Source organism: Mesonia maritima, from assembly GCF_042433895.1.
In the GTDB taxonomy this organism is placed as follows: domain Bacteria; phylum Bacteroidota; class Bacteroidia; order Flavobacteriales; family Flavobacteriaceae; genus Mesonia; species Mesonia maritima.
Genome location: NZ_JBHLUA010000004.1, coordinates 1 through 115,343, shown reverse-complemented (window position 1 = coordinate 115,343; position 115,343 = coordinate 1). Strand labels below are relative to the sequence as shown.

At 33.1% G+C, this 115,343-nt stretch carries 113 protein-coding genes (1 of these 113 running past the window's edge); 45 read left to right on the top strand and 68 right to left on the bottom strand.

Annotated features, from left to right (window positions below):
* The 15 genes from bshC to ACFFGL_RS02750 all read right to left on the bottom strand — a co-directional run.
* Positions 1-1,411, bottom strand: the 5' portion of a protein-coding gene (gene bshC / locus ACFFGL_RS02820; protein WP_309728893.1) for a bacillithiol biosynthesis cysteine-adding enzyme BshC. It extends 185 nt beyond the left edge of the window; the window shows 1,411 of its 1,596 coding nt (coding positions 1-1,411); the start codon lies at positions 1,409-1,411; the stop codon falls past the left edge of the window.
* 90 nt (positions 1,412-1,501) lie between these two features.
* Entirely contained in the window at positions 1,502-2,803 is a 1,302-nt protein-coding gene (gene rimO, locus ACFFGL_RS02815) for a 30S ribosomal protein S12 methylthiotransferase RimO (protein ID WP_309728895.1), read from the bottom strand.
* A 98-nt stretch (positions 2,804-2,901) separates the two neighbouring features.
* Positions 2,902-3,204, bottom strand: a complete 303-nt coding sequence (locus ACFFGL_RS02810; RefSeq protein ID WP_309728897.1) for a hypothetical protein — start codon at positions 3,202-3,204, stop codon at positions 2,902-2,904.
* Positions 3,205-3,207: 3 nt separating this feature from the next.
* Positions 3,208-4,167: a signal recognition particle-docking protein FtsY gene (gene ftsY, locus ACFFGL_RS02805; protein WP_309728899.1), complete on the bottom strand. Its 960-nt coding sequence runs from the start codon at positions 4,165-4,167 to the stop codon at positions 3,208-3,210.
* Between the two features lie 192 nt (positions 4,168-4,359).
* Positions 4,360-4,512, bottom strand: a complete 153-nt coding sequence (locus tag ACFFGL_RS02800) for a DUF4295 domain-containing protein (RefSeq protein WP_309728901.1) — start codon at positions 4,510-4,512, stop codon at positions 4,360-4,362.
* A 6-nt stretch (positions 4,513-4,518) separates the two neighbouring features.
* On the bottom strand, positions 4,519-4,701 hold the full coding sequence (gene rpmG / locus ACFFGL_RS02795; protein ID WP_028375871.1) for a 50S ribosomal protein L33: 183 nt from the start codon (positions 4,699-4,701) through the stop codon (positions 4,519-4,521).
* 25 nt (positions 4,702-4,726) lie between these two features.
* A complete protein-coding gene (gene rpmB, locus ACFFGL_RS02790; protein ID WP_309728911.1) occupies positions 4,727-4,966 on the bottom strand; it encodes a 50S ribosomal protein L28 in 240 nt (79 codons plus the stop codon).
* Positions 4,967-5,054: 88 nt separating this feature from the next.
* Positions 5,055-6,299: a competence/damage-inducible protein A gene (locus ACFFGL_RS02785; RefSeq protein WP_309728913.1), complete on the bottom strand. Its 1,245-nt coding sequence runs from the start codon at positions 6,297-6,299 to the stop codon at positions 5,055-5,057.
* A gap of 3 nt (positions 6,300-6,302) precedes the next feature.
* A complete protein-coding gene (locus ACFFGL_RS02780) occupies positions 6,303-6,641 on the bottom strand; it encodes an Hpt domain-containing protein (RefSeq protein ID WP_309728915.1) in 339 nt (112 codons plus the stop codon).
* A gap of 17 nt (positions 6,642-6,658) precedes the next feature.
* The gene (locus ACFFGL_RS02775) at positions 6,659-7,273 is read right to left on the bottom strand and encodes a fumarylacetoacetate hydrolase family protein (RefSeq protein ID WP_309728917.1); all 615 of its coding nucleotides are present in this window, start codon (positions 7,271-7,273) and stop codon (positions 6,659-6,661) included.
* Positions 7,274-7,279: 6 nt separating this feature from the next.
* Entirely contained in the window at positions 7,280-8,056 is a 777-nt protein-coding gene (locus ACFFGL_RS02770) for a 3'-5' exonuclease (RefSeq protein ID WP_309728919.1), read from the bottom strand.
* Positions 8,057-8,260: 204 nt separating this feature from the next.
* Positions 8,261-9,577 (bottom strand): dihydrolipoamide acetyltransferase family protein, encoded by a 1,317-nt coding sequence (locus tag ACFFGL_RS02765; protein WP_309728921.1) that lies wholly within the window; start codon positions 9,575-9,577, stop codon positions 8,261-8,263.
* Positions 9,578-9,661: 84 nt separating this feature from the next.
* The gene (locus ACFFGL_RS02760) at positions 9,662-10,771 is read right to left on the bottom strand and encodes a glycosyltransferase family 2 protein (protein WP_309728923.1); all 1,110 of its coding nucleotides are present in this window, start codon (positions 10,769-10,771) and stop codon (positions 9,662-9,664) included.
* Entirely contained in the window at positions 10,772-11,392 is a 621-nt protein-coding gene (recR, locus tag ACFFGL_RS02755; protein WP_309728925.1) for a recombination mediator RecR, read from the bottom strand. It lies immediately after the preceding gene.
* Positions 11,393-11,447: 55 nt separating this feature from the next.
* A complete protein-coding gene (locus tag ACFFGL_RS02750) occupies positions 11,448-13,373 on the bottom strand; it encodes a T9SS type B sorting domain-containing protein (protein ID WP_309728927.1) in 1,926 nt (641 codons plus the stop codon).
* 139 nt (positions 13,374-13,512) lie between these two features.
* Between ACFFGL_RS02750 and ACFFGL_RS02745 the strand changes: the two genes are divergently transcribed.
* Entirely contained in the window at positions 13,513-14,976 is a 1,464-nt protein-coding gene (locus tag ACFFGL_RS02745) for a sodium:solute symporter (protein WP_309728929.1), read from the top strand.
* Here the strand turns inward: ACFFGL_RS02745 and ACFFGL_RS02740 are convergent.
* The 4 genes from ACFFGL_RS02740 to ACFFGL_RS02725 all read right to left on the bottom strand — a co-directional run bounded on the left by ACFFGL_RS02740 (position 14,947) and on the right by ACFFGL_RS02725 (position 18,876).
* The gene (locus ACFFGL_RS02740; RefSeq protein ID WP_309728931.1) at positions 14,947-15,303 is read right to left on the bottom strand and encodes a CoA-binding protein; all 357 of its coding nucleotides are present in this window, start codon (positions 15,301-15,303) and stop codon (positions 14,947-14,949) included. The two genes, ACFFGL_RS02745 and ACFFGL_RS02740, sit on opposite strands and share 30 nt — an antisense overlap.
* Positions 15,304-15,733: 430 nt before the next feature.
* Positions 15,734-16,744 (bottom strand): 3-oxoacyl-ACP synthase III family protein, encoded by a 1,011-nt coding sequence (locus tag ACFFGL_RS02735; RefSeq protein ID WP_309728933.1) that lies wholly within the window; start codon positions 16,742-16,744, stop codon positions 15,734-15,736.
* Between the two features lie 143 nt (positions 16,745-16,887).
* Positions 16,888-18,195, bottom strand: coding sequence for an ABC1 kinase family protein (locus ACFFGL_RS02730; protein WP_309728935.1), 1,308 nt, complete (start codon positions 18,193-18,195; stop codon positions 16,888-16,890).
* A gap of 3 nt (positions 18,196-18,198) precedes the next feature.
* Positions 18,199-18,876 (bottom strand): TetR/AcrR family transcriptional regulator, encoded by a 678-nt coding sequence (locus tag ACFFGL_RS02725; protein ID WP_309728937.1) that lies wholly within the window; start codon positions 18,874-18,876, stop codon positions 18,199-18,201.
* Positions 18,877-19,098: 222 nt separating this feature from the next.
* Here ACFFGL_RS02725 and htpG point away from each other — a divergent pair, with 222 nt between their 5' ends.
* The 7 genes from htpG to ACFFGL_RS02690 all read left to right on the top strand — a co-directional run bounded on the left by htpG (position 19,099) and on the right by ACFFGL_RS02690 (position 26,198).
* Positions 19,099-20,982 (top strand): molecular chaperone HtpG, encoded by a 1,884-nt coding sequence (gene htpG, locus ACFFGL_RS02720; protein ID WP_309728939.1) that lies wholly within the window; start codon positions 19,099-19,101, stop codon positions 20,980-20,982.
* Between the two features lie 94 nt (positions 20,983-21,076).
* Complete coding sequence (locus ACFFGL_RS02715; protein ID WP_309728941.1) at positions 21,077-21,862, top strand: DUF6503 family protein; 786 nt, start codon at positions 21,077-21,079, stop codon at positions 21,860-21,862.
* 73 nt (positions 21,863-21,935) lie between these two features.
* Entirely contained in the window at positions 21,936-23,882 is a 1,947-nt protein-coding gene (gene thrS, locus ACFFGL_RS02710; RefSeq protein ID WP_309728943.1) for a threonine--tRNA ligase, read from the top strand.
* A 23-nt stretch (positions 23,883-23,905) separates the two neighbouring features.
* Positions 23,906-24,457 carry a translation initiation factor IF-3 gene (gene infC, locus ACFFGL_RS02705; protein ID WP_309729115.1) on the top strand — a complete coding sequence of 184 codons (552 nt, stop codon included), beginning with the start codon at positions 23,906-23,908 and terminating at the stop codon, positions 24,455-24,457.
* Positions 24,458-24,512: 55 nt separating this feature from the next.
* Positions 24,513-24,710, top strand: a complete 198-nt coding sequence (rpmI, locus tag ACFFGL_RS02700; RefSeq protein WP_055412294.1) for a 50S ribosomal protein L35 — start codon at positions 24,513-24,515, stop codon at positions 24,708-24,710.
* Positions 24,711-24,804: 94 nt separating this feature from the next.
* On the top strand, positions 24,805-25,149 hold the full coding sequence (gene rplT, locus ACFFGL_RS02695; protein ID WP_309728948.1) for a 50S ribosomal protein L20: 345 nt from the start codon (positions 24,805-24,807) through the stop codon (positions 25,147-25,149).
* 74 nt (positions 25,150-25,223) lie between these two features.
* The gene (locus ACFFGL_RS02690; RefSeq protein ID WP_309728950.1) at positions 25,224-26,198 is read left to right on the top strand and encodes an OmpA family protein; all 975 of its coding nucleotides are present in this window, start codon (positions 25,224-25,226) and stop codon (positions 26,196-26,198) included.
* On the opposite strand, the gene ACFFGL_RS02685 is transcribed toward ACFFGL_RS02690, so the two are convergent.
* The 7 genes from ACFFGL_RS02685 to ACFFGL_RS02655 form a co-directional block, all read right to left on the bottom strand.
* On the bottom strand, positions 26,195-27,454 hold the full coding sequence (locus ACFFGL_RS02685) for an asparagine synthetase B (protein ID WP_309728952.1): 1,260 nt from the start codon (positions 27,452-27,454) through the stop codon (positions 26,195-26,197). The two genes, ACFFGL_RS02690 and ACFFGL_RS02685, sit on opposite strands and share 4 nt — an antisense overlap.
* Before the next feature lie 51 nt (positions 27,455-27,505).
* Positions 27,506-29,056 carry a replicative DNA helicase gene (gene dnaB / locus ACFFGL_RS02680; protein WP_309728954.1) on the bottom strand — a complete coding sequence of 517 codons (1,551 nt, stop codon included), beginning with the start codon at positions 29,054-29,056 and terminating at the stop codon, positions 27,506-27,508.
* Positions 29,057-29,223: 167 nt separating this feature from the next.
* Positions 29,224-30,177, bottom strand: coding sequence for an acetyl-CoA carboxylase carboxyltransferase subunit alpha (locus ACFFGL_RS02675; RefSeq protein ID WP_309728956.1), 954 nt, complete (start codon positions 30,175-30,177; stop codon positions 29,224-29,226).
* 114 nt (positions 30,178-30,291) lie between these two features.
* Positions 30,292-31,368, bottom strand: a complete 1,077-nt coding sequence (locus ACFFGL_RS02670; protein WP_309728957.1) for an LptF/LptG family permease — start codon at positions 31,366-31,368, stop codon at positions 30,292-30,294.
* 1 nt (position 31,369) lies between these two features.
* A complete protein-coding gene (gene tgt / locus ACFFGL_RS02665) occupies positions 31,370-32,500 on the bottom strand; it encodes a tRNA guanosine(34) transglycosylase Tgt (RefSeq protein WP_309728959.1) in 1,131 nt (376 codons plus the stop codon).
* A 67-nt stretch (positions 32,501-32,567) separates the two neighbouring features.
* Entirely contained in the window at positions 32,568-33,368 is an 801-nt protein-coding gene (locus ACFFGL_RS02660; protein WP_309728961.1) for a TIGR00266 family protein, read from the bottom strand.
* An 18-nt stretch (positions 33,369-33,386) separates the two neighbouring features.
* Complete coding sequence (locus ACFFGL_RS02655; protein WP_309728963.1) at positions 33,387-33,911, bottom strand: alpha-ketoglutarate decarboxylase; 525 nt, start codon at positions 33,909-33,911, stop codon at positions 33,387-33,389.
* A gap of 127 nt (positions 33,912-34,038) precedes the next feature.
* Here ACFFGL_RS02655 and ACFFGL_RS02650 point away from each other — a divergent pair, with 127 nt between their 5' ends.
* From ACFFGL_RS02650 to ACFFGL_RS02610, 9 genes are all read left to right on the top strand, one after another.
* Complete coding sequence (locus ACFFGL_RS02650; protein WP_309728965.1) at positions 34,039-34,698, top strand: response regulator transcription factor; 660 nt, start codon at positions 34,039-34,041, stop codon at positions 34,696-34,698.
* Entirely contained in the window at positions 34,698-36,062 is a 1,365-nt protein-coding gene (locus ACFFGL_RS02645; protein WP_309728967.1) for a sensor histidine kinase, read from the top strand. The genes ACFFGL_RS02650 and ACFFGL_RS02645 overlap by 1 nt, the downstream gene beginning before the upstream one ends.
* 62 nt (positions 36,063-36,124) lie before the next feature.
* Entirely contained in the window at positions 36,125-36,559 is a 435-nt protein-coding gene (locus tag ACFFGL_RS02640; protein WP_309728969.1) for a thioredoxin family protein, read from the top strand.
* Positions 36,559-37,545, top strand: a complete 987-nt coding sequence (locus ACFFGL_RS02635) for an FAD:protein FMN transferase (protein ID WP_374708757.1) — start codon at positions 36,559-36,561, stop codon at positions 37,543-37,545. Before ACFFGL_RS02640 ends, ACFFGL_RS02635 begins: the two co-directional genes overlap by 1 nt.
* Positions 37,538-37,750, top strand: coding sequence for a DUF4266 domain-containing protein (locus ACFFGL_RS02630; RefSeq protein ID WP_309728973.1), 213 nt, complete (start codon positions 37,538-37,540; stop codon positions 37,748-37,750). The genes ACFFGL_RS02635 and ACFFGL_RS02630 overlap by 8 nt, the downstream gene beginning before the upstream one ends.
* 9 nt (positions 37,751-37,759) lie before the next feature.
* Entirely contained in the window at positions 37,760-39,070 is a 1,311-nt protein-coding gene (locus tag ACFFGL_RS02625; RefSeq protein ID WP_309728975.1) for a DUF3570 domain-containing protein, read from the top strand.
* Between the two features lie 12 nt (positions 39,071-39,082).
* Positions 39,083-39,838, top strand: a complete 756-nt coding sequence (locus tag ACFFGL_RS02620) for a methyltransferase family protein (RefSeq protein ID WP_309728977.1) — start codon at positions 39,083-39,085, stop codon at positions 39,836-39,838.
* Between the two features lie 47 nt (positions 39,839-39,885).
* Positions 39,886-40,197 carry a hypothetical protein gene (locus ACFFGL_RS02615; protein ID WP_309728978.1) on the top strand — a complete coding sequence of 104 codons (312 nt, stop codon included), beginning with the start codon at positions 39,886-39,888 and terminating at the stop codon, positions 40,195-40,197.
* 6 nt (positions 40,198-40,203) lie between these two features.
* The gene (locus tag ACFFGL_RS02610) at positions 40,204-40,689 is read left to right on the top strand and encodes a DUF2231 domain-containing protein (protein WP_309728980.1); all 486 of its coding nucleotides are present in this window, start codon (positions 40,204-40,206) and stop codon (positions 40,687-40,689) included.
* Between the two features lie 2 nt (positions 40,690-40,691).
* Here the strand turns inward: ACFFGL_RS02610 and deoC are convergent, their stop codons facing one another.
* The 4 genes from deoC to ACFFGL_RS02590 form a co-directional block, all read right to left on the bottom strand.
* Positions 40,692-41,345 (bottom strand): deoxyribose-phosphate aldolase, encoded by a 654-nt coding sequence (gene deoC, locus ACFFGL_RS02605; RefSeq protein WP_309728982.1) that lies wholly within the window; start codon positions 41,343-41,345, stop codon positions 40,692-40,694.
* 15 nt (positions 41,346-41,360) lie between these two features.
* Entirely contained in the window at positions 41,361-42,122 is a 762-nt protein-coding gene (gene yaaA, locus ACFFGL_RS02600) for a peroxide stress protein YaaA (protein WP_309728983.1), read from the bottom strand.
* Positions 42,123-42,331: 209 nt separating this feature from the next.
* A complete protein-coding gene (locus tag ACFFGL_RS02595) occupies positions 42,332-43,372 on the bottom strand; it encodes an RluA family pseudouridine synthase (RefSeq protein WP_309729117.1) in 1,041 nt (346 codons plus the stop codon).
* A 1-nt stretch (position 43,373) separates the two neighbouring features.
* Complete coding sequence (locus tag ACFFGL_RS02590) at positions 43,374-43,943, bottom strand: PASTA domain-containing protein (RefSeq protein ID WP_309728984.1); 570 nt, start codon at positions 43,941-43,943, stop codon at positions 43,374-43,376.
* A 103-nt stretch (positions 43,944-44,046) separates the two neighbouring features.
* Here ACFFGL_RS02590 and ACFFGL_RS02585 point away from each other — a divergent pair, with 103 nt between their 5' ends.
* Together ACFFGL_RS02585 and coaD are read left to right on the top strand one after the other, a co-directional pair.
* The gene (locus ACFFGL_RS02585) at positions 44,047-45,027 is read left to right on the top strand and encodes a D-alanine--D-alanine ligase (protein WP_309728987.1); all 981 of its coding nucleotides are present in this window, start codon (positions 44,047-44,049) and stop codon (positions 45,025-45,027) included.
* Positions 45,028-45,071: 44 nt separating this feature from the next.
* Complete coding sequence (gene coaD, locus ACFFGL_RS02580; RefSeq protein WP_309728989.1) at positions 45,072-45,524, top strand: pantetheine-phosphate adenylyltransferase; 453 nt, start codon at positions 45,072-45,074, stop codon at positions 45,522-45,524.
* 154 nt (positions 45,525-45,678) lie between these two features.
* Here coaD and ACFFGL_RS02575 read toward each other — a convergent pair whose 3' ends face one another.
* From ACFFGL_RS02575 to ACFFGL_RS02560, 4 genes are all read right to left on the bottom strand, one after another.
* Positions 45,679-46,197, bottom strand: a complete 519-nt coding sequence (locus ACFFGL_RS02575; RefSeq protein WP_309728990.1) for a hypothetical protein — start codon at positions 46,195-46,197, stop codon at positions 45,679-45,681.
* A 10-nt stretch (positions 46,198-46,207) separates the two neighbouring features.
* On the bottom strand, positions 46,208-46,825 hold the full coding sequence (locus ACFFGL_RS02570; protein WP_309728992.1) for a hypothetical protein: 618 nt from the start codon (positions 46,823-46,825) through the stop codon (positions 46,208-46,210).
* A 159-nt stretch (positions 46,826-46,984) separates the two neighbouring features.
* Positions 46,985-49,069 carry a TonB-dependent receptor family protein gene (locus ACFFGL_RS02565; protein ID WP_309728993.1) on the bottom strand — a complete coding sequence of 695 codons (2,085 nt, stop codon included), beginning with the start codon at positions 49,067-49,069 and terminating at the stop codon, positions 46,985-46,987.
* Between the two features lie 13 nt (positions 49,070-49,082).
* Positions 49,083-50,378: a PQQ-dependent sugar dehydrogenase gene (locus ACFFGL_RS02560; RefSeq protein ID WP_309728994.1), complete on the bottom strand. Its 1,296-nt coding sequence runs from the start codon at positions 50,376-50,378 to the stop codon at positions 49,083-49,085.
* Between the two features lie 162 nt (positions 50,379-50,540).
* On the opposite strand from ACFFGL_RS02560, the gene ACFFGL_RS02555 reads away from it, so the two are divergent.
* Positions 50,541-52,289 carry a M14 family metallopeptidase gene (locus ACFFGL_RS02555; protein WP_309728996.1) on the top strand — a complete coding sequence of 583 codons (1,749 nt, stop codon included), beginning with the start codon at positions 50,541-50,543 and terminating at the stop codon, positions 52,287-52,289.
* Here ACFFGL_RS02555 and ACFFGL_RS02550 read toward each other — a convergent pair.
* Positions 52,257-52,880 carry an NUDIX hydrolase gene (locus ACFFGL_RS02550; RefSeq protein ID WP_309728998.1) on the bottom strand — a complete coding sequence of 208 codons (624 nt, stop codon included), beginning with the start codon at positions 52,878-52,880 and terminating at the stop codon, positions 52,257-52,259. The two genes, ACFFGL_RS02555 and ACFFGL_RS02550, sit on opposite strands and share 33 nt — an antisense overlap.
* 8 nt (positions 52,881-52,888) lie before the next feature.
* On the opposite strand from ACFFGL_RS02550, the gene pyrE reads away from it, so the two are divergent.
* Both pyrE and ACFFGL_RS02540 read left to right on the top strand, forming a co-directional pair.
* Positions 52,889-53,533 carry an orotate phosphoribosyltransferase gene (pyrE, locus tag ACFFGL_RS02545; RefSeq protein ID WP_309728999.1) on the top strand — a complete coding sequence of 215 codons (645 nt, stop codon included), beginning with the start codon at positions 52,889-52,891 and terminating at the stop codon, positions 53,531-53,533.
* 6 nt (positions 53,534-53,539) lie between these two features.
* Positions 53,540-53,932 carry an SRPBCC family protein gene (locus tag ACFFGL_RS02540; RefSeq protein WP_309729001.1) on the top strand — a complete coding sequence of 131 codons (393 nt, stop codon included), beginning with the start codon at positions 53,540-53,542 and terminating at the stop codon, positions 53,930-53,932.
* Between the two features lie 56 nt (positions 53,933-53,988).
* Here ACFFGL_RS02540 and ACFFGL_RS02535 read toward each other — a convergent pair whose 3' ends face one another.
* From ACFFGL_RS02535 to rsfS, 7 genes are all read right to left on the bottom strand, one after another.
* Positions 53,989-54,714 (bottom strand): SDR family oxidoreductase, encoded by a 726-nt coding sequence (locus tag ACFFGL_RS02535; protein ID WP_309729004.1) that lies wholly within the window; start codon positions 54,712-54,714, stop codon positions 53,989-53,991.
* Between the two features lie 199 nt (positions 54,715-54,913).
* Entirely contained in the window at positions 54,914-55,186 is a 273-nt protein-coding gene (locus ACFFGL_RS02530) for an acyl-CoA-binding protein (protein ID WP_309729006.1), read from the bottom strand.
* Between the two features lie 4 nt (positions 55,187-55,190).
* Positions 55,191-55,841, bottom strand: a complete 651-nt coding sequence (locus tag ACFFGL_RS02525) for a phosphatidylserine decarboxylase family protein (RefSeq protein ID WP_309729008.1) — start codon at positions 55,839-55,841, stop codon at positions 55,191-55,193.
* Complete coding sequence (locus tag ACFFGL_RS02520; protein WP_309729010.1) at positions 55,831-56,634, bottom strand: phosphatidate cytidylyltransferase; 804 nt, start codon at positions 56,632-56,634, stop codon at positions 55,831-55,833. Before ACFFGL_RS02520 ends, ACFFGL_RS02525 begins: the two co-directional genes overlap by 11 nt.
* A 1-nt stretch (position 56,635) precedes the next feature.
* A complete protein-coding gene (locus tag ACFFGL_RS02515) occupies positions 56,636-57,244 on the bottom strand; it encodes an LUD domain-containing protein (protein ID WP_309729012.1) in 609 nt (202 codons plus the stop codon).
* 109 nt (positions 57,245-57,353) lie between these two features.
* The gene (gene ftsH, locus ACFFGL_RS02510; RefSeq protein ID WP_309729014.1) at positions 57,354-59,384 is read right to left on the bottom strand and encodes an ATP-dependent zinc metalloprotease FtsH; all 2,031 of its coding nucleotides are present in this window, start codon (positions 59,382-59,384) and stop codon (positions 57,354-57,356) included.
* Between the two features lie 16 nt (positions 59,385-59,400).
* Positions 59,401-59,772, bottom strand: a complete 372-nt coding sequence (gene rsfS / locus ACFFGL_RS02505; protein WP_309729015.1) for a ribosome silencing factor — start codon at positions 59,770-59,772, stop codon at positions 59,401-59,403.
* Between the two features lie 91 nt (positions 59,773-59,863).
* On the opposite strand from rsfS, the gene ACFFGL_RS02500 reads away from it, so the two are divergent.
* Positions 59,864-60,595, top strand: a complete 732-nt coding sequence (locus tag ACFFGL_RS02500; protein WP_309729017.1) for a biotin--[acetyl-CoA-carboxylase] ligase — start codon at positions 59,864-59,866, stop codon at positions 60,593-60,595.
* A 64-nt stretch (positions 60,596-60,659) separates the two neighbouring features.
* Here the strand turns inward: ACFFGL_RS02500 and ACFFGL_RS02495 are convergent, their stop codons facing one another.
* From ACFFGL_RS02495 to ACFFGL_RS02475, 5 genes are all read right to left on the bottom strand, one after another.
* Positions 60,660-62,096: a TolC family protein gene (locus ACFFGL_RS02495; RefSeq protein ID WP_309729019.1), complete on the bottom strand. Its 1,437-nt coding sequence runs from the start codon at positions 62,094-62,096 to the stop codon at positions 60,660-60,662.
* Positions 62,086-65,250, bottom strand: a complete 3,165-nt coding sequence (locus ACFFGL_RS02490) for an efflux RND transporter permease subunit (RefSeq protein WP_309729021.1) — start codon at positions 65,248-65,250, stop codon at positions 62,086-62,088. The genes ACFFGL_RS02495 and ACFFGL_RS02490 overlap by 11 nt, the downstream gene beginning before the upstream one ends.
* A gap of 23 nt (positions 65,251-65,273) precedes the next feature.
* Positions 65,274-66,353 carry an efflux RND transporter periplasmic adaptor subunit gene (locus ACFFGL_RS02485; protein ID WP_309729023.1) on the bottom strand — a complete coding sequence of 360 codons (1,080 nt, stop codon included), beginning with the start codon at positions 66,351-66,353 and terminating at the stop codon, positions 65,274-65,276.
* 147 nt (positions 66,354-66,500) lie between these two features.
* A complete protein-coding gene (locus ACFFGL_RS02480; RefSeq protein ID WP_309729025.1) occupies positions 66,501-66,929 on the bottom strand; it encodes a hypothetical protein in 429 nt (142 codons plus the stop codon).
* Positions 66,930-67,067: 138 nt separating this feature from the next.
* Complete coding sequence (locus tag ACFFGL_RS02475; protein ID WP_309729027.1) at positions 67,068-68,177, bottom strand: PAS domain-containing sensor histidine kinase; 1,110 nt, start codon at positions 68,175-68,177, stop codon at positions 67,068-67,070.
* A gap of 273 nt (positions 68,178-68,450) precedes the next feature.
* Between ACFFGL_RS02475 and ACFFGL_RS02470 the strand changes: the two genes are divergently transcribed.
* The 6 genes from ACFFGL_RS02470 to ACFFGL_RS02445 all read left to right on the top strand — a co-directional run bounded on the left by ACFFGL_RS02470 (position 68,451) and on the right by ACFFGL_RS02445 (position 74,013).
* A complete protein-coding gene (locus tag ACFFGL_RS02470; RefSeq protein WP_309729029.1) occupies positions 68,451-69,515 on the top strand; it encodes a sensor histidine kinase in 1,065 nt (354 codons plus the stop codon).
* A complete protein-coding gene (locus ACFFGL_RS02465; protein WP_309729031.1) occupies positions 69,508-70,182 on the top strand; it encodes a response regulator transcription factor in 675 nt (224 codons plus the stop codon). Before ACFFGL_RS02470 ends, ACFFGL_RS02465 begins: the two co-directional genes overlap by 8 nt.
* Positions 70,183-70,416: 234 nt before the next feature.
* Positions 70,417-70,728, top strand: a complete 312-nt coding sequence (locus ACFFGL_RS02460) for a hypothetical protein (RefSeq protein ID WP_309729033.1) — start codon at positions 70,417-70,419, stop codon at positions 70,726-70,728.
* Positions 70,709-72,268, top strand: coding sequence for a TrkH family potassium uptake protein (locus tag ACFFGL_RS02455; RefSeq protein ID WP_309729035.1), 1,560 nt, complete (start codon positions 70,709-70,711; stop codon positions 72,266-72,268). Before ACFFGL_RS02460 ends, ACFFGL_RS02455 begins: the two co-directional genes overlap by 20 nt.
* A gap of 4 nt (positions 72,269-72,272) precedes the next feature.
* On the top strand, positions 72,273-72,941 hold the full coding sequence (locus tag ACFFGL_RS02450) for a potassium channel family protein (protein WP_309729037.1): 669 nt from the start codon (positions 72,273-72,275) through the stop codon (positions 72,939-72,941).
* On the top strand, positions 72,931-74,013 hold the full coding sequence (locus ACFFGL_RS02445) for a porin (protein ID WP_309729039.1): 1,083 nt from the start codon (positions 72,931-72,933) through the stop codon (positions 74,011-74,013). Before ACFFGL_RS02450 ends, ACFFGL_RS02445 begins: the two co-directional genes overlap by 11 nt.
* A gap of 130 nt (positions 74,014-74,143) precedes the next feature.
* Here ACFFGL_RS02445 and ACFFGL_RS02440 read toward each other — a convergent pair whose 3' ends face one another.
* The 6 genes from ACFFGL_RS02440 to ACFFGL_RS02415 all read right to left on the bottom strand — a co-directional run bounded on the left by ACFFGL_RS02440 (position 74,144) and on the right by ACFFGL_RS02415 (position 79,722).
* The gene (locus ACFFGL_RS02440) at positions 74,144-75,559 is read right to left on the bottom strand and encodes an MBL fold metallo-hydrolase (RefSeq protein WP_309729041.1); all 1,416 of its coding nucleotides are present in this window, start codon (positions 75,557-75,559) and stop codon (positions 74,144-74,146) included.
* Positions 75,560-75,578: 19 nt separating this feature from the next.
* Positions 75,579-76,016 carry a hypothetical protein gene (locus ACFFGL_RS02435; RefSeq protein WP_309729043.1) on the bottom strand — a complete coding sequence of 146 codons (438 nt, stop codon included), beginning with the start codon at positions 76,014-76,016 and terminating at the stop codon, positions 75,579-75,581.
* Positions 76,017-76,073: 57 nt separating this feature from the next.
* Entirely contained in the window at positions 76,074-76,517 is a 444-nt protein-coding gene (locus ACFFGL_RS02430; protein WP_309729045.1) for an Hsp20/alpha crystallin family protein, read from the bottom strand.
* A 137-nt stretch (positions 76,518-76,654) separates the two neighbouring features.
* Positions 76,655-78,025 (bottom strand): MBL fold metallo-hydrolase, encoded by a 1,371-nt coding sequence (locus tag ACFFGL_RS02425; RefSeq protein WP_309729046.1) that lies wholly within the window; start codon positions 78,023-78,025, stop codon positions 76,655-76,657.
* 4 nt (positions 78,026-78,029) lie between these two features.
* Entirely contained in the window at positions 78,030-78,863 is an 834-nt protein-coding gene (locus ACFFGL_RS02420; RefSeq protein ID WP_309729048.1) for an ATP cone domain-containing protein, read from the bottom strand.
* 7 nt (positions 78,864-78,870) lie between these two features.
* Positions 78,871-79,722, bottom strand: coding sequence for a universal stress protein (locus ACFFGL_RS02415; protein WP_309729050.1), 852 nt, complete (start codon positions 79,720-79,722; stop codon positions 78,871-78,873).
* Positions 79,723-79,866: 144 nt separating this feature from the next.
* Between ACFFGL_RS02415 and trxA the strand changes: the two genes are divergently transcribed.
* A complete protein-coding gene (trxA, locus tag ACFFGL_RS02410; RefSeq protein ID WP_374708758.1) occupies positions 79,867-80,187 on the top strand; it encodes a thioredoxin in 321 nt (106 codons plus the stop codon).
* Between the two features lie 43 nt (positions 80,188-80,230).
* On the opposite strand, the gene ACFFGL_RS02405 is transcribed toward trxA, so the two are convergent.
* Both ACFFGL_RS02405 and ACFFGL_RS02400 read right to left on the bottom strand, forming a co-directional pair.
* A complete protein-coding gene (locus tag ACFFGL_RS02405) occupies positions 80,231-81,064 on the bottom strand; it encodes a universal stress protein (protein WP_309729054.1) in 834 nt (277 codons plus the stop codon).
* Positions 81,065-81,171: 107 nt separating this feature from the next.
* Positions 81,172-81,762 (bottom strand): DUF6134 family protein, encoded by a 591-nt coding sequence (locus ACFFGL_RS02400; RefSeq protein WP_309729056.1) that lies wholly within the window; start codon positions 81,760-81,762, stop codon positions 81,172-81,174.
* A gap of 119 nt (positions 81,763-81,881) precedes the next feature.
* Between ACFFGL_RS02400 and ACFFGL_RS02395 the strand changes: the two genes are divergently transcribed.
* From ACFFGL_RS02395 to ACFFGL_RS02355, 9 genes are all read left to right on the top strand, one after another.
* Positions 81,882-84,287, top strand: coding sequence for a heavy metal translocating P-type ATPase (locus tag ACFFGL_RS02395; protein ID WP_309729057.1), 2,406 nt, complete (start codon positions 81,882-81,884; stop codon positions 84,285-84,287).
* Positions 84,288-84,389: 102 nt separating this feature from the next.
* Complete coding sequence (ccoS, locus tag ACFFGL_RS02390) at positions 84,390-84,593, top strand: cbb3-type cytochrome oxidase assembly protein CcoS (RefSeq protein ID WP_309729059.1); 204 nt, start codon at positions 84,390-84,392, stop codon at positions 84,591-84,593.
* Between the two features lie 2 nt (positions 84,594-84,595).
* Positions 84,596-86,797 (top strand): cytochrome-c oxidase, cbb3-type subunit I, encoded by a 2,202-nt coding sequence (gene ccoN / locus ACFFGL_RS02385; RefSeq protein WP_309729061.1) that lies wholly within the window; start codon positions 84,596-84,598, stop codon positions 86,795-86,797.
* Positions 86,798-86,805: 8 nt separating this feature from the next.
* Positions 86,806-86,991, top strand: a complete 186-nt coding sequence (locus ACFFGL_RS02380; RefSeq protein WP_121666919.1) for a CcoQ/FixQ family Cbb3-type cytochrome c oxidase assembly chaperone — start codon at positions 86,806-86,808, stop codon at positions 86,989-86,991.
* Positions 86,988-87,947, top strand: coding sequence for a cbb3-type cytochrome c oxidase N-terminal domain-containing protein (locus ACFFGL_RS02375; protein ID WP_309729064.1), 960 nt, complete (start codon positions 86,988-86,990; stop codon positions 87,945-87,947). Before ACFFGL_RS02380 ends, ACFFGL_RS02375 begins: the two co-directional genes overlap by 4 nt.
* A 92-nt stretch (positions 87,948-88,039) precedes the next feature.
* Positions 88,040-89,461 carry a cytochrome c oxidase accessory protein CcoG gene (gene ccoG, locus ACFFGL_RS02370; RefSeq protein WP_309729066.1) on the top strand — a complete coding sequence of 474 codons (1,422 nt, stop codon included), beginning with the start codon at positions 88,040-88,042 and terminating at the stop codon, positions 89,459-89,461.
* Between the two features lie 124 nt (positions 89,462-89,585).
* A complete protein-coding gene (locus ACFFGL_RS02365; RefSeq protein ID WP_309729068.1) occupies positions 89,586-90,035 on the top strand; it encodes a FixH family protein in 450 nt (149 codons plus the stop codon).
* Positions 90,036-90,166: 131 nt separating this feature from the next.
* Positions 90,167-90,901: a sulfite exporter TauE/SafE family protein gene (locus ACFFGL_RS02360; RefSeq protein WP_309729070.1), complete on the top strand. Its 735-nt coding sequence runs from the start codon at positions 90,167-90,169 to the stop codon at positions 90,899-90,901.
* A gap of 79 nt (positions 90,902-90,980) precedes the next feature.
* A complete protein-coding gene (locus tag ACFFGL_RS02355) occupies positions 90,981-92,249 on the top strand; it encodes an acetyl-CoA hydrolase/transferase family protein (protein WP_309729072.1) in 1,269 nt (422 codons plus the stop codon).
* A gap of 558 nt (positions 92,250-92,807) precedes the next feature.
* Here the strand turns inward: ACFFGL_RS02355 and ACFFGL_RS02350 are convergent.
* From ACFFGL_RS02350 to ACFFGL_RS02335, 4 genes are read right to left on the bottom strand one after another with little or no spacing between them, the layout of a single operon-like run.
* A complete protein-coding gene (locus tag ACFFGL_RS02350) occupies positions 92,808-93,449 on the bottom strand; it encodes a spermidine synthase (RefSeq protein ID WP_309729075.1) in 642 nt (213 codons plus the stop codon).
* A gap of 31 nt (positions 93,450-93,480) precedes the next feature.
* Complete coding sequence (locus tag ACFFGL_RS02345) at positions 93,481-94,863, bottom strand: alpha/beta hydrolase family protein (RefSeq protein ID WP_309729077.1); 1,383 nt, start codon at positions 94,861-94,863, stop codon at positions 93,481-93,483.
* Positions 94,864-94,865: 2 nt separating this feature from the next.
* Complete coding sequence (locus tag ACFFGL_RS02340) at positions 94,866-95,453, bottom strand: hypothetical protein (RefSeq protein WP_309729079.1); 588 nt, start codon at positions 95,451-95,453, stop codon at positions 94,866-94,868.
* Positions 95,454-95,459: 6 nt separating this feature from the next.
* The gene (locus ACFFGL_RS02335) at positions 95,460-95,723 is read right to left on the bottom strand and encodes a DUF2089 family protein (protein ID WP_309729081.1); all 264 of its coding nucleotides are present in this window, start codon (positions 95,721-95,723) and stop codon (positions 95,460-95,462) included.
* Between the two features lie 344 nt (positions 95,724-96,067).
* Between ACFFGL_RS02335 and ACFFGL_RS02330 the strand changes: the two genes are divergently transcribed.
* Entirely contained in the window at positions 96,068-96,358 is a 291-nt protein-coding gene (locus ACFFGL_RS02330) for a hypothetical protein (RefSeq protein WP_309729082.1), read from the top strand.
* 4 nt (positions 96,359-96,362) lie between these two features.
* A complete protein-coding gene (locus tag ACFFGL_RS02325; RefSeq protein WP_309729083.1) occupies positions 96,363-96,746 on the top strand; it encodes a group III truncated hemoglobin in 384 nt (127 codons plus the stop codon).
* Positions 96,747-96,808: 62 nt separating this feature from the next.
* Here ACFFGL_RS02325 and hemN read toward each other — a convergent pair whose 3' ends face one another.
* From hemN to ACFFGL_RS02305, 4 genes are all read right to left on the bottom strand, one after another.
* Positions 96,809-98,170, bottom strand: a complete 1,362-nt coding sequence (gene hemN, locus ACFFGL_RS02320; protein ID WP_309729084.1) for an oxygen-independent coproporphyrinogen III oxidase — start codon at positions 98,168-98,170, stop codon at positions 96,809-96,811.
* A 7-nt stretch (positions 98,171-98,177) separates the two neighbouring features.
* Complete coding sequence (locus tag ACFFGL_RS02315; RefSeq protein ID WP_309729085.1) at positions 98,178-98,999, bottom strand: universal stress protein; 822 nt, start codon at positions 98,997-98,999, stop codon at positions 98,178-98,180.
* A 226-nt stretch (positions 99,000-99,225) separates the two neighbouring features.
* Positions 99,226-100,278 (bottom strand): response regulator, encoded by a 1,053-nt coding sequence (locus tag ACFFGL_RS02310; protein WP_309729087.1) that lies wholly within the window; start codon positions 100,276-100,278, stop codon positions 99,226-99,228.
* A 3-nt stretch (positions 100,279-100,281) separates the two neighbouring features.
* The gene (locus ACFFGL_RS02305; RefSeq protein WP_309729088.1) at positions 100,282-101,514 is read right to left on the bottom strand and encodes a PAS domain-containing sensor histidine kinase; all 1,233 of its coding nucleotides are present in this window, start codon (positions 101,512-101,514) and stop codon (positions 100,282-100,284) included.
* A 408-nt stretch (positions 101,515-101,922) separates the two neighbouring features.
* Between ACFFGL_RS02305 and ACFFGL_RS02300 the strand changes: the two genes are divergently transcribed.
* From ACFFGL_RS02300 to ACFFGL_RS02285, 4 genes are all read left to right on the top strand, one after another.
* Positions 101,923-102,450 carry a sigma-70 family RNA polymerase sigma factor gene (locus ACFFGL_RS02300; RefSeq protein WP_309729090.1) on the top strand — a complete coding sequence of 176 codons (528 nt, stop codon included), beginning with the start codon at positions 101,923-101,925 and terminating at the stop codon, positions 102,448-102,450.
* Between the two features lie 230 nt (positions 102,451-102,680).
* Complete coding sequence (locus ACFFGL_RS02295; RefSeq protein WP_309729092.1) at positions 102,681-103,532, top strand: FecR family protein; 852 nt, start codon at positions 102,681-102,683, stop codon at positions 103,530-103,532.
* 97 nt (positions 103,533-103,629) lie between these two features.
* On the top strand, positions 103,630-106,236 hold the full coding sequence (locus ACFFGL_RS02290) for a TonB-dependent receptor (protein ID WP_309729094.1): 2,607 nt from the start codon (positions 103,630-103,632) through the stop codon (positions 106,234-106,236).
* Positions 106,237-106,240: 4 nt separating this feature from the next.
* Positions 106,241-107,086, top strand: a complete 846-nt coding sequence (locus tag ACFFGL_RS02285; protein ID WP_309729096.1) for a DUF4249 domain-containing protein — start codon at positions 106,241-106,243, stop codon at positions 107,084-107,086.
* Between the two features lie 218 nt (positions 107,087-107,304).
* On the opposite strand, the gene ACFFGL_RS02280 is transcribed toward ACFFGL_RS02285, so the two are convergent.
* The 5 genes from ACFFGL_RS02280 to ACFFGL_RS02260 form a co-directional block, all read right to left on the bottom strand.
* Positions 107,305-107,520: a VF530 family protein gene (locus ACFFGL_RS02280; RefSeq protein WP_309729098.1), complete on the bottom strand. Its 216-nt coding sequence runs from the start codon at positions 107,518-107,520 to the stop codon at positions 107,305-107,307.
* A gap of 132 nt (positions 107,521-107,652) precedes the next feature.
* A complete protein-coding gene (locus ACFFGL_RS02275; protein ID WP_309729100.1) occupies positions 107,653-107,886 on the bottom strand; it encodes a hypothetical protein in 234 nt (77 codons plus the stop codon).
* 362 nt (positions 107,887-108,248) lie between these two features.
* Complete coding sequence (locus ACFFGL_RS02270) at positions 108,249-109,367, bottom strand: mechanosensitive ion channel family protein (RefSeq protein WP_309729101.1); 1,119 nt, start codon at positions 109,365-109,367, stop codon at positions 108,249-108,251.
* A gap of 692 nt (positions 109,368-110,059) precedes the next feature.
* Entirely contained in the window at positions 110,060-111,952 is a 1,893-nt protein-coding gene (locus ACFFGL_RS02265) for an AAA family ATPase (protein ID WP_309729103.1), read from the bottom strand.
* Entirely contained in the window at positions 111,953-115,057 is a 3,105-nt protein-coding gene (locus tag ACFFGL_RS02260) for a DUF262 domain-containing protein (RefSeq protein WP_309729105.1), read from the bottom strand.
* Positions 115,058-115,343 lie beyond the last annotated feature (286 nt).

Here is a 115,343-nt window from a genome sequence, read left to right as displayed (position 1 = left end):
TTCGCTTTTGTGCTTTTAATAAACGTTTTTCTAAATGGCTTAGTCCGTTAATTTGCTTTTTTTCTTGAGCGGCAACTGCACCGATAAAAGATTTGTCGGTTTTTTCAGCTAAATTATATAATTCTGAAAATTGATTTTCTAAGTGTTTTTTTTGTTTAGAAAAATCGATGTCAATTTCAGAAATTTTCTGAGTATGTTTTGTTTTTAAATCGGCTTGGTTTAGAAATAAATCTTGAAGGGAAACTCCTAACCTATTTAATTTTTTTTGTTGCTTTTCTGAAATTAATAAAGCAGAATTGCGAAGTAAAAGAATTGGAAAAGGAACTTTTTCAGCTTTAAAATATTCTTTTAACTGAAACCAATATGCCAATTCGCCACCACCGCCAATGTAGCTTAAATTCGGAAGAATTACTTCTTGATAAAGCGGACGCATAATTACATTCGGTGAAAAACGTTCAGGATGATTTTCTACTTCTTCTAACATTTCTTTTTCAGAAAAACGTAATTCGGTTTCATGAATAAAATACTGATTTTCTTCTTCAATTATACGTTCCCGTAAATTTTCTTTGAGGTAAAAAAGATTAATTTCACGCGGATTTACTTGTATTTTGTAGTTTTTTTCTGAAAGTTGAGTAGTGGTTTCCTGAACATAGGTGTGTGAAGTTTGCTTAAGCAATTCATCTTTTACAAAGGGAATGAAAAGTTTTTTTAAGCTTCTCTGGTTAGCATCAAGAATTACAAGTCCATCTTCACCGAATAATTCATTAGCAAGATAGTGCGTCGCAGCGGAAAGATTTTCATGTTCTACATAAGCTTCTTTAAAAAGTTTTTTTAATTCTTCTGCATTTTTTGAAGCGTTTAAGTTAGTTGAAAATTCTTCAAAAACTTTTTCTAATCCATTGGTATTTAATTCTCCTACGGCTCCGTTTGCCTTACGATTCCATTGGATTTTATTTTCCTTGAAATTGAAAAAATTAATTTCTTCAAAATCGTGGTCTTCGGTTGCCATCCAATAAATTGGGACGAAATTGCAGGTTGGGTATTTTTCTTTTAATTTCTCACACAGATTAATTGTGGAAATTATTTTATATAAAAAATAAAGCGGACCGGTAAATAAATTTAATTGATGTCCGGTAGTAACGGTAAAGGTATTCTCTTGTGCTAAAAGTTGGAGATTTTCTTGCGTTGCTGTTGAAATAGAAAAATTGGCATATTGCTTTTGCAGCGTTTCTACTAAAATTTTTCTATTCTCTACCGAATAACTCTTTTTCTTTTCTTCAATTTGCTTTTCAAAATTTTCAATCTTGGGAAAATTACCGTAAAACGGATCGAGCTTTTTTTCTTCAGCTAAATAATCTGTAATTAAGTTTGAAAAATAATTGGTATCGCGGTAAGAAATACAGTCAGCCATAAAACAAAAAATCTTGAAAACCTCAAAGATACGTTTGTTGAATGTTTTTTCTACTAATTTTTAGTTAAAGACGATTTTTTCTAAATAAACCTAAACCGGCTCTCCGTAAAGATCGAAATCTGCAGCTTCGGTAATTTTAATTTGTGCGAAATCTCCTGTTTTCAGGTAATATTTATTGGCATCGATAAGCACTTCGTTATCAACATCTGGAGAATCAAATTGTGTTCTTCCCACAAAATAAGTTCCTTCTTTTCGATCGATTACGCATTTAAAAACCTGTCCAATTTTTTGCTGATTCAGCTCCCAAGAAATTTGCGATTGAATTTCCATTATTTCATTTGCGCGTTCTTGTTTAACTTCTTCAGGAACATCGTCTTCTAAATTATAAGCATGCGTATTTTCTTCGTGCGAATACGTAAAAGCTCCTAAACGCTCAAAACGCATTTCTTTTACCCAATCTTTTAATTCCTGAAAATGGGCTTCGGTTTCTCCCGGATAACCCACAATTAACGTGGTTCGAATTGCCATTTCTGGAACTAGCTCACGGAATTTATTTATTAAATCGGTGGTTTTTTTATGGGTAGTTCCGCGGCGCATCGACTTTAATAAATCGTCTGAAATATGTTGCAACGGAATATCAAGATAATTACAAACTTTTGGTTCTTCTTTAATTACATCGAGCACATCCATCGGGAAACCGGTAGGAAATGCGTAATGTAAACGAATCCATTCTATTCCTTCAACTTTTACCAACGCGCGGAGTAATTCTGCTAAATTTCTTTTTTTATAAAGATCTAAACCATAATAAGTTAAATCTTGTGCTATTAAAATTAATTCTTTTACGCCATCTCTTGCTAAACCTTCGGCTTCTTTTACCAATTGTTCGATTGGCGTAGATTTATGTCCACCACGCATTAACGGAATCGCACAAAATGAGCATGGACGATCGCAACCTTCAGCAATTTTTAAAAATGCGTAATTTTTTGGCGTTGTGGTGATTCGTTCTCCTAATAATTCATGTTTATAATCGGCACCTAGCGCTTTTAACAATGCAGGTAATTCTGTAGTCCCGAAATATTGATCGATATTCGGAATTTCTTTTTCTAAATCAGGTTTATAGCGTTCCGACAAACATCCGGTTACAAAAACTTTATCTACTAAACCTTCTTCTTTTTTCTGAGCGAAATCTAAAATGGTATTTACCGATTGTTCTTTCGCGTTATCGATAAATCCGCAGGTATTAATTACAACAACATTTCCTTCTTCTTCGTGAACAACTTCTTTATTGTTGGCTTTTAATTGCCCCATTAACACTTCAGAATCATAGATATTCTTACTACAACCCAGCGTTACTACATTAATCTTGTTCTTCTTCCGTGATTTTGTTCGCATAATATTTTAAAAATGTGTGCAAAGATACAAATCTAATCGTGAAAAGATTTGTTTAAAGAAAAGTCTTAGAATAAATTAATTTTCTAAAAATGAATAGTTTAGATATTCGCTTGAAGCCATTCCATCATTTGAACTTCATAATACCGGACAAACGAAATTAAAATAATCCCTAATACTACATAAAACCAAGAAAATTTCTGATTTTTTGTCATCCAAAATCCAATGGCTGCAAAAATTAAATAAGGTAAGGTTAACACTAAATTCGGTATAACCCAAAGTCCTTTAAAAGCAGCGATTACTTTCATTACCACGTAAAAAATACTGTAAAAGAAAATAATTTTACAGAGTGTGGCTTTTGTTCGTTCTTTTGAAAAAGGTTTAGGTCTATTTTCGTTTGTCATTATTTAAATAGTTTGTTTGAAGAACGAATCTACAAATTCCATTTTATTGAAAACTTGCAAATCTTCAACGCCTTCTCCTACCCCAATATATTTTACGGGAATTTTGAACTGATCGCTAATTCCAATTACTACGCCACCTTTTGCTGTACCGTCAAGTTTTGTTACCGCAAGTGAAGTTACTTCTGTCGCGGCAGTAAATTGTTTGGCTTGTTCAAAAGCATTTTGTCCGGTAGAACCGTCTAATACTAATAAAACTTCATCAGGAACATCGTCTACCACTTTTTTCATTACACGTTTTACTTTCGTTAATTCATTCATTAAATTAACCTTGTTGTGTAATCTTCCCGCAGTATCGATTATAACAATATCGGCATCTTGTTTAACAGCACTTTGAATAGTGTCGAATGCTACTGAAGCCGGATCGCTTCCCATTTTTTGTTTTACAATAGGAACATCTACGCGATCTGCCCAAATTTGTAACTGATCTATTGCTGCTGCTCTAAAGGTATCTGCTGCTCCTAAAACTACTTTTTTACCTTGCTTTTTAAATTGATATGCTAACTTCCCAATGGTAGTGGTTTTTCCTACGCCGTTTACACCAACTACCATAATTACGTATGGTTTTTTTGTTGGAAGTGGAAAACTTGTATGCTCTCCCGAACCGGTTTCACTTAAAAGAGCCGCTATCTCTTCGCGCAGAATTTTATCGAGTTCGTCTGTACCTAAATATTTATCGCGTGCCACGCGTTCTTCGATTCGATCTATAATTTTTATAGTCGTAGCAACGCCAACGTCACTTGAAACGAGTACTTCTTCTAAATCATCGAGTACTTCATCATCTACTTTCGATTTTCCGGCAACGGCTTTACTTAGTTTGCCGAAAAAACTTGATTTAGATTTTTCTAACCCTTTGTCTAAGGTTTCTTTTTTTTCTTTTGAAAATATTTTTTTAAATAAGCCCATACGTACACGTTTTTGCGTTAGGGATAAAGGCTTTGTTGAAGCTCATTTGTTTGGAAAAACAAATAGCGACTGCCGATAGCCCGCCCCCGTGGTAACGGGGAAACGCCCTAATTATTTTTAAAAAGCAAATATACACAAAACAAAAAAGCCGTCCCGAAAAAAACGGAACGGCTTCACTATTATATAATGAACTTATTTTTTATTGAAAAAGTCATTTACTTGGTCTGGAGCCATAATTTGTTCTACAAATGTATATGCGCCAGTTTTTTCAGACTTTACCATTTTCACGGCTTTTGTAAGTCTTTTAGATCCTGTTTGTAATGATGCTACCGATTTCTTTGCCATAACTTATTACTTTATTTCTTTGTGAACCGTCATTTTATTAAGAATTGGGTTAAATTTCTTTAACTCCATTCTATCCGGTGTATTCTTTTTATTTTTTGTAGTAATGTATCTTGAAGTACCTGGTTTTCCAGATGCTTTATGTTCTGTACATTCTAATATAACCTGAACTCTATTTCCTTTCTTTGCCATTTCTCTTAGGTATTAAAGGGTTTGATTACTTTTTTAAGAATCCGTTTGCTCTTGCATCTTTGATGACAGCAGAGATTCCTCTTTTATTAATATTTTTTAAAGCAGAAGTAGATACTTTTAAGGTAATCCATTTATCTTCTTCAGGAATATAAAAACGTTTTTTAACTAAATTCGCGTTGAATTTACGTTTAGTTTTATTCATTGCGTGAGAAACGTTATTCCCAACCATTGCTTTTTTCCCGGTAAGTTCACAAACTCTTGACATTTTTTCTGATCTTTTCTCGTTATTTCAAAACAGGATGCAAATTAACGATTTTTTTACTTAAGTTACAACTATTAAGATATAATTTTTATTATATTTTTTCTAAGTGGTTTAATAGCAATTCAAATGCTTTGTTTACAGCTTTTTCAGTTACTTTTTCTCGTTGATTCCCTAAATTAAATTCAAACACCTCAACATTTTCTTTACTGGCGATGGCTATAAAAACTGTTCCTATTTCTGCATCGCTATCGCCTTTTGTGGGCCCGGCGTTGCCCGTAGTAGCAATAGCAAAATCGGAATGAAATAATTTTCGGGTACGTTTTGCCATTTCTTCTGTGATCTCGGCGCTTACAACAGAATATTTTTCAATAAAATCTTTCGGAATTTTTAAAACATCATTCTTAGCTGAAGTTGCGTAGGTCACGATGCTTCCTTTAAAATAACTTGAAGCTCCGGGAAAAGTAGTGAAACGAGCCGCTATTTTTCCGCCGGTACAACTTTCTGCGGTTGCAACAGTGAAATTATGTTGATTCAATTTTTTTGCAATTCGCTCTTCTATGGTTTCTTCATCTTCATAACCGCGTATAATATCACCAATGAGTAACTGAAGACTTTCAATTTGGGTATCGATTGCCGCGATTAATTTTTGTTCCTCGTTTCCACGTGCTGAAAGACGTAAACGAACTCTTCCTAAACCCGGCAAATAGGCCAGTTTTATAAAATTAGGAAGTGCGTTTTCCCAATCTGCTATTTTTTGAGCAATCGTACTTTCTCCCACTCCATAAGTAAGAACGGTTTTATGAACTATAAACGGACGCTCGAAACGGTCTTGAATTCTTGGAATAACTTCTTCTTCTAGCAGATGTTTCATTTCGAAAGGAACACCGGGAAGCGAAACATACACAATTCCGTTTTCATCGAAAAACATTCCTGGAGCGGTTCCATACTCGTTGTGTAAAGCAATTGCTTTGGACGGCAACATTGCTTGATCGCGATTAAGCTGAGAGATTTGAGTATCTAATTTTTCAAACAGTTTTTCTATATGCACTAAAACCTCTTGATGATGAACCATTTCATCTTGAAAATATTTACACAAGGTTTTTTTGGTAATATCATCGTTAGTTGGCCCTAAACCGCCGGTTAGAATAACAATTTGTGATCTTTTTGCAGCATCTTCTATACTTTGCAAAATATGAGATTCTTCATCTTGAATAGAAGTGATTTGAGCTACGTCTATTCCTATTTTATTTAATTTTTTAGCAATAAAAGCCGAATTGGTATCGACAATTTGCCCTATTAGAATTTCATCACCAATCGTGATTATTTCAGCATTCATATATTAGAGGTTGAAATCTTCTCTTAATTCTTTACAAGCGGTAAGTACAGTTTCTGAAACGATATTTGCATAGGGTAAAATATCTTCTTTCATGGCAGAATTTTTTGCCCAACCTTCAATTTTTTTGACTTCTGGGGCTAAATCTAAGCCAAAAATTTGCAAGTTGGGTTTCATCTTGTGAGCGGTTTGATAGGCTAATTGAGCATTCCCATTATTTACCGCTTCATTCATGGCATGAATATCTTCGGGTAATTCTTCGGTGAATGTTTTTACCATTTCAAGAATAAACTCTTCATCTCCATCTGCCATTTCTTGAATTTGCTCTAAATTGTATTTTTTCATTGTTCTAGTCTTCTCAGTTATTTCACGTTAATAGAGAAAACAGATTCTTCATCTATAAACCCTTCTAACGTATCATCTTTTTGTACTTTTCCCACTCCAGCCGGAGTGCCCGTAAAAATCACATCGCCAATTTTTAGGGTAAAATATCGCGAAATATACGCAATTAATTCATCTATCTTAAAAAGCATGTGCGAGGTATCGGTCTGTTGTACAATTTTTCCGTTCTTCTTCAAACTAAAAGGAATTTCGTCTATATTTTTAAATACCTTTTTTGAAAACCAACGCTCTCCAATTACCGCCGACCCATCGAATCCTTTTGCTTTTTCCCAGGGTAAACCTTTCTCTTTTAATTGTTGCTGCAAATCTCGCGCCGTAAAATCGATACCCAATCCAATCTCGTCATAATATTTATGAGCGAACTTTTCTTGAATATATTTACCTACTTTCTTTATACGAACGAGTAATTCTACTTCATAGTGTATATTCGATGAAAAATCTGGAATAAAAAAAGGTTGCTTTTTTAATAAAACGGCTGTATCGGGTTTTAAAAAAATAACCGGTTCTTCTGGTTTTTCATTTTTAAGTTCGGCAATATGTTCGGTGTAATTTCTTCCTACACAGATAATTTTCATCGCTTGTTAGTTTAGCTTTTCAGATAATTTTCGCAATTTAATAGCGGTAAGCACCTTTTTGGTATATAATGGAAAATCTGCGTTTTGTATCCACCCGTAATAACCTGGCTCATCTTCTAAAACTTTTTCTACTAATTTTCCACGATGTTTTCCGAATGAAAAAATTTCTTTTCCTTCTTTATTATAAGCTAAAAAACCGGCAAAGTCTGCATATTTTTTATGTGCGCTAAATTCTGCCAGCCATTTTGTATCGTTTTCTAAATCTGGATAACGGTCGAGCTGTGATTCTAAAACTTCAAAAGTTGCATTTGTATCGGCTTCTGCGCTGTGTGCATTTTCTAAGTCTTTGTCGCAATAAAATTTATAGGCGGCTTCTAAAGTTCGTTTTTCTTTTTTATGAAAAATGGTTTGTACATCAATCGCTACTGCATTTTTTATATCAAAATCTATTTCAGCTCTTAAAAATTCTTCAGCTAAAAGTGGAATATCGAAACGATTACTATTATAACCTCCCAAATCGCAGCCTTTAATAAATTCATATATTTTTTTTGAGAGTGTTTTAAACGTGGGTTCATCAGCAACATCTTCATCTGAAATTCCGTGGATTTTTGTTACTTCAGGTGGAATTGGCATTTCAGGATTTACGCGTAACGTAATGCTTTCTTTATTTCCATTGGGAAACACTTTTAGAATAGCTATTTCTACAATTCTATCTTTTGCGATATTGGTTCCTGTAGTTTCTAAATCGAAAAAACAAATGGGTTTGGTGAGGTTTAATTTCATTGCGATTGAATTTAATCACAAATGTACTATAAGGTATGGAAGTGATAAAAAAAATTAGCGCTTTTAAAATATTTTTTTAATTTTAGTGCTCGAAAATATTTCAGTTCTAACTAAACTGACTTTTTTAATTGACTAAAACTTATAACCACAACCAAAAAACGCCCGATAATTCGGGCGTTTTTTATTATTATTTATTGTACGATTTTAAATAGTTTGATTTTCATCGAAAGCTTCTAAGTATTGTGCGACACGTTGCACAAATTGACCTCCTAAAGCTCCGTTTACAACACGATGATCGTAACTGTGCGATAAGAACATTTTTCTACGGATACCGATGAAATCTCCTTCTGGTGTTTCAATTACCGCAGGAACTTTTCTAATCGCACCAAGCGCTAAAATTCCTACTTGTGGCTGATTGATAATTGGAGTTCCCATAATACTTCCGAAGGTTCCTACATTGGTTACGGTATACGTTCCGCCTTGTGTATCGTCTGGTTTTAATTTTCCATTTCTGGCTCTATTTGCTAAATCGTTTACTTGTTTAGCCATTCCTATTAAATTTAACTGATCGGCTTTTTTAATTACCGGAACAATTAAATTTCCATCAGGTAAAGCAGCAGCCATTCCTAAATTAATATCTTTTCGTTTTATGATTTTATCACCATCTACTGAAATATTAATTAATGGAAAATCTTTAATGGCTTTAACCACAGCTTCCATAAAGATTGGTGTAAAAGTTAATTTTTCACCTTCTCTTTTTTGGAATTCATTTTTAACCTTATTTCTCCAATTCCATATTTTAGTTACATCAACTTCTATAAACGATTGAACGTGTGCTGAAGTTTGTACAGAATTTACCATATGATGAGAAATCATTTTTCCCATTCTGGACATTTCTATAATTTCATCTTCACCATTCACGCTAACCGGAGTTGGATTTGGTTTTGGAGCAGCGGCTGCAGGTTGTTGCGAACTTGCTTGTTTTGGTTGACTTTGTTGAGGAGATTTTTTACGATCTTCAACATAAGACAAAATATCATTTTTCGTTACACGACCTTCTTTGCCGGTTCCGGGTACATTTTCTAATTCATCTAAACCGATATTTTCTTCGGCAGCGATACTTTTTACTAAAGGTGAATAGAATCGAGAAGCATCACTAAAGTTTTCTGAACTTGTAGCGGTTTCTTTAGCTTGGGTAACGGTTTTTTCTACAGCTTCTACATTTTCGCTGCTACTTTCTTCTGTAGCAGAAGATTCTTCACTAGCTTCTGGCGCGTCGCCATCGGTTTCAATAATTGCGATGGTTTGCCCCACTTGAACAACATCATCTACATCAAAAAGTTTTTCTACTAATTTTCCTTCTACTTCGCTAGGAACTTCACTATCTACCTTATCGGTAGCGATTTCCAGAACGGCTTCATCTTCTTCAATGGTTTCTCCTACTTCTTTAAGCCAATTGGTTATGGTTGCTTCTGCAACACTTTCTCCCATTTTGGGTAATTTCAGTTCAAATTTTGCCATATATATAACCCGAAGGTGCTTTTTTGATTATTGGTTGCGAATTTACTTAAAAAATGCTTTTCTTAGTAACAATTTTTCAAACTTTTAGATTTTAATAACATCACCTTTTCCAGTACTGCTATCGCTACCGATGATAAAATTAAAATTTGTTGGTTTTATACGAAAATAATTTTTTCCTTTTTTCTGAATTTCCATGATACTAAAAATTTTTTTATAATCCACGGTTTCAGCATCAAAAATAAATAAGGAATGTTCAGTAGTAATTTTTTCAGCTTTATTAGAATTAAGTTTTTTTAGATTTGAAAAGACTTCAGTTTTTAAATTGAATTTATCATTTTCAGAAACCAAAAATTCACCTTGATATTGATTTTTTTTCTTCTTTATTGGTTTATGAAACAAATGCCTGATTTTTGCTAACTGCAACGCATTGGCAACAAAAAAGTTTAAAAATAGATTTTTATTAAAATGTTTACGGTAGAAAATCTTCATTGCGCCGTAAAATCTTTTTCGGTATTCAGCATCTTTTACTGTACTTTCTCCTTTATAATGTAACACGGTTTGAGCGCCGAAATAATAATTTTGATAACCGGCTTTTAAAAATTTGTAACTTAAATCGATATCTTCACCATACATAAAATAATCTTCATCTAAACCACCGACTTCCAAATAGCGTTTTTTTTGCATAAGCATAAAAGCGCCAACCAAAACCGCCACTTTTGAAACCTCATCTGCAGGTGAATTGCTATAATAATTGGTAGAATTTCCGATTAATTTTTGAAATGCAACTTTCGGAACTGGTAAATTTCGTTTGCTTTCGGGTAAAAAATTTCCTTGGCCGTCTATTAATTTTACACCTAGCGCTCCAAAATCTGTCTTGGTTTCTGCAAATGCTAAAGTTTTTTCAAAAACATTTTCAGCAACTACGGTATCGGGATTTAGCAAGCAAATATATTTTCCGCGCGCTAGGGTAACACCGTAATTATTTCCTTTGCTGAAACCTTCATTTTTTTTATTTTGAATTAAACTTACGTCAGGAAAATATTTTTTTACGAGTTTACAACTTTCATCTTTGGAATTGTTATCGACTACAATTATTTCGGCTTCTAAATGAGCAATTGCTTTTTGTACGCTTTCTATACATTGAAGCAAGTAATAAGGAACTTTATAATTCAGGATGATAACAGATAATTGCACTTATTGATTTTTAAGTGAGTTTTCAAAAGGAACTCGGTTTACAATACTTCTTCCTAAGGTAATTTCATCTGCATATTCCAACTCATCGCCAACACCAATTCCTCTTGCTATTGTTGATGTTTGTACATTGGTATTCTCTAATTGCTTGTAAATATAAAAGTTTGTGGTGTCGCCTTCCATCGTGCTACTTAAGGCAAAAATAATTTCGGTAATTTCACCTGCTTTCACTTTATTGAGTAATGATTCTATAGTTAATTGACTGGGACCGATGCCATCCATCGGACTTATTTTTCCACCTAAAACGTGATATAAACCTTTAAATTGACTCGTATTTTCAATTGCCATCACGTCGCGAACGTCTTCTACTACACAAACCAGTTTTTTATCGCGTCGAGGATTTGCACAAATTTCGCATATTTCTGTATCGCTAATATTGTGGCAGTTTTTACAAAAATTTATTTCAGTTCTTAAATTCACCAACGCTTTTGCTAGATGAGCGGTTTGCGATTCGGGTTGACGCAAGAGATGCAAAACTAATCGCAAAGCTGTTCTTTTACCGATACCCGGTAATTGCGACATTTCTACAACTGCATTTTCTAAAAGTTTTGAAGAAAATTCCATAGCCGCAAAGTTATGATTTTAATGAAGTAATTTCTGTGAAATTTAGGGTATTTATTTATCGCAATAATGTTATGTTAGATTTGAATTCTCTTTCCTGTTTTTTTCCGTTTTCTTGAAGTTGAATATATTTAAATAAAAACCAATAATCTCCTGCGGGCATTGGTTTTCCGTTATAAAAACCATCCCAACCTAAACCATTCGGATCGATGGCGCGCAGTAATTTCCCGAAACGATCGAAAATAAATATTTTTGAATTGAATTGTAAATTAGCCGCTCCTCTTACATTCCAATGTTCATTAAAACCGTCGCCATTGGGAGTAAAAAATTTTGGATAATCTAAAAATATAGCTGATAAAATTTTATTTCCGCAGCCTTCGGTATGTCTTCCTTCTATAAAATGCTCACCGCCTTCTTCTATTTCAAAAGTTAGGCTGGTTTGACTTTCCCCAATTTTAATCCAATCTTCATTATTTAATCGGAATTCATAAGGACCGATTCCTTGGATATTTTCAACAATAATAGCTGGATTTCCGCCAAAGGTTTCATCTCTTTTCACGATATCAAATTCAGGTGGAGCGTTGGTATAAATATTTAACTGAAAACTAGCGATATCATAGCAGGTAGAATTAGTTGCACTTTCGAGTCGAGCCCAAATAGTTTGAGGGTCTTCAATATTAAAATAGCTAGAAGGGTTACTAATTTTATTTGTCCGTTGATCTGCGTCATTTTCAGTTTCGTAATAATCAACTCTATAGAATTCTGAATTATAACCCGCTAAAACATTTGTATTATTTTGAGTTAAATTAAAAGCAACTTTCCCGTCTTTATCACCATCGCATTTATATAAATCTTCTAGTGTTCCATTAATTTGTAAACCTTCAGAATTCACTGAAACTTGATTGTCTAAAACTTTTGAACATAATAAATCTCCATCGTCATTATACAATTCGGTAAGCGTAGCTATTAAAACTGAATTTTCTGAAATAGTTCTTGTAACTACAGCTTCTCCGTTTTCATCGAGTGTAATTTGTTCAGAAGTTTGGTTATTCAAATTATATTCAACCACAGCATTTGGTGTTCCGGAAAAGAAAAAATCGACTTCTTCTGTTCCGCAAATAATAGGTTGAGAAACTTCTAAACTCACATCATTTTCTATCGGGTTAACTTCAAGTTGTATGTCTACTATGGTAAAACAAAAATTAATTATACTTGTTGCTTTTGCATATATTACTTGTGGGTTTGAGGTATTGGTATAATTATCTGGCAACTCGTTTATTCCGTCAAAAGCATCAGCTTGCGTTGCGTGAAAGGTAATAGCGTTATCGGTAAGATTTGCATTGATTTCTTGTTTTAAGCTTGCTAAATCAAATTCTTGAGTAGTATCATTAGAACAGGTTCTTACCGTTTCAATTTGATTGGCAATCGGCGGAGTAGGAAAAGCTCCGCTTCCCTGATTTGCAGTTCCTGTCCAGTTCATTGAGAAACCACCATCGCCGTGTGGTCTATCAATCGCGATATAATACATTTCTCCCGGCAAAACATCTAACCATTGAACATAACCGGTTCCATCTTGACCTGGTCCTTGACTTGGATTTGGATTGCTTCCATCAATCCCTGTATGATTTGACGTTAAATTTGCTTGTAAAGGATTTGTAGTCGAACATCGAATAGGGTCGCCTAAATTATTACAATCTGGATTTGGACCGAAAACCCAAAAGTCGTAATCTACTACTAAATCGTCACTATTTGGAATTAGATCGAAGCCCAAAGTTCCTCCTTGAACAATATTAATTTCTAACCAAAGTGAATTATGCTCTTCACTTCCGCAGCCAGAAATTTCTTGGGATTGACCAATTCCTTCACTATTAGAACTGAATTGATCGTTTCCACAAATTACGATGGCGTTAATACAATCATTAGGTTCTTGCGCGAACATCATATTTGCGCAACATAATCCTAACAATAAGAAAAACGTTTTCATCATTTTATTTTTCTAAGAATCATAAAGATAAAAAACATAAACGATAATCTATAATTTCACTTAGTTTATTGATTTTTTGAGAAGTGTTTTATAAATCCTAAGGAAATAAACTAAGTTTGTACTCAACAATAATTTTTGAATGAAACCAATCCATATTCTTTTATTAATCGGGCTCTATTTTGGAGTTTTAATGCTTATTTCCTACTTCACCGGAAAAAATGATAGCAATGCAGCTTTCTTTAAAGCAGAAGGAAAATCACCTTGGTATGTTGTAGCATTCGGTATGGTTGGCGCTTCATTATCTGGCGTAACATTTATTTCTGTTCCGGGTTGGGTAGAAGCTTCGCAGTTTAGCTATATGCAAGTAGTGCTAGGTTATTTGGTTGGTTATTTTGTAATTGCCTTTGTTCTACTTCCTATTTATTATAGTTTAAATGTTACTTCAATTTATCAATATTTAGAACAACGTTTTGGCGAAGTGAGCTATAAAACCGGAGCCTTTTTCTTTTTCGTTTCCCGCGTTTTAGGAGCTTCATTCCGATTATTTCTTGTCGCGACCGTTTTGCAATATTTTGTGTTTGAAGCTTGGGGAATTCCATTTTTTGTAACAGTTATTCTTTCCATTTTACTGATTTGGATTTATACTGCGCGTGGCGGAATTAAAACTATTGTCTGGACCGATACCTTGCAAACACTTTTTATGCTGGGTTCTGTAGTAATTTCAATTTATTTTATTTCTGAAGAATTGAATTGGAGCTTCACTGAATTTTTTACCGCTGAAGAATTAAAACCGTATACCAAAACTTTTTTTACCGATAGTTTTCTGGCAAAAAATTATTTCTGGAAATCGTTTTTTGGTGGAATGTTCATTACTATTTGTATGACCGGGCTCGACCAAGATATGATGCAGAAAAATTTGACCTGCAAGAATTTAAAAGAAGCGCAAAAAAACGTACTCTCCTACAGTTTTGTATTTGTTCCTGTGAATATTCTATTTTTATTTTTAGGAGCTTTACTTTTTATTTATGCTGAACAAAACGGAATTTCAGTTCCACTACTCGATGGAAAAGAAAAAACAGACTTGCTATTTCCTGAAATCGCTTTGAACGGAAATATGGGCTTGGGACTTGGCGTAATTTTTATTCTTGGCTTAATTGCTGCAGCGTATTCTAGCGCAGATAGTGCATTAACCTCTTTAACAACGAGTTTTTGTGTAGATTTTTTAGGCATTGAAAAACGAGAAGCGAGTTTACAAAAAGGTTTACGAAAACGTGTGCATATTGGCATTAGCGTTTTGTTGGTTTTGGTAATTATCGCTTTTAAATATTTATTGGACAGCAGCGTAATTGACTTGTTATTAACCGCAGCAAGTTATACCTACGGTCCGCTTTTAGGATTATTCAGTTTTGGGATTTTCACAAAAAAGAAAATCAATGATAAATGGGTTTGGTTGGTAGCTTTAGTTTCGGTTATTACAACTTTTTTCTTAGGAAATATTGATCCGAAATTTTTAGGAGGTTACGAGTTTAATTATGAATTACTCGTTGTAAACGGCGCTTTAACTTTTCTAGGTTTAATATTGATTAGTCGAAAGCAAAACTAACGTACAAGCTACTTGAACTTCAATATTATTTTCTTTTAGGATTTTATATAATTCCTGATTTTCTGTACCGGGATTAAAAATCACGCGTTTTGGCGAAAGACTTACAATATAATCGTAATATTCTTCTTGGCGCTTCGAATTCAAATAAAGTGTGACGGTATCTATATTTTCAAAATTTATTTTTTCAGTTTCAATTTTTACATCTTCTACCGTTCCTTTTCGTAAACCAATTGCTACGGTGGGAATATTATTATTTCTCAATGAATGAATCGCTCTATTGGAATAACGAATTGGTTTTAAAGAAGCTCCGATTACTAAAGTTTTCATAGGTTTATTTTTCTTCAGTTTACAGTTAAAGTTGATAACCACCAAAATTTTAACCTATTTTATAATTCTGAAAAAATAATTTTAATAAATCTTGTTAATTCTGTAACACTCGAAAATAAGTGTCGTCATTTAAATAGAACATATTTTATGAATTTGATTAGTTAATGCTTGTAGCCAAGTTTTTCATAGTTGATGGTTAGTAAATGTACAATTTGGCTATAAAAAAAGGCTCATTTAAATGTGAGCCTTTTTAATATTAGTAACTGATTACCAAATTGTTAAACTTTGTTAACCTATGCAACATTTTTAAGTTTTTTACGTCTTATTTATAGAAGTTGGTTATAATTTATTTGAATTAGCCTTTAAACAAATACAAACTAACAAATAAGCAACAAAGTCCTTGATCTTCTCGATTGAGGACTTCTTTTTTCTACCAACTTAAAATTGCGCTTCCCCAAGTAAAACCACTTCCAAATGCGGCGAGTACAATATTATCGCCTTCTTTAATTTTACCTTGTTCCCAAGCTTCAGTTAAAGCAATTGGAATTGAAGCGGCGGTTGTATTTCCGTATTTTTCAATATTGTTATAAACCTGATCATCTTTCAACTGAAATTTTTGCTGAATAAATTGCGAAATCCTCAAATTAGCTTGATGCGGAATTAATAAATCTATATCAGAAACTTCTAATCCGTTTTCTTTTAAACCTTCCATAATAACTTCAGAAAAACGCTGAATCGCATTTTTGAAAACAAATTGCCCGTTCATATAAGGATAATACGGAATATCCTCTTGTGGATTTTCAGCTATAATTTCAGGAACCCAATGCATTGTACTTGGTCCTTTTAAGGATAATTCTAAGGCGTGTTTTCCTTCAGAATGTAAATGGGTAGATAAAATTCCTTGTCCGTTATGATCGCTTCTTGTCACCACTGCCGCTCCTGCTCCATCCCCAAAAATTACAGAAACACTCCTTCCTCGTGTAGTCATATCTAAACCGCCGCTATGATTTTCACTTCCAATCACTAAAACATTTTTATACATTCCTGTTTTCACAAATTGGTCGGCTACCGAAAGTGCGTAAATAAATCCGCTACATTGGTTTCGCACATCGAGCGCCGGACAGGTTTTAATGTCTAACATTTCTTGCACTTGCACGCCACAACCGGGAAAATAATAATCGGGACTTAAGGTTGCAAAAACAATTAAATCAATTTCATCTTTATCAATATTGGCGCGTTCAATCGCAATTTCAGCAGCTTTTTTTCCCATTACCGCTGTAGAATTTCCATCGCCTTTTTTTATGTGTCGTCTTTCTTTTATGCCGGTGCGTTCTTGAATCCATTCATCGCTGGTTTCCATGATTTTTGCGAGATCTTCATTGGTCACTACGTTTTCTGGAACGTAATAGCCTAAACCGGAAATTTTAGATTGATATAGCATATTTTTTATTTTTTTCTGAAAGCAATATACATATTATGACCTTTGAACAGCAAATTCTTGTTCTAATATTGTATGCGTGCATAAAAAAAGAGCGCTATTGAAAACGCTCTTTTTCTACTAACTAACCAAAAACTATGAACGAATCACAGATACTTTCTAAAATTATTTATCTCTATTTCTGCTCTTAAATCGTGTAATAAATTATACAAACCGAAAAATGTACGATTAATGTATAGAAAATGTTTGCTTCCTCTGTTGCCATTCATTTTTCGCAATTCGGTGTCTTTGCTGTATTTTTCGCTTAACGCAGTAATTTCCCCCCAAAATTCTTCATCTGAAAAATCAAAAGTTTCTTTGTGAAACGGACTTGTAAACAGACTCAACATTTCATAGAATAAAGCGGAAAAATATTCAATTTCACGCTCAGAATCGTCGGGACGTAAGATTTCAAGTTCTTTTAATTTTGAAAGAAAAAACGGACGATTATTTATATTTTCTGGAACCGCCAATTCAAAATAAGGAACGTAAAAATCTTCCGGTACTTTTTTAATGCAACCAAAATCTATAGCAATTAAATTTCGGTTTTCATCAATTAAAAAATTCCCGGGATGCGGATCTGCGTGAACGGCTTTTAATTCGTGCATTTGGAACATATAGAAATCCCACAAGGCTTGCCCGATTTTATCGCCTTCTTCTTTACTGAAATCTTCTTTTACAAACTCACTTAAATGTTTTCCTTGCATCCAATCCATGGTGATAATTCGCTGGCTGGAAAGATCTTCATAATACTTCGGAAATTTTAAATTTTCAATTTTCTCACAAGCTTCAGAAATAAATTTACTTTGTTCAACTTCAAGAATATAATCGGTTTCTTCTAAAAGTTTTCCTTCAACTTCTTTAAAATATTTTTCTGAATCTTTTCCTTGAAGATTAAACATTTTAATGGCAACCGGTTTTACCATTTTTAAATCTGAACTAATACTATCGGCAACACCCGGATATTGAATTTTCACTGCAAGTTTTCTGCCGTCTTTTTCAGCTTTATGAACTTGACCAATACTCGCCGCGTTTACTGAATTCGCCGTAAATTTATCATACAAATCTTCGGGATATTCGCCGTGATATTTTTTGAATGTTTTTCTTACCAACGGCGCAGAAAGTGGCGGAACACTAAATTGCGCTAAACTGAATTTTTCTACATACGCGCTTGGTAACAAACTTTTTTCCATCGAAAGCATTTGTGCTACTTTTAGAGCGCTTCCGCGTAGATTTTTTAAACCATCATAAATATCTTCAGCATTATCTTTATCGAGTTCATCACGTGTTAATTCGCTATTGAAGGCTTTTTTGCCATAATATTTTAAATAATTTCCACCGATTTTCACACCGGTTTTCATCATTTCGGTTGTGCGGCCAAGTTTTCCTGTCGGTATTTTATCGATTGATTTCATTTTCTACGCCATTCGTTCTTTAAAAAGGAATTTTCCGAAATCGATTACGCGCTCGAACGGTGTGTTGTCGAAAACATCAAAAATGGTGTTGACCGACTTTTCGATGGCGACATCGGTTTTCTCAAATTCAGCTGAATTATCGTCCATCCAAAATTTGATTAAAAACATGGTTTGAATCCACGCGCCTTCAGAGAAAACGGTTTCATTTTTTTGAAGAATTTTTAATTGCTTTTCTTCATTATCTTCCTGCAATAATTCTTTGGTGAAATTTTTAATATCTTTTCGAAGACCTTTTAATTGCGCTAAATTTTTTAGCTGATCGCGATTTTCTTGCAAAGTGAATAAAACGTAACTTCTATTTGCGGTTAGCATTTCAAAAAAAGTAAAGAAAAACGTAAGCATTTTTTCACGACTTGTAAAGCTTTCGGTTTCCGGCGCTTTTTGCATTAACTCGACACTTTTTTGGTAAAACTGATGCCAAATTTCTTGACGCAACCCTTCAAAACTTCCGAAGAAATTATAGAATTGATCTTCCGTCATTTTATTGGCTTTCGCGAATTTATAAACCGATTTTGGGGTTTGTTCATTTTCCAACACATAATCCATATAAAGTGAAATCACTTTTTCTTTGGTTATTTTATTGGACGGTTTTTTTGTTATTTTTTTAGTCTGCTTTTCCATAATCATTCAATCTTTTATCAAAAATACAATTTTGTTTAATTTTAAATTAAAAACATTAAACAAAAGTTTGTTAAATTATTTATACTCAATTAATAGCAATGATTATACCTTACTAAAAAAATTCAGAAATTGTTATTATGCCAGTTTGTCATTTATATCGGAATGGTACTTTTTTTGACTTCTACTGAGTAATTAAAATTTTAAAAATTAAATTCAACACATATGGCAACAGGAAAAATTAATGTTTCGGTAGAAAACATTTTCCCTTTAATAAAGAAGTTTCTTTACAGTGATCATGAAATTTTCTTACGAGAATTAATTTCGAACGCGACCGATGCGACTTTAAAATTGAAGCATTTAGCAAATATTGGTGAAACCAGCGTAGAATATGGTAAACCGGTAATTGAAGTTAAGATTGATGAGAAAAACGGAACGCTTCATATTATTGATGAAGGAATTGGAATGACGAAAGAAGAAGTTGAAAAATACATCAACGAAGTAGCGTTTTCCGGTGCTGAAGAATTTTTAGAAAAATATAAAGATTCAGCTAAAGACAGCGGAATTATCGGTCATTTCGGACTTGGTTTTTATTCAGCTTTTATGGTCGCCAATAAAGTTGAAATTATCACCAAATCTTTTAAAGACGAACCTGCCGCACATTGGGTTTGCGAAGGAACCACAGAATTTACGCTAAAAGATGCCGACAAAGAAACGCGCGGAACAGAAGTAATTCTTCATATTAATAAAGATGATAAAGAGTTTTTAAAAGAAAACCGCATTAGCGAATTATTAACGAAGTACAATAAATTTATGCCGGTTCCTATAAAATTTGGAACCAAAGAAAAGGAACTTCCAAAAGCTGAAGATGCGCCGGAAGATGAAGAAGCTAAAAAAGTTACGGTAGATAATATCATTAATAATCCGGAGCCGGCTTGGACCAAACAACCAACCGATTTAGAAGAGCAAGATTACAAAAGCTTCTATAGAGAATTGTACCCAATGCAATTTGAAGAGCCGCTTTTTCATATTCATTTAAATGTAGATTATCCGTTTAACTTAACCGGAATTTTATATTTCCCGAAGTTGAGTAACGATATGACGATGCAACGCGATAAAATTCAGTTGTATCAAAACCAGGTTTTTGTAACCGATAACGTAGAAGGAATTGTTCCTGAATTTTTAACGATGTTAAAAGGAGTTATCGATTCGCCAGATATTCCGTTAAACGTTTCGCGTTCGTATTTACAAGCCGATGGCGCGGTTAAGAAAATTTCGAGCTACATTACCAGAAAAGTTGCCGATAAACTGAAATCTTTATTCAATAACAATCGGGAAGATTTTGAACAAAAATGGGATGATATTAAAGTGGTAATTGAATACGGAATGCTAACCGAAGATAAATTCTTCGACAAAGCACAAAAATTCAGCCTCTATCCTACGGTAGATAAAAAATACTTCACTTTTGAAGAATTCAAAGAAAAAATAAAAGACAACCAAACCGATAAAGACGATAAATTAGTTGTGCTTTACGCTTCTAATAAAGATGAGCAACACAGTTATATTGAAGCAGCTAAAGATAAAGGTTACGAAGTTCTTTTATTAGATTCGCCAATCGTTCCGCATCTTATTCAGAAATTAGAATCGTCTAACGAAAATGTATCGTTTGTTCGTGTAGACAGTGATCACGTAGATAATTTAATTAAAAAAGACGAGGACAAAACTTCTAAACTTTCTGAAGAGGAACAAGAAAAATTAAAAACCGATTTTGAAAAAGTTGTTCCAAAAGAAAAATACACCGTTCAATTAGAAGCGATGGATAGTTCTGCGGCGCCACTTATTATTACGCAGCCGGAATTTATGCGCAGAATGAAAGAAATGCAGCAAACCGGTGGCGGAATGATGGGAATGGGAAATATGCCAGAAATGTACAATTTGGTTGTAAATACCAATAACGATTTAATTTCTGAAATATTAAAAACCGAAAACGCAGAAGAGCAAGAACGTAAAATTAAACAATCGTTAGATTTAGCACGATTATCACAAAATTTACTAAAAGGTGAAGAACTTACCAATTTTGTAAAACGTAGTTTTGAGATGATTAAGTAATTATAAATCATTATTTCATATCAAAAACCGCCTTTATTTATAAGGCGGTTTTTTTATTTTATATATCTTCGCTAGAAATCCCAATCTTCTTAAAATGAAAAAAATCTACATTTTATTTTTATGTATTTCAATAGCTCTAAGTAGTTGCCAAAATGAGCCTAAAAAAGTAAAAAGCGATAAAGACGCATTAAATTTTGCTGAAAATATAGAGCAAACGTATAATAATAAAAGTTTCACCAAGGAAGAAGCGATTTCATTTCATATTGATTTAAATTTCGGCGGAAATGAACGTTTAAATGCTACCATTACGCAATTAACGAATTCGGGTAAAATTAAAATCGAAAAAGATAACGGAACTACGCTTATTTACGATGGAAATAAAGTCTACCTTTATCCCAAAGAAGTAAATTATCCAGATGCCCGTTTCGATATGTTTACGTGGTCGTATTTTTTTATGCTTCCCCACAAATTAACCGACCCGGGAACCGTTTGGAAAACTAAAAAAGAACGCAAATTAGAAGGAGAAAATTACAATTCAGCAACCTTAAGTTTTCAAGAAAATATAGGTGACGCGCCAGACGATTGGTATATTGTATATTCCGATAAAAACACCAATTTACTAAAAGCCGCAGCGTATATCGTTACCTTCGGAAAAGATGTAAATCAAGCGGAAGAAAATCCGCACGCAATTGTTTACAATAATTACATTACGGTAAAAGATATTCCAATTTCAACCTATTGGAAATTTTATAATTGGAGCGAAGAAAAAGGTATTTACGGAAAACCAATTGGCGAAGCTTTACTAAAAGATATTAAGTTTAAAGAAATTACTGAAAACGAATTTTTTGTTCCAAAATCTGCCATAGAAATCGAACCTTAATTTCTTTATTAAACGTACTTTGTTGCTTGTAAAGAAAAATTATCCTTTTATCTTTGTTTTTTAAATTTATCGCATGATCAAAATTACATTGCCAGATGGCAGTATTAAAGAGTTTGAAAACGGAACAACCGTTTTAGAAGTAGCGCAAAGCATTAGTCAAGGCTTAGCCAGAAATGTTATTTCAGCAGATTTCAATGGAAAAACCGTAGAAACCAAAACGCCGTTAAAAACTGACGGATCTTTGGTACTTTATACGTGGAATGATGACGAAGGTAAAAAAGCATTTTGGCATAGTTCTGCCCATGTTTTAGCACAAGCGCTTCAAGAATTGTATCCAGGAATAAAACTCACGATTGGTCCGGCTATTGAAAATGGTTTTTATTATGATGTAGATTTTGGCGAACACAAAATTTCTGAAAATGATTTCAAGAAAATTGAAGATAAAATGCTTGAAATTTCACGCCAAAAACATGAGTTTGAAATACGAGAAGTTTCAAAAGCTGATGCGCTAAATTTCTATAAAAAAGAAAGTAATCCTTACAAAGTAGAACTTATTGAAAATCTGCAAGACGGCGATATCACATTTTGCGATCATGCTAATTTTACAGATTTATGTCGCGGCGGTCACATTCCAAATACCGGAATTATTAAAGCCGTAAAATTAATGAGTGTTGCCGGCGCATATTGGCGTGGTGATGAACACAACCCACAACTTACAAGGGTTTATGGTATTTCATTTCCGAAGCAAAAAGAATTAAAAGAATATTTAGAACTTTTAGAAGAAGCAAAAAAACGCGATCACAGAAAATTAGGTAAAGAATTGCAACTTTTTACCTTTTCTCAAAAAGTAGGTCAAGGTTTACCGCTTTGGCTTCCTAAAGGTGCGGCGTTACGCGAACGTTTAGAAAATTTCCTGAAAAAAGCGCAACAAAAAGCCGGTTATGAGCAAGTGGTTTCACCGCATATCGGTCAAAAAGAATTATATGTAACTTCGGGTCATTATGCAAAATATGGCGAAGACAGTTTTCAGCCTATAAAAACGCCGAATGAAGATGAAGAATTTTTATTAAAACCAATGAACTGTCCGCATCACTGCGAAATTTATAATGCAAATTCTTGGAGTTACCGCGATTTACCAAAACGTTTTGCTGAATTTGGTACTGTTTATCGTTATGAGCAAAGCGGAGAATTACACGGCTTAACCCGAGTTCGAGGTTTTACCCAAGACGATGCGCATATTTTCTGTACACCCGATCAATTAGATGATGAGTTTAAAAAAGTAATCGATTTAGTATTATACGTTTTTGGTTCCTTAGGCTTTGAAAATTTCACAGCGCAAGTTTCCTTAAGAGATCCTGAAAACAAAGAAAAATATATCGGCTCCGATGAAAATTGGGAAAAAGCTGAAAATGCAATTATCAACGCTGCAAAAGAAAAGAACTTAAATTATGTAATTGAAACCGGTGAAGCTGCCTTCTACGGACCTAAATTAGACTTTATGGTTAAAGATGCTTTAGGAAGAAGTTGGCAGTTAGGAACCATTCAAGTAGATTACAATTTACCGGAACGTTTCGATTTAACCTATAAAGGAAATGATAATGAAATGCACCGACCGGTAATGATTCATCGCGCGCCATTTGGCAGTATGGAACGTTTTGTGGCGATTTTATTAGAGCATACTGGTGGAAATTTCCCACTTTGGCTAATGCCCGAGCAAGCTATAATTCTGTCTTTGAGTGAGAAATATGAAAAATACACTAAAAAAGTTTTAAGTTTGCTAGAAAATAACGAAATTCGCGGCTTGTCGGATAACCGTAGTGAGACTATGGGTAAAAAAATTCGAGAAGCAGAAGTCAACAAAATACCATATATGTTAATTGTTGGCGAAAAAGAAGAAAAAGACGGCACAGTTTCTGTACGTAAACATGGTGGCGAAGACCTTGGCGCAATGAGCGTTGAAGAATTTGCCAATATTTTAAATTCAGAAATTAACCAGAGTTTAAAAACATTTGAAGTTTAATTTAAAATTATATAGTCATAGCAATACGTAGAAAAAAATCCAAGAATACATTTAGACAGAAAAAGGAAGATCCGCACAGAATAAATGATAAAATTCGTGTAGATGAAGTCAGATTGGTAGGTGATAATGTAGAAATGGGTGTTTACCCAACCAAGAAGGCTTTAGCCATTGCTGAAGAAATGGGGTTAGATTTGGTAGAAATTTCTCCAAATGCTAAGCCGCCTGTTGTAAAGGCAATGGACTATAAAAAGTTTCTTTACGAACAGAAGAAACGAGAAAAAGCCATGAAAGCGAAAGCTTCTAAGGTAGTGGTAAAAGAAATTCGTTTTGGTCCCAACACAGATGACCACGATTACGAGTTTAAAAAAAACCACGCAGAAAAATTCTTAGAAGAAGGCGCAAAATTAAAAGCATACGTTTTCTTTAAAGGTCGTTCTATTGTATTTAAAGATAAAGGCGAAATTTTATTATTACGTCTGGCAACCGATTTAGAAGAAGTTGGTAAAGTAGAGCAAATGCCTAAACTAGAAGGAAAACGGATGACTATGTTTATGGCTCCAAAAAAATCGAAATAAACGAGAGTAATTCTCGCAAAATAATAAGTTGAGATAACTAAAAACAAGGATCGAAATGCCTAAAATGAAAACAAAATCTAGTGCCAAAAAACGTTTTAAGTTAACAGGTACTGGTAAAATCAAAAGAAAGCACGCGTTTAAAAGCCACATCTTAACAAAGAAGTCGAAAAAACGTAAGCTTGCATTGACTCATGATACTTTAGTTCATAAGTCTGATGAAGATAACATTAAACTACAATTACGTTTAAAGTAAAAAGTTTAATAGGTTTAAATTTTATTTAATAACCATGGAGTTGGGCTCATAAAAGTGGTTTTATAAACCCGCCTACTACAAAAAACAATTAATTATGCCAAGATCAGTAAATTCAGTTGCTTCAAGAGCTAGAAGAAAAAAAGTAATGAAGCAAGCAAAAGGTTACTTCGGACGTCGTAAAAACGTTTGGACAGTAGCTAAAAATGCGGTTGAAAAAGCAATGTTGTACTCTTATAGAGACCGCAAAACCAAAAAAAGAAATTTCCGCAGCTTATGGATTACGCGTATTAACGCCGCTGCCCGTTTAAACGGAATGTCTTATTCTCAATTTATGGGGAAAGCAAAAGCTAATGATATTCAGTTAAACCGTAAAGTTTTAGCTGATTTAGCAATGAATCACCCAGAAGCTTTTAAAGCAATTGTAGATAAAGTAAAATAAATTACAACACCAGTTGTCTCATCTTATAAAAAAAACCTTCTCAAATTGAGAAGGTTTTTTTATTTTTAAACTATATGAATAAATTACATTTCATTTTCGCCTTTTTTTATTTCACTATTTCCTTAACTGCGCAAATAGAGTTTCAGGAAATGGATTTGCAAAAATTTTATAAAGTAGGAGAAAACAAAGAAATTTTCATGCCATTGGGAAAAATTTCTTTTGCCGATTCAATAATCTCTTTTAAAGAAGGTTCTCCAAAAGCTTTAGAAGAATTTTCCAATCCTAAAAATGCATTAGGTGAAAGTGACTATGTTCGTTATTTAGACCCGAGCTATGTTTCTATTGGCTGCGGCGGCGAATTAATCGTTCAATTTACAGACAACGGATTTATTGATATTGAAGGTTCAGATTTATATTTCTTTGAAATTGGTCCTTCAGTAGAAGCTTTTGAAGTTGAAATTTCTGAAGACGGAAAAACGTGGTATCCTGTTGGCGATACGCACGGCGGTTCTTCTTATGTAGATATTTCTTCCGCTGAAAAAAATATCGATTACAAAAGAATTTACTACTACGTAAAAATTAAAGATTTACGATTTTTCTGTCGAGGACCAACTCCAGGAGCTGATATTGATGCGATAGCTACCATTGCCGGCGTTTTAAAAATAGACTTACAAGCAAATTTATTATTTGATACTGATAAGTTTACACTCAAAGAAAGTGCAAAAATAGCGTTAGATAGTTTAAAATCTGGGTTAAAACCTATTCCGAAAGCAGAAATTATTATAGAAGGTCATACCGACGCTGACGGAAGTTCAGCTTACAATATCACTTTATCAAAAAACAGAGCGGAAAGTGTTAAAACGTATTTAGAAGAAATTTTAGCTGAAGTTGGAGATTACACCTTTGAGACCAAATTTTATGGTGAAGAAAAACCGAAAAGCACCAACCAAACTGCCAAGGGAAAACAAGAAAATAGACGCGTAGAAATTGTCGTCATTCCAGATGAAGAATTCTACAAACCGCCTAAAAAAAAGAAACCAAAACCTTAGGTTTTCTGTTTTTTCTTTCGAGCAGCCGGAAATAAAACATTATTTAAAATAAGTCGGTAACCAGGAGAATTTGGATGAAGCGATAATTCGGTTTTAGGATCACCAACCATATGTTGGTAATCTTCAGGATCGTGACCGCCATAAAATGTAAAAAAACCTTTTCCTTTTATTCCGTGGATATAACGCGCTTCGCCATTGCTCTTGTTTTTTCCCATCACTAAAACCGTCGGCTTTATTTCATTAGGATCGTAAGAAGTAGTTTGTCCCATAAAACCTTTTACCAAACTTGTGTGGTTTTGGCAAAGCATTGTAGGAATTGGATCCCATTTCGCTGAATAATCCATTAAACTGAAATAATCTACTTCTTTCGGAATTTTCCGTTTGGCAGTCATATCTATAGAAGAAAATTCGTATTTCATCGGGCTACGCTCCAACACAAAATCAGTAAATGCAAAAGTATTGTTGTAATTTATTTTACTTTGGTAACCCGGTTCACTTGGATCGCCATCAAACATTGGTTCACAAATATCTACGTTTTCTGCAGCCAATGCAATATCGAAACTGTCGGTTGCGCTACACATGGCAAACATAAAACCACCGCCAACTACATAATCTCTAATTTTTTCAGCTACAGCTAATTTTTCTTCAGAAACTTTGTCGTAACCCAATTCTGTAGCCAATTTTTCAGCATTTTCTTTTTCTTCAATATACCAAGGTGTCGCACGATATCTGGCATAAAATTTACCATATTGCCCTGTAAAATCTTCGTGATGCAAATGTAGCCAGTCGTATAACAACAATTTATCTTCTAAAACTTCACGATCGTAAATTGTTTCATAAGGAATTTCTGCATAAGTCAACACCATGGTAACGGCATCATCCCAAGGTGCTTTTCCATCGGGAGTATAAACTGCAATTTTTGGAGCTTTCTCTAAAATCACCGCTTCCATATTTTGCGATGGACTATCGATTAATTCTAAAATTGAAGAAGTTTTATCTTCACTCACTACTTCAAAAGAAACTCCTCTAATCTTGCATTCTTGCCGCAATTCTTCGGTATCGGGAAGTAAAAATGAACCGCCTCTATAATTTAGCAGCCATTTTACTTTTTGTTGTTTTTTTAAAACCCAATAGGTAATTCCGTAGGCTTTTAAATGATCTTTTTGCGATTCTGCATCCATCGGAATTAACACATAGGAGGCAAATGAATAAATCGGAAATAAAATGAGTAGTAAAAATAAAATTATCTTCTTCATAGTTGAAAGATAAACAAATTTTATTCCATAGATTTTAAAATAAATCAGAATTTAGAATGGAACGTCGTCATCACCAGAATTATCGTTCATCGAACTTCCAAAAGCCTCATCTGCTGAAGGAAGATTTGATGGATTGAAGTTATCGCTATCTTTATCATCTTCATCATTTAATTTAGAATGGAACTCAAATGGAGAATCGAAGGTTTCTAAATTATCGAATTTACCTAAATGACCGATGAATTTTAAACGTATATTTTCTAAGCCACCATTTCTGTGTTTTGCTACAATAAATTCTGCTTGACCTTCTGTTGGCGATCGTTCCTCATCATCCCATTCATCAATTTTATAATATTCTGGTCGGTAAATAAACGAAACAATATCGGCATCTTGCTCAATTGCTCCAGATTCACGAAGGTCAGACAACAAAGGTCGTTTGCTTCCGCCTCGCGTTTCCACCGCACGAGAAAGTTGTGATAGTGCAATTACGGGAACATTTAATTCTTTAGCGAGCGCTTTTAAATTTCGAGAAATTGTAGAAATCTCTTGCTCACGATTTCCTCCTTTTTGCGTTCCTCCAGCGGTCATTAATTGTAAATAATCAATTACAATTAATTTAATACCATGTTGAGAAGCTAAACGTCTCGCTTTTGCACGGAGATCGAAAATGGAAAGTGACGGTGTATCATCTATAAATAAAGGCGCTTTTTCTAATCCTTTCACTTTTACATTAAGCTGTTCCCATTCGTGGGTTTCCAAATTTCCTGTCCTTAATTTTTCAGAAGAAAGTCCGGTTTCAGAAGAAATTAGACGTGTAATTAACTGAACCGAAGACATTTCTAAGGAGAAAAATGCTACCGGGATATTTTGACCAACGGAAATGTTTCGCGCCATCGAAAGGGTTAACGCAGTTTTCCCCATACCCGGTCTTGCGGCAACAATAACTAAGTCACTAGGTTGCCAGCCTGAGGTTAATTTATCTAATCTATCGAAACCAGACGGAATTCCGCTTAAACCTTCTTTATTAGAAATTTCCTCAATTCTTTTTTTCGCTTGAATTACTAAACTTTGCGCTGTTTCTGAAGAACGTTTAATATTTCCTTGGGTAACTTCGTAAAGTTTCGATTCTGCAGTATCTAATAAATCGAATACATCGGTACTTTCTTCGTAAGCGTCTTCAATTATTTCATTGGAAATTTTAATTAAACTTCGCTGAATATATTTTTGAAGAATAATACGTGCGTGAAATTCAATATGCGCCGAAGAGGATACTTTTTGCGTGAGTTGAATAAGGTAATAATCACCACCACAAGCTTCTAACTTTTCATCTTTCTTTAATTGACTCGAAACGGTTAATAAGTCAACCGGCTCGCTATTTTCGAACAGCGAATAAACCGCGTGATAAATGTGTTGGTGCGCTTCTTTATAAAAAACTTCAGGATGTAAAATATCGATAACCTCATCAACTCCTTTTTTATCGATCATCATCGCCCCCAACACAACTTCCTCTAAATCAACTGCCTGAGGAGGTAATTTTCCTTTTTCAAGATTAATTACATTTCCACCACCAAATTTATATTGCTGTGCTGTTTTTATTTTTTCCATATCACGAATGTAAATAAATTGTTAACGTAAAAGCCTCATTTTTACGTTAAGATAGTTCACCGTTCATTAACAATCGAACTGTTGATAACTTCATTTTATTGTTGATAAGCATAAAAAAACCGAAGTTAAAAACTTCGGGATTTTTACATGGTATGATTCTAAAGGTTCTAACTTTTAAAAACCCCCATATTTAAATATTTTTCCATTCGAGTTTCCACTAAATCTTTTGGTGATAAGTTTTTAAGCTCTTGAAAAGATTCTGAAATCACCTTAGAAAGTGTTTTATACATTTCTTCTCTATTACTATGCGCTCCACCTAATGGTTCTTTTATAATCGAGTCGATAACTTTTAAACGTTTCGCATCTTTTGCAGTAAGTTTTAGTGCCTCTGCAGCTTGTTCTTTATGATCCCAACTACGCCATAGAATGGAAGAACAGTTTTCTGGAGAAATTACAGAATACCAAGAGTTTTCTAACATCATCACCTTATCTCCTACTCCAATTCCTAAAGCTCCGCCACTTGCTCCTTCACCAATCACCACTACAATAATCGGAACTTTTAAACGCGTCATTTCTAAAATATTTCGTGCAATAGCCTCACCTTGGCCACGTTCTTCTGCTTCTAAACCAGGATACGCTCCAGGCGTATCGATAAAAGTTAAGACAGGCAAATTAAATTTTTCAGCAGATTTCATTAAGCGCAATGCTTTACGATAACCTTCTGGACTTGCCATCCCGAAATTTCTATACTGTCTGGTTTTGGTATTGTATCCTTTCTGTTGCCCCACAATCATAAAACTCTGTCCGTCGATTTTTCCTAAACCGCCAACCATTGCTTTATCGTCTGCCACATTTCTATCGCCATGAAGTTCTAAAAAAGAATTTCCGCAAAGTGCTTTTATATAATCTAACGTATAAGGTCTATTGGGATGTCTCGATAATTGAACACGTTGCCAAGCCGTTAAATTTTTATATATTTCTTTCTTGGTCTCTTTTAATTTCTTTTCAATTTGTTTGCACGTATCTGAAACATCTACTGCGCTATCTTCTCCAATTTTACAGGCTTTTGTATATTGCTCCTGTAGGTCTTTTATTGGTAATTCAAAATCTAAATATTCCATAACTTGGCTATAGCTTTTGTTTTTATAGCTTACAAATATATAAAACTTCTAGTGTTGTTTTCTTTGTTGCGGAGTAATTTTGAAAAATATTTTCAGTGAAAAACTCACTGGTTTTTACCTTCTTGCTCTACGAAGTAAAATAACAGCTAAGACCCCAAATACTATATTGGGAAACCAAACGGCAATTAAAGGTGAAAAAGTTGATTGCTCTGCAATTGTTCCAAAAACTTTATCAAAAAAGACAAATATAAAGGCGATTGAAATTCCCACAGCAAGATTTACGCCCATTCCTCCTCTTCTTTTCATAGCTGAAACGGAAACCGCAATTATGGTAAGAATATAAGCTGAAACCGGTAAACTTAAACGCTTATAAGCTACTACTTGATAGCGATTAATATTTGCTGAACCGCGCCGTTTTTCTTGCTCAATAAAATCATTTAATTCTGAATAATTTAAAGTTTCGGCTATGTAAGAAACCGGTGTTAAAGCATCAAACTCAAATGGAAGAACGGTATCTAACTTTGTTTCCGAAAGTAAAACATCTTTGCGTTCTCCTACAATTCTTTTTTCATATCGAATTAAAGTATACGTACTATCTTCAGCATCAAACTCTAACCGATCGGCTTTTAGCTTAAATTTTAATTCATTTCCTTCAAAATGTTCTAAAGTGAAATTATTAGCGGTATGCGCTTGGGGTCGGAAGTTTGTCGCATAAATATATTCATTATCATTTATCTGTCGATAAACATCTTTTGTTTCCTGAATATCTTCTCCTTTTTTAAGGTATTTATATTTAAACTCGTTGTAACCTTTATTGGCTTCTGGCGCTAAATACATACTCATTACCAACGCGGCAATACAAATAATGGTCGCACCAATAATATAAGGACGTAAAAACCGATTGAATGAAACACCTGAACTTAGAAATGCAATAATTTCTGTATTATTTGCCAATTTTGAAGTAAACCAAATAACTGACAAAAACAGAAAAAGTGGAAATAAAAGATTGGCAAAATATACTGTAAAATCGATGTAATAGTAGACAACTTCTATAAATGGAACATCATTGGCAAAGATCTTATCAATCTTTTCGGCGAGGTTTACCGTAATTCCAATGGGAATAAAAAGTAAAAGCAACATCGAAAATGTTCCTAAATAGCGTTTTAGTATGTACCAATCGAGTATTTTCAACTTATAAACGTTTATCCATTTGTTTTACCATTTTATCTTTCCACGTCCTAAAATCACCTGCTATTATGTGTTTTCTGGCTTCGCGAACTAACCAAAGATAAAAACCTAGATTATGAATGGTAGCAATTTGCCTGCCAAGCATTTCATTTACGGTAAATAAATGTCGAACATAGGCTTTGGAATATTCAGTATCTACCCACGTAATTCCCATTTCATCAATCGGAGAAAAATCATCTTCCCATTTTTTGTTCTTAATATTGATTGTTCCGTGTGCTGTGAATAGCATTCCATTTCTTCCGTTTCGAGTTGGCATTACGCAATCGAACATATCTACACCAAGCGCAATATTTTCTAATAGATTTATTGGAGTTCCAACGCCCATTAAATAACGAGGTTTATCTTCCGGCAAAATATTGGTTACCACTTCGGTCATTGCGTACATTTCTTCAGCAGGCTCTCCTACTGAAAGTCCGCCAATTGCATTTCCTTCAGCTCCTGCATTTGCAATATATTCCGCAGATTGTTGGCGTAAATCTTTATAGGTACTTCCTTGAACTATTGGAAAAAGCGTTTGCTCATATCCATAAAGTGGAGGTGTTTTTTCGAAATGATTAACGCAACGGTCTAACCACCGATGTGTCATATGCATTGATCTTTTTGCATATTTATAATCGCAAGGATAGGGTGTACATTCGTCAAAAGCCATAATAATATCGGCTCCGATTTTCCGCTGAACTTCCATCACATTTTCAGGCGTAAAAAAGTGATAAGAACCGTCGATATGCGATTTAAACTTTACGCCTTCTTCTTTAATTTTTCGATTTGCTGAAAGCGAATAAACCTGATAACCACCGCTATCGGTAAGAATATTTCGATCCCAATTCATGAATTTATGTAATCCTCCAGCTTTTTGCAAAATATCGGTTTGCGGTCGTAAATAAAGATGATAGGTGTTTCCTAGAATAATATCTGGATTAATTTCATCTTTTAATTCTCGCTGATGAACTCCTTTTACGGTAGCCACCGTACCAACTGGCATAAAAATTGGCGTTTGTATAGTTCCGTGATCTGTAGTAATTGTAGCTGCTCTTGCTTTACTTTGCGAATCTCTAGCGTGAAGCTTAAATTTCATAGGTTAATTTAAAAGTTGCAAAGATAGGAATATACAGGGTTAAAAAAATATGTTTCGAAATATAATATCAAAACCTGTTATCACCATCCAATAAATTGCCTAAGCTACCTAAAATACTTCCTTCGCCTTTATCTTTTCCGCCGCCTTGTGGAGCAGCTGCAAAAACGCGACTCGCTAATCGGCTAAAAGGAAGTGATTGTATAAAAACAGTTCCCGGACCGGTTAAAGTTGCAAAGAACATTCCTTCGCCACCGAAAAGTGTATTTTTTATTCCGCCTACAAAATTAATATTATAATCTATGGTTGAATCGAAACCTATAATACATCCTGTATCTACACGCAATTGCTCGCCGGGAGCTAATTCTTTTACCGCGGTTGTTCCTCCTGCGTGGACAAAAGCCATTCCGTCGCCTTCTAATTTTTGCATGATGAAACCTTCACCACCAAAGAAACCTCTACCTAATCGTTTTGAAAATTCTACTCCTACAGAAACGCCTTTCGCCGCGCATAAAAACGCATCTTTCTGACAAATAAATTTTCCGTTGAATTCACTTAAATCAATTGGAATAATTTTTCCAGGATAGGGTGAAGCAAAACTTACCCGTTTTTTTCCGGGAATAGTGTTGTAAAAAACCGTCATAAAAAGGCTTTCTCCGGTTAGTAGTCTTTTTCCAGCGCCTAGAATTTTTCCAAAGAAACCATTATTTTTGGAAGAGCCGTCGCCAAAGATCGTTTCCATTTTTATACCTTGATCCATCATCATAAAAGATCCGGCTTCAGCAACAACACCTTCGTTGGGATCTAATTCAATCTCTACGTATTGCATTTCTTCCCCAAAAATTTTGTAATCTATTTCGTGTGCATTCATATATTTCATAGTTTTTTATTAAAAATAAACTCGCAAAAATGGCATAAACGGACTTGCGTAAATACTTTTATCGTCATCGTATAAAACATCATAACGCACGCCAATTGTTACAGGTCCGGTATTGTAACCTGCACCTAAAAATAATGCCGGATACCAATAATTTTCGTCTATTGTTTCGCTATTTATTTCATAACTCCGGTTTACGCTTAATTCTTCAAATTCAGCAGATAATTGTATTTCTCTAAGTGGTCTAAAAAATCCTAAAAGACTTCCACCGTAAACAATAGAAGTATCATCATAGATATTTGCGTAGGTAAAATTTAAACCAACACCGGTAGCGAAATAGGAATTTACTTGATAAACCGCACTTGGTGAAATAGAACCGCTGAAGAAATTATTCCCGAAGCTAAGACCTATTCCGCCGCCATAACTTACGCGATCCCAAAACGAATCGGTTTTTGAAGTTAGATTGAATTGAGCCATTGATGAAAAACCAATAAACAAGAATAGTACGGGTAAAAATGTAAAGAATATTTTTTTCATATTATTTTTATCTAGCTCAAAATTTCAGTCCTAAAAATAAGTGTTATTTAAAGTATATTGAAATATTTTTAAGCAAATCATAAGAATTAAGTTCAGAAAAAGTTGAAAATTATTTTAATCTTTGATTATGAAAATCTTGATTATAGAAGATGAACCCGGAATTAAATCCTTTTTACAACAAGGTTTGCAAGAAGAAGGTTTTGATTGTCTTATTGCTGAAACCGGAACAATTGGACTACAACTTGCGCAAAATGAAAATCCAGATTTAATTTTACTGGATTGGATGTTACCTGAATTAAACGGATTGGAATTGTGTAAAAAGTTCCGAAAGGAAAATTCTTCAACCCCAATTATTTTTCTCACCGCAAAAGATACGGTTGAAGAAACCATTGCCGGTTTACAAAATGGCGCAAACGATTTTATTAAAAAACCATTTCATTTTCAAGAATTGCTAGAACGCATAAATGTTCAGTTACGTAGTAAACAAGCTAATATCATTAGTTTAGGAAAAATTAAAATTAATGAGCAATCGCGGGAAGTTTTTAAGGACGAAAAATTAATTCAGCTTACCGTTAAAGAATTTGATTTGCTACTATTTTTATTGAAAAATAAAAACAAAGTTTGCGAACGAAAAGAAATTTTAAAAGCCGTTTGGGATATCAATTTCGAATATGATTCTGGCGTGATCGATGTTTACATTAATGCTTTACGAAAAAAAATGGCGTTTACAAAAGAAGAAAATTATATTCAAACTATTAGAGGTGTCGGTTATATGGCAAAAATTTAATGAAAATAAGTTTTAAAAATAGAATCGCTTTATATTATTTACTGGCAACCGCGAGTATTGTAGCAATCGCTTTTTTCATTTTATTTTTCGGTGTAAAAAAAGTAGTTTATGAAAATTTAGATGAAGATTTAACTTTCGAGGCAAATAAACATTTAGCTGAAATTGCCATCAATAAACGTCCGTTAAAATTTGCTTACAAAGAAGAATGGGAAGAACGCGAACATCAAGAAGTAGAAGTAAATCCGGTTTTTGTACAAATTATTAATTTAGAAGGAAAAGTTACCGATAAATCGCCAAACTTGAAAAATGACTTCCTCCCCTATTTTCAGGATAAATCATCTTTTCAACATTTTAATACACAATTAGATCAGAAACGTATTCGGCAAGTTCAAATTCCGGTGATGAATAATGAAAAAAAAGTAGGTTACATTATAACAGCAATGTCTTTTGAATCTTCTTTTATGGTTCTTCAAAAGCTAAAAAATACGTTGTTATTAAGCTTCCCGCTGATTTTAATTGCCTTATTTTTTGTTTGCCGCTACATAGCAGGAAAAAGCATTCAACCCATTACTCATATTACAAAAACCACTCAAAATATTAATAAGCATAATTTAAGTGAACGCGTAAAATTACCTGAAAATAAAGATGAATTATTTGAACTTTCAACCTCAATAAACGAATTATTAAAACGAATTGAAAAAACCTTAGAACGCGAAAAACAATTTACCTCAGACGCTTCACACGAATTAAGAACGCCACTTTCCAGCTTACGCGGAACCCTAGAAGTACTCGTTAGAAAACCCCGAAAGCAAGAAGAATACGAACAAAAAATTAAGTACGCCTTAACCGAAATCGATAGAATGACGGCTATTATAAATCAATTATTATTTTTAGCGCGTTTCAATTATCAGCAAAAAGAAGAACAAACCGATATTACCTATATTTTACAACAATTACTTAGTCGTTACCAAACTGAAATAAACAAAAAAGAACTTAGCATAAAATTTACACCACCTGTAAAAATCACCAAATTAGTTCCTTCACATTATACCGATTTAATTCTCGAAAATATTTTATCGAATGCTATAAAATATTCCAATCCACAAGGAAAAATTCTTATAAACCTTACCGAAAAAAACCAGCAATTAATTTGTACCATTACAGATGAAGGAATCGGAATTGCTAAAGAAGATGTAACCAAAATTTTCGATCCGTTTTTTAGATCTGAAGCCTTAAATCACAAACATATTTCGGGCAGCGGTTTAGGTTTATCTATCGCAAAAAAAGCCGCGGAAATTATTGATGCGAAAATAAATTTAGAAAGCAATCACCCATCGGGAAGCACCTTCACAATTGAATTTTAAGCGAATCTTAAGGAAGAAAAGACCAAACTCCTAAAAATTAAAAGTACTTTTAAAAGAAAAAAATGAAAACCTATTTAATCATTTTCGTCCTTTTATTCACTACTGGAATTCAAGCTCAAGATTGGAATTTAGATTTTGAAAAAGCAAAAAAAATCGCTTCTGAAGAAGACAACCCGATCATTCTTGTTTTTCAAGGTTCAGATTGGTGCGCGCCTTGTATAAAATTAGACCGAGAAATTTGGTGTAGTGATGAATTTAAAAGTTACGCAAAAGATCATTTTGTAATGCTGAAAGCCGATTTTCCGAGGAGAGAAAAAAATGCACTTTCTAAAGAACAACAAGAAAAAAATAATCAACTAGCTGAAAAATATAACCCAAACGGCTATTTTCCTTTCGTGATCATTTTAAATAAAAATGGAGAAATTTTAGGAAAAACCGGCTACGAAAAAATGACACCCGAAAAATATATTGCTCATCTTAATTCATTTATCAACTAATGGTAAAAAAGGGAATTTTCATAATATTTTTTATTTTCTTTCAACAGCTTTGCGCCCAACAGACCTTTAAGCGAACCTTAAAATTAATGGGCTGCAAATTCGATATTACGGTAGTTGCCGAAAATAAAAATTTAGGCGATGAATATATAGATACAGCGGTAGCAGAAATTCAGCGAATCGAAAAATTAATTTCTTCTTGGAATCCCGACTCGCAAACTTCAGCTATCAATAAAAACGCCGGAAAGCAAGCCGTAAAAGTAGATCGAGAATTATTCAACTTAATTCAACGTGCTATACAAATTTCAAAATTAACCGATGGCGCTTTCGATATAAGTTATGCCTCGATGGATAAAATCTGGAAATTCGACGGAAGCATGCAAAAAATGCCTTCCGAAGAAGAAATAAAAGCTTCTGTTTCCAGCGTTGGTTTTCAAAATATCGAACTAAACGCAGAAAATTCTACCGTTTTTTTAAAAAAAGAAGGAATGAAAATCGGTTTTGGGGCAATTGGTAAAGGTTACGCGGCAGATAGCGCAAAAGATTTATTAATTTCCAAAGGCGTAAAAGCCGGAATTATAAATGCTTCTGGCGATATGAATACGTGGGGAACGCAAATTTCTGGAGAATCTTGGAAAATTGCTATTACCAATCCAATGGATAAAAACAAAGCATTTGCGCTCTTACCAATTCAAGAAGGCGCGGTTGTTACTTCAGGCAATTATGAAAAATATGTAGAATTTAACGGAAAACGCTACACACATATCATAGATCCGCGAACCGGATATCCGTCAAGCGGAATAATTAGCGCCACAGTTTTTGCACCGAAAGCAGAATTAGCCGATGCGCTAGCAACTTCTATTTTTGTGATGGGAAAAGAAGTTAGTTTAAACCGAATAAACCAACTGCCAAAAATAGAATGTATTATTATAGACGATCAAGGAAATATTTTCACTTCAAATAATATTAAAATAAATAGCGATGATTAAACGACTTTTAATTTTCATCTTCATAGCAAGTGCGGCAAGTTCTTGCACGGTGGTAAAAGAATATGAAAAAGTTTACATAAACGATCCCAATATGGTAATTGGCACCAAAAAAGTAGACCGTTTTGAAACTAATTTTCAAGCTTATCGAGAATCGGCTGCCGGCGCAAACGGTGGAAAAACCGGTGGTGGTTGCGGCTGTAATTAATCAAAATAAATGAGGAAAATAATTTTATTTAGTATTGCAATTTTCTTGGTAAAAGTTGGCTTTTCGCAAGATTCTACTGCTACTTACAAAAAAAGAGTTTTAGAAAGTACAGAAGTAGATTTGCTAGCCAGTTATTACACACAAGATGGAAATAACGCGGCAGTTAGCGGCGGAATTGGTACTGAAAGACTTACCGATGTAACGCCAACCATTGTAGTTTCAATACCACTAAACGAAGATGATATTTTAATGATCGACGCCGGAGTTTCGGCTTATACTTCTGCTTCGTCTAGCAACATCGATCCGTTTGATGGTGGAAAAAAAGCCGATCCTTTTCAGGCATCTTCTGGAGCTTCTTCTAGCGATACTTGGGCAAACGTGACTGGAAATTACACACATAGCTCAGACGATAGAAATAAAATTTGGAACGCCAAAGTTTCGGTCTCTACGGAATACGATTATTTTTCGCTAGGTTTTGGTGGAAGTTACACACGATTATTCAACGAAAAAAATACTGAAATCAGTTTAAAAGCCAATGTTTATTTAGACAAGTGGAATTCAATTTACCCTATAGAATTGCGTCCTTTTGCTGAAAACGGAAATGGATTAAATAATAGATTATTTCAATCGAACACAATTACGGGAAATCAAAATTATGCGCCGCGTTTTGCTGAATTTCAAGATGAAACGCGAAATTCTTATTCGGTTGGATTAAGTTTCGTTCAGATTTTATCAAAAAGAATGCAAGGGAATTTAATGCTAGATGTTGTTCAACAACAAGGTTTACTTTCTACACCATTTCAACGGGTATATTTTTCTGACGTTGAAAATTCTTATATTGAAAATTTTCAACTTGCCGACGCGATTGAACAATTACCCGATACGCGATTTAAAGTTGCCCTAGGTGGAAGGTTAAATTATTACCTAAATGAAACTTTTGTACTTCGCACATATTACCGCTATTATTTTGATGATTGGGGAATTAATTCGCACACCGCAAGTCTGGAAATTCCTATAAAAATATCTGAGAAATTTACTCTTTATCCTTCGTATCGGTATTATTCACAAACAGCAGCAGATTATTTTGCTCCGTATGAAAAGCATCTTTCAACAGAAAAATTTTATACTTCAGATTACGATTTATCTAATTTCAATGCTAATCAATACGGCTTTGGTGTGACTTATACCGATATTTTTACCAGTTTTAAAATTTGGAGTTATGGTTTAAAATCCATCGATTTAAAATATCATTATTACGAGCGTAATACTGGATTAACGGCTTCCATAATTTCCGGCGGGTTTAAATTTATATTAAATTAAAAATTTTTAAAAATGGCATTACAAGAAGAATTAGAGCAACAAGGTATTTGGCTTTTTAAATATAGAAGTTTTCTTCCACTGGTAATTTTATTCATCGGAACAACGCTTTATTTAAGAACAGAAATTTATCCAGAAACTTTCTTTTTAGAAGAAACTCCTTATGAAATTTATTATGAAATGGCTTGTTTATTTTTAAGTCTATTAGGTTTATTTATAAGAGTTTATACAGTTGGTCATACACCTAAAAACACTTCAGGAAGAAATACTACACAAGGTCAAGTTGCCGATACGTTAAATACGTCAGGAATGTATTCAATAGTTCGACATCCTCTGTACGTTGGTAATTTTTTAATGTGGGTTGGTCCCGCAATGCTTACCGGAAATTTATGGTTTATCGTTGCTTTTTGTCTTTTTTATTGGATTTATTATGAACGAATTATGTATGCTGAAGAACAATTTTTAAGAAGAAAATTTGGAAACCATTATGCAAAATGGGCAGAAAATGTTCCGGCATTTGTACCAAATTTTAGAAATTTCAGAAAATCTAATCTTCCTTTTAGTTGGAAAAAAGTTTTGAAAAAAGAGAAAAACGGATTGTTTGCCTTATTTTTAATTTTCTTCATCTTTGATTTTTCAGGAGAACTCATTGAAAATGAAACCGATTATAATTATTTTTTAATCGCAATGTGTTTATTAACCGGAATTAGCTATATAATTCTGAAAATAATAAAAAAGAAAACCACTTTATTAAACGAAAAAAACAGATAGCTTTTTGATGTTTATTATATTTGAAATTAACTTAAAAACATATTTTTATGAAATTACTTAAAATGATTACCGTAGCTTTTTCATTTTTAATGATTGTAGCTTGTGGCGAAAAAACTGACGTGGTAGAATCGGGAACTTACCAAGGAAAAATTAAAGAAGTGGAAGCTGAAAAAACTGAAATTTACGTTACCACAGCAGACGATAAAATCCTTGAACTTTACTTTACCGATGAAACTACGTTAACAAAAGACGGCAAACCAGTTGATTTTTCTATGCTGAAAGAAAACCAACAAGTTGAAGTAAAAGTTGAAAAAACAGGAAATAGATTAGATCCTATTTCAGTAAAAATTATGGAATAATCCTGTATGGAAACATTACCAGATTTTTGGCGGACAACGACTTTTCATCCGTTGTCCGTTCATTTTCCAATTGTTTTATTACTTTTTGCTTTCCTTTTTAAAAGCATCTCACTTTTTTCAACCAAAGAAACCTTTAAATTAGGTGGAAGCATTTTATTAATCGCCGGAACAATAAGCGCGTGGATTGCAATTTACACCGGTAATTTAGCCGATGGAATTGTTTCTAGAAAACTTTGCGACCCAACCGTTTTAAAAGATCACGAAAATTTTGCATTTACCACGGCTTGGTTATTTACCGCCGCAAGTGTAATAGATCTTTTTATACATTTTAAAGTTTTAGCTTCCTTAAAAAAGTGGATAAATTATCTTTTAATTTTACTTCTTTTAGGTGGAACATCTTGTCTTTTTTATGTGGGTCACCTAGGAGCAACCTTAGTTTATCAACAAGCAGCCGGCGTTTATACACCGTCAGAACATTGTGAAGAATTTTAATATTACTGATTTTTAAGTGCTTTCATCATTGAAACCGCAGAGCTGGTTCCAATTCTATCGGCTCCGGATGCAATAAAATTCTGTGCCGTATGAACATCTCTAATTCCGCCGGAAGCTTTTATTTTAGCTGAATTACCGACTTCTTCTTTTATAAATTTTACATCTTCAATAGTTGCGCCGCCAGAACCAAAACCGGTAGACGTTTTTATAAAATCTACGCCAGAATTTATTAATAGCCGACAAGCAACACGTTTTTCTTCAGTCGTTAAATAACAAGTTTCAATAATAACTTTTAAGATTTTTTCTCCCATCGTTGTTTTAATGGAAGTCAACTCTTCTTCTATAGCTTTGTAGTTTTTACTTTTAAGTAATCCTAAATTAAGAACCGTATCGATTTCATCGGCGCCGGCTTGCAAATTAATTACCGTTTCTTCTAATTTTGCTTTGGGTTGAGCCATTCCTAATGGAAAATCTGTAACCGCAACAAGTTTTACATCAGAATCTTTTAAAATACTTTTGGCTAATTTTAAATAACTACCGTGAATACAAACGCCAATAAATTGATATTTTATCGCCTCTTCACATAATATTTCAATATCGCTAACGGTAGCTGTACTTTTTAATAAAGTGTGATCAATATATCTGTTAAGCTCCATAAAAATTATAATAAATTAACGAATAAAAACCGGTTCGTTTTCATTTTCGGTATATTTTTCACTGAATTGATAATCATCATAATTAAAACCTTTAAGATCGTTTAAGGTTTGTGCGTTAGTATCGACAATGTAGCGCGCCATGGAACCACGTGCTTTCTTTGCGTAAAAACTGATGATTTTTAGTTTGCCATTTTTGAAATCTTTAAAAACAGGGGAAATAATTTTCGCTTTTAATTTATTGGCATTTACTGCTTTAAAATATTCGTTACTAGCTAAATTTATAAAAAGTTCACCATCTTCTAACTCTTCGTTTAATGATTTTGTGATTTTCTCTTTCCAAAATTCATACAGATCATTTTCTTTGCCTAAACTTAGTTTTGTTCCCATTTCTAATCGGTAAGGCTGAATTAAATCTAGCGGACGCAAAACGCCATACATTCCCGATAAAATTCGTAAACTATTCTGCATTAAATCTAATTTTTCGGTCGGTAACGAATACGCACTTAAACCCGTATAAACATCACCAGCGAAGAGATACATCGCCGGGCGGGAATTTTGCTTATTATGTTCTTCTTCAAAATCTTGGTATCGCGTATAATTTAAATCTGCCAATTTATCGCTAATATTCATTAAATCGGCAATCTCTTTTTTACTGAAGCGTGAAAGTTTACGATTTATCTTTATTGCTTCTTCTAAAAATTGTGGCTGCGTTCCACGTTGTGTTGGTATTTTGCTTTCTTGATCTAATGATTTTGCCGGCGAAACTACAATTTTCATCTAATGGAATTTTAAGTTCACTGTAAAAATAGAATTTATTGAAGAAAAATGACAGTTTTTTAATTCTTCTCCGCAATTATATTACCTGCTTTTGAATTTATGCGTTTGCAATAGGGATAGCAGCGGCATCCTTTTTTTGCTTTTATAAATGGCAAAAAAAAGATATAGCGGATAGCCCGACCTGAAAACGCTAGTTTGAAGGGATTGCCCTATAAAACTTCTTTCTGATTTTTAGCGTAATTTCTCCATTTTTCGATGCATTGCTGCATATCATCAGGAATTTCAGAATCGAAACGTAACCAATCGCCTGTTTTTGGATGCTCAAATCCTAATGTTTTGGCGTGTAAAGCCTGGCGCGGTAAAACTTTAAAACAATTATCGACAAATTGTTTGTATTTGGTAAATGAGGTTCCTTTTAGAATTTTATCGCCGCCGTAACGTTCGTCGTTAAAAAGTGTGTGACCGATATGTTTCATATGAACACGAATTTGATGTGTTCTTCCGGTTTCTAATTTGCAAGAAACCATAGTAATGTAACCAAAACGCTCTAAAACTTTAAAATGAGTTACAGCTGGTTTTCCATTCTCGGCTTCATCACCTTCATAAACTGTATTTTGCAGGCGATTTTTAGGATGACGACCAATATTTCCTTCTATTTTTCCTTCTTCATCTTCAACATTTCCCCAAACTAAAGCTACATATTCACGTTCGCTGGTTTTATTGAAAAACTGTTTTGAAAGATGCGCCATCGCATCTTCAGTTTTTGCCACCACCAACAATCCGCTTGTTTCTTTATCGATTCTATGAACCAAACCAGGTCTATCGCTACTGTTATTTGGCAAATTTTCAAAATGATAAACCAAAGCATTTATAAGTGTTCCGGAGTAATTTCCGTGCCCGGGATGCACTACCATTCCCGCAGATTTATTTACCACCAAAAGGGTATCGTCTTCATAAACAATATCTAAGGGAATATCTTCGGGAGTTAATAAAAACTCATAAGGCGGATGTTCAAAAAGTACTTTTACCTCATCGCCAGCTTTTACTTTGTAATTTTGCTTTACAGTTTCTCCGTTGACGTAAACATTTCCGTTTTTTGCGGCTTGCTGAATTTTATTCCGCGTAGCATTTTCAACAAAATTCATTAAAAATTTATCGACGCGTAAAGGATCTTGCCCTTTTGAAGCTATGAAACTATAATGCTCGTAAAGCTCGTCACTTCCTTCATTAAAATCTTCTTCTTTCTGCATGTTATTCTTCACTATTATAATTTCGGGTTCCGTCTCCTAATACTAAATTAATAACTGTTGTTTTCATTAACTTATCGCCAGCCTTAATTGTTTTTCCTTTTGCTCGCATTTCAAGCACTACGTCTTTTCCGATATCGGGTTTATAGGTAATATCGCCAATTTCAAAACCTAGCGAACGTAAAGTAGGAATTACCTGACGTTTAGTTCTACCGAGTAATTTTGGAACTTCAACTTTTGCATAACCTGAAGGATTCAGCGTTAAATATATTTTTCGATTTTCTTTTACTTGTTTTCCGGCAGCAGGAACTTGTTCAATCACTGCGTATCTTGGATAATCGGGATTGTAATTTGCAGAATCTAGAATTTCTCGGCGTAAATTCATTTCCTCAAGTTTTTTATCGACCACGTCTAAACTCAATCGAGATAAATCTGGAACTTTTATACGTTGGTCATGGTTTGTGGTATAATTTAACCACTGTGCACTTAAAAACCCCAATATCACGACTACCAAAGCGGCAATTACTAATTGAAGTAAAAATTTTTTACTGAAAATGAATTTAAAAAAGCTCATTATTATCGAAGATTATTGCGCAAAGATATAAAAACACCCGTATTTTTGTTCGAAATTAGTAAAGTGATAATTTAAAAACGTCTTTTCGCTTAATTTATTTAGTATGAAGAAAAAAATTGCCATCGCAATGGGCGGTTATTCAAATGAATATAAAATTTCATTGAATAGCGGAAATCTGGTTTATAAGCAAATCGATACAACTATTTACGAAGCTTATCGCGCTCATATTTTAGAAGAAGGTTGGTTTGTGGTAACCGATGATGAACAAAAACATCCAATCGATAAAGCCGATTTTTCAATTACTATAAATGGAGAAAAAATAATTTTTGATTGTGTTTTTAATATTATTCACGGAACGCCAGGCGAAGATGGTATTTTTCAAGGATATTTAGAAATGCTGAATATTCCGCAAACCGCTTGCGATTATTACCAAGCTGCGCTCACATTTAATAAACGCGATTGCATTAGTATTTTAAAAGCCTACGGAATAAAAACCGCGACAAATTATTTTCTGAATAAAGGTGATGAAATTTTAGAAGATGAAATTATTGATCGCGTTGGTTTACCTTGTTTTGTAAAAGCCAATAAAGCGGGAAGTAGTTTTGGCGTTTCTAAAGTAAAGCGGAAAGAAGATTTAATGGAAGCAATTCATTTTTCCTTTCAAGAAGATGAAGAGGTTATTATAGAATCATTTCTCGATGGAACCGAAGTTTCCGTTGGTGTAATTGAATATAACAATGAAATAGTCGCACTTCCGGTAACCGAAATTATTTCTGAAAATGAATTTTTTGATTACGAGGCTAAATATTTAGGGCAATCGCAAGAAATAACGCCGGCAAATATTTCTGAAAAAGATACCCGTAGCGTTCAAGAACAAGCAAAGCGCATTTTTAAAATTTTAAAGTTAAAAGGACTTACAAGAGCCGAATTTATTTTTTATAACAATGAACCGCATTTTGTGGAAATTAATACGTGTCCCGGTTTAAGCGAAGCGAGTATTCTGCCGCAACAAGCAAAAGCTGCCGGAATCACGTTAAAAGATTTGTTTAGCAATGTTATTGAAGCCGCATTGAAGGATCGTTAAGTCTTCAGTTTTACTTATCTTCACTTTTGAAAAATTAACCGATTATGAAAAGAGCTGTTTTTCCGGGGTCTTTTGATCCGATAACTTTAGGTCATTACGATATTATTGAACGCGGATTAAAATTATTTGATGAAATTATCCTCGCCATTGGCGTAAATGCCGATAAAAAGTATATGTTTTCGCTAGAACAGCGGAAAGAATTTTTAGAAGCCACCTTTGCCAACGAACCCAAAATAAAAATTAAAACTTATCAAGGGTTGACAGTCGATTTTTGTAAAAAAGAGAAAGCCGAATTTATTTTGCGCGGTTTACGTAATCCGGCTGATTTTGGATTTGAAAAAGCCATTGCACACACCAACCGAAAATTAGAGCAAATTGAAACGATTTTCTTATTAACTTCTAGCGGAAAAAGCTATATCTCCTCTTCTATTGTTCGTGATGTTATACGCAATAATGGCGATTACACCATGTTAGTTCCTGATGCGGTTAGGGTTTAATATAGTTAGTAGTTAGTAAAATACGTCTTGCTGAACTTGTTTAACTTCGTTGAATTTTCGATTTTAGCATCGCATCAACACTATTCTCAATAATCTGGATGAGACCCTGAAATAAATTCAGGGTGACGTGCCACTTCTATTTACCAATAAAAAATTATTGCATATACTTTTTCAAAATTGAAATATGCTCTTCTTTAGTTTGGCTGTAATTAGTTTGCGCTACAACTTCATTATTTTCATTAAATACAATAAAATCTGAATATCCCATTTCTTTATAATCACAACTTTCACAAATACCTTGAATCGTCTTTTTTAAGAAACCAAACAAAGGCTTATCTTTTAGAATATAAAAAGGTTCTTCATAACCATAATAAAAAAGATGATCTTCTAACTCTTCCTTGTTCTTTTCTTTGGTCTTGGTTACTAAAAATAATTTGAAGTTTTTTTGAGTTGAATTTTTATACAATTCATCTAAATCAGGAAAAATATCTCTACTTGCCGGACAAAATTGATCAAAAATAAAGGCTATTTTATATTCTTTTTCACTTTCTAAAATTTCTTTTTTTAATTCTTCAAGCTCGATAAGCTGAATATTAGTTTTAAATTTTGTCTCTTGAGCAGTTATAGAAAAACAAGAAGCCAAGAAAAAACTAATAATAACTAAATACCTCATCCTTTATAATTTACTCTCCCCAACTTCTATTTACATTTTCTAGAACAAATCTTCGCATATGAGACGAAAGCTCCCAACGTTCTTGTAAATCTATATTAAACAAGATTATTTGAATATTTTCTCCTTTTGCTTTTTGTCGCATAAGCACATTATACCATTCGCTCCATATTTCAATGACTTGTGCTGTTTGTTCACTTTCAGTCAAATCCCAATTAACTACAAATGTATAATCGTACTTTTTGGGATCATCGTAATCTTTTCCTGTTTTGTAATGTACAATTTTAGAAGTCCAAAAATCTAAGTTAGGCTCATTTTTCTCAGGTCTCTTTCTAATTTTTTTAAAATTCGCCAATTTCTTTTCTGAAGTTATATTGTTTATACTTTCTAAAAACTTCCCTTCCGCATTAAACACATAAATTATAGGCGAACTAAGAAATTTAGATTCAGAATAAGGCTTAAAACTATTTTCAAAATCTTTAGTAATATAAATATCTTCTTCCTGAAATGGAAGTTCATACCTTTCAATATATGCCTCTAAAGAATCTGAATTTTTAAAATTGTAGGTATATTCTTTTTGTGCATTTACTGAAAAAGATAAAATCAGTAACAAATAAAACATTTTTTTCATAGTAAAGTTTCAAAAAACCTCTTTAGTAAATTGATATAATGAGGTTTATGTTATTTTATAAGTTAATTAATGAATAGTATCTTCCAGAAAAAATACTGCTGCAAATATATATTTAAATTGAATATAAAATTTTAGAAATTATTTTTTCTTGAAAGTGAGTTAAAACAAAAACTTCACTCCTACACCACCATAATAATTTCTTGGATTTCCCGGGTAATAATAACGTGGTTCGCTGTTGCCAAAGCCAATGGCATTCGGTAAAATGCTTACTGCATACTGTTCATTAAACACATTATTTATTCCGGCTTGAAAGTTAATCCTTAAAAAATCGATTGCTTTTAATTCATAAGCTGCTTTTAAATTAACTAATTGATAAGCATCACTGTATTTTGAATTCTCATCGTTCAACGGTATTTCGGAAACAAATAAGGCATTGCTATAGAATGAAAATCCGTTTTTCGTTTGCACATCTAATCCAAGATTTATTTTTTTATCAGGAACGCCGGTAAGTTCATTTCCGCTGTAATTGTTTCCTTGATCGGTAAATTCATCAAATGAATATTCATTAAAACTCGCAGAAAAGTAAGGTTTCAGCCGAATAAAATCAGAGAGTTCTACATTATAATTCAGCAAAATTTCTAATCCGTTGTGATCGGTTTTTCCGGCATTAATTCCCACATACCGATCTTCAGCAACACGCCGCGCCACCAACAAATCGGATACTTGAATCGTGTACAAGGAAATTTCTGTATATAAATTTTTAAACCAGGTTCCTTTAAAACCGATTTCATAATTCCAACCGGTTTCGGGATTTAATGTGGTATTAATTCTTCCTTCTGGAGTTAAGGTTTCATCTACCGTGGGAATGGAAAAGCCTTTGCTAATGCTAGCATACAAATTTTTAGTAGAAGAAATTTTATAAAGTGCCGCGATTCGTGGTGACCATTCGGTATTAAATTGATAGTTTCCCGATTGATCGATTTCATCTTCCGCAAATAAATCAGTTATTTCATAATCCGTTTGATTGATATTAATTCCTGCTTCTATTTTCCATCGTTTGGAAAGCGATAAATTTACTTGCCCAAAAAAATTGTAATAATTTCGATTTTGATCGGCATAAGCAATTGTATTTCCGCGAACGCTTCCTTCACCCGGAAAATCTTCATATAAATTTTCGAAATTGCTCCCGCTGTAATTTTCATTTAAAATTTCAGCCCCAAAACTCGTTTTTAGCGGAAGTTTAAAAATTTCAGTAGTAAAATTAAAACGCGTTCGTACACCCAAATTATAACTTTCTTCTTTTAAAATATCAAAAGGTCGCGGTTCATAAGCATCTTTATAGTTGATGAAAATGCTGGTCGAATTTTTGAAGTTTTCAGAAAATTGATAAGAATACGACATACCAAATAAAACTTTATCATAGGATTCAAATCCTTTTGCCTGTTTCCAAGTAAATGCAGCTTGACTGGGGTTTTCATTAAAATCTGTTTCACTAATCGAACTCGGAATAAAAGCTTTTAAGCGCGTGAAATTCCCAATAAAAGACAAAGTAGATTTAGTTGAAGCATATAGATTTCCATTTAAGGTGAGGGATTTTCGATCGTAAGCGGAATTTTCTCGATAACCATCTTGCTCTATATGCGTATAATTTGCGAAAATATTTCCTGAAGCAGAACTAAAACCGGTATTCACCGAATTATTTACTAATTGATAACTCCCGAAGGTAGAAGAAACTTCCGCAAAGCTTTCGTTATATCTCGGTTTTTTGGCATATAAATTTATAACACCTCCTAAACCGGAACCGTAAATACTGGAATTTGGTCCTTTTATAATTTCAACATGATCGATGCTTTCTGGTGCAATATCATTTATAACCGTTTGTCCGTCCCCAGAACTTATTGGGATTTCATTAAAGTATGCTTTTACACGATTGGTACCGTATTGTGCTCGCGCGCCAATTCCACGAATGGAAATTCGGTTGGTATTTAGAGCGCCTTCTTGGGTAAAAACCCCAGGTTTTCGGTTAAACGATTCGGTTAATAAAGTAGCTGACGTTCGTGTTAATTCTTCGGAATCTAAATAATTTACCGCCGCCGGAATCGATTGCATTTCTTCTTCAATAGAAGTCGATTGAATCAATACTTTTTCTAAGGAAGTGCTATCTTTTTTTGTAGTATTTTGTTGTGCTTTCGCAGAAATTATTCCGAAAAAACACAACAAAATTCTTATGCTTGTTTTTTTCAATTGAAAAATAAACTTATTGTTGATTTGCGGTTACTCTCCAAATAATTCCGCCGTCATCATCATTCACTAAAAGTGAACCATCTAACGCTTGTGCCACGCCAACCGGACGACCGTGAACTAAAGATTCTTCTTCATTTTGAATAAAACCGGTTAGAAAATCTTCGGGTTGTTGTGGTTTTCCGTTTTTAAAAGGAATAAAAACCACTTTATATCCACTTAAAATTGAACGATTCCACGAACCGTGTTGACCAACAAAAGCACCGTTTTTATATTTTGCAGGAAATTTATTGCCAGTATAAAATTGGAATCCGAGTGAAGCGGTGTGCGCACCTAAGGGAACATCAGGAATAATTGCTTTTTCAACCATTTCTGGATGCGGATCGTCTTTCCAGCGTGGATCCTTAATTTGCCCGTAATACGAATACGGCCAACCATACCAACCGCCTTCTTTAACGCTCGTGGCATAATCTGGCACTAAATTATCGCCTAATTTATCGCGTTCGTTTACAGCGGTCCATAATTCACCCGTTACCGGATTCCAATCCATCCCGACAGGATTCCTTAAGCCGGAAGCATAAATTTTTTCACCAGTTCCATCAGGATTAATTTCTAAAATCCCGGCTCTTCTTTTTTCTTTTTCCATTCCGTGTTCGCCAACATTACTGGAAGAACCCACTGTAATGTATATTTTAGTTTGCTCTTTATTGCTGATGATATTTCGCGTCCAATGATGATTGTAACCGCCGGCTGGTAATGCTAAGATTTTTTCAGGTTTTGCATCGATTTTTGTTTGTCCTTTTTTATACGGATAACGCACTAAACCATCAACATTAGCAACGTAGAAATAATTGTTGAGGATTAGCATTCCGTAAGGCTGATTTAAATCTTCTAAAAATAAAAAACGCTCATCAACTTTACCATCCTTGTTACTATCGCGTAATAAGGTTATTTGATTGGCGCTACTTCGAGCATCATCACTTTCAACTACAAAATAATCGCCATTTTCAGCCACATAGGTTCTTCGTGGATGTTTTAAATTATCTGCAAAACGTTCAACTTTAAAACCAGCCGGCGCACTAGGCTTCTCATTTGCTTTCCAGTTAACAATCTCACTTGTTTTTCGTACAGATTTTGTACTGAATGGAGGCGGAAGCGTTAATTCCCCCACAGCAGTTTCTACGGTAGTTGAAGTACTATCTTGTTGAATTTCTTCTTTTTCCTGTTCGGTTACTTTTCGGTTATTTTTACAACTCCCAATCAACAAAACAAGGCTGAAAAATAAGCCGAAATAAAGATAATTTCTTTTCATAAAAATTCATTTTTCACTAAAGTAAGCGATTAATAAGAGGAGGCTTATTTAAATTTTCTAAATTAATAGTATTTTAACAAAGCAAAATCCCCACTAAAGTTTACGAACAATTATGGCAAGCCATTAGATTTCTTTACTTTTGGATACTTGAATTTTTATTTTATGAAAAAAGTCCTTTTATTTTTTCTTATTGCAAGTTTAGCAAGTTGTGATTTTTCAAAATATCGTCTCGTAAAAGAATACGATTTTACAACACGTTTTGAAAAATCTGAAGGAAAAGAAACGGCAACCTATCCTGAAATTATAAAATTTTATGAAGATTTAGACGATGCATTTACCTCTGTTTCTATGGAAGAATACGGGGAAACGGATAGTGGCGAACCCTTACATTTAGTGATTTACAATCCTGATAAAGATTTTGATTTTGAAGATTTACAAAAAGATAAAAATATTCTCTTTATAAATAACGGAATTCATCCTGGGGAAAGTGACGGTATTGATGCTACCATGTTAATGCTCAGGGATTTTGCACAAGATTTTATTCAGCTTCCTAAAAATACGGTTATTGCTGCAATTCCGGTGTATAATATTGGGGGTGCTTTAAACCGAAATTTCCATTCAAGAACCAATCAAAACGGACCAAAATCATATGGTTTTCGCGGCAATGCTCAAAATTATGATCTCAATCGCGATTTTATAAAAACCGACACCAAAAATACACGCGCTTTCGCGGAAATATTTCATCAGTTAAAACCCGATTTTTTTATTGATAATCACGTCAGTAATGGCGCCGATTATCAATACACCTTAACGCATCTTTTTACGCAGCACAATAAATTATCAGGGAAATTAGGAAATTACTTAGAAGAAGATTTTCGGGTAAAATTAGAAGATAGTCTGACTAAAAAAGATTGGTCAATTACACCCTATGTAAATGTATTTAATGAAAGTCCGGAAGTTGGTTTTTCGCAATTTTTAGATCATCCGCGTTATTCTACAGGTTATGTTTCGCTTTGGAATACACCAGGAATGATGGTAGAAACGCATATGCTAAAACCTTATAAAGAACGCGTAAAAGGAACGTATGAATTAATGCTTTCGGCAATTAAAATTTTAGAAAACGACGGCACAAAAATTAAAAATTTAAAGAAGGAAGCCGATAGTATTTTTCAACAGAAAAAAGAATATTATTTAAACTATGAAGTAGATAGCTCTCAAACTTCAACACTTGCTTTTAAAGGTTATGAAGCCGAAAGAATTAAAAGTAAAATCACTGGAAAAGATCGGTTAAAATATGATCGAAATAAACCTTATACAAAAGACATAAAATATTATAATTCTTTTAAACCTAGCGATACGGTTAACATTCCAAAGGCTTATATAATTCCGCAAGGTTGGTGGAAAGTGATCGATTTATTAAAACTGAATCAAATTGAAATGACCGCGCTCGAAAAAGATTCTATTATGGAAATTGAAAGTTATAGAATTGAAGATTACCAAACGCGCGAAAATGCTTACGAAGGTCATTATCCGCATTTTGCGACAAAAGTTTTTGCTTCAACTAAAAAAGTGAAATTTAGAAAAGGAGATTTTATTGTTGCTACAAATCAACTTGGAATTCGCTATTTATTGGAAACTTTAGAACCGATGGCAGTCGATTCGTTTTTTAACTGGAATTTCTTTGATACTATTCTTCAGCAAAAAGAACATTTTTCGCCCTACGTTTTTGAAGATTTAGCGTGGAATCTTTTACAGGAAAATCCTGAATTAAAACACAGGTTTGAAACCAAGAAAAAAGAAAACCGAGATTTCAGAAATAATTGGTACGCGCAATTAGATTGGATTCACAAGCAAACTTCGTATTATGAAGATGCGCATTTACAATACCCGATTTTTAGGATGCTGAATTAAATATTCTTTCGGAAAAAGCAACTTAATATTTTCGTAAGATTTTTTAAGTGCTTTTTGCGATTTTTCAAAATTTCGCCATTCCACTTTTGTAATTCCTTCTTGTTCCTGCGGAATTAATTCGCCGGCATAATCAGTTTTCATTTCAAACCAAAAAGTTTCTTTCAATTTAAATTTTCCGTTTCGCTTTAAAATATGATAGGTGGTTTGTAAAAATTTTGTGATTTCTATGTTTTCTACACCCGTTTCTTCTTCTACTTCACGAATGGAGGTTTCTTGAATATTCTCGTTTTTTTCAGCTTTTCCTTTAGGTAAATCCCAACGGTTATTTCGGTAAATAAATAAAATTTCGCCTTTCTCGTTAAAAACCATTCCGCCACCGGCTACAATCGTTTTTAGCTTCTTTTTTAGGTGTTTTAAAAGCTTCTCCTCTTTTTTGTGATAAAGGTTCACATAAAACAAGTCGCCTTTTATTACTTGTTTGATTATCCTTTTTATCTTTGCCTTTTTTATAGGAATTGATGTATATTGGTCACCAATATGCTTCTTTGTTGAAAGAATTATAGGAATATCATTTACAAAAACTTTATACATTTGCAAGTATGATTTTAAATAAAGAAACAGCGAAAAAAACTGCTGAATTGCTGTTGCAAATTAAGGCAATAAAATTAAATGCACAAGAACCTTTTATTTGGGCAAGCGGTTGGAAATCTCCAATCTATTGTGACAACCGAATTGTTCTGTCTTACCCGCCCATTCGAAATTTTATTCGAGAAAACATGGCAAAACAACTTGAAAAAGAATACGGAAGACCTGATGTTATTGCCGGCGTTGCTACCGGAGCCATTGGAATTGGAATGTTAGTTGCCGAATATTTAGGTTTACCATTTGTGTATGTTCGCCCAGAACCTAAAAAACACGGGAGACAAAACCAAGTTGAAGGTCATCTAGAATCCGGAAAAAATGTAGTGGTTGTTGAAGATTTAATTAGTACCGGAAAGAGCAGTTTAAACGCAGTAAAAGCTTTGAAAGAAGCCGGAGCAAATGTAAAAGGAATGTTAGCTATATTTTCTTATGGCTTCGATATTTCGAAAGAAAATTTTGAAAAAGAAAATATAAAAGTGAATGTTTTAAGTAATTATAATCATTTGGTAGATCAAGCCTATAAAACGAATTACTTAAAAAAAGAAGAAGTAGAAACCTTAAAAAAATGGAGAACCGACCCAGCTAATTGGTCTCCTAAATAAAAAATTATGCATTTAGAAAGCAACGTAAGTACTGTAAATAAAAGTCAAAAAGAAACATTTGATTTTTTAACAGAAGTAAGCAATTACGAAAAAATAATGCCCGAGAGTATTCAGAAATTTGAAATTTTAGATAAGGATAGTTTTTTATTTCAGCTGAAAGGAATGCCGGAAATTGCGCTTGAAATTCAAGAGAAAAACCCGAATGATTTAGTAATTCTAGGCGCAAAAAGTGATAAATTATCGTTTACACTTAAAGCCGATATTAAAGCTTTGGATGAAAATTCAAGTCAAGTACAATTACTTTTTGATGGCGAATTTAATAGTATGATGGCTATGATGATAAAATCTCCTTTAAAGAAATTTATAAATACACTAAGTGAAAATCTTGGTAATTTATAAATGAAAAAAGCTGTCTAAACCTAGGTTTAGACAGCTTTTTTTTATGCATTTCCAGTTTATGATTTTCCGGTAGGTTTTATAAGCAACTCGTTTACATTAACTTCTTCAGGTTGCGAAATTGCGTAGTATACCGCATTCGCAATATGCTCAGGTTTAAGTTTCGCTTCATCGCCGCCGTAATCTTTATCTTCTAATAATTCTTTGTCGGTAATATCTTCGCGTAAATCGGTATCTACTGTTCCCGGTTCTATAGAAGTGACGCGAATATTAAATTCAGGAGAAAGTTCCATTCGCATCGCTTTTGAAAGTTCAATAACCGCAGCTTTTGAAGCTCCGTAAATTGCGCCGCCTTCAAAAATTTCCTTTCCATCTACCGAAGCAATATTTATAATATGTCCATTTTTTTGAGATTTCATATCGGGTAAAACTTCGTAAATACAGCGCAGAGTACCTTTTACATTTACATCAATTGTTTGCATCCATTCTTCGATATGACGATTTTTTAAATAACTGAGTGGCATTACTCCTGCACAATTTACTAAAATATCGATGGTTGAAAATTTTTCTTTGATTTTTTGAAATGCATTTGCTACTGAATCTGAATCGGTCACATCCATCTTAACCGCTAAACTTTCAACCTTTAACTCTTTTTGAATTTTATTTAATTTTTCAATATCTCTACTAGCAAGAATTATTTTGCAATTTTCCGCTGCTAATTTCTCAACAATCGCTTTTCCTATTCCACTACTTGCTCCGGTAATTAAAGCTACTTTAGTTTTCATTTTTTATTTTCAAGGTCTTGTTTTTAAGTGGAAAGGATGTTAAATAATTTCAAAATAACACGTATTTAACTTTATAAAATTAATATAGAAACTAATAGAATTTCATCTTTCATTATTAGTTATTTTAATTTTACAAAGATTAAAAGTAATCCTTTTTTAATTGAAAAGGTGGAAACGAGAAAGTTATGTAAACTATTTTTTATCTAGGAATATGCTTATCTACTAAAGCAATATATTTTTGTTTAGCTTGCTTTTTCGATAAATGTTTTACTTGAAAAAGAGCGTTCATTTTAAAAGCTCCTACCAATTGGGTTTCATCAAGATTTTCTAATTGATGTGGCGTATTATCGCCTGTTGCTCTTTTGTAATAGGCATAAAAATGAAGCATAATATCAGGAGGAAATCGCAAGGAGGTTTTACTGGCTCTTTCGAAAGCCTCTTCAAAATTACGGTCTAAATCTTGATTTTCCATAGAATTATGAATTCGCAATAATTGTAAGTCCGCCTTTTACTTTTTGATCTAAACTTACCTTAATATTCGCATCTAACGGAAGTAAAACATCTACACGCGAGCCAAATTTAATAAAACCGCTATCGCTCCCTTGAATAACTTCTTCTCCTTCTTTAGCGTAATTTACAATTCGTTTTGCCATAGCGCCGGCAATTTGCCGATAAAGTACTTCTCCTAATACATCATTTTCAACCACAACGGTAGTTCGCTCATTTTCTTCACTCGATTTAGGATGCCAAGCTACTAAATATTTACCAGGATGATATTTGCTGTATTTAACTTTTCCGCTAATAGGATGTCGCGTTACATGGACATTTATAGGCGACATAAATACGGAAACTTGTAGGCGTTTATCTTTGAAATATTCTTTTTCAAAAACCTCTTCAATTACCACAACTTTTCCATCTACCGGAGAAACTACATTTTTCTCATCGACAACTGTACTTCGTTTAGGGTTTCTAAAAAATTGAAGTATGAGAATATAAAAGATAATGGTAGCTGTTAAAATTAACTGAAAAACCCAAAGTTTTTCAATAAAATAAAACGCTAACAGGTCTATTAGCAAACACGCTAATAGTGTAAATCCAATAATTTTATGTCCTTCTTTATGAAACATTTTGTACTATTAATAAATAAGCATAAATAAAAGTCCCGGCAAAGAGAATGCTATCTAATCGATCTAACAAACCCCCGTGACCTGGCATTAATCTTCCGCTGTCTTTTACATTTGCTTGGCGTTTCAATTTCGATTGAATAAGATCGCCCAGCGTTCCGAAAATACTAATTAACGCTGCAAGACCTAGCCAAATTTTGTAATCAAATATAGCGGTATAATTATAAATTACATAACTAGAAAGCAAAGAAAAAAACAAACCACCCAAAAAGCCCTCTACTGTTTTCTTTGGAGAAATGCGTTCGAATAATTTTTTTCTACCGAAATTTTTCCCCACTAAATAGGCAAAACTATCGTTTACCCAAACTAAAATAAATGCACCAATTAAAAGTTCTGGTTCGTAATTACCATCATAATAAGGAATAAGCGTTAAGAAAATGAACGAAGAAATTAGATAGAAAATTACGACAAGGTATTTTTTTCCTTCAAAAAGCGGAATTTTATGAATGATCATTAAATCTTTCAGCAATAAGATTTTAACGAAAATGGTAAAAATAAGTAAAGCCGTTAAGGCGTGATAATTCAACTTAAATACACTAAAATAAAGTAAAAACCCTATAAAAATAAAGTACGAAAGGTAGCTATTTAGCTGAAGTAGTTTCTGAAGTTCGTAAAGACTTATAATTCCGAAGATAAAAATTAAACCCCAAAAGGTATATTCAGAAACGAGGACAGTTGCAATTAATAAAAACGCATAAAATGCACCCGATAAACCCCTCGTAATAAATTCCTTCATATTATAAATCTTCCAAAAGCAACAAATATAGGTTTTTTGTAGTACTTCCGTAGCTCATAAAGTCACTCTCTTCTTTATTTTCGAAAGTTTTAATGGTTGTAATATTGGTAGGGATTTTATTTCTATTCTTATTTTTAATTCCTCTAAGCCCTTCACCAATAGTATCTATAAGCTGGCTTGTTGCTGCTAAAATGACAAAATCATGAGGAAGTTCATGTAATTTTTTCTCCTTAATTTGATTTGAAGAAACCAACAAAGCACCGGTATTCGCAATTAAATATTCACAAGTTGAAAGAAAAAATGCACCTTCAGAATTTGTTGAAAACTTTAAATCGTCAGTCTGAAACATTTCTTTTAAACTTTCATCGAAACAGCACGCTTCTGCACTATTCCAATTATTTTCGTTCAAAATTTGGTTAAAGATCTCAAGAACTTCAGATTTTTCTGAACAGTATAAAAATTTACCCCCATTTTTTTTAAAATTCACCATAAAATTCTCATCGGTAGGAATTTTTGGCTCTGGCATATATTTGCTCTGTTCCTTATCTTTGGAATCTTTATTTTTGTCTGATTTAGAGGCAGATCTTAAGAATTTTCTAAATAGACTCATAGGCGTTTTAGGGGTGTAATAAAAAAATTTATCTGATTCATCCCAAATATAAAAAATCTTGATTTAACCTAACGCTAAATCAAGATTTTTTAAGGATATTTTACCGTATTTACTCTTTTGTAGAGCTATTTTCTGTTTTTTCTTCTGTGTGGTTTTGCGAATCGTTTATAGGAAATTCTTTTTGGTCTTCCTCTTTTTTGAGCTTTACATTATTCTCTCCTTTTTTCGCAAATGGACGATCTCCAAAAATTCTTTGTAAATCGTCTTTAAAAATAACTTCTTTTTCTAATAAGATTTCTGCCAACTCAGTTAATTTATCTCGGTGATGCGATAATAAATCTACTGCACGTTGGTATTGTGTTTCAATAATATTAGAAATTTCTTTATCTATTAATTCAGAGGTTTTTTCACTATAAGGTTTTGTGAAATTATATTCACTTTGCCCGCTTGAATCGTAATACGTTAAATTACCAACTTTCTCATTTAAGCCATAAATAGTAACCATTGCTTTAGCTTGTTTGGTCACTTTTTCTAAATCGCTTAACGCTCCAGTTGAAATTTTATTGAAAATCACTTTTTCTGCAGCACGCCCTCCCATTGTTGCACACATTTCATCTAACATTTGTTCTGGACGAACAATAAGTCGCTCTTCTGGTAAATACCAAGCAGCTCCTAACGATTGCCCTCGCGGAACGATAGTAACTTTTACTAATGGTGCTGCGTGTTCGAGCATCCAACTTACCGTAGCGTGACCGGCTTCGTGAAAGGCAATGGCTTTTTTCTCTTCTGGAGTAATTATTTTATTTTTCTTTTCTAAACCGCCTACAATTCTATCTACAGCATCTAAGAAATCTTGTTTTCCAACGGCCTTGTTTCCTTTACGAGCAGCAATTAAAGCGGCTTCATTACAAACATTGGCAATATCTGCTCCAGAGAATCCTGGGGTTTGCTTCGCTAAAAATTCAGTATCTAACTCTTCGGCTACTTTCTTAAGTGGACGTAAGTGTACTTCAAAAATTTCTTGACGTTCTCTAACATCTGGAAGATCAACATAAATCTGTCGGTCAAAACGTCCGGCTCTCATCAAGGCTTTATCCAACACATCCGCTCGGTTGGTAGCAGCTAATACAATTACATTTGTATTGGTTCCGAAACCATCCATTTCAGTTAAAAGCTGATTTAAAGTATTTTCACGTTCGTCATTAGAACCTGAAAAATTATTTTTCCCTCTTGCTCTACCGATCGCATCAATTTCATCAATAAAAATGATGGCAGGCGATTTTTCTTTTGCTTGTTTAAATAAATCACGTACACGTGAAGCACCAACTCCTACAAACATTTCTACGAAATCTGAACCCGATAAAGAGAAAAATGGAACTTTTGCTTCTCCTGCAACAGCTTTTGCTAAAAGCGTTTTACCTGTTCCCGGAGGTCCTACTAATAAAGCTCCTTTTGGGATTTTCCCTCCTAAGGAAGTATATTTTTCAGGTTGCTTTAAGAAATCTACAATTTCTTGTACTTCTTCTTTTGCACCTTCTAAACCGGCTACATCTTTAAAGGATGTTTTTACATCTGTATTCTGGTCGAATAATTTTGCTTTAGATTTTCCAATGTTGAAAATTTGTCCGCCAGGACCTCCACCTGAACCGCCGCTCATTCTTCGCATAATGAAAATCCAGATTCCGAAAATAACAAGAAACGGTAGAAAAGTAAGTAAAATTTCTCCCCACATATTGCTTTCACGCTCGAAAGTTACATTGGCAGAAACGTTATATTCCTTTTCAATTTTTTCTATATCGGTTTGAAATTTTTCTAGACTTCCAAAATTAAACGTATAAGCTGGTGACTCTCCTGAAGGTAAAATTCCAGGATCGTTCTTTTTCTTATGAATGTCTTTCTGTTTGGCTTCTTCTGTTAAGTAAACGTTCGCTTTTTGATCGTTTATGATAACTAATTTCTTAACGTCGCCATTTTTAAGGTATTCTTCAAATTTTGCCGGAGTGGTTTTTGTAGGTTCGTTAAAACTTCCACCGAAAAAATTTACGCCTAAGAAAATTAGGATGATTCCTGCCCAAATCCAATAGGAATTAAATTTAGGTTTTTTGCTTTCTGGTTTTTTATTTTTTTGCTCTTTAGCCATTATTTCTTCTTAAAATTTAGTAATCGGTTTGAATTGTAGTGGTTTTTGCATCTCCCCAGAGTCCCTCGATATCATAGAATTCTCGAATATGTTTTTGAAAAACATGAACAACCACGTTTACATAATCTATAAGAACCCATTCTGCATTTTCGGTTCCTTCGACGTGCCAAGGCTTGTCTTTAATAGATTTGCTAACGGTTTTTTGAATGGAGTTTACAATGGCATTGACTTGTGTATTAGAAGTACCACTACAAATCACAAAATAATCACAAACTGTATTTTCAATTTCTCTTAAATCTAATAGTTGAATATCTTTTCCTTTAACTTCTTCAATTCCTCCCAGGATATGTGTAATGAGTTCGTCTGTGTTATTTTCTTTTTTTACCATTAATTTTATTTATTTTCCGCAAAGTTATTATTTTTTAGTCTTTTTTTGCATTGTTATCTAACAATATTCGTACAATTATTATTTGTCTTACATGCGTAGTATCAAAGTTCTTGCCACCGATTCCACCAACACCTTCTTAAGGAATTTATACAGAGACAATCCCAACTTAGAAAATTGCTATGTGGTAGCCAATAAACAAACCGCAGGAAAAGGGCAAATGGGCTCTTCTTGGAAGACGGAAGCAGGGAAAAACCTTACTTTTAGCATCTTAATGACAAATTTAAAACTACCACTAAATGAACAATTTAAAGTAAGTGCATTAACCGCAATTGCGGTAATTAAAGCTTTACATAAATTGAATATCCCGAAATTAAAATTAAAATGGCCAAACGACATATTGGCAGAGCGGAAAAAAATTTGTGGCATATTAATCGAAAATATTTTGAAAGGTAATCACATTCACGCTAGTATTATCGGGATCGGTCTAAATGTGAATCAACAAAATTTTGAAAATTTACCACAGGCTTCTTCCTTAAAAAGAAAAACCGGAATTGAGTATGATATTAATTATGTTTTAAAAATTATTGTAGCTGAAGTAGAAAAAGAGGTTTTGGAAAATATTTCACGAGCAATTTCAGAAATTATTGAGCGTTATAAAACCTATCTTTTTCGTTTAGAAAAACCTTCTACATTCGAATTTCCAGACAAATCAACCAAGCCGGGAATTATTAAAAATATTTCTTCAGAAGGAAAACTTCAAGTTCTATTTGAAGATGATCTACTACAATCTTTTGAAGTGAAAGAGATTAAATTACTGTATTAATTATAAAACCAAAAAAAGCCGATTCTGCACAAAACAAAATCGGCTTTTTTAATGAATCAGAAACTTAATTCCAACCGCCACCGAGTGCTTGGTACATATTTACCAACGCGCTCATTTGTTCTTTTTTAGTTTCAACAAGTTCAAATTTAGATTCTAACGCATCACGTTGCGTTAGCAAAACTTCCATATAATCGGCTCTCGCAGATCTAAACAAATCGTTAGAAATGTTTATCGATTCTGTAAGCGCTTCAACCTCTTGCTTCTTTAAAGCAAAACTTTTTCCCAAATTATCAATTTTTGAAACCTGATTTGCCACTTCAATATAAGCGTTTAAAATAGTTCGCTCATATTGATAAACCGCTTGAATTTGCGCTGCATTTGCGGTGTAATATGACGCTTTAATCGCGTTTCGGTTAATAAGCGGCGCGGTTAAATCTCCCGCTAAGGAATAAATTAATGATTGAGGCGTTTTCAATAAATAAGAAGGATTAAACGCTTGGTATCCTACATTTGCTGAAATACCTAATGAAGGATAAAATCGAGCTTTCGCCACTTTAATATCAAGTTTTGCCGCGGCTAATTCTAGTTCAGCTTGCTTAATATCGGGACGATTTTCTAGTAATTGTGAAGGAATTCCCGCGCTAATATTGTCAGGAATTAAATCACTAAAACTTTCTGAATCACGCTCAACGTGCTGCGGAAATCTTCCTGCTAAAAAATTAATTCTATTTTCGGTTTCAACAATTTGCTGTTGAATTTCATATTGAAGACTTCTGGTGTGAAAAACTTCTGCTTCAAATTTTCTAACCGCTAATTCCGTAACTCTCGCTGACTGTTTTTGTAAGCGAACAATTTTAAGCGCATTGGTTTGAATATCGATATTTTGATGAACAATTTCTAATTGATTGTCTAAAGCTAACAACTCATAATAAGAATTTGCAATTTCAGCAATTAAATTCGTGACCATAAAATTTTTCCCTTCTACGGTAGATAAATAATGCATTACTGCAGATTTCTTAGCATTTCGTAATTTATGCCAAATATCAATTTCCCATTTCGCTGAAAGTCCGACCATGTAATCTGGTAAAGGATCGGGCATTTCTTCTCCTTCTTTAATATCTAGATTTTCTTCAACCGCTCCGTTTCGAGTATATTGACCCGATTTTTCTAAACCGGCTCCGGCATTTAATCCTACAAAAGGTAAATATTCACCTTTCCGAGCTCTTACCTCATTTTTAGCAATTTGCAATTCTTGTAAGGTAATATGCAATTCTTGGTTATTTGCTAAAGCGGTATCGATTAACCGATTTAGATTAGGGTCGGTAAAGAAATTCTGCCACTTAATTTTAGCTGAATTTAGGGTATCGCGATACGTTTTATATTGCTCGGGAAGTTTTGTATTGGCTTTTTTCTGAACCAATGAAGGAACTCCACAAGCACTAAACAATAGGAATAAAACTAAAATTCCTATTCCTTTAATTATTTTTTTTCTATTTATCATATTCAAAATCTTCTGTTAACGGATTATCGTCTTCATATTTTATTAATGATTTTCCTTCGGCCAGACTACCAAAAATGTAGTATAAACCAGGAACTATAATTACACCGAAAATGGTTCCGAAAAGCATTCCGCCTAAAGCTGAAGCTCCTAGCGTTCGGTTTCCGATTGCTCCTGCTCCGGTTGCAACTATCAATGGAATTAAGCCGGCGATAAAAGCAAAAGAAGTCATTAAAATTGGTCTAAAACGAACTTTCGCACCTTCAATGGCAGATTCTAAAATAGTATAGCCTTCTCTGTGCTTTAGAACGGCAAATTCCACAATTAACACCGCATTTTTACCTAAAAGACCAACTAACATTATGAGTCCGATTTGTGCGTAAATATCATTTTGAAGTCCCATTAATTTCAGTAACATAAACGAGCCGAAAACTCCTACGGGAAGTGAGAAAATTACCGTTAATGGAATAATGAAACTTTCATATTGTGCGGCAAGTACAAAATAAACGAACACCAAAACGATTAAGAAAATATAGAGTGATTCATTACCGCGATGAGACTCATCATACGAAAGTCCTTCCCAAGCAATATCATAATTTTTCGGTAAGGTTTCTTTTGCCACTTCACGAATCGCTTCAATAGCATCTGCAGTGGTGTAACCTTTTGCAGGAAGCCCACGAATTGCCGCCGAATTATACATATTAAATCGAGTAACCTCGTTTGGTCCTTGTAATTTTTTCAGCTTCATAAATGCTGAATATGGAACCATTTCGCCCTCTTCATTTTTTACATACATGTTTAACACATCAGAAGGTAATCTTCTAAATTTAGGGTCAGATTGTACGTAAACTTTAAAGAAGCGGTTAAATTTAATGAAGCCTTGTTCGTAGGTACTTCCGATTAGAATATTCAGGTTTTCCATTGCTTTTCCTATAGAAACTCCTTTCTGCATCGCCAATTCATTGTTGAACTCTAATTCATATTGCGGATAATTTGCAGCAAAGAAGGTGAAAAGTCCTTTTAACTCTTTTCGCTTACCAAGATTTTCCATGAATTCTTGATTAATTTTATCGAACTCTTGGTAATCGGTATCGGTATTTTGATCTAAAAGGCGTAACGAGAAACCACCTGAAGAACCGAAACCTGGAATAGCCGGCGGTTCGAAAAATTCGACGACCGCTCCTAAATTTTTAGATTTTTCTTCGAGCTCTTCCATGATTTCAGTAACGGTATGTTCTCGATCTGACCATTTTTTTAGGTTAATTAAACAAGTACCGGCGTTAGAACCACGACCTTCAGTCATAATTTCATAACCCGCCAAGGAAGAAACCGATTCTATTCCTTCAACTTCTTCTGCAATTTTCTGAAGTTGCATAGAAACTTCATTGGTACGTTCTAAGGTTGCTCCTGGTGGTGTTTGAATAATCGCATAAATGGTTCCCTGATCTTCACTGGGGATAAAACCTGAAGGTAAGATTTGATTTTCTAAAAAGATTCCTGCACAAAAAGCTAATAGAATAGCAAATGTTAACCATCTTCTGCTTACAATTCTTTTTAAAATTCCTACATATTTTCCGGTAAGTTTATCGAAACCTGAATTGAATTTATCAAGTCCTTTGGTAAGAATATTCTTTTTCTTCTCTTTTCCATGATGGTTTTTTAGCAACATTGCACATAAAACCGGTGTTAAGGTAAGTGCGATTAATGCTGAAATTACAATTGCACTTGCCATTGTAATGGAAAACTGTCGGTAGAATGTACCAACAGGGCCTGACATAAATGAGATTGGTAAGAATACGGAAACCATTACCATAGTAATGGCGATAATTGCTCCACTAATTTCACCCAATACTTTTTTAACGGCTTTATAAGGAGAGATTTTCGGATCTTCCTCAAACTTGGCGTGGACGGCTTCTACCACTACAATCGCATCATCGACCACAATACCAATAGCTAATACTAAAGCGAATAAAGTTACTAGGTTGATCGATATTCCAAAAAATTGAATAACGAAAAAAGCACCAACTAATGAGACTGGAACAGCCAAAATAGGAATTAAAGTAGAGCGCCAGTCTCCCAAGAAAATGAACACTACAATAGCTACTAAAAAGAAAGCATCTCGTAAAGTATGAACTACTTGCTCGATTGAAGCATCTAAGAATTGAGAAACATCGTAACTAATTTTATAATCCATTCCCGGCGGAAAGTCGACTCGCATATCTTCGAGTTTGGCTTTCACCTCATCGATTACATCACTTGCGTTACTCCCATAATTTTGTTTTAGTACAATAGCCGCAGAAGGATGTCCGTCTAAATTAGAATATATGTCGAAAAATTCGCTTCCCAACTCTACTCTACCGATATCTTTTAAATGTAAACTTTCACCATCGGGATTCGCCCTAATAATTATATTTTCATACTGTTCAGGCTCGTTGTACCTCCCTTTGTAAGTAAGGACGTATTCTAAGGATTGTGCTTCTATTCCGGAACTTCTTCCTAATCGACCAGGACGCCCCACAATACTTTGCTCTTTCATTGCTTCCATGACTTCATCAACAGAAACATCATAAGCTCTCATTCGATCTGGGTTTAACCAAACCCGCATGGCGTATTTTCTACTTCCTAAAATGTTAGATGTAGCAATTCCTTTAATCCGGTTTATTTCAGGAATCATTTTAACATTCGCATAATTGTAAAGGAACTTTTCATCCATACTCTCATTTTTGGAATATAGATTTACGTACATTAACATACTAGGCTGAATGGGCGTAATGGTAACACCCTCTCGCTGAACTAATTCAGGTAAAAGTGGCATTACCCTGTCGACTCTTGTTTTTACACGAACTACAGCTTCATTAGGATCTGTACCCGGTTCAAAAATAATGCGGAGTGTTGCTTCACCGGCACTCGTTGCATCGGTGGCAATATATCGCATATCTTGTACCCCGTTAATAGAATTTTCTAAGGTAATTAGAGTTGATTTTACCAACACATCTGCACTTGCTCCCGGATAAGCTACGAAAATATTTACCGTAGTTGGAGCAATTTGAGGGAACTGCGATATTGGTAATTGTTTGATTGCTAAAGACCCCATAAAAATTATAATGATTGAAATCACTATAGCAAATACAGGTCTATGTATAAATCGTTTAAACATTTTTTCTAAATTTTGCTATTGATTTATTCGGCATATAATTGCAAGTGATTAATCACTTGTTCGGGCTCTTCGAATTCATATTCGATTTTATCTCCATTTCTCACTTTTCTTAAGCCTTCCAAAAGAATTTTGTCTTCTTCGGTTATGCCATCGCTTATTACATATAAATGCGGAAGTTCACTTGCAATTTTAATCTCTTTCGCTTCAATTTTATTTTCATCTGAAACCACGTATACGTAATGTTTTTCTAAAACTTCGAATGTGGTTTTTTGGGGAATTAACAAAGCATTTTTATAAGGAATTGTTGTGATAACACTTCCCGTTTCGCCGTGTCTTAATAATCCTTTCGGGTTAGGAAAAGTTGCTCTAAAAGCGATATTACCGGTTTCGTTGTTAAATTCTCCTTCGATGGTTTGTACAATTCCTGTTTGGTTATAGGTTTTGTTATTTGCCATAAGTAGCTGAACTTCTTTCTTATCTTCAGAATTTTTGGTATCCATATATTCTAAATATTCGGCTTCAGGCACGTTGTAGTAAACCCACATTTCACTGTTATCGGAAAGTGTAGTTAACAAATCTCCTTCATCTACCAAGCTTCCTAATTTTAAATGAAGCCTGTCTACAATTCCATCGAAAGGAGCTCTTATGGTTGTAAAATCTAAATGAACATTTGCTAGCGCTAATTCGGCTTTCGCTTTATCGTAATGTGCTTTTGCCATCGCTAATTCGTTTGGCGCCACTACATTACTATCTGCTAATTGCTTGGTATTTTGATATTCGATTCTGGCAAATTCTGCTTCTGCTTCGGCTTTTTGTTGTTCAGCTTCATAGAGTTTTGGCATAATTCTGAACATTACTTGTCCTTTTTTTACAAGCTCTCCTTCGTCTACATAGATATCTTGTAAATATCCTCGTTCTTGCGCTCTAATTTCGATATTCCTTATCGATTGAACTTGCGCTACATATTCGTTGGTGAGTAGCGTATCTTTTCTAACCGGACTAGTAACCAAATAATTAGACTCTAATTCTTTTTCGTGTTTTTTTGATTCACAGCTTGCTAATACTACCACGCACAAGCTTATGAGCATGAGAATTCTCTTCATAATAATTTTTATTAAAACAATAAGGTTGTTGAATAAAGGGGAAAAAGACATGAGGCAATTATCGCTCACACGCTTTTTCGAACGCTCTTAGATTGAGCGCAAAATGAAAATAAAGGCGACTAAAAAGTGCCTTTTAGAAGGTAAAAATCAAATTCTATAGACGCAGAATTGTATATATAATGGTCTAAAATGGGGATATTGTAAATCGTGGTAAGGGTATTTCTTTTTTTGCTCTACTTCTTCTATGATACTTTCTGAAAAGAAGGTATAAAAGAGTGCTGTTATTTTTGAATGGTTATTTTCTAAATATTTTTTGAGAGAAATCCATTCGTATTCTTCAACTTCAACATCAATTCCTTTAATTTCATATTCCTTTTCAGAACCGGAAGAGGCAGGTTTATATTGAAATTCTGCTTTAGTGTTAAAATTTTCTGCGGAAGAATTGCAAGTTGATTCTAAAAAATTGGTAAAAGAAAGTTTTGTATTCTCTTGGTATGAATGTGCATAGCTTGTACTATGTACGCTTATTAAGAGAAGACAGAGTGATAAAAGATATTTAAAAAATGTTTTTATCATTTGGCTTGCAAAGCTAAAGCAAGTTAATTATATAGACAAATTTTGTAGATTAAATAATCTGGCGATTTTCACACAAAAATTAAACCATACTTTTTTATAGTGATAAAAACAGGAGAAAATCAGCTTTTTTTTAGAATTTTAGTCGCGAAAACTTAAGGTAAACGTGGTTCCTTTATTCACTTTACTCTTTACGTTAATCTTGCCTCCTAAACTTTCTAAATGACTTTGAACGAGGTAAAGACCGATTCCTTTGCTCTCTTTTTTTGAATGTAAACTTTGGTTTAAGCCGAAAATTTTCCCTTCAGCTTTTTTCATATCGAAACCGATGCCGTTGTCAGAAAAAATTAATTGTATTCTGTTATTTATTTTTCGGGTACGAATGGAAACTACAGGTTTTCTGTTTGAATGAGCATATTTAATAGAATTGGAAATTAGGTTTAAAAAAATACTATGGAGATAAAAAGAACTGAATTCAACTGTTTCTGCTTTCGAAAAATCTACCTGAATTATAGTTTCAGACTTATTAATTAATTCTTGAATTGATTCGCAAACATTATCAAGAATTTCTTGAAAATTTAATTTTTCAACCTGAATATTTATTTTTTTATCTTCAGTAATTGCATCTACATATTTATCTAAAGTAGCCTTCATTTCGAAGGTTACACCTCTTAACAATTGTAAATATTCAAGGGTTTCTTTGTCTTTAATTTTTGAAAAATCTAATAAATCGAACAGAGAAATTATATTTCCTACCGGCGAGCGTAAATCGTGGGAAGTTGTATAAGTAAATTTTTTTAAATCTGCATTTAACTTTGCAAGGTCAATTAGCAGTAAATTGCGTTCTTCTTCTAGTTTTTTTATATGTGTAATATTTTTTGCTACCGCGTAAATTAAATCATCATTTTTTTCTGAAATAGAAGTCCACGAAAGCCAAACAATATCACCCCTTTTAGTTACGTATCGATTTTCAAAATTAAGTAAAGGGATATTATTTTTTATTTTCTCTCGTAACACCGAGGTAATTGATTTATCATCTTCATAAATAAAATCATTAATCGGTCTTTGCAGAAGTTCTTTTTCACTATATCCTAATAAATTCGAAAATGCAGGATTAACTTTTTTTAGGTAGCCGTCGAAACCGGCTATACAAAGTATATCTGGACTTAAATTAAAAAAACGTTCTAGATTAAATAATTTTTCTTGTTTTAGTGAAGAAGAATTTGAATTTAATGACCTTTTTCTTTGCATAGCTAATTGGGGATGCTTCAATTTTTTCACAAGTTAAGAAAATATGAATTTATTATCTGAGATAATGTTTTTTATAACCTATTACTTACGAAATTTTATATTTAATATAAAATCTATGTTGAAAACATGTTGCTTCCATCTTAATTTCTAAGATAAGCATTTAATTTTTTGGGGGTTCAATTCTCATAAATATTGTTAACTAATATCTTAATTTAAGATTTCAGCATAAAAAAAAGAAGTAATTTTATAGTTAGAAAACATGGTAAAAATGCAATGATTAAACTTTCAAAATTAGCTCAATTTGTTATAAGCATCACGCTGGTTTTAATTTGTTCTACGATTTGCTATCTGTTTTCTGACTTTTTTGGACATCGTACAGTAGCTTTATTACTTTTATTGGTTGTTTCAATCTCTGCTATTTTATTTGAAATTATACCTGTATTAATTTCAGCAACACTAAGTGCATTAATTTGGAATTTCTTTTTTATACCACCTCGATATACTTTTAGAATCGATAATACAGAAGATCTACTTATGTTTCTAATGTATTTTATGATCGCTCTAATTAATGCTGTTTTAACCAATAAAATCAAAAAATTAAATCTGAAGAAAAAAGAAGAAGAAAAAAAGACCAAAACCATTCAACTTTACAATACCATTCTTAATTCTTTATCGCACGAGTTAAGAACGCCCCTTGCAACCATTATAGCTTCTACAGATACATTACAAGAAAAAAAAGAGTCGCTTTCAGAAAATATTAAAAATTTACTTTACGATGAAATAGCCATCGCCAGTATTAGACTAAACAAACAAATTGAAAATTTACTTAATATGAGTAGATTGGAAGCCGGCACGATTAAACCAAAATTAGATTGGGTAGATATTCCTGAAACGATTTATAAATTAATTTATGAATTTGGAAAAGAAACTAAAAAACCTATTCATTATTACAATGAGAATGAAACGCTTTTAGTGAAAACCGATCGAGGTTTTTTAGAAACTATTTTACAAAATCTTATACTAAATGCAATTGAACATACTCCAAAAAATTCAGCGATAACTATAGAAACAAGTTTAGCAAATAACGAACTGCTTATTATAGTTTCTGATAACGGATTAGGTTTTCCTGAAGAAGAAATTGAATTTGTATTCGATAAATTTTACAGGTTAAAATCTTCTTCTACAGGAGGCACAGGAATTGGACTCTCTATTGTTAAAGGTTTTGTAGAAGCGTTAGATGGATCCATTAATTTGCAAAATAATGAAAACGGCGGATGCAACTTTAAAATAAAATTACCAGCTATTATTAACTCTTATCAGATTGAAGAATATGCATAAAACTGAAATTTTAGTAATAGAAGATGAAGCACAAATTAGAAAACTTCTTCAAATTAATTTAGAAAGTAATGGTTATCAAGTAAAACAAGCCCCGACAGGTGAAGAAGGTATAATTACGGCAGCCAACCATCCGCCAGAATTAATTATTTTAGATTTAGGTCTTCCCGATAAAAACGGTCATCAAGTTCTTGAAGAATTACGAGAATGGTATAACAAACCTATTATAATTTTATCGGTGCTAGATAAAGAAGATGATATTGTAAAAGCATTAGATAACGGCGCTACCGATTACCTCACCAAACCTTTTAGAACAAAAGAACTTTTAGCCAGAATAAGAGCCGCGCTACGGTTAGCACCCAATGAAAATAATTCGGTTTTTATGCAAGGTAATTTAAAAGTAGATTTTCAAAAACGATTGGTTTATAAAAATGAAACTATTATAAAACTTACTGCAACAGAATATAAATTAATCTCGCTCTTTGTAAAAAACTGCGATAAAGTACTTACCCATAGTTATATTCTAAAAGAAATTTGGGGTTATAGTTATGTTGAAGAAACACAATATTTGCGAGTTTTTGTAGCAGCGCTTAGAAAAAAAATTGAAAAGAATCCTAACAATCCCGAACATATTATAACTGAAAGTGGCGTAGGGTATCGTTTTCAGTAAATCTTTATAAAATCTTTATATCCTCAGGAATATCTTGATTTTTTACATATAGTTTTTAGAGGAATTTTGTCTCATAACATAAAATACTATGCTATGGGACTTTTTTTTGGCACTATAAAACTAACAAAGCGAATCAAATTGAAGATGAAAAGATCATCATCTTCATTTATCGTATCGGGCATTTTTCCGTTAAAATTATTCTTCTCATCAGTTTATTACAAATTCTAGAATAAAATGGCTGAATGGGAACAAAATATTAAAACTCCTTCTCTACCCGACTTAGTAATATTAATTATTAAAGAAGCACAGCAAATAGATGCTCTTTTCGCTGATAGAAATTCCATAGGCTATCTAAATCGAACAAATTTAATTTTTAGAAAAAATAGTACAACAGCCGCCGTAAATGAAATAGAAAACTTTCAAACACTAATTCGTGAATGTTTAAAAACGGAAAATCCTCATTCCCCAAAAAATAAAATACTTGCATTCATTCAGTTACTTCAACAATTAAAATTAAAATTTCAAGATGTTCAAAATATTGTTTAAACAGGTTGCCAGCCTTCAAATTATTTTGGGTGGCGTTATTTTGGTACCTTCTCTAGTGGGAATAATATATCAAGAATGGTATTCTGCAATTGGCTTTTTCACTTCAGGTTTAATTATATCTTTTATAGGATATGTATTATATCGTTTCTTAAAAAATGCGGAAGATCCCACGCATCAACACGCTTTGTTAATCGCGGCTTTGGGCTGGCTAATGATTATTGTTTTAGGCTCTTTACCGTATTATGTCATTGCGCAGATAACGCCGTTAGAAGTAATGAAAAGTTTTATTCCTACAGGAGCAAGCTACCAATCAAGTCTTCTAAATTTTAAAAATCCGTTGCACTGTTTTTTTGAAAGTACCAGCGCTTTCACAACCACAGGATTAACAATGGCATACCACGAACCTTCTGTAGGAAAAAGTATTTTATTTTACCGCTCTTTTTCTCAATGGATTGGCGGCGCGGGTTTTATTGTAATGGCTTTAGCTATTTTTAAACATATACCCGGACAATCTGCACTTTTATTATACGGGTCTGAAGCTAGCGGAACAAAACTTAAAAGCAACGTCATAGATACTGCAAGAGCAATATGGAAAGTGTATTTTCTAGTAACATTTGCAATGGTTGTTTATATTTTCTGCGGAACTTATTTTATTCTTCCTAATTATTCTTTACAAGACAATCTTTTTGATGCAGTAAATCACGCAATGACCGGACAATCTACCGGAGGTTTTAGTGTGTTAGATAATAGTATTGCAGGTTATAATTCTGCACAAATGGATATTCTTTTTATTCTGCCAATGTTATTAGGTGGACTTTCAATACCTTTTTTATTCAGGTTTATTTTTCTTAAAAAGTTCAGTGATCTATGGAATGATATTCAAACCCGAGCAATTCTAATTGCATCGCTTATTGGAAGTATTCTTCTTTCAATCTTACTCATAAATTCTACAAATGTAAATAATCCTATTCGTGAAGGTATTTTTCAGTTTATAAGTGCACTTTCCACAACAGGTTGGCAAACTTCTAATATTGGGGGGTGGAGCGATCTTCCCATGCTTTTTATAGTATTTGCCGCAATGATTATCGGTGGTTCTGCCGGAGCGACCGTTGGAGGAATAAAAATTATTAGAGCTTTATTATTACAGAAAGGTTTAAGATGGCACATTAATAGAATTTTTATGCCAAAAGGAGCCTTACAAACGGTAACTTTTAATAAAAGAAAACTCCTTCTAGCTGAAATGAATAAAGAGTTGGCTACCGCAGGAATTTTTACTCTTATTTATCTTCTATTCGTACTTATATCAACTTTCTGTACCATTTATTTTATGAATGATACTTACACACTTGCTGATGCGCTTTTCGAATCAGCTTCAGCTCAAGGAACAGTAGGTTTATCTACCGGTATTACAGACCCATCGATGTCTCCAGTTTTAGAAGGAATTTACATCATTCAAATGTGGGCAGGAAGAATAGAAATTATACCGGTTCTAGTGATTGTTAGAACTTTATTTTACGGAACAAAATCAATAAAAATTTAATCATATGTATTTAGTAATTATTGGCGCAGGTCGTACAGGAAAACATGTTATCGAAGCCGCTATCGCAGACAGACACGAAGTGTTTGTTATTGAAAAAAATAACGAAGTTGCCAATTGGGCAGCAACTACTTTCGATTGTGTAGTAATTAATGCAGACGCTACCAAACCAGAAACTCTAATTGAAGCCGGAGCTAAAAAGGCAGATACTATTATTATTACTACTAATGATGATGCTGTAAATGCTTTGGTTGTCTTAATGGCCAAAGAAATAGGTTTAAAAAGAATTATTACTTCGGTGAATAATGATGAACTTTTATCGGTTTTTGAACGCCTCGGAATCGACACCGTCGAAAGTCCTTATCGGCTTAACGGAAAACATCTATACAGATCTGTAAAAGGTTCTAATGTAAAAGAGTTTTTAGATTTAGGCGATGGTTATGAATTACTTGAAATGCAAGTTGAAAATAACTCACGAATAGGAAATTCATATGTAAGAGATTTGAAGGAACAAAAAGTACTTCCTAATAATTCCATTATCACACTTATTAAAAGGAACAATCAAATAATAGTTCCTAAAGGAGATACCAAAGTGTTTGTTAATGATTCCGTTTTAATTGTAACAAGAAAAGAAAATATTGAAATTATCTCTAAAATATTCAGTAATGAAAAATAAAAATCTGATTTCGTTATTTTTGGCAATTCCCTTTTTTGTGATGAGTCAAAATAATGATAAAGCGCAGCCACAGGTTTCTATGCTATTGTTTGTAGACACTTATTATATTTATGATTTTAACAATGCACAAACCGATTACAGGCAAGATTTTTTGTTTAACCATAATCGTCATAACGAAACAAATTTAAATTTAGGCTTATTAAAACTTGCTGTAGAACAAGAAAAATATAGAGTTAATTTAGGCTTACAAGTAGGTACTTACGCCATTGATAATTATAGTGCAGAAAATGAAACAGCTCGGTTAATTCACGAGGCTAATGTTGGTATTGCGTTAGATGAAAATGAAAAAATTTGGTTAGATGCCGGTATTTTACCTTCTCATATTGGGTTCGAAAGTGCTATTTCCATCAATAATCCTTCGTTAACAAGATCACTTGCTGCTGAAAATTCCCCGTATTTTCTTACAGGTTTTAGACTATCGTATAAAATAAATGAACATTGGGATTTTGCCGCTTTACTAGTAAATGGTTGGCAACGCATTCAAAAAGTAAAAGGAAATTCTATCCCTTCTGGAGGAACACAATTAAATTATCATAAAAATGATTTCAGCTTTAATTGGAGTACTTTTGTAGGTTCAGAATTTCCAAATGAAGAAAGGAAAATGCGATACTTTAATGACTTTTTCGTAACTCAGAAGTTTGGTGAATTAAGCCTAACCGCAGGTTTTGATATAGGTTGGCAACAAATTGAAAAAAATAGCAAACATTACGATTATTGGTATACTCCAACTCTTATTGGTCATTATCAATTCACTTCAGAATTCGCTACGGCCCTTAGATTTGAATATTATAATGATGAGAATGGTGTAATAATTAACCCTTCTCAAAACGGTTTTAATACTTTTGGAACCTCCTTAAATTTTGATTATCAACCTTTCTCTAATCTTTATTTACGAACAGAAGCACGATATTTTAAAGGAAATGATGACTACTTTAACGCTAAAGAAAACTTTCAAGATGATGACTTTTTTATAGGTTTCTCTCTTGCTTATAAATTCACTAAAGAATTCTAATGTTTTTATAAAAACTTACTTGAATTTTTATAGTAGAACTATCTGCCAATACATTGTGATGCAGACAGAAATTTTGCCTGCATCACGCAAAATCAGCAAACCTGAATTAGAAAATTCTTGTTAAGAAAATTTAAAGCAATGTTGTTGGGCAAACATATTCTGATGTTTTCACCGTCGTATTTTTAATAGCTTTAAAGCCACCAATAACATCTTTAAAATTATCCCAACCGCGGGACTTTAAAATTGAACTGGCGATCATACTTCTATAGCCGCCTGCACAAAAAATTATGAATGGCGCTTCTTTGGGAAGTTCAGCTAAGTGAGTATTTAAGCTATTTAAAGGAATATTTATGCTTCCTACAACATGCTCGGCATCAAATTCACTTTTTTTACGGACATCTATTAATTTTAAATCATTCTCAGCATAGATTTTTTCGAACTCTCCTGCCGATATTCGCTCAGTTTTTTCAATATCTTTCCCTGAAGTTAACCAACTTTCAAAACCATCTTTTAAATAGCCAATAGTATGATCGTAACCAACTCTAGAAAGTCTGATAATTGCTTCTTCTTCTTTTCCTTTTTCAGTAATTAATAATATTTCTTGATTAATATCAGGAATCATCTCTCCTACCCAAGGTGCGAAATTGCCGTCTAATCCAATATTGATACTATTCGGAATAAATCCTTTAGAAAAATCTTCAGCAGAACGCGTATCTAAAATTAGTGCTTGCGAGGCATTTGCCATAGCTTCAAATTCATTAGGTGTTAAAGGATTTTCTGCTTTTTTCTTTACCTCATCAAAGCTTTCGTAGCCTTTAATGTTCATCAACACATTTTTAGGAAAATATCCCGGCGGATTAGTGAGTCCTTCTAAAAGTTCTTTAATAAACTCTTCTTTGGTCATATCTGCTCGTAAGGCATAATTGGTTTTCTTTTGATTTCCCAACGTATCGGTGGTTTCTTTGCTCATTTTTTTACCACAAGCAGAACCGGCACCGTGATTAGGATAAACAATAAGATGATCTGCTAAAGGCATTATTTTATTTCTCAGCGAATCATATAGATGTCCGGCAAGTTTTTCTTCAGTTAAATCTGAAACTACATGTTGCGCTAAATCGGGTCTTCCTACATCGCCTATAAATAAAGTATCTCCGGTAATAATTCCGTGTTCTTTTCCGTTTTCGTCGATTAAAAGATAGGTGGTGCTTTCCATCGTATGACCAGGTGTGTGAATTACTTTTACCTGATAATTTCCTACCTTAAAAATTTGCTGATCTTTAGCAATTATCGCTTCATAATTTGGTTTTGCTCCAGGACCAAAAACGATTTTTGCATTGGCCTTTTTCTGAAGATCTAAATGACCACTCACAAAATCTGCGTGGAAATGAGTTTCGAAAACGTATTTAATTTTTGCATTGTCTTTTTTTGCTCTATCCAAATAAGGTTGCACTTCTCTTAAAGGATCAAAGAAAGCGGCTTCGCCGTTATTTTCTATATAATAAGCGGCGTGAGCCAAGCATCCGGTGTATATTTGTTCTACTTTCATTCGTTCTCAATTTAAATTCTTAAAGCAATCGTTTTTCTTTATTTTTCTTTCTGTTTTCTGCTATAATCTTAAAAATATTTCGCTTTACGCTTTTTACTTCTGCATAAAAGTTTATGACTTTCATCATTAATTTATAATGCGTGTCTTTATAATCTTTCACTTCATTTGGAACCTCGATATCATCTAGCAATAATTCTAAGTTATTATGATGTTGTTTTAGTTCTTTCAACAAGGCTTTTTCTTTATTTTCTAACGAACTTAACTTCTCTGCCAGTTTTCTTGATTCTTCAAAAGGTTTTCCGACAATAAGTTCAAGGGTATTTTCTGTAATTAGATCTCGTAAGAAATGAAGTTCGTCTTCAATAAACGCTAGTTCTGATAAGGTTTGGGTAGTATCTTCGTGTAATCCTTCTGGATCGTGCGCTTTAATATATTTAAGGTGTGTAGATGTTTTCATGGCTGCGAGTTAAAAAGGCAGAAACCTTTAAACAGGCTTCTGCCTTTAGGTTGGTAGTTAAGAAATCTTAATTGTTTTTTTGGGCGGTTTTATAGCCTCTTCTTTTTTTGCTAAGTCAAGTTTTAAAACTCCATTTTTATAGGTAGCTTTTATTTCTTGTTCTTGGTTTACTGAAGGAGGAAGGTGAAATTGACGATTAAAAGAATTATAAGTAAACTCTTTATACGTATAATCTTCTTTTTGTTCTTTTTCTTCGTGCTCCTTTGTAGCAGAAATATGTAAATTGTTGTTTTCTAAAGAAACTTCAATTTCATTTCTTGAAAAGCCAGGTACGGCAAGCTCTATTTCAAAACTATTGTCGTTTTCCTTAATGTTCATTGCTGGTAGACTTTCATTTTTTGAAAAAAAATCTTGTCCAAAAAAATTGTCGATGTCAAACCAACTTGTAATTCCCTCTTTTTGCCAAGGAAATTTTCTCTGATTAAATTTAACTAAAGACATAATGTAAAAGTATTAGGTTAATGAATACTTAAAGATAGTTTGCGAGAAGACGAAAAAAAATGACAATTATCAGTTTTCAAAAAAAGCGAATTAAAAAAGGAATTGATTTTTAAAAGATTGTTTCTCTTCTAAGGTATTTAAAGAGGAATTTCTACCACCTCATTCAGTTTTGGAATGTTTACTTTCCATTGCAACGAATCTTTAATTTTAACTCGTAAGGCATCTAACGCGGTAGGTTCTCCATGAATAAGAAATGTTTCTTCCGGAATATTTTTAATATCGCTCAGCCAGTCTAAAATTTCAGCTTGATCTGCGTGTGCAGAAAGACTTTCTATAAGATGTACTTGCGCATTTACGGGGTAATACTTGCCAAAAAATTTAAGTTCTTTTGCGCCTTCTAGCAATTGGCGACCTCTGGTTGCTTCAGCTTGATACCCTATAAGTAAAATTAGCGTAGTTGGATTATCTATAAGTTGTTGTAAATAAGTAAGTACTCTTCCGCCGGTTACCATTCCGCTTCCGGCAATTACTATTTTTGCGCGAGGATCGTCTATAGTTTCCCAAGTTTCTTTATAAGAAGTGATTATATTCATTCTATCTTTCATTTCTGAAAATTGGGATGGTGTTATTTTATGCCATTCGGAAAATTGTTCAAAAACCGAGAATACATTATTTCCCATTGGGCTATCAATAAAAATCGGGATGTTTGGAATTCTTCTTTCTTGGTATAATTTCCACAGTAAAAACATAATGGTTTGTAAACGTTCTACCGCAAAAGATGGAATAATAAAGGTACCTCTTGCTTGTACGGTTTGATTAATGAGTTCCACTAATTTTTCAGTTACACTTTCTTCCGGATGAAGCTTATTTCCGTAGGTGCTTTCTAAAAAAAGATAATCTGCCCATCTTGGCTTTTGGGGTGGATAAAGAAGCAAGTCTTTTTTACGTCCAATATCGCCTGAAAATACAAATGTTTTATTGAATAACTCCAGCTCAATAAACGTAGCGCCAATTATATGACCGTTATATCGAAATCGATATTTAATATCTTTTGTTAATGTATGCCACTCGTCAATTTGGGCAGCTTTAAATTTTCGGATAGTTTTTTCAGCATCTTTAATTGTAAAAAAAGCCAAAGCAGGCTCGTGTTTAGAATAGTTTTCTTTGTTGGCTTTTTCGGCTTCTTCCTCATTAATTTTTGCGCTATCTAATAAAATTATTTCAGTAATCGCTAAGGTTGGAGAAGTTCCTATAATTTTTCCATTGAAGCCTTGTTTTACTAATCGTGGCAAATAACCTGTATGATCTAAATGCCCGTGGGTTAGTAAAATGGTGTCGATCGCTGAAGTTTCAAAAGGGAAATCTTTCCAGTTTTGTTCTCGTAATTCTTTTATACCTTGAAACATTCCGCAGTCGATCATAAGGTTATAACCGGGAGTTTCTAAAATAAATTTTGATCCTGTTACAGTACCGGAAGCTCCTAAAAAATGAATTTTAATTTCAGCCATATTTTTATTTTTTGCAAAGTGTTTTTATTTCTAAAAGTATTCGTCTTTTTCTCATTTCTGAAATTCCCAAGTGATCTAAATAAAAATCATCTTGTTCTAATTGGCGAGCCAATACAATATCTCTGCTTAAAAGAAATTCTTTTTCGCGTTTAGTAAGTAAGGTTGATACCGTAATTGGGTAAAGCCCTAATCTATCGATACGATCTTTAAGGCTATTTTTTTTAGGATAATCCCAACTTAATAAATAGAGACCAACGCAATTTCCGTACGTAATTGCATCTTTTGTAAATCGGGTATTAGTAACTACCCAACCTTGATTAGGAAGTATATCTTTATGTTGTTTATTTTCAGTAATATCTTTAAATCTCGAATGTATATATAGTGGTACTTTTACATTACAAGTACTTGATTTATCGCTATGGAATTTACATTCAGCTACAATATATTGTTCGTTTTTTTTAGCCACAACATCAATTTCATGTGACACACATTTACCCTGCATAATCTTTCCTGTTTCCACTTTGTAGCCTGAATATTGTAATAAAGCTGCTATAAATTTTTCAAAAGGAAAACCCGTAGGACCTAATTCATAAATGGCCTTTTTTAGTTTATATTTTGAAGCATAGATGGTTTTCTCCTTTTTTAATAAGGCAAAAGCTCGATTGTAGATTTCTTTTGTAGAAATTCCTTGATATAGTTCGTCGTTCAGCTTATTAATAATTTCGTCGATTGTATTTTTATCGGCTCCACTCCTAGCTAAACTTTTGCGAAGTTTTGTTTGAGAAAACAAGACTTTTTCTCCGGAAGATTTTACTATTTGCAAGGTTTTAGGTTTCATAGTAAGTTTAATTGCGTAAATCGTGTAAAGTAAGCACCGGAATATTGGTGTTAAATCCTAATTTCTTCACCATGGATTTTGAGAAAATATTTTCAAAAAAACCGTGCTTTTTGTTGATAAAAGCAATCATTTCGCTATCTCTACTTTTTAAAAAATGGTGAAGTGCTTCTTGAATATCATCGTGATCTTCAGTATGAAAAGTAAAATTTAACCCATCAAAACATTCTTTCAACAGCTCTCTTTTTTCTTGCTGGTCTTTTGAAAGTTTTTCTTCTTTAGCCACATGAAAAATACGGATTGGCGCATTTGTAATTTTTGAAATCTCGTATAAATAATTTAGTTCTCTCCGTTTAAAATGAGTTTTAAAACTGGTAGGAAACACAATTTCATTAGGCTCTTTAAAAGCTACATTACCCGGAATCATGAATACGGGGCAATTGCGTATTTTTTCCATGAAATTTACGCTGTTACTTCCCATAATAGATTTCGCATCATCAGAAACGCCTTTATTGGAGATAACAACCATATCAATATCTTTATCTTCTATAAATTGTTTTACAGCTTCTAGCGGCGTGTTAAAAACCACTTTAGAAAAATAGCTATGATTTGCAGGAACTTCTAGCAATTCAATTTGTTGAAATAGCTTTTTAAAATTCTTTTCTGCTTTGCCTTTTGCTTCCTCATAATTTTTTTCACCAGGTTCTGGCACTGCCATACTTTCTATACGGTAATTATCTACTGTAAAAGCATGGAGCAAATAAAAATCTACTTCTTCGTTTTTGTATAATTCACTAGCATACTTTAAGGCATTCCAAGCATTTTTTGAAAAATCAGTTGGTAATAATAGTTTCTTTTTCATGAGAATTATATTTTTAGGTAACGAATTAAATTTAAACAAAAGAAAATCAATCAACTATGATATTTATCAGTTCTTTCTAGAAGACTTCATTATTAGAAAAGCAAATAGAAATCATTTTTAAACTTTCTAAATCACCATAATTTTATTAGATTAAATCTGAAAAAAATGAAAACAAGTTTTAGCGAAATAATCCAGTCAGATAAGCCGGTACTTATCGATTTTTACGCCGATTGGTGCGGACCGTGTAAAGCTATGGCTCCCATTCTTAAGCAAGTAAAAGATGAAATGGGCGACGCGATAAAAATTATTAAAATAAATGTAGATAAAAACCAAGCATTAGCAAGTCAATATCAAGTGCGTGGCGTGCCTACTTTTTTAATTTTTAAAAATGGAAAACAACTTTGGCGACAAAGTGGGATGTTGCAAGAAACACAACTAAAAGATATTCTTAATTCCTATAAATAACAATCGCCTCTCGAAAGAAGCGATTGTTATAAATTAGGTGTTTCTATATTTTAAAAGTCATAATAGGAAGCTGAACATGATTTACAAGCGCTTCTCCTAAATTTTCAGAAAAGAAATGTGCGAGTCCTTTTCTTCCGTGGGTAGGAATTACCAAAAGATCGGCATCAAATTTATTACAGAAATTATAAATACCACTTTCTAAAGAATAATCAGCATAATATACAATATCATCAAATAAATCGGTGTTTTCTATTCCTGTATTAAGCATAAATTTTAAAGCTCTTTCTTCCATTTCTTCTGTACTGATAAACTTTTCGGGAAGATTTACAAAAACCAATTGAAGTTTTATATTTAGCGCGTTAAAAAACTGATATGCTTTTTTAAAAGAAGGCAAATAGTCTAAGTTAAAATCACACGCAAAGACTACTTTATTCATATAAAAATCATTCATTTTATTTTTAATGACCAAAACCGGTACCGAAGAAGTTCTCACAACTTTTTCTGTGTTAGAACCTACAAAAACTTCTTTCATTCCGCTGGCGCCGTGGGACCCCATTACAATTAAATCTGCGTTACATTTTTTAGCAACCTCATCAATTTTATTAAATTCGGTGTGGTTTTGTACTGTGGTTTCAATAGAAACCCCTTCTAGATAGTCACGATCTAAAAAATCATTAAATCTTTTTTCGGCTAGCTTCATAAAGTAAATTCCTTTAGGAATATCTTCTGAATCTTCTTTAGTAAATACAGCTTCAGAAATTCCTAGCATATGAAGTGCCACGATTGAAGCATTCCACTTTTTTGCTAATATTGAAGCGGTTTTTAAAGCATATTCTGAATGATTAGAAAAATCTACAGGAACTAAAATTTTTTTCATCTTATTTGGTTTAAATTTTTGAATAATATCTCATTTTATGATTCAAAATTAAGCGTAGAAAGTCTCACAAACTATGATATATGTCACTTAACCAACTTTGTAAAAAATTATTCCGCTACTATTTTAAAGCTAATTATCCCCGCGTCAATTTCAGCTTCTACCAATTTACCGTTCTTATATTTGTAAAGACTGGTTTTTCCTTTGCTGTTGGTTTTTTCGTAAATATTTTTAGCTACTTTTTTTAGTTGATGAAATTCGCCATGTTCTTCCGCATAAACTTTTGTAATAGTTAAAGGTTCTTCAAACATTAAATTTACAGTGCTATAAGTTATTGGGCTATCGATTTTGTGTTGCGCTTCATCGTCTTCATAAAAAATATAACCTGTTTTGGTTTTTTCGGTATAGGCATTTGTTTTTTCACGATCATTAAGTAAAATCAAGGCAAATGCGTGCGCTAAAGAATTGTTTGTATAAACTACTTTATACGTGTAATCTACTTCAATTTTAGCAATAATACGAGTACTAATTTCGGTACGGTTGCTATAAATTATTTTATCTTCCAACACTTCTTTTTTGGCTACCAATTCGCCAATAATTTTCTCTCTATGTAAAATGTTGAAACGGTATTTTTCTTCTTGACCCAATAATGTGGAAATCGAACAAAAAGATAAAAAACTAAGAAGTAAAAATTTATTCATAGAAATAGTAAAATAGATATCGGTTTCAAAAATGAATATAAAAAATATTTCTATAGCTGATATTCGTCATTTTTTGAATTAGCTTTCTTCTTCAACTTTGCAGCTTTAGATAAGTAAAGATGCAACAAACTTGTTTTCATTGCGGTAACAATTGCGAAAAACATTCGGTTTTTTATGATGAAAAAAACTTTTGCTGTAATGGCTGTAAAACTGTTTATGAAATTTTTTCGACCAATAATTTATCCTGCTATTATGATTTACAGTCGGCTCCTGGAGCCATTCCAAAAGAGGTTGAAGGAAAATACGATTATCTCGATAATCCTGCTATTATTGAAAAATTAGTTGAGTTTGATGACGGAAAGTTACAAATTGTAAATCTTTATATTCCGCATATTCATTGCAGTTCGTGTATTTGGATTCTTGAAAACCTGCACAAACTTCAACCTGCAATAAAAAATGCGCAAGTTGATTTTCCGAAGAAAACCATTAGAATCACTTACAATCTTGAGCAATTTAATTTGAAGGAAATCGTAAAATTACTCAATTCTATTGGTTACGAACCTTACATTAGTCTAAACGCTTATAGCAAAGGGAAACAAAAAGTAGATCGAAGTTTAATTTATAAATTGGGCGTTGCCGGTTTTGCCTTCGGAAATGTGATGTTTCTCTCTTTTCCTGAATATTTTGAGGTTTCAGAATTTTGGTTAGAACAGTACAAACATCTTTTTCGTTGGTTAATGTTTGGCTTTTCTATTCCGGTTGTTTTTTATGCCGCGCAAGAATATTTCATTTCAGCTTACAAAGGTTTACGTGCTAAAATTTTAAATATAGATGTTCCTATTTCTTTAGGAATTCTCGTGCTTTTTGTGAGAAGTTTTATTGAAATTTTTATGGATTGGGGAAGCGGTTTTTTCGACAGCCTTACCGGTTTGGTTTTCTTTTTACTGCTCGGTAAATTCTTTCAGCAAAAAACCTATTCTTTTTTATCGTTTGAGCGTGATTATAAATCTTATTTCCCCATTGCGGTTACGCGATTAAATCTTCAGGAAAATAAAGAAGAAAATATACAAGTTTACGATATTCAAAAAGGCGATCGATTGCTCATTAGAAATAGCGAATTACTGCCGGTAGATTGTATTTTAATTAACGGAAAAGCAGAAATCGATTATAGTTTTGTTACCGGCGAAAGCGAAGCGGTTCATAAAAATTCGGGCGATAAACTTTTTGCTGGCGGTAAGCAACTTTCTGGCGCTATAGAAGTTGAGGCTTTAAAATCTGTCGAGCAAAGTTACCTTACGCAATTATGGAGTAACGATATTTTCAATAAAAATAAAGAAGAAACCTTTGTAAATTTAACCAATCGGATAAGTAAATATTTTACCTATGTGGTGTTAGCAATTGCGTTTGGCGCTACTACTTTTTGGCTTTTTATAGATTCATCCCTCGCTATAAATGTATTTACTGCCGTTTTAATTATCGCTTGTCCTTGCGCTTTGGCTTTATCTACACCGTTCGCCTTAGGAAATATGTTGCGTATTTTTGGTCGGCAAAAATTATATTTAAAAAATGCTACAATTATTGAAAAATTAGCGCAAGTTGACACCATAATTTTTGACAAAACCGGAACAATTACCACCAATAATCAGCGCGAGATTTATTACGAAGGAATTCACTTAAATAAAGCGGAAGAAGCCTTATTAAAAAACACACTTCGGTCTTCTAATCATCCGTTAAGTAGAGCTTTATACGATTTTTTAGCTGAACAAAATATTCAAACCTTAGACGATTTTGAAGAAGTCACTGGAAATGGAATTTACGCTACTAAAGCGGAAAATTCTATCCGATTAGGATCTGCAAAATTTGTAGGAAATACTGCGGAAACAAATACCCAAGACACCGTTGTTCACATTCAAGCAAATGACGCGTATAAAGGCAAATATATATTCCATAATCAATACAGAAATGGTGTGGAACGCCTTTTTGAAGAATTAGAAAAACGCTATCATATCATTATATTATCGGGTGATAATGAAGGCGAAAAAGAACGCCTTCAACAGTTATTACCAAAAAGTGCACAATTATTTTTTAACCAAAAACCAGAAGATAAACTCAATTATATTAAATCGCTTCAGAAAAAAGGACACAAAGTCGCCATGATTGGCGACGGGTTAAATGATGCTGGAGCTTTAGCGCAAAGTGATGTAGGAATTTCCATAGCAGAAAATGTAAATGTGTTTTCGCCAGCGTGCGATGCTATTTTAGAAGCTTCTAATTTTTCTAAAATCAGTAGTTTTTTTAAAGCTTCACAACAAACCATTAGCATCATAAAATCAAGCTTTGTATTATCATTTCTCTATAATGTAGTGGGTTTATATTTTGCTGTTACCGGTCAACTTTCACCAATTATCGCTGCGATTTTAATGCCTTTAAGCTCCATTTCGGTATTAGTGTTTGTTACTTTTTTAACTAATTATAGTGCTCGAAAATTATTTTCTTCAACTAAATCTCAGGATAATAAAAACTAATCTACTGATATAAAATTGATTATGGCTGTAAGTTTCTAAACCTGACCAATGTCATTTTTTAAGAAAGCCTTCACCTCTAATTTTGAATTATAATTATCAAGAATGAGTGCAATCTATATTTTATTAGGAATTAGTATCACAGTCGCAATCGTCTTTTTTATCGTATTTATTCTATCGGTAAAAAACGGTCAATACGACGATGTTTACACGCCTTCAGTACGCATTCTTTTTGATGATGAACTGGTGGAAGAATCACCAAAAGAAAAATCTAAATCACGAGTATTAACTAAACAGAAACAATCATAAAAATGGAAATGGATCAGTTTTATTACGACAATAAGATCGTAAAAAGATTCTTGTACGCTACAATTTTTTGGGGAATTGTAGGAATGTCAGTCGGACTTCTCATAGCATTTATGTTTTTATTCCCAAACCTAACCGATGGCATATCGTGGTTAAGTTTTGGTAGACTTCGACCTTTACACACCAACGCGGTAATTTTTGCCTTTGTCGGGAATGCAATTTTTGCTGGGGTTTATTATTCGTTACAACGCTTGTTAAAAGCTAGAATGTACAGCGATTTTTTAAGCAATGTAAACTTTTGGGGTTGGCAATTAATTATTGTTGCCGCTGCCATTACATTACCGTTAGGATATACTTCTTCTAAAGAATATGCAGAATTAGAATGGCCTATCGACATTGCTATTGCGGTAATTTGGGTAGTTTTTGGGTGGAATATGATCGCTACTATTTTTAAAAGAAGACAGCGTCATTTGTATGTAGCCATTTGGTTCTATCTAGCCACTTTTGTTACCGTAGCAGTATTGCATATTTTTAATAGTATTGAATTACCGGTAAGCGCTTTAAAAAGTTATTCGGTTTATGCTGGTGTTCAAGATGCATTAGTTCAGTGGTGGTATGGTCATAATGCAGTAGCGTTTTTCTTAACCACGCCATTTTTAGGATTAATGTACTATTTTGTTCCTAAAGCGGCTAATCGCCCGGTATATTCCTACCGATTATCCATTGTTCACTTCTGGTCATTAATTTTTATTTACATCTGGGCTGGACCTCACCATTTACTATATTCTTCTTTACCCGATTGGGCTCAGAATTTGGGAGTTGCTTTTTCCGTAATGCTTATCGCTCCTTCTTGGGGAGGTATGATTAATGGTCTATTAACACTAAGAGGAGCTTGGGATAAAGTTAGAACAGATCCAGTTTTAAAATTTATGGTAGTGGCCATTACCGGTTATGGAATGGCAACATTTGAAGGGCCAATGCTTTCGCTCAAAAATATTAATGCGATTGCACACTTTAGCGATTGGGTAATTGCACACGTTCACGTGGGAGCTTTAGCTTGGAATGGTTTCTTAACCTTCGGGATGGTCTATTGGTTGGTTCCGCGTTTGGTAAAAAGAGAATTATGGTCGGTTAAATTAGCCAATGTGCATTTTTGGATTGGTACTTTAGGAATCATTATGTATGCGCTTCCAATGTACGTAGCAGGTTTTGTACAGGCTTCGATGTGGAAACAATTTAACCCGGACGGAACACTTGTTTACGGTAACTTTTTAGAAACCTTGCAAGAAATCATTCCGATGTATTGGATGCGTGCCATTGGAGGAAGTTTATATATAGTCGGGGCATTTGTTATGCTATTCAACATTGTAAAAACCATTAAAGCAGGAAGCAAAGTAACCGATGAATTAGCTGAAGCAGCTCCACTTAAAGCAGTTACGAAAAGACGTGTTAGTGGCGAAGGCTATCATACTTGGCTAGAGCGTAGACCGGTTAAACTAACCATTTTTGCTACCATAGCTATTTTAATTGGAGGAGCGGTACAAATTATTCCGACCTTAATGGTAGATTCTAATATTCCTACAATTTCTAGCGTAAAACCTTATACACCTCTAGAATTAGAAGGTAGAGATATTTACATAAGAGAAAGTTGTGTCTCTTGCCATTCACAAATGATTCGTCCATTTAGAAGTGAAGTAGAACGCTATGGAGAATATTCTAAAGCAGGAGAATATGTATATGATCATCCATTTTTATGGGGAAGTAAACGTACCGGTCCCGATTTATTTAGAGTGGGTGGTAAATATTCAGACAACTGGCATTTCAACCATTTTTACGATCCGCAAACTACTTCTTCAGGTTCCATAATGCCAAGTTACAAATGGCTGATTAAAAATGAACATGATCGTTCTCAGACGGAAGATAAAATGCGTGTAATGGTAAAATTAGGTGTTCCTTATACCAAAGAAGAAATTGCTCGCGCTCAACAGTGGATGGACGAACAAGCAGCCGAAATTCAAAAAAGCCTTTACAGCGATCCGGATTTTGCTGAAACCTATGAAGCCGATAAAAAGTTTGCACAAGAAAACGGATTGGATTTTATAGAAATGAAAGATCGTGAAGTTATCGCGCTCATCGCTTACATACAGCGTTTAGGCACCGATATTAAAATCAAAGAAAATAACAATAAAGAAATAAGTTCAAAATAACTAAAGCCATGCTAAAATTTATAAAAGGAAATTTAGAAACCATCGATGGTGTAGAAGTCTACCCAATGATTTCTTTACTCATATTTTTCTTCTTCTTTGCAGGTTTAATTTGGTGGGTTTTTACAGCAAAGAAAGATTATATCAAAGAAGTAAGTAAACTTCCCTTAGAAACCGATAAAGATTCTGTATTATGAAAAGTCTAGCCTCCTACATTCGTGTATTTTTATTCCTTCTCATCGGATATTTATTAATTGAATATACCGTAGAAGTGCAAGAAGGTTCGGTTTTTACTACCTATCCGCTCGCGTGGTTAGTGTTAGGAGTGGCCGGTTTATTTGCGGTCGCTATAGAACTTTGTGTAGAAGCACTAAGATCAATTTTGTTTAGATCATTAAACGAAGAAGCAAAACAACGCTATTTAGCTGCTGAAAATGCCAGAAAGGAAAAGAGAAAAGCAAAGTTTAAAAAGCTCTATAATAAACTCGTTGATAGAAAACCAATCGAGCAAGAAGATGAAATTATCCTTGATCATAATTACGATGGTATAAAAGAATTAGACAATAAATTACCGCCTTGGTGGTTGTACGGTTTCTATGCCACCATAATTTTCGCAGGAGTTTATTTAGCACGATACCATATTTTTCAAGATAAAAATCAAATTGAAGAATACGAAGCTGAAGTAATTGAAGCAAAACTTGCTATTGAAGAATACAAAAAAACCGCCAAAAACCTAGTAGATGTAAATACGGTAGAATTATTGACCGAAGAAGCAGATCTCGCGGCCGGAAAAAAGATTTTTCAAGTCAATTGTGTAGCTTGTCACAAAGCCGATGGCGGCGGCGGAATTGGTCCAAACTTAACAGATAAATACTGGATTTTAGGAGGCGGAATAAAAAATGTCTTTAAAACTATTTCTGAAGGTGGTCGTTCTGGAAAAGGAATGGTTGCTTGGGAACAAACCTTAAAACCATTAGAACGCGCTCAAGTGGCAAGTTATGTATTATCACTTCAAGGGACCACTCCCGATGATCCTAAAGAGGCGCAAGGCGACCTTTGGGAAGAAGAAGGTGATGCGCCAAAAGCTGAGGAGGTTGAACGATCAGAAAACAACACTTCAGTAGATACGCTAAATGTAACCGATAATATCTAAAATAAACCACCTGAAAAACATGACTAAACTAATTTCATATCAACCAGAATAAGTTTATCAAGGTTTTTTAGGTGGTTTAAAAAATTATAAAAGTGGAAACGCCAAACAACGAAAAATTTAGAGATTCAATCGGAACGGTTAATCAAGAAGGAAAACGCTCTTGGGTTTTTCCTAAAAAACCGGTAGGGAAATTTTATAAATATAGAACTTGGGTAAGTTATATATTGTTATTGTTTCTTTTTTCGGCACCGTTTATCAAAATTAACGGAAATCAATTTTTACTATTCAACGTGTTAGAACGTAGGTTCAATATTTTTGGTTTCCCTTTTTGGCCTCAAGATTTTCACTTGTTTGTAATTTCGATGATCATTGGGGTGGTTTTCGTAATTCTATTCACCGTCGCCTTTGGTCGTATTTTTTGTGGATGGATTTGTCCACAAACCATTTTCATGGAAATGGTTTTTAGAAGAATTGAATATTGGATAGAAGGAGATCGCGGGAAACAAATCCGCTTGGCAAAGCAAGCTTGGAATGCTGAAAAAATTAGAAAACGCGTTTTAAAATGGATCCTCTTTTTTATCATCAGTTTTTTAATTGCCAATATTTTTCTGGCTTATTTAATTGGCAGCGATCAATTGATTAGATATATCACTGAAGGTCCATTTTCGCATACCAGTACGTTAATCTCGTTACTGATTTTTACGGCGGTTTTTTATTTCATTTTTGCGTGGTTTAGAGAACAAGTTTGTGTTATCGCCTGCCCTTACGGAAGATTACAAGGCGTTTTACTCGATAAAAAATCGATAGTTGTTGCGTATGATTATAAACGCGGAGAAAAGAAAAAAGGGAGAGCGAAGTTCAAGAAAAATGAAGATCGCGCTGCTAGCGGAAAAGGAGATTGCATCGATTGTTCGCAATGTGTACAAGTTTGCCCTACCGGAATCGATATTAGAAACGGAACGCAACTAGAGTGTGTTAATTGTACTGCTTGTATAGACGCCTGCGATGCGATGATGGAAAATGTAGATCTACCAAAAGGACTCATTCGTTACGCAAGTGAAGAAAATATAGCTGAAAAGAAAAAATTCACCTTCAACGCCCGTTTAAAAGGATATACTGCGGTTCTACTCATTCTAATTGGTGTGCTAACGGGTATGCTCTTTTTACGCAACGATGTAGAAGCAACTGTTCTTCGTTTGCCTGGTCAACTTTACGAAAAAAAGGAAAACAATATTATTAGAAATGTGTACACTTTTAAATTGGTAAATAAAACTACAGAATCGATACAAGATGTTCACTTTAAACTCATTTCGCATGCAGGAAAAATAGAATCGGTTCGTCACGAAAATTTTGAAGTTCCAAAACAAGGCTTGTCAGAAGGAACTTTATTTATCGACATTAATCAAGCCGCTTTAGAAACCGATAAAGAACGCTTAAAAATTGGCGTCTATAGTGGAGAAAAATTAATTGAAACCACTAAAGCAGCATTTTTAGGACCGCGAAGCTTTAGATAATTTTTTATAAAAAGTAAACTACCTCGAGGCAAGCCAACGAGGAATTCGTAAGAAACAAATTTTCAATTTCAAGGCAAGCCTCGGGATATTATACACTCTGGCGGCGCCAATTAAATAAATAATAATGAAAAAATTAAACTGGGGTTACGGTATCGTTATAGCAATTGTATGTTTTATAAGTTTTATCATGTTTTTTGTGATAAAAATGAGTACCGATAAGAAATATGATCACGATTTAGTGACAGAAGAATATTACAAACAAGAATTAGCCTATCAATCAGAAATTGATGCGCGACAGAATTCTGCTGAATTAACAGATAATATTGAAGTGAAAAATACAGCTGCGGGAATTATAATTCATTTTCCCGCTGAAAAGAAAGATATTAACGGAAAAGTTTTCTTTTATCGACCTTCCAATAAAAAATTAGATATTGAACTACCCATTCATTTATCTAAAAATGAAATGCTAATTCCTACTGAAAAATTAGTAGAAGGAAAATATGAGCTTTCCATTAATTGGGAATCTGACGGTACAACTTATTTGTACAAAAAAGATTTACAAATTAGAAATTAAAAAGATTATCTATTATTTAAAGTGATGGATGCTTTTCGTCATTCTGGACTTGATCCAGAATCACATCTAATTCATTAAAAAACTAAGCAATGAGACCCTGAAATAAATTCAGGGTGACAATAAAAAGGAATATGCTTTATTCAGCTTTCATATTAGGTTTATTAGGAAGTTTTCATTGCGTAGGGATGTGCGGTCCTATCGCATTTATGCTCCCTTTAGATCGAAAAAGCAAGTTGAAAAAAACTTTCCAGTTAAGCTTATATCATTTTGGTAGATTGTTTACTTATAGTTTTATTGGACTTTTATTTGGGTTGATTGGAAAGAGTTTATTTCTATTTGGCATTCAACAAAAAATTTCAATCATTATTGGGCTGGTAATGATTTTAGTCATTATTGTGCCGCACAAAACTTTTAGTAAATATAATTTTTCAAAGCCCGTTTTTAAGATCATCACGAAAGTAAAATCTGCTTTAGGAAAAGAACTTCAGAAAAAAACTCCCGATACTTTTTTTACCATCGGTTTTTTAAATGGTTTTTTACCTTGCGGCTTACTCTATATGGCAATTTTTGGTTCTTTTGCGTTTGAAAGCGTAGCGATGAGTTTGCTTTACATGGTATTGTTTGGTTTAGGAACCATTCCGTTAATGACCGTGATTGTAATTGCCGGAAATACCATAAACGGATCTTGGCGACAAAAAATTCAAAAAGCGATTCCCGTTGTTGTAGTGTTAATTGGAATGTTATTTATTCTTCGCGGTTTAGGGTTGGGAATTCCGTATGTTTCTCCAAAAACTATTCGCACCACCGAAAAAATTTCTTCACAAATCGAGTGTCATAGCGCGAATCTTTCTCTACCGCGTAAATAAATTTTAAAGTATGCGAAATATCATATTTTAAAACCTTCAGCCTCGCTAGCTTTGCAGCTGAAAATAAACTCAAAATAGTATGCTACCATTTATTTCAGCTGAAGAAGCAGTAAAAAAAGTAAACACAGGAAATCGTATATTTTTTCAAGGCGCGGCAATGACCCCAAAAACAATAATCAATGCCTTGTGCGAACGTTATGAAGAACTTGATAATATTGAAATCGTGCAAATGCATACAGAAGGTGATGCGCTATATGCAAAAGCTCCTTACGATAAATGTTTTCATGTAAATAGTTGTTTTGTAGGTGGAAATGTAAGAAAAGCTATTAATTCTGAACATGGCGATTATATTCCTATTTTTTTGAGTGAAATGCATTTGCTTTTTAAGCGTGGTATTTTACCGTTAGATGTCGCTTTTATTCAAGTATCGCCTCCCGATAAACACGGGTATTGCTCGTTAGGAACCTCTATTGATGTAACGTTAACTGCCATTCATTACGCTAAAAAAGTAATTGCGCAAGTAAACCCTCAAGTTCCTAGAACGCATGGCGATGGAATAATTCATATGAGTAAAATTGATGCAGCTGTTGAAGTAAACGAACCTATTCATGAAGTATTCCCGGTTGAACCTTCTGAAGTAGAAAAACAAATTGGTTACCACGTAGCACAATTGGTAGAAGATGGTGCAACCTTACAAATGGGAATCGGGGGAATTCCAAATGTGGTCTTAAACAATTTACACAATCATAAAAATCTGGGAATTCACACCGAAATGTTTTCTGACGGAGTATTACCGCTAATTGAAAAAGGAATCATTACCGGAGAAAACAAAGTCGTAAAAAACGGAAAAATCGTTACTTGTTTTGCCATCGGCTCGCCTAAACTCTATGAATTTTTAGACGACAACCCGTTGGTGCATTTTAAAGAAGCGGCTTATACCAACGATACGGCTATTATCAGAAGAAATCCTAAAGTTACGGCTATTAACAGTGCGATAGAAATTGATTTAACCGGACAGGTTTGTGCAGATACGATTGGGAAAATGCAATATTCCGGCGTAGGTGGACAAATGGATTTTATTCGCGGAGCTTCCCTTTCTGAAGGTGGTAAAGCTATTATTGCGATGCCTTCCGTAACTGCTAAAGGAATTACAAAAATAGTCCCTTACCTAAAACATGGCGCAGGCGTTACTACTACTAGAGCTCACGTGCACTACATTGCTACAGAAAACGGCGTAGTAAACCTTTACGGAAAAAGTTTAAAACAGCGTGCACAAGCTTTAATCTCTATTGCACATCCCGATTATCAAGAAGCTTTAGAAAAAGCGATGTTCGAACGTTTTAAGTAAAATAAAATTTAATTTCAACTTAAAAGAAATATCGAAGCTTTCATTTTGGAGACATTTCGATATGAATTTTCTTTAAAATTTACTCAATGACCAAAAAAATGTTCCTAAAAAATTTATATTGATTTGGAGTTAACCTTATTAAACAAAAAAGTCCCTAGCTTATAAACTAGGGACTTTTTTAGTTCAGTTTCTGTCATTCTGAACTTGTTTCAGAATCTCATTTGAGTAAGTTGTAACGCTCCGCTCTAATGTTAACCTGAACCAAATTCAGGTTAATAGAAATTAATAAAATTAGCTTACCTTTTTCTGTCTAGAATACGAATTAAAAAACAAGAAAAAGATTAACACCCCTAAGTATAAAGTTAAATTTCCAATCAATAGAAAAGATGCTAGATTAACTTAGATCTGAATTCAATTCACTTTATTTCACCTGAAAAATTCATTAAAAATAAGTATGATTCTTCTTACGAATTTTCTATAAATTCTAAACCTATGAGGTTATTGAAAAATCAGAATATAAATCTTAAATGTTTCTGAGAATTTAATTTCTTACAAAAATTAAATTTTCTTTCCTAACAACAGCGTATTTGTTCCTTTTACATGACTTATTTTTTCAAAGGAAATTAATTGGTTTGTTTGTTGCTGAAGTGTTTCAATCTCTTTTTGATGGTTTTCTCCAATGCCGGCATTAAATATTACCGTGGCTTCGGGTTGAAGTAGATTCGCCAAATTTTGCCAAAATTCGATTTTAAAAAATTGTTCAGGAACTTTTACATCAATAAATAAATCAACAATCACCGTTTCATATTTCGTATGGTTTTGCTGAACAAATTTTTCAGCATCTTTACCAATCACTTCCAAAGGTTCATATTGCTGAATGTTGAATTCTTTTTTCGCAATTTCAATAATTTTAGAATCTAATTCTACCGCGGTAATTTTTCCATAGAAATTATATTTTTTCCGAAGCAATTGTAAAATACTTCCGCCCCCTAAACCTAACACGAGTGTATGTCCGCCACGGTCAGCATTGGTTTTTTGCAAGGCCACATCCAAAATTTGGTGTAAAGCTCCATAAGAATAATTGGCGTTTTTGGTGTCTAGAATTTTCTTTCCGTTGAGCCAGGTAACTTCCAACTCTCCACTAAATTCAGAGCTTACTTTTTTGGTTAAAGGCCAGAGGTAACTGAAAGCTTTTTTCAAGATTAAAATTTTAGATGACAAAGGTACGTTTCTATTTTGTTTGAGCTTTGATCCAGGTAGTAATATCTTCTAAAACTTGAGGGTCGATAGTTTGTTCTATTTCTCTATATTCTTGAACGCCCCCGGTTTCAGCTTTTTGAAATAAATGATTGAGGTTGGGATAAGACTTAATGGTTACTTCTTCGCCTGCTAATTCTACACTTTTTTGTATCGCCGCTAAGTTTTCTTCCGCAGGAACTTGACTGTCTTTTTCACCATTAATAGCTAAGATTTCACAATTTACTTTTTCAAGATAAGCGGAAGGGTTAAAACGGATGAACGTTTTTAACCATTCCGAATTATGTTGTTCGTTAATTTGCTGTAATTGTTGTGATGAAACCATTTCTCCCCAATGTTTTTGGAAGACTTCCAGGGTTTTTTTACTCGTTTCTTCTTGGGTTAAGGTGGTATCTAAAATAACATCGTAAACTTCTTGAAAAACCTGTTGTCGTTGTTGTGTTGCTAAGCTATTAATGCCTTGAAGTTCTTCTTGTTTTTGACGTTGAAGGTTGAGAAGTTGGTCACCTTTAATGCCTGGGGCGGCCATTAAAACAATAAAATCCAGTTGAGTTTTCTGCGCCAAAATGGGAGCAATAAAACCACCTTCGCTATGACCAATGGCACCGATTTTTTGTTTGTTGATTTCTTTTCGGTTTTTTAAATATTCAACCGCAGCTTGCGCATCATCTACAAAATCATAAGTCGTAGCCTCGGTAAAATCTCCTTCTGAAGCTGCCGTGCCACGATCGTCGTAACGTAAAACAGCAATTCCGTTGCGGGTAAGGTGATCTGCTAATACTTTAAAAGGTTGATGGTTAAATAATTCTTCATTTCGATTTTGAGGTCCGCTACCCGAAATTAAAATCACCGCGGTGAATTTTCCTTTTCCTCTAGGAATGGTTAGCGTTCCTGCTAAGTTGATATTTGCTTTTGGATTGTAAAAATTTACTTCTTCTTCTAAATAGGGATAAGGAGCTTTGGGAGTTTGAGGTCGATTAGGTTTTGCTTCTGAAATTTCTTTTTCTTCGATAGTTGTTTTTTCAAGATTTAATGGAATGCTAAAACCACGTTGATTAAAAGTTCCTTCTAAATGAGTTTCATCCACCAAAGTTGCTTCGTAAGTAAGTTGAGCCGCTTTTTGAGTAAGTGTTAATGTTTGATTTTCAAATTTTACTTCATCTATCGGAATCCCAAACGCATTTTGATTGGGGCTATCCATTGTGGCTTTGTAATTATCCTCAACTTTTTCAATATGAAAAATAGTAGGCAGCGTTGTCCCTTGAAACTCCAGATTTCCTTTCCAGTTTCCTTCAATATTTTGAGAGAATCCTGAATTCAATATAAATAAAAGTAGCAGTGGTAATAACTTTTCCATAATTAGTAGTAAATTAAATAAATGATATATTTTGAAATCACTTCAGCAAAGAGCACAGCGAGGATAAATAAAATAATAGCTAAAGCACCTTTTGCATTGGTCGCCACTTGATAACCTTTGTAAAGTAAATAGAGGTAATAAATAAGTAGTATAAGGGAAATGAAAGCGAAGATTAAAATCACGATTAAATCTGTACCTTCTATAGCAAGCAATTCGGGCTTTTCAGTAGCGAAATTTAAAAGCCGTTGAGATAAACTTCCCATATATCCATTAATATTCGCAAAGCTGATGAGGTAATATGGGAATCTTGCGATGAGTGAAGCATTGAAAATATCAATCAATCTCGTTTTCTTATTGACTATTTTCCCGCAGATGAACAGGAGTAAAGAAAGTGAAATAACATTGATTGAATTATCCAAAAATGGATAGTACCATTCTAGGTTTTCTACAAAATGAACATCTAAAATTCCATCAAATCTAGCTTGAAACAAATAAGCGATAAGCGAACCTAAAACTGTCCCTAAAATTCCTACTAGTAGTAATTTCTTTTCTGAATAATTTTCAAAAGGTTGAAATAAAATCTTTTTCATCTTAGTTTATTTTGAATTGAGTTGCTCAATAATGTCGTCCAGTTTGTTTCTCACCGTAGGGTAACTTTTACCAAGTTGGGTGGCCATTTTTTTTAGACTACCTCCGGTAAGCACAAATTCAAGGATAAATTCTTGATCTTCTAGTGGAAGTTGCATTAAGGCCGGAAGCGCATAATTCCCCGAAATTTTAGTTTCACAATTTGCACATGAAAGTTCACTTACCGCTAAGGTGTTTTGACAACTGGGACATTTTATAGGAAGTTGAGCCATTTTTAAATTAATTGGATTAAATTTTAAATAAAGTTAAAATAAAAATTAATAAAATTAAAGTTAATATAGATTTATTTAATTTTTATTGTTCGATTTTTATCGATTTAGTTTTTTCAATTCGAAAGTGTCATGCTGAACTTGATTAACTCCGTTGAATCTTCGATTTCAGCATCTCATTCTGCTTAGGATGAGACCCTGAATCAAGTTCAGGGTGACGACATCACAAATTAGGACACTTAGAGGATATATAAATTAATTCATAGGTTTTTTTAAACCTGACCAATGTCATTTTTTAAACCTCTCTTTACCAATACTTTTATAGTATAATTTTAAAACCTACGAAGATGTCAGTTTATCAAAAGTATTACGGAGAATTTAAAGAAATGTATTTTGGAAATGCCGCTATTGGTATTATCGCATCGAGCTGTTTAGGCGCTATTGCTGCCATGTTTATTTTAATGACCGGTCACGGTGTTTGGCAAATGGTTCAACTTTTTGCAGTAGTGATGATTTGTATGGGGTTTAATACAGCGGTACTTTCTAATTTGCCGGCAAAGCAAGTTTTTAATTCGCTAATCGCAAGTATATCATTAAATTTATTATTTATTTTGTACCACGGTATATTGTTATTATAACTTTATGAAAGAAATAGAAAATAGAAACGATGTGCAATTACTCGTGCATCGGTTTTACGATAAAGTAAGAGCCAATCCTGAGATTGGCTCTTTTTTTAACGAAACCATTACAGATTGGGATCATCACTTAGAGAAGCTGACCGATTTCTGGGAAAGTAATTTATTTTACGCCGGCAAGTATCGTGGTCGTCCCGGGAGAGCTCATATTATGGTTGATTATAATTTTAATCATCAAATTGAAGCGAAACATTTTGGGGTGTGGATAAACCTTTGGATAAATACTATTGATGAATATTATGAAGGAGAACTAGCCGAACGCGCAAAGTTTAACGCTAGAAATATGGCTACTAATTTTCATATGAAAATTTTTATGGCGAGACCAAAATAAAAAAACACGTCATTTTACGACGTGTTTTTTCTACTCAAAAATAATTAACTTACTCTAAAACTTTACACGGTCATCGAAAAGAGACGCGTTTCAGGTTTATTTTCTTGTAACCGCAAATCAAATGCCATACATATATTACGCACAAAAGGTCTTCCCTTTTCAGTAATTTCCAGTTTGTTTTCTTTCCTTTTTAGAAGTCCATCGTTTTCCATCTCAGTTAAGCGATCTAAAATTTGTGGTAATTCCGGAAGTTCAGCTAAGGAATTCCACTCGGTTTTCAGATGACACATTAAATTTAGAATGTGCTGTCTAATTATTAAGTCTTCTTCAGTTAAGATATGACCTTTAAAAACCGGTAAGATTTCTTGGTTTACTAAATCTTGATATTCTTCTACTCCTTTCACATTTTGTGCGAAACCATACCAACTATCACTAATAGAAGAAACGCCTAGACCAACCATAAGCTGTGTTTTAGAAGCGGTATAGCCCATAAAATTTCGATGTAATTTATTTTCTTTTAACGACTTCGCTAATTCATCGCTAGGTAACGCAAAATGATCCATCCCAATTTCCAGATAACCAATTTCTTCTAATAACTTTTTACCCAATTCGTATTGTTTTCGCTTTACTTCTGCCGAAGGTAAATCACGCTCGCTGTAACCGCGTTGTCCGTTCCCTTTAATCCAAGGCACGTGTGCGTAACTGTAAAAAGCAATACGGTCGGGCATTAATTCTTTGGTTTTCAAAATAGTTTGTTCAACCGCTTCTATGGTTTGAAAAGGCAAACCGAAAATAATATCATGCCCAACCGATGTAAATCCGATTTCTCGAGCTTCTTCGGTAGCAGTTTTTACTTTTTCAAAAGGCTGAATTCTATGAATGGCCTTTTGCACTTCTTCATCATAATCTTGAACACCATAACTTACTCTTGTAAAACCAACTTCATACAATGCTTCTAAATGGGCTTTGGTAGTATTGTTGGGGTGACCTTCAAAACTAAACTCGTGATTTTCGACTAGTTCAACTTTTCTTAAAAGTTCTTTGATTAAAAATTTCAGATTTTCCGCCGAAAAAAAAGTAGGTGTTCCGCCACCCAGATGAATTTCTTTTACGCGAGGTTTTTGAGGAAAAATATCCAAATATAATTGCCATTCTTTTAAAAGCGCTTTAAGATAGGGCAATTCTACTTCATGTCGTTGAGTAATTCTTTTATTGCATCCGCAAAACGTACACATACTTTCGCAAAACGGTAAATGTATATATAGGCTAATTCCTTCAGCCATATTACTTTCTTCAAAAGACTTTATAACCGATTTTTTCCAGCTTTTTAAAGAAAATGTAGTATTATCCCAGTAAGGCACAGTAGGGTAACTTGTGTATCTGGGTCCAGGAATATTGTATTTTTGAATAAGAGATTGGCTCATAATATTATTATTCGTGTAAAACTAAAAATGGTATTTCTTTATGATAGCTAATTTTCTTTGCGACAGGATGAAATAAAATATGCTGAAAGAAATTTAAATTTTTTGCCATCATCGCAATCATTTGTACATCGTGTTGTACCACAAAAGATTGAACCGCTTCTTCTAAAGTAGAATTTACTTTATAGTGAAAACTATGCGGAATATCTTGTAATTGCCCTTGGAGAAAAAGCTTATTGTTTTGTTGAATTTCACTTAATTCTTCACTTTTTTTGGAAACATATAAAACGCTTAACGCCGATTGATTAAAATGAGAAACTCTTTTTAAGGTGCTAACAATTTTAGTTTTATACCCCGTATTAAAGTCAGTTGGAAAGGCAATTTCTGAAACCGATTTATAACGAGCATTTTCCGGAACTACAAGAATGGGACATTTTACTTTTGTAATAACATCTGTGGTATGACTACCGACGGTCGCTTCTTTAAAATTGCTGTTTCCTTGCGTTCCCATCACAATAAAGTTGATACTTTTCTCTACAACGTGTAAGCGGATCGATTCAATAAAATTTCCGTCTTCTACCGACGTATAAAAATTATGTTTTGCATTGGTTTCATGCTGTTGTAATTTTTGTAATAAAATTTGAAAAGATTGAATTGTAGTATTCGATTTTTTCTTTTCGATTACATTTCCATTGGAAACAACTTCTTCTAATTCAAGATTATTTATATGAATGATATAAAAATTTGCGTGGATGTTTTTAAAAAAATCAACCGCGTAAGATATAGCGTTCCACGAGTTTTGTGAGAAATCGGTAGGCAATAAAATGTTCATCTTCTTCAATATTATGAGACAAAAGTAGAAGATGAGTTAGTGTTGAAAAATGATAAAAATCAGCTTTCTGATTTTTTTTGAATGAGGTGTATGAAAAAAATCAAAAAAAATCTTATCCTGTATTTGTTTCAGAAGCTCATTATTTTAATAAAAATATAGCTATAAAAGAGAACCTGAATAAAGTTCAAGGTGAAGAAAGTCTTTAAATTTTATCTTTAAAGAAGGTTTACTCCATTATTTTTAAACCTTCCGTATCTAGAACTTTAATATTTCTTCCTTCAATTTCTAACAAACCTTCTTTTTTAAAACTCGATAAGGTTCTAATGAGACTTTCTGTAGCGATACCGGCAACACTTGCCAAATCACTCCTCGAAATTTTAATATTTTCTGAAGGTTTTTTATCTAAAACTTCTACAAATTGAAGAATGGTTTGCGCGGTTTTTCGTTTTACCGAGCTATAGGCCATTTGCAAAAGTTGCTGTTTAATTTCAGATAAATTATCGGTGAGCACATTCATTAATTCTAAGGAAACTTTTTTGTTTTCCTCTAAAATTCCTTTTAAGGTTTGTTTAGATATTCCGGCAAGTTCTGTCTTTTCTACCGCGGTTGCCGATTCTTGATAAGGAATGTTTTCATTAAAAGAAGTAAAGCCTAAAAATTCGTCGGCTTTGTAGAGCGTGGTAATTAGTTCTTTTCCGTTTTCATCCATTTGGTGAGTTTTTACGACTCCTTTTAAAATTAAATAGATAAAATTAGAATGATCGCCTTCCTTATAAATAATCTCTCCTTTTTTATAGGTACTTATTTCACCTTCATCATCAAAGAGATTTTTAAGCTCGTGTATGTTACGTACATCTTCGCCTTCTTGATTAGCTGCTGGATTTTTTTTGGCATTATTTTCAGCTAAAATTTTGGCCTTTGCCAGTCTGCTTTCTACCGCGCTAATTAATTCTTCTTCATCAAAAGGTTTGGTCAGATAATCGTCTGCGCCCATATTCATTCCTTTTCTAATTTCTTTATGTTCGGTTTTGGCTGAAAGAAATACAAAAGGAATATGTTGCGTTTTTTTATTTTTCGATAATGCTTCTAAAACACCGTACCCGTCAACTTCGGGCATCATAATATCGCAAACTATAATATGAGGGTTTTCTTGTAAGGCTTTTTCTATTCCTATTCTTCCGTTTGGAGCGGTTAACACTTTATAGTTTGAAAGTTCTAAGATTTCTGCGGTGTTTTCGCGTAAAACAGCATCGTCTTCAATAAGAAGAATAGTATTCATAAATTATGTGTTTTCTGTTAGTGGAAGCTGAACGGTAAATGTACTTCCTTGATTTTCTTCACTGGTAAAATTAATATTTCCGCCAAGGTTTTCCAAGTGACTTTTTATGATATTTAAACCAATTCCTGTTCCTTGATTTAAGAGCGCGTTTTCTGCTCTAAAATAGCGTTTAAAAATATATTTTTGCTCTTTTTCGGGAATACCGATTCCTTCATCTTTTACTAGAATTGTGAGCATAGTTTTATCTGAAAATGCTTGAATATCGATAAGCGAATTTTCGGGAGAATATTTTATCGCGTTATTAATGAGGTTGGTAAGGATAAGTTCTAGAATTTTTTCATCAAAATGTAAGTTTATCTCGTCAATATTTTCAGGATATTTTATTTTTTGTCCGTCTTTTAAAAGCATATTGGCGTCATAAATAACTTCATTAATAACTTTGCTTAATGGAAAATTACTGAATTTATAGCTGACTTTTCCAGTTTCTAAACGCTCTACGGAGAGAAAATCATCTAAAATATTGTTTAAGTATTTTACCTTGCTTTTTATGGTTTTTAAGTGCTTTTCTCTTTTTTCTTGTTGTTCGCTTTCGGTGTATTTACCAATAAGGGTTGTGGAAGTTAAAATTCCGCTAAGCGGTGTTTTAAATTCATGAGAAACTAAGGAGAGAAATTTGGTTTTAAGCTCGTTAAGTTCGCGTTCTTTTCTAAGGGATTCTTTTATTTTATTTTCGGCCTCTTTTCGTTTTACAATTTCATCTTCGAGTTCTAAAACCGTTTTTCGTAATTGTTTTGTTCTTTTTTCAATTTTATGTTCTAATTGATTGTTGAGGTCTATAATTTGTTGTTCTTGCTTTTTTCTAATGGTAATATCTATAACCATGGCCATTACGTAATGATGACCTTCATTTTCAAAAGGATTTAGCCCTGCTTCTACTGGAAATTGTGAGCCATCTTTGCGTAAACCGTATAAATCACGCCCGTGCCCCATTTGTCTCTGCTCAGAGCTTTCCATAAATTGTGCTACGTGTTGGTGATGATGGTGATGATATTTTTGAGGAATTAAGGTATCTAAATGTTGGCCTTTTAATTCGCCTTCTTTGTAACCAAACATTTTATTGGCTGAAACATTGCTGGCTACCACAATTTGTTGCTTGTTCACAACGATAATTCCTTCTGAAACAGCTTCGAATAATAATCCGAAAGAATGATTGTTAATTTCATCAAAATTTTTCATACTCCAAAAATAGGACTTCTTTTATAGTAAACGAAAATCTAGTAAATTAAAGTAAGCTTATGAGTCCCGATTTTTTAAAAGTATAGTTTTCTGAAGTTATACTTTATAACATTTATTCTAGCTTTAATATTTTTATTTTCCGCCGTAAAAATATACCTGCAACGTTACTCCTTTTCTCGAGTCATTAGATTAATCTTAAGGAATAAGGATATTTACATTATGAAGTATGAAGGAAAAGCGCTTACTAAAATTTAATCATTGTTCACTTTTAAATAAGTAACATTTTATAAGATTATTTATATGTTTTCGGCTTTGAAAAAAACTTCCTTAGAAAGGAGATAAAAAAATTATACAAATACAATAAATAGCTATAAAGCTATGTTGTAACAAGACAGGCAATAACAATTTATGCAAAATAAAAAGCTTATAAAAAAATTAAAGAAAGGTGACCAAAAAGCATTTAAGAAAACTTATTGTCTCTACTACCCCAAATTAATTCATACGGCTAAAAGATTTAAATTTAAGTTTCTTACGCCAGATGATTTTGCCCAAGAAACGTTTCTTAAACTCTACAACAACAAATCACAATTAAAGGAAGATGTTCTTTTTGACAAACAACTGTTTGTAATTTGTAAAAATATTATTATCAATCATTTAAATAGAGAGAATAAAGTTATTCCACTTGAACAACTTAGTTTTAAGATGGAAGAAACTATAGAAAACGATGATTTTAATGACCAAGAGCATCAAATAAAGCATCTTCATGTATTGCTAAATCAACTTCCGCAACAGCAACAGAAAATCTACAAAATGCATAAGCTGGAAAATTATTCTTATAAAGAAATTACTGAAATTACCGGGCTTTCCGCTAAAACGATTGCTAACCATATTTACCTTGCCAATAAATTTCTTCAAAAAAAAGTTTCAAACGCTTAGGAACTTTTTATTTCTCGTTTGTCATATAAGTAAATGATAAAGATTGAATGCGCAACTTACATTTTATAGTTTACGTAGAAAAAATATAGCTAAAACGTTGCTTCATTTCAGTTTTTGAACCCGGCATTTCTATGGTAAAAATAATATCTACAGAGAAATTTAAGGTATCGTTTCTTGATTTTTTAAAAAGGCAATAAGCTTGTTTTTAGCAGCTTTAAAAACAAATGGCAATGGATGAAAGCGAAAAGGAAATAGAAAAAAAACTAAAGAAAATCTGGAAGGAAAAACCCGAGCAGCAACTTGAGGAGAAGGCGCTCTCTTCATGGGAAAATTTTTCAGCTGACACATTCAACAAAAAAAATAAAACCATAAAACCTTGGCATTATGCTGCTGCGGCTGTCCTATTAATTTTTATTTGCCTCAGTAGCTTTTTGGTTTTCAATACGCCAATTAATTCCCAAAGCACAATTGCTGATAACTTCAATATTATCGAAAATCCATCTTCACAAATAAAACGCTTATACCTTCCTGATAGTTCACTAGTAGAACTTGAGCCCCATTCAAAACTAAAATTCACTCATGATTTCAGAAAAAATAGAAAAGTACATTTAACTGGTGAAGCCTATTTTAAAGTACAAAAAAACGAAAACTATCCGTTTCAGGTATTTTGTAAAAAGACCACTACTACCGTGTTAGGAACAGAATTTACGGTTAAAGAAGATACCAACCATACGATAAGTATAAAGCTTTATGAGGGAAAAGTACAAATGAATGTAAAAGACAGTTTGCACAATTGGATATTATCACCGGGAGAAAAATTCATTTATAATAAAAATAAACTGGCCGTAGAAGTGTTTAAAAACTTTAAAGATTTTAACAATCAACCGCTTTCTTCTGTCATTAACTACATTCAAGAGAACTATCACTACAAGCTCACAGTACCTAAAAAATTACTGCAGAAAAAGATCACCCTACGCATTAGAGAAAAGGAAGAACTATCAAATATCACCAATATTCTAGCTGAAATATACAATCTAAAGCCACATATCGATGAAGACCTAAGAGAAATAGTACTAAACTAAAAAAGAAAGGATGTCGTAGCCGCTAAACCAAACATCCTTTCCATACATTAAAATAGAAATCATCCATTTTAACTTTCAACTCAAAAATACAAATTTTATGAAGCATTTACAGTATTGTTTCTTAATGCTGAGTCTAAATTTATTTTCACAAAATATATCTATTTCATTAGACGAATCTACCACATTACAACAACTCTTTACGGAAATTGAAAATCAAACAGAATATAAATTTGCTTACAATAATCAAATTGATTTAAATAAAAAACTAACGGAAAAAATAGCCTATAAAGATATTGAAATTAAAGAGCTCATTTCAATTCTTAACCGCACTACCCTTTTCCATTTTTCGGTAATCGGAAATAACATTACCGTTAAAAGCAAGTCGAAAACAGCGCAAGAAAATTATACCTTATCCGGCATAATTCTAGATGATTTAAACCAACCGCTGTTAGGGGCAAATATTTACATTAAAGAAGAAGCAAAAGGCGCTGTGACAAACGAAAACGGTTATTTTTCGATAAAACTTCCAAAGGGAAATTATACCGTAATTATCAGTTATGTAGGTTTTAAAGAAAAAACGGAACAAATCGCGCTTTTCTCCGATAAACAATTAAATTCTTCTATGGAACCCGGAGACCAAACCTTAGAGGAAGTTATTATCACTCAGAATAATAAAGCGGTAAACATTAAAAAACCGCAAATGAGCGTAAATACGCTAAATATGCAAGAGATAAAACAAATCCCCGTGGCGATGGGAGAACCCGATCCTTTAAAGTCGTTGCTTACCTTACCGGGCGTATCCAATGCCGGCGAGGCGTCTTCGGGTTTTAATGTACGTGGTGGGGCGGCAGATCAAAACTTAATTTTATTAGATGGCGCTCCAATCTATAGTGATTCACATCTATTTGGATTCTTTTCTGTATTTAATGCAGATATCGTAAATAATTTAGAATTATATAAAGGCGGAATTCCTTCAAGATTTGGAGGACGGGTATCTTCGGTACTGGACGTCAATCAACATACCGGAAATGACCAAAAATTAAAAGGAACAGGGGGAATTGGGTTAATTTCCAGTAAAATCATGCTAGAAGGTCCTATCGAAAAGGAAAAAGGATCATTTATGATTGGCGGTAGAACCTCCTATGCTCATTTATTTCTAAAATTAGCCGATAACGATAATGCTGTTCAATTTTACGACTTGAACACGAAACTGAATTACCGTTTAAATGACAAAAACGCGATTAGTTTTTCAGGCTATTATGGAAATGATATTTTTAATATTGGGGATAGTTTCGCTTCTACGTACGGAAATACCATGGGAAATATAAAATGGGAACATCGCTTCAATGAAGATATACTAACCCATTTATCTTTATTCTATAGTGACTATAAATTCAACTTAAACCTAAACAGTCAAAGTTATGAATGGAAAAGCGATATCATAAGTTATGGTTTACAATACGATTGGAAACATTACCTCTCTGAGAGGATCCAGTTAGATTACGGCGCAGAAGCAATTTATTATGAAATGAATCCTGGAACCTTGGCTCCCAAAGACGAAAGTTCTGCGATAAACTTTAATCAATTAAATAAAAAATACGCCTTGCAACCTTCTGCTTATATCGATGTGAATCATAAAATTTCCGAAGAAATAAATGTACGGTATGGCGCTCGTTATAGTATGTTCTATCGTTATGGTCCGCAAGACATCAACACCTACGCGAATAACCATCCGGCAATTTACAATCCTAATTTCAACATTTATGAGGAAGCCACACCTACCGGAAGCATCAGTTATGACAGCGGTGAAGTCATCAGCGATTTTAATAATATTGAACCGCGTGTTTCATTATCTTTTGCTCTAAATGAAGAAACTTCCTTTAAAGCAAGTTACAATAGAATGGCGCAGTATCTTCATATTATTTCCAATAGTCAATCCCCAACTCCGGTAAATATGTGGACGCCTAGCGGCCCTTTCATTAAACCACAGCTCTTAGACCAATATGCGTTGGGTTTCTTTAAAAATTTCAGCAACAAAAAATATTCCTTAGAAACCGAAGCATTTTATAAAGACATTCAAAACCGGACCGATTATGTAGATGGGGCAGATCTTATTGGTAATAATAACATAGAACAAGTTTTACTAAACGGAAAAGCGCGCGCTTACGGCTTAGAAGTCCTATTAAGAAAAAACACAGGAAAATTAACCGGATGGCTTTCCTACACCATATCGAGAGCAGAACAACGCACTAGCGGAAATACATCTCAAGACCCTGGAATTGCTAATGGGGAATGGTACCTTTCTCCTTACGATAAACTTCATAATTTAAATTTTGTCACTAATTATGAGTATACCGATAAATGGTCTTTTAGCGCTAATTTCTCTTTACAATCTGGACAACCGGTAACCTACCCAAATGGGTATTATGAATTAGGAGGGCTTCATGTCCCCAATTATTCTACAAGAAACGAAAACCGTTTACCTACTTACCACCATTTAGATTTAGCCGCTACGTACACGCCTAAGCCCAACAAAAATAAAGGCTGGCAAAGCTATTGGGTATTCAGCATTTATAATGTTTATAACCGGCAAAATGCGGCTTCAGTTAGATTTACCACTAATGAAGATAGTGGAATCAATGAAGCTCGACGCCTTTCTATTTTCGGTTTTTTACCCAGTGTATCTTATAATTTCAAATTTTAAACCTATGAAAACTTTATATAAATTAATTAAAACAATGTGGACTTTCGCTATACTCATTAGCATAAATATGTTCCTAATTTCTTGTGAAGAGGTAATTGAAGTAGATTTGGAAGCTAGCGATAACATATTAGTAATTGATGCTGAAATCCTCTGGGAACCCAATACTTCTGGAAATTCACAAAAAATTTACCTTAGTCGTCTCACCAATTATTATAACACAGAAACCCAAAAAGTAAGTGATGCCCAAGTGGAAATAACCAATACCAATGGAGATATTTTTACATTTACAGAAACCGATGAACCAGGAACCTACCAATGTAATGACTTTTTACCTGAAATCGAAAACACCTATCATTTACGTGTAGTGGTAGATAATGAAATTTATACGGCTACGGAAACAATGGTGGGCACTCCTGAAATTATAAAAGTAGAGCAAGGAAAAGATGGAGGTTTTTCACAAGACGATTACGAAGTTATTTTTTATTTTAATGACCCGGAAGAGGAAGAAAATTATTACCTCGAAGATTTTCAGAGTGATTTTTTAATCTATCCTGAATATGGAATTAGTAGTGATGAATTTTTTAATGGTAATGAAATAGATTTTAGCTTTTCTGATGAAGATTTAGAAACAGGTTCTACCGTAGATATTAGATTTAGAGGGATTTCTGAGCAATTTTACAATTATATGAGTCTTATTTTAGAGACCACCAATGCCAATCCTTTTGCTACTCCTCCTGCAAATATCAGAGGGAATATCGTAAATGAAACAAATAAAGAAAACTATGCTCTAGGCTATTTTAGATTAAGCGAGGTCCAAAAAAAATCCTATACCATACAGGAGGTTAATTAATTTTGATAAAGAGTATTTCTATACAAGCACTAAAAAACCTTTTTAACCATAACGGGTTTGGTGGGATTAGTTTAATAATTAAAAGAACCTAGGATTATTTGCTTGAAAACTGGGGATATGCGATGCATCCTCCTTTTTTTGAGTAAGGCTAATAGCATCCGCAAAACCTGAAAGCTATTTCTATTTATTTTAGCCTGCCCAAGCGCTCTAAAACCGATTTACCGCTGGATGGTTTTTAAATAGAGTTCTTCTACTTTAGTCCGAGCCCAATCGGTTCTGCGTAAAAACGTAAGACTGGATTTTACGGAAGGATTAGACTTAAAACAATTGATGTTAATATGGGCGGCCAAACCTTCCCAGCCATAATAATCTTGCAGGTAGTTCAGCATATCGGCGAGTTTAACGCCGTGTAGCGGATTGTTAGGTTGTGCCATGATTACTGATTAGAAGAAGAATGGGATGACTGTAAATAAAATGATATTGACATACATAAATTTTTGACAAAGATAAAAAGCCCTTTGCGGAGAATACCATCTACCGACGGGTAATTTCTGAAAAAATTGAGGTTAACCGGTAGTCAAGTTCCAAATTCCATTACTACCAGTCACTTCAAGTGGTTTTAACAAAGTGGCAGCGAGAGTAAAATTGTATCGAGAAGTAAGTTCTATTTCAACTACACTCATACCTGTCATTTCGAGTGGTTTTGGTAGAGCGGTAGCGAGATCAAAATTGTATCGAGAAGTAATTTTTATAGCAATTATCCCTTCTTTCCCATTACCGGAAAGAAGAATTTTTTTCAACCTCAACTTGCTTTTGGGTTATAGTAAAAATCATTGAGGCTAATATGTTTAAAATTAAGTGATTAAAGGAAATAAATTGAGTATACTATGCTTTATAGCTTTGATTCTATTTTTACTATTTTTTTATTGAATGACCAGGATCAATCATAACCATACGTCGTCACCCTGAACTTGATTAACTCCGTTGAATCTTCGATTTCAGGGTCTCATACTTAAGATGTTGTTCTTCAATAAAATATGAGATTCCGTATCAAGTCCGGAATGACGAAAATATCAGTTATTACAATTTACTTGTTTATAGGACTTTTTGAGGTATTACATTAAATATCCGTAAAAACCTTACGCTTGAATAAAAAAACACGTTAATCAATTGATGGTGCATTGGTAAGTTGCTCCGACTTATCTCGCTTAAATACTAACGTTCGGTGTGGGAAAGGAATTTCTACTCCTTCCGCATCAAATCGTTTTTTTATACTTTCGTAAAGTTCACATTTCATCACAAAGGCAGAAGCATAATCCCAGGCCCACGCCCAAGCACGAATAGTAACCGAAGAATCACCCAAATTAACCACTCGAACAATTACTAATGGTACTCCATTTTTAAGTTCTTGATGGGTACGATTATCAAAAAGGTTGGGGTGTGCTTCGCACTCTTCTATCATAATACGCTTAGCCAGATCGATATCACTATCGTAGGAGATACCTACTTCAATCCACTGACAAATCTTTTTTTCTTCTAGATCATAATTCGTAACCTTCTCCTTATTAATAATAGCATTTGGGATGACAATCATTTTGTTCTGATAATTTCTAATTACCGTATGCCGAAGTGTAATATCGGTAACCGTACCTACTAAAGTATCGGTAATTTTAATCACATTCCCTACCCGAAAAGGCTTAAATAAAATGATAAATATCCCTCCTATAATATTTGCTAGCGCTTCTTGAGAGGCAATCCCAATAACAACGGCCAAAATCCCTGCACCTCCCAGCGCCGTTTGGGCTACTCCTCTTAAAGCAGGAAATGCCAATGTAGCTAGAATAGCCCCAAAAAAATAAACACCAAATACACTTAAGTAACGTAAAAATTTATAGCTGGTAGGATCACCGTCTGTAGCTATAGTTTTCTTTATCATTCGTGAAAATAAAGTTTCTACGATACTGGCGCCTATGATGGTAAAAACTAATACAAACCCAACATAGAATATAAGTTCAAAATTTTTGGTGGCGACAGCATATTTATCTTTAGATATAAATATAAAACTTAAAGCTGCTAAGCCTAGAATAACCCATAAGGTATTGAGTATACGCTTAACAAGTCTTATCGTAGTAGGTTGCTCACCGGGATGTTTTTTTGCTGCTTTTTTTACCAGCCATCTGTATAGTAATTTAGTAAAAACCAACAGCAACAGCACAACGCCTATTACTATAAGAGCGTATATAATTGCATCGCTATAAGTATTCCAAAATTTGGTCATCATAAAATTATCTTGATAAAAAGGGAGCTCTATTTAAAAAAGCGAATTTTGATAGTTAAATTAGTTTTTGCAAAGATAACGAGCCTTTCCCTCAGAATAGTATCCACCGGTAGGTAATTTCTGGAAAAAATGAGGTTAACCGGTGGTAAAGCTATAAATTGCATTCATACCTGTCACTTCAAGTGGTTTTAACAGAGCGGTAGCGAAGGTAAATTGTATCGAGAAGTAAGTTTTATTTCAATTATCTCCTCTTTTCCATTGCCGAAAAGAAGCAAAAGTCTAGTCTGACGAGAAAAATATAAGAAAATACTACGGTGATCGCTTCCACAGATAAAAAAGAACTCCCTACGGTCAAACAGTTTTTTATCTTTTCCCCACCACTGCCACCTTGATTTTTAATATTTTACTCGATAGGCCGTTTTCTTTTTTTATCTATTATTATAATTTGAAAATAACAATACAAGTCTAAAGGAGTGATTTTAACAGAGCAATAGAGAGGATGAAATTGTATCGAGAAGTCGTTTAATTGACCGTTTTTAGTAGACAATATGTAGTATTCAGTAAGCATTATAACCGATAACATTAATTTGAGATTTCATTTATAATTGAAACTCTTAAAAATAATATTACAAAATCCTTAAAATATAAAGGCTTATTCTTCCTATTGTTTTTAGTCAATATTTTATAAGGTCAACTTACCAAATTGTTTTTGGTTTAAATGGAATCCAATTGCCTCCATCATGATATTCAATTTGATCTAAATAATTGTGATTCTTTGGAAAAGGAGCTCCATTAAATGTTTGTAAAAAATCATAAATTAAATCTGAAGCCTTTTTTAAAGAAGTATAATTAAATATTGGATTATTTTTTGATGGACGTGATTCAGATATTTGAGTACCATTTTTAGTTCCATAAATTTTCTCAACATGACATTTGCAAAATGATATATTAGGAATTCTATCCTTTTTAAGGATAATGTTTTCTTTTAATTTTAATTCGTAATAATAAAAATGACTTATTGCTGAATTAACTGTAAAAGTGATTTTTATATTTTTTCCTTTTTCAAGTATACATTTATAATTATTTTCAATATCTAGATCAATTAACTGTTTTTTGAGTTTCGGAATTGAATCCTCAAGTATTAAAAGTTCATTTTTATAAATTGGAGATGTAATTTCATGATGAGAAAAAGGGTGAATTAAATTATGTAATAAGCCAATAATCTTATTAATTTCAGAAGTATCTTCCTCTATTTTTGTTAGAAAATTTTTGGTTTTTAATAATAAGCTTGTTAATTTATAATCTGCTAATTGAGTGTTTTCTAAACCTACCAACTCATATTTAGGTACTAAATTTTGAATTATTTCTTCTATTGATTTCCTGAAATAATTAGATGAAGCTGGATAATCAGGTCGAATATTATTATGTAAATATTGTATCCCTTTCTCATAATTTGTCATTCCAGTAACAAGTATTGGTTTGGGAATTATATTATGATTTACTGTTTCCGATCCAACATAAATCTCTAATGTTGACCAAGAGTTATCATCATATACCTCGAATTGTCTTTTTGCCAATTCAAACCAATGTCTATCATAAGTTGATATGAATATTTGATAACTTGAAAACTCTGTTCTCAAAATGTTCAATATAGGTATACGATTACCAGCATCTAATCCAATAAAAACATCATCTAAAAATAATACTTTTAAATCTACACTAGTTGGATTTTTTAACAGTGAGGCTAGATATAAACAGATCGAAATAGCTGATAACCTCGCTTCATTAAGAAAATCACTATAGTCCCCTGTAATGCTCACTCCATCTTTGCAAACATCTAATCTTAAATCAGAAGTTGTGTGCCATTGCCATTTATCACCGTAATTAAAGGCTAAAGGGAGAAGAATATATTTAAGTTGAATACCCAAATCGGGAAAATATGTATTTAATAAGCGATTTAATTCTTGAAAAACTGAGTCTAAGGTAGATCTTAGATGAACCTCATAAATAGGTAATTCTGAAATTGCATTTTTATGTGAACGATTATTTCTTGTATACGATTCTTCTATTAAGTTTCTTTGTAATTGTTCCCACTTATTCTTAAATTTAAAATTACCACCACTTGCAATTGGTATATGATTCGCTAAAAGTGAAAGAACAATTAAATCGAATAAATTAGGGCGTTCCTCTTTATGCAAATAAACTTTTAAAAGGTCAGTGTAATCTAAAAAACCTTTTACAAGTGATGCTGTTTGTATAAACGGAATATTATTGTCACTAAATTTATTCCCAAATACATATTCACTATCAGTTCCTGATACAATTTGGTAAGGTGAAATTGTGAATTCAGCAAAAGTCAATTTAATTTCCCCATCCAAATGATTTAAATATCTATTTTTTACAAAAGATAAAGAAGGATTGTTGGACTTTGCAAAAAAATTATTCATTGCTTTATAAAGAGAACTCTTTCCACTTCCATTTTCTCCATAAATTAAAACATTTTCTCCATTTGGCAATGTCAATGCATTATATTTACCATAATAAGCTCTACAATTATTTATCTTAAATGAAACTATCCTTTTTGTCATTTAAAAATTTTCAAAATTATTTTCAATAGCCGTTATCTCATTAATATTTAAAATTTTCAATAAACTGGTATTGAGTTCATGATTAGGATTGCTTAGCTTTTTGTATATTGAATCTATAAACTCAATATCATCTTTTCTTTCTACTGGTGGTAAATCTTTTAAATATTCTGAAATTTTAATGCTTGCATTCTCAAATTGCACTTGATAAAATAATTCATAAACCATTGCATCTATTAATCTTTCAAAAAATAAAGTCGCTTCAGAATCAATTTTACAAATTAAAACATAATCAACAATTTTACTAAAAAGAAGCTGTTTTTCAGTTGGAATGACTGGAATATCAATAGCCCTAATTTCAGATAAAGATATGTTTTTCGAATCATCAATTTTTCTGAAATTATTTAAATAAAAAACATTAAAACAATACCTACTCGAAAGAATAGCTAATACATATTTTGTTTCAAATCCATAGCGGTTAACAACAATACCAATTGTATTAGGTTTAAATATTAAATTGGAATCAAAATATGCTGTGCTAAATTTTGTATAAGATGTCAAATTTCGTTTAAGTAATATTTTATCACGAAGACTAAAAAAATCTTTAGTGTTAAACATAGAAACATCATCTAAATAACTAATATCTTCCTTTCTAATTTGATAATTATTAAACTCACCTTTTTCAAAATAAGGAAATGAAAACTCTGATTTTATTGAATTCGGTTTAATATTTTTATTAGTTACACCTTGAGAAATAATCGAAATATTTCCTAATTGTGCTTTTTCCAAAAATTGATAATTCGGATTATCTAAAAATAAGTCAGTTTGAATATCATTGTATCTAGATTTAAAATGATCAATATTCAAATGAAACAACTCTTTACTTTCAATTCCAGACATATCTTTAAATAATGACTTTAAATCCTTTCTTATTTCTACTTTCGACCTTTCAACCACATCGAAAGGTATGTCAAAAAGAAAATACCATAAAGCATAAAATGCTTGTTGAGTTCTTCTACCTTTTACAATATTTAGTGTATCCTCTAAATTATTATTCAAAATTGAAGTAGAACTATTATTGTTATCAGAAAAAAGAATACGTAATTTTTTAATAAAATTAAATTCAAAATTATTCGCTGAATTAATAAATCTTTCTGTTTTGGATATATCTTCTAAGACCTTAGTTATCTCATTCTTAGATTTTATTCTAAAATTAATTTTGTCGACAACTTTATAAATATCAACATCTTTCGGCTTAAAATTGATTGGCTTTCCTGAAATAATCCATGTATATTGAAAATATGCTAAAGCAGTATAGATATTTTCATTTTCCATTCTAGAATTATTTTTCCTTATATAAAACCAATCATTATTGTTTTTGTAAATTGCTTGTATAGTTAAAATAATATCTCGAGACACATAAGAATTCCACATTTCAAAAGTGTCTTCTTTTATTGGATATGGTTTATTATTTAATCTGAGAAATAAATCAATTGGCTCAAAATTGATATTATTTTTATAATTTATTTCTATAATCCACAAATCAAAATTTTTAATTTTATATTGTTGATCGCGAGTTAATTGCTCGTATTTTTTTCCATGTAAATTTTTTAAAATGCTATTTTTTAAGTATAATGAAAAACCATTTTTATCCGAGTGCCTTACTTTATTAGTTTCGTCTAAATAAGGTTCTTTTATAAAACCAAGAATACTTAACAGTCGTTGTTGACCATCAAGAACTTCTGAAATCCCATCTTTACGTTTATATATAAAAATTGGAGGTAATTTTATACCTAAAAGTATACTCTCTATTATGCTAGAAGATTTCTTTTTATTAATTACTTCTTTTCTTTGGTAAGGTGGTCGTATTAAGAACCTATTTCTACTCATTTGACGACAGATATCAACAATTGCAATTGATGATGGTTCTGGTTTATTAATTCGTAAGTCATCAAAACTTTTTAATTCCTCAACCTCAGGTATTATTTCTTTATTTTTTTGTTTGAAATCAGAATTGTTATGAAGATATTCAGTAAAGTTAATATCAAACTTTTCTGAAAAGAAAATTGAAATAACATCATATCTTGTATATAGCTCTTTTGCGAATGAACTTCTAATAGTTTCAAAAGATTCTATATTATTATAAATGTACTCTACTAACTCATCTATAATATGTTGATTTATCAATGAAAGTGAAAGTTTTTCATCTTCCATTATAGAAAAAACCCAAAATAAACATTCGGAAATAAGCCTATTGTATAAATCTTTTTCAGCTGTAAAATTTGATTTTATTTTTTTGATTAAATTTATTTTGTCAATAAAACTTGAATAGATATTTCTAATTTCCGTTTCGTCTATATCGGAAAAGGAGAACTCATAAAATTTGGCAATTATTATATTTTTTTTTACAGCATAAAATTTAATCGGAATTTTATGCTGAACTAACAATTGTCTGATTTTTTTTAATAAAACCTCATTATTAGTTTTTTCAAAATGTAATACATTCGAAATATCTCTAAATAAAATTTGATCACTAATTAGTTTTTGCTTAAAAAATGAATTTAAATCATCATCAAAATAAAATGCACTATCAATTTCTGTTGGTTTTAACGGAGTAATTCCTGAATTATATCTTTTAAAAATTTCTTTTTTAACCACATCTTCAACCTCTTCATCTATTAAATTTTGACTGTGAAAACTAAATTCAATTAAGCGAAGTTTTGTGTCCCAAAATAAATCCTGCAAATTCGCATCTAAATCTCTAAAATAATTATTAGAAATACCAATATTCTGTAGTTTTGGTAAACCATTTTTTTTTAGTTTAAACTCGTTACTTATAAACCTTAAAATAGTCTGATACCTCTGTCTCCCATCAATTACTTCAACTTTATTTGAGTTTCTAAAATAAATTAAGGGAGGAATCTCTGTTCCAAGTAAAATACTTTCTATGAAATATGTTGCCTTTTCATCATCCCAAACATAATTTCTCTGATAAAAAGGCTTATAATTTGTTTCCTTTAATCTTTCAGGGTTATTGAAAAGGACCTCAATGGACATTACTTTTGGCTCAATTTTTATTTTGTTTTCAAATATTTCTCTAATTTCCATTTTTATGATATAGCCAAAGTTGAATTAATAATAATTAAAAAAAATAGTATTGTTTTCAATTGTAAATATAAATTAATTACTTCAAATTTCAGAACATATTGTAAGAGACTATATGGGTTTAATACTATTTTTAAAAATTTCCTACTCTAATATATTAGCTTTAGAAGAAACTTATTTCATTATGAAGACTTACCCGTTTTCGGACAGCTCTAAATTACACAATTTTTCTTTTTTCATTGGGTCTAGACCCAATGAAAATTCTTTATAGATCTGATTAGGGCTTTTT

What these genes read in the sequence shown, in the direction of transcription:
- rimO (WP_309728895.1), bottom strand. Translation starts at nt 2,803, where the DNA reads ATGCGAACAAAATCACGGAAGAAGAACAAGATTAATGTAGTAACGCTG.
- ACFFGL_RS02810 (WP_309728897.1), bottom strand. Translation starts at nt 3,204, where the DNA reads ATGACAAACGAAAATAGACCTAAACCTTTTTCAAAAGAACGAACAAAA.
- ftsY (WP_309728899.1), bottom strand. Translation starts at nt 4,167, where the DNA reads ATGGGCTTATTTAAAAAAATATTTTCAAAAGAAAAAAAAGAAACCTTA.
- ACFFGL_RS02800 (WP_309728901.1), bottom strand. Translation starts at nt 4,512, where the DNA reads ATGGCAAAGAAATCGGTAGCATCATTACAAACAGGATCTAAAAGACTT.
- rpmG (WP_028375871.1), bottom strand. Translation starts at nt 4,701, where the DNA reads ATGGCAAAGAAAGGAAATAGAGTTCAGGTTATATTAGAATGTACAGAA.
- rpmB (WP_309728911.1), bottom strand. Translation starts at nt 4,966, where the DNA reads ATGTCAAGAGTTTGTGAACTTACCGGGAAAAAAGCAATGGTTGGGAAT.
- ACFFGL_RS02785 (WP_309728913.1), bottom strand. Translation starts at nt 6,299, where the DNA reads ATGAATGCTGAAATAATCACGATTGGTGATGAAATTCTAATAGGGCAA.
- ACFFGL_RS02780 (WP_309728915.1), bottom strand. Translation starts at nt 6,641, where the DNA reads ATGAAAAAATACAATTTAGAGCAAATTCAAGAAATGGCAGATGGAGAT.
- ACFFGL_RS02775 (WP_309728917.1), bottom strand. Translation starts at nt 7,273, where the DNA reads ATGAAAATTATCTGTGTAGGAAGAAATTACACCGAACATATTGCCGAA.
- ACFFGL_RS02770 (WP_309728919.1), bottom strand. Translation starts at nt 8,056, where the DNA reads ATGAAATTAAACCTCACCAAACCCATTTGTTTTTTCGATTTAGAAACT.
- ACFFGL_RS02765 (WP_309728921.1), bottom strand. Translation starts at nt 9,577, where the DNA reads ATGGCAAAATTTGAACTGAAATTACCCAAAATGGGAGAAAGTGTTGCA.
- recR (WP_309728925.1), bottom strand. Translation starts at nt 11,392, where the DNA reads ATGGAATTTTCTTCAAAACTTTTAGAAAATGCAGTTGTAGAAATGTCG.
- ACFFGL_RS02750 (WP_309728927.1), bottom strand. Translation starts at nt 13,373, where the DNA reads ATGAAAACGTTTTTCTTATTGTTAGGATTATGTTGCGCAAATATGATG.
- ACFFGL_RS02745 (WP_309728929.1), top strand. Translation starts at nt 13,513, where the DNA reads ATGAAACCAATCCATATTCTTTTATTAATCGGGCTCTATTTTGGAGTT.
- ACFFGL_RS02740 (WP_309728931.1), bottom strand. Translation starts at nt 15,303, where the DNA reads ATGAAAACTTTAGTAATCGGAGCTTCTTTAAAACCAATTCGTTATTCC.
- ACFFGL_RS02735 (WP_309728933.1), bottom strand. Translation starts at nt 16,744, where the DNA reads ATGCTATATCAATCTAAAATTTCCGGTTTAGGCTATTACGTTCCAGAA.
- ACFFGL_RS02730 (WP_309728935.1), bottom strand. Translation starts at nt 18,195, where the DNA reads ATGAAATCAATCGATAAAATACCGACAGGAAAACTTGGCCGCACAACC.
- ACFFGL_RS02725 (WP_309728937.1), bottom strand. Translation starts at nt 18,876, where the DNA reads ATGGAAAAGCAGACTAAAAAAATAACAAAAAAACCGTCCAATAAAATA.
- htpG (WP_309728939.1), top strand. Translation starts at nt 19,099, where the DNA reads ATGGCAACAGGAAAAATTAATGTTTCGGTAGAAAACATTTTCCCTTTA.
- ACFFGL_RS02715 (WP_309728941.1), top strand. Translation starts at nt 21,077, where the DNA reads ATGAAAAAAATCTACATTTTATTTTTATGTATTTCAATAGCTCTAAGT.
- thrS (WP_309728943.1), top strand. Translation starts at nt 21,936, where the DNA reads ATGATCAAAATTACATTGCCAGATGGCAGTATTAAAGAGTTTGAAAAC.
- rpmI (WP_055412294.1), top strand. Translation starts at nt 24,513, where the DNA reads ATGCCTAAAATGAAAACAAAATCTAGTGCCAAAAAACGTTTTAAGTTA.
- rplT (WP_309728948.1), top strand. Translation starts at nt 24,805, where the DNA reads ATGCCAAGATCAGTAAATTCAGTTGCTTCAAGAGCTAGAAGAAAAAAA.
- ACFFGL_RS02690 (WP_309728950.1), top strand. Translation starts at nt 25,224, where the DNA reads ATGAATAAATTACATTTCATTTTCGCCTTTTTTTATTTCACTATTTCC.
- ACFFGL_RS02685 (WP_309728952.1), bottom strand. Translation starts at nt 27,454, where the DNA reads ATGAAGAAGATAATTTTATTTTTACTACTCATTTTATTTCCGATTTAT.
- dnaB (WP_309728954.1), bottom strand. Translation starts at nt 29,056, where the DNA reads ATGGAAAAAATAAAAACAGCACAGCAATATAAATTTGGTGGTGGAAAT.
- ACFFGL_RS02675 (WP_309728956.1), bottom strand. Translation starts at nt 30,177, where the DNA reads ATGGAATATTTAGATTTTGAATTACCAATAAAAGACCTACAGGAGCAA.
- tgt (WP_309728959.1), bottom strand. Translation starts at nt 32,500, where the DNA reads ATGAAATTTAAGCTTCACGCTAGAGATTCGCAAAGTAAAGCAAGAGCA.
- ACFFGL_RS02660 (WP_309728961.1), bottom strand. Translation starts at nt 33,368, where the DNA reads ATGAATGCACACGAAATAGATTACAAAATTTTTGGGGAAGAAATGCAA.
- ACFFGL_RS02655 (WP_309728963.1), bottom strand. Translation starts at nt 33,911, where the DNA reads ATGAAAAAAATATTCTTTACATTTTTACCCGTACTATTCTTGTTTATT.
- ACFFGL_RS02650 (WP_309728965.1), top strand. Translation starts at nt 34,039, where the DNA reads ATGAAAATCTTGATTATAGAAGATGAACCCGGAATTAAATCCTTTTTA.
- ACFFGL_RS02645 (WP_309728967.1), top strand. Translation starts at nt 34,698, where the DNA reads ATGAAAATAAGTTTTAAAAATAGAATCGCTTTATATTATTTACTGGCA.
- ACFFGL_RS02640 (WP_309728969.1), top strand. Translation starts at nt 36,125, where the DNA reads ATGAAAACCTATTTAATCATTTTCGTCCTTTTATTCACTACTGGAATT.
- ACFFGL_RS02635 (WP_374708757.1), top strand. Translation starts at nt 36,559, where the DNA reads ATGGTAAAAAAGGGAATTTTCATAATATTTTTTATTTTCTTTCAACAG.
- ACFFGL_RS02630 (WP_309728973.1), top strand. Translation starts at nt 37,538, where the DNA reads ATGATTAAACGACTTTTAATTTTCATCTTCATAGCAAGTGCGGCAAGT.
- ACFFGL_RS02625 (WP_309728975.1), top strand. Translation starts at nt 37,760, where the DNA reads ATGAGGAAAATAATTTTATTTAGTATTGCAATTTTCTTGGTAAAAGTT.
- ACFFGL_RS02620 (WP_309728977.1), top strand. Translation starts at nt 39,083, where the DNA reads ATGGCATTACAAGAAGAATTAGAGCAACAAGGTATTTGGCTTTTTAAA.
- ACFFGL_RS02615 (WP_309728978.1), top strand. Translation starts at nt 39,886, where the DNA reads ATGAAATTACTTAAAATGATTACCGTAGCTTTTTCATTTTTAATGATT.
- ACFFGL_RS02610 (WP_309728980.1), top strand. Translation starts at nt 40,204, where the DNA reads ATGGAAACATTACCAGATTTTTGGCGGACAACGACTTTTCATCCGTTG.
- deoC (WP_309728982.1), bottom strand. Translation starts at nt 41,345, where the DNA reads ATGGAGCTTAACAGATATATTGATCACACTTTATTAAAAAGTACAGCT.
- yaaA (WP_309728983.1), bottom strand. Translation starts at nt 42,122, where the DNA reads ATGAAAATTGTAGTTTCGCCGGCAAAATCATTAGATCAAGAAAGCAAA.
- ACFFGL_RS02595 (WP_309729117.1), bottom strand. Translation starts at nt 43,372, where the DNA reads ATGCAGAAAGAAGAAGATTTTAATGAAGGAAGTGACGAGCTTTACGAG.
- ACFFGL_RS02590 (WP_309728984.1), bottom strand. Translation starts at nt 43,943, where the DNA reads ATGAGCTTTTTTAAATTCATTTTCAGTAAAAAATTTTTACTTCAATTA.
- ACFFGL_RS02585 (WP_309728987.1), top strand. Translation starts at nt 44,047, where the DNA reads ATGAAGAAAAAAATTGCCATCGCAATGGGCGGTTATTCAAATGAATAT.
- coaD (WP_309728989.1), top strand. Translation starts at nt 45,072, where the DNA reads ATGAAAAGAGCTGTTTTTCCGGGGTCTTTTGATCCGATAACTTTAGGT.
- ACFFGL_RS02575 (WP_309728990.1), bottom strand. Translation starts at nt 46,197, where the DNA reads ATGAGGTATTTAGTTATTATTAGTTTTTTCTTGGCTTCTTGTTTTTCT.
- ACFFGL_RS02570 (WP_309728992.1), bottom strand. Translation starts at nt 46,825, where the DNA reads ATGAAAAAAATGTTTTATTTGTTACTGATTTTATCTTTTTCAGTAAAT.
- ACFFGL_RS02560 (WP_309728994.1), bottom strand. Translation starts at nt 50,378, where the DNA reads ATGAAAAGAAATTATCTTTATTTCGGCTTATTTTTCAGCCTTGTTTTG.
- ACFFGL_RS02555 (WP_309728996.1), top strand. Translation starts at nt 50,541, where the DNA reads ATGAAAAAAGTCCTTTTATTTTTTCTTATTGCAAGTTTAGCAAGTTGT.
- ACFFGL_RS02550 (WP_309728998.1), bottom strand. Translation starts at nt 52,880, where the DNA reads ATGTATAAAGTTTTTGTAAATGATATTCCTATAATTCTTTCAACAAAG.
- pyrE (WP_309728999.1), top strand. Translation starts at nt 52,889, where the DNA reads ATGATTTTAAATAAAGAAACAGCGAAAAAAACTGCTGAATTGCTGTTG.
- ACFFGL_RS02540 (WP_309729001.1), top strand. Translation starts at nt 53,540, where the DNA reads ATGCATTTAGAAAGCAACGTAAGTACTGTAAATAAAAGTCAAAAAGAA.
- ACFFGL_RS02535 (WP_309729004.1), bottom strand. Translation starts at nt 54,714, where the DNA reads ATGAAAACTAAAGTAGCTTTAATTACCGGAGCAAGTAGTGGAATAGGA.
- ACFFGL_RS02530 (WP_309729006.1), bottom strand. Translation starts at nt 55,186, where the DNA reads ATGGAAAATCAAGATTTAGACCGTAATTTTGAAGAGGCTTTCGAAAGA.
- ACFFGL_RS02525 (WP_309729008.1), bottom strand. Translation starts at nt 55,841, where the DNA reads ATGTTTCATAAAGAAGGACATAAAATTATTGGATTTACACTATTAGCG.
- ACFFGL_RS02520 (WP_309729010.1), bottom strand. Translation starts at nt 56,634, where the DNA reads ATGAAGGAATTTATTACGAGGGGTTTATCGGGTGCATTTTATGCGTTT.
- ACFFGL_RS02515 (WP_309729012.1), bottom strand. Translation starts at nt 57,244, where the DNA reads ATGAGTCTATTTAGAAAATTCTTAAGATCTGCCTCTAAATCAGACAAA.
- ftsH (WP_309729014.1), bottom strand. Translation starts at nt 59,384, where the DNA reads ATGGCTAAAGAGCAAAAAAATAAAAAACCAGAAAGCAAAAAACCTAAA.
- rsfS (WP_309729015.1), bottom strand. Translation starts at nt 59,772, where the DNA reads ATGGTAAAAAAAGAAAATAACACAGACGAACTCATTACACATATCCTG.
- ACFFGL_RS02500 (WP_309729017.1), top strand. Translation starts at nt 59,864, where the DNA reads ATGCGTAGTATCAAAGTTCTTGCCACCGATTCCACCAACACCTTCTTA.
- ACFFGL_RS02495 (WP_309729019.1), bottom strand. Translation starts at nt 62,096, where the DNA reads ATGATAAATAGAAAAAAAATAATTAAAGGAATAGGAATTTTAGTTTTA.
- ACFFGL_RS02490 (WP_309729021.1), bottom strand. Translation starts at nt 65,250, where the DNA reads ATGTTTAAACGATTTATACATAGACCTGTATTTGCTATAGTGATTTCA.
- ACFFGL_RS02485 (WP_309729023.1), bottom strand. Translation starts at nt 66,353, where the DNA reads ATGAAGAGAATTCTCATGCTCATAAGCTTGTGCGTGGTAGTATTAGCA.
- ACFFGL_RS02480 (WP_309729025.1), bottom strand. Translation starts at nt 66,929, where the DNA reads ATGATAAAAACATTTTTTAAATATCTTTTATCACTCTGTCTTCTCTTA.
- ACFFGL_RS02475 (WP_309729027.1), bottom strand. Translation starts at nt 68,177, where the DNA reads ATGCAAAGAAAAAGGTCATTAAATTCAAATTCTTCTTCACTAAAACAA.
- ACFFGL_RS02470 (WP_309729029.1), top strand. Translation starts at nt 68,451, where the DNA reads ATGATTAAACTTTCAAAATTAGCTCAATTTGTTATAAGCATCACGCTG.
- ACFFGL_RS02465 (WP_309729031.1), top strand. Translation starts at nt 69,508, where the DNA reads ATGCATAAAACTGAAATTTTAGTAATAGAAGATGAAGCACAAATTAGA.
- ACFFGL_RS02460 (WP_309729033.1), top strand. Translation starts at nt 70,417, where the DNA reads ATGGCTGAATGGGAACAAAATATTAAAACTCCTTCTCTACCCGACTTA.
- ACFFGL_RS02455 (WP_309729035.1), top strand. Translation starts at nt 70,709, where the DNA reads ATGTTCAAAATATTGTTTAAACAGGTTGCCAGCCTTCAAATTATTTTG.
- ACFFGL_RS02450 (WP_309729037.1), top strand. Translation starts at nt 72,273, where the DNA reads ATGTATTTAGTAATTATTGGCGCAGGTCGTACAGGAAAACATGTTATC.
- ACFFGL_RS02445 (WP_309729039.1), top strand. Translation starts at nt 72,931, where the DNA reads ATGAAAAATAAAAATCTGATTTCGTTATTTTTGGCAATTCCCTTTTTT.
- ACFFGL_RS02440 (WP_309729041.1), bottom strand. Translation starts at nt 75,559, where the DNA reads ATGAAAGTAGAACAAATATACACCGGATGCTTGGCTCACGCCGCTTAT.
- ACFFGL_RS02435 (WP_309729043.1), bottom strand. Translation starts at nt 76,016, where the DNA reads ATGAAAACATCTACACACCTTAAATATATTAAAGCGCACGATCCAGAA.
- ACFFGL_RS02430 (WP_309729045.1), bottom strand. Translation starts at nt 76,517, where the DNA reads ATGTCTTTAGTTAAATTTAATCAGAGAAAATTTCCTTGGCAAAAAGAG.
- ACFFGL_RS02425 (WP_309729046.1), bottom strand. Translation starts at nt 78,025, where the DNA reads ATGGCTGAAATTAAAATTCATTTTTTAGGAGCTTCCGGTACTGTAACA.
- ACFFGL_RS02420 (WP_309729048.1), bottom strand. Translation starts at nt 78,863, where the DNA reads ATGAAACCTAAAACCTTGCAAATAGTAAAATCTTCCGGAGAAAAAGTC.
- ACFFGL_RS02415 (WP_309729050.1), bottom strand. Translation starts at nt 79,722, where the DNA reads ATGAAAAAGAAACTATTATTACCAACTGATTTTTCAAAAAATGCTTGG.
- ACFFGL_RS02405 (WP_309729054.1), bottom strand. Translation starts at nt 81,064, where the DNA reads ATGAAAAAAATTTTAGTTCCTGTAGATTTTTCTAATCATTCAGAATAT.
- ACFFGL_RS02400 (WP_309729056.1), bottom strand. Translation starts at nt 81,762, where the DNA reads ATGAATAAATTTTTACTTCTTAGTTTTTTATCTTTTTGTTCGATTTCC.
- ACFFGL_RS02395 (WP_309729057.1), top strand. Translation starts at nt 81,882, where the DNA reads ATGCAACAAACTTGTTTTCATTGCGGTAACAATTGCGAAAAACATTCG.
- ccoS (WP_309729059.1), top strand. Translation starts at nt 84,390, where the DNA reads ATGAGTGCAATCTATATTTTATTAGGAATTAGTATCACAGTCGCAATC.
- ccoN (WP_309729061.1), top strand. Translation starts at nt 84,596, where the DNA reads ATGGAAATGGATCAGTTTTATTACGACAATAAGATCGTAAAAAGATTC.
- ACFFGL_RS02380 (WP_121666919.1), top strand. Translation starts at nt 86,806, where the DNA reads ATGCTAAAATTTATAAAAGGAAATTTAGAAACCATCGATGGTGTAGAA.
- ACFFGL_RS02375 (WP_309729064.1), top strand. Translation starts at nt 86,988, where the DNA reads ATGAAAAGTCTAGCCTCCTACATTCGTGTATTTTTATTCCTTCTCATC.
- ACFFGL_RS02365 (WP_309729068.1), top strand. Translation starts at nt 89,586, where the DNA reads ATGAAAAAATTAAACTGGGGTTACGGTATCGTTATAGCAATTGTATGT.
- ACFFGL_RS02360 (WP_309729070.1), top strand. Translation starts at nt 90,167, where the DNA reads ATGCTTTATTCAGCTTTCATATTAGGTTTATTAGGAAGTTTTCATTGC.
- ACFFGL_RS02355 (WP_309729072.1), top strand. Translation starts at nt 90,981, where the DNA reads ATGCTACCATTTATTTCAGCTGAAGAAGCAGTAAAAAAAGTAAACACA.
- ACFFGL_RS02345 (WP_309729077.1), bottom strand. Translation starts at nt 94,863, where the DNA reads ATGGAAAAGTTATTACCACTGCTACTTTTATTTATATTGAATTCAGGA.
- ACFFGL_RS02340 (WP_309729079.1), bottom strand. Translation starts at nt 95,453, where the DNA reads ATGAAAAAGATTTTATTTCAACCTTTTGAAAATTATTCAGAAAAGAAA.
- ACFFGL_RS02335 (WP_309729081.1), bottom strand. Translation starts at nt 95,723, where the DNA reads ATGGCTCAACTTCCTATAAAATGTCCCAGTTGTCAAAACACCTTAGCG.
- ACFFGL_RS02330 (WP_309729082.1), top strand. Translation starts at nt 96,068, where the DNA reads ATGTCAGTTTATCAAAAGTATTACGGAGAATTTAAAGAAATGTATTTT.
- ACFFGL_RS02325 (WP_309729083.1), top strand. Translation starts at nt 96,363, where the DNA reads ATGAAAGAAATAGAAAATAGAAACGATGTGCAATTACTCGTGCATCGG.
- hemN (WP_309729084.1), bottom strand. Translation starts at nt 98,170, where the DNA reads ATGAGCCAATCTCTTATTCAAAAATACAATATTCCTGGACCCAGATAC.
- ACFFGL_RS02315 (WP_309729085.1), bottom strand. Translation starts at nt 98,999, where the DNA reads ATGAACATTTTATTGCCTACCGATTTCTCACAAAACTCGTGGAACGCT.
- ACFFGL_RS02310 (WP_309729087.1), bottom strand. Translation starts at nt 100,278, where the DNA reads ATGAATACTATTCTTCTTATTGAAGACGATGCTGTTTTACGCGAAAAC.
- ACFFGL_RS02305 (WP_309729088.1), bottom strand. Translation starts at nt 101,514, where the DNA reads ATGAAAAATTTTGATGAAATTAACAATCATTCTTTCGGATTATTATTC.
- ACFFGL_RS02300 (WP_309729090.1), top strand. Translation starts at nt 101,923, where the DNA reads ATGCAAAATAAAAAGCTTATAAAAAAATTAAAGAAAGGTGACCAAAAA.
- ACFFGL_RS02295 (WP_309729092.1), top strand. Translation starts at nt 102,681, where the DNA reads ATGGATGAAAGCGAAAAGGAAATAGAAAAAAAACTAAAGAAAATCTGG.
- ACFFGL_RS02290 (WP_309729094.1), top strand. Translation starts at nt 103,630, where the DNA reads ATGAAGCATTTACAGTATTGTTTCTTAATGCTGAGTCTAAATTTATTT.
- ACFFGL_RS02285 (WP_309729096.1), top strand. Translation starts at nt 106,241, where the DNA reads ATGAAAACTTTATATAAATTAATTAAAACAATGTGGACTTTCGCTATA.
- ACFFGL_RS02280 (WP_309729098.1), bottom strand. Translation starts at nt 107,520, where the DNA reads ATGGCACAACCTAACAATCCGCTACACGGCGTTAAACTCGCCGATATG.
- ACFFGL_RS02270 (WP_309729101.1), bottom strand. Translation starts at nt 109,367, where the DNA reads ATGATGACCAAATTTTGGAATACTTATAGCGATGCAATTATATACGCT.
- ACFFGL_RS02265 (WP_309729103.1), bottom strand. Translation starts at nt 111,952, where the DNA reads ATGACAAAAAGGATAGTTTCATTTAAGATAAATAATTGTAGAGCTTAT.
- ACFFGL_RS02260 (WP_309729105.1), bottom strand. Translation starts at nt 115,057, where the DNA reads ATGGAAATTAGAGAAATATTTGAAAACAAAATAAAAATTGAGCCAAAA.